General features: G+C 33.1%; 76 protein-coding genes and 3 tRNA genes. 39 read left to right on the top strand and 40 right to left on the bottom strand.

What is annotated here, in order from left to right:
• Nucleotides 1–109: 109 nt before the first annotated feature.
• The 4 genes from B0A75_RS14415 to B0A75_RS14395 form a co-directional block, all read right to left on the bottom strand.
• Nucleotides 110–643 (bottom strand): YceI family protein, encoded by a 534-nt coding sequence (locus B0A75_RS14415; RefSeq protein WP_089054976.1) that lies wholly within the window; start codon nt 641–643, stop codon nt 110–112.
• Between the two features lie 288 nt (nt 644–931).
• Entirely contained in the window at nt 932–1162 is a 231-nt protein-coding gene (locus B0A75_RS14410) for a (4Fe-4S)-binding protein (protein ID WP_089054975.1), read from the bottom strand.
• Between the two features lie 173 nt (nt 1163–1335).
• Entirely contained in the window at nt 1336–2052 is a 717-nt protein-coding gene (locus B0A75_RS14405) for a pirin family protein (protein WP_089054974.1), read from the bottom strand.
• Between the two features lie 512 nt (nt 2053–2564).
• Nucleotides 2565–4046 (bottom strand): helix-turn-helix domain-containing protein, encoded by a 1482-nt coding sequence (locus tag B0A75_RS14395; RefSeq protein ID WP_089054972.1) that lies wholly within the window; start codon nt 4044–4046, stop codon nt 2565–2567.
• Between the two features lie 208 nt (nt 4047–4254).
• On the opposite strand from B0A75_RS14395, the gene aceB reads away from it, so the two are divergent.
• Nucleotides 4255–5856: a malate synthase A gene (aceB, locus tag B0A75_RS14390; RefSeq protein ID WP_089054971.1), complete on the top strand. Its 1602-nt coding sequence runs from the start codon at nt 4255–4257 to the stop codon at nt 5854–5856.
• A gap of 216 nt (nt 5857–6072) precedes the next feature.
• Nucleotides 6073–7353 (top strand): isocitrate lyase, encoded by a 1281-nt coding sequence (aceA, locus tag B0A75_RS14385; RefSeq protein ID WP_089054970.1) that lies wholly within the window; start codon nt 6073–6075, stop codon nt 7351–7353.
• A gap of 211 nt (nt 7354–7564) precedes the next feature.
• Here aceA and B0A75_RS14380 read toward each other — a convergent pair whose 3' ends face one another.
• The 7 genes from B0A75_RS14380 to B0A75_RS14350 form a co-directional block, all read right to left on the bottom strand.
• Complete coding sequence (locus B0A75_RS14380) at nt 7565–8140, bottom strand: Crp/Fnr family transcriptional regulator (RefSeq protein WP_089054969.1); 576 nt, start codon at nt 8138–8140, stop codon at nt 7565–7567.
• Nucleotides 8140–8457: a DUF6370 family protein gene (locus B0A75_RS14375; protein ID WP_089054968.1), complete on the bottom strand. Its 318-nt coding sequence runs from the start codon at nt 8455–8457 to the stop codon at nt 8140–8142. Before B0A75_RS14375 ends, B0A75_RS14380 begins: the two co-directional genes overlap by 1 nt.
• 2 nt (nt 8458–8459) lie before the next feature.
• The gene (purT, locus tag B0A75_RS14370) at nt 8460–9635 is read right to left on the bottom strand and encodes a formate-dependent phosphoribosylglycinamide formyltransferase (protein WP_262490108.1); all 1176 of its coding nucleotides are present in this window, start codon (nt 9633–9635) and stop codon (nt 8460–8462) included.
• A gap of 444 nt (nt 9636–10079) precedes the next feature.
• Nucleotides 10080–11948 (bottom strand): peptidase U32 family protein, encoded by a 1869-nt coding sequence (locus B0A75_RS14365; protein ID WP_089054966.1) that lies wholly within the window; start codon nt 11946–11948, stop codon nt 10080–10082.
• A gap of 201 nt (nt 11949–12149) precedes the next feature.
• On the bottom strand, nt 12150–13187 hold the full coding sequence (locus tag B0A75_RS14360) for an RHS repeat protein (RefSeq protein ID WP_089054965.1): 1038 nt from the start codon (nt 13185–13187) through the stop codon (nt 12150–12152).
• A 172-nt stretch (nt 13188–13359) separates the two neighbouring features.
• Nucleotides 13360–14550, bottom strand: coding sequence for a pyridoxal phosphate-dependent aminotransferase (locus B0A75_RS14355; protein ID WP_089054964.1), 1191 nt, complete (start codon nt 14548–14550; stop codon nt 13360–13362).
• A gap of 72 nt (nt 14551–14622) precedes the next feature.
• Complete coding sequence (locus B0A75_RS14350) at nt 14623–15720, bottom strand: fatty acid desaturase family protein (RefSeq protein ID WP_089054963.1); 1098 nt, start codon at nt 15718–15720, stop codon at nt 14623–14625.
• A 107-nt stretch (nt 15721–15827) separates the two neighbouring features.
• On the opposite strand from B0A75_RS14350, the gene rsmG reads away from it, so the two are divergent.
• Nucleotides 15828–16457, top strand: coding sequence for a 16S rRNA (guanine(527)-N(7))-methyltransferase RsmG (gene rsmG, locus B0A75_RS14345; protein ID WP_089054962.1), 630 nt, complete (start codon nt 15828–15830; stop codon nt 16455–16457).
• A 65-nt stretch (nt 16458–16522) separates the two neighbouring features.
• On the opposite strand, the gene B0A75_RS14340 is transcribed toward rsmG, so the two are convergent.
• The 3 genes from B0A75_RS14340 to B0A75_RS14330 form a co-directional block, all read right to left on the bottom strand.
• Nucleotides 16523–17254: a hypothetical protein gene (locus B0A75_RS14340; RefSeq protein ID WP_089054961.1), complete on the bottom strand. Its 732-nt coding sequence runs from the start codon at nt 17252–17254 to the stop codon at nt 16523–16525.
• Nucleotides 17255–17440: 186 nt separating this feature from the next.
• Nucleotides 17441–18139 (bottom strand): LytR/AlgR family response regulator transcription factor, encoded by a 699-nt coding sequence (locus B0A75_RS14335; protein WP_089054960.1) that lies wholly within the window; start codon nt 18137–18139, stop codon nt 17441–17443.
• A 67-nt stretch (nt 18140–18206) separates the two neighbouring features.
• Nucleotides 18207–19262, bottom strand: coding sequence for a sensor histidine kinase (locus B0A75_RS14330; protein ID WP_089054959.1), 1056 nt, complete (start codon nt 19260–19262; stop codon nt 18207–18209).
• Between the two features lie 257 nt (nt 19263–19519).
• Between B0A75_RS14330 and B0A75_RS14325 the strand changes: the two genes are divergently transcribed.
• Nucleotides 19520–21919 carry a TonB-dependent receptor gene (locus B0A75_RS14325; RefSeq protein ID WP_089054958.1) on the top strand — a complete coding sequence of 800 codons (2400 nt, stop codon included), beginning with the start codon at nt 19520–19522 and terminating at the stop codon, nt 21917–21919.
• A 32-nt stretch (nt 21920–21951) separates the two neighbouring features.
• Complete coding sequence (locus B0A75_RS14320) at nt 21952–23040, top strand: NHL repeat-containing protein (RefSeq protein ID WP_089054957.1); 1089 nt, start codon at nt 21952–21954, stop codon at nt 23038–23040.
• Between the two features lie 102 nt (nt 23041–23142).
• On the opposite strand, the gene pruA is transcribed toward B0A75_RS14320, so the two are convergent.
• From pruA to map, 7 genes are all read right to left on the bottom strand, one after another.
• Entirely contained in the window at nt 23143–24768 is a 1626-nt protein-coding gene (gene pruA, locus B0A75_RS14315; RefSeq protein WP_089054956.1) for an L-glutamate gamma-semialdehyde dehydrogenase, read from the bottom strand.
• A gap of 156 nt (nt 24769–24924) precedes the next feature.
• Nucleotides 24925–25311 carry a Co2+/Mg2+ efflux protein ApaG gene (gene apaG, locus B0A75_RS14310; RefSeq protein ID WP_008467225.1) on the bottom strand — a complete coding sequence of 129 codons (387 nt, stop codon included), beginning with the start codon at nt 25309–25311 and terminating at the stop codon, nt 24925–24927.
• 79 nt (nt 25312–25390) lie between these two features.
• Nucleotides 25391–26650: a type IX secretion system plug protein gene (locus B0A75_RS14305; protein ID WP_089054955.1), complete on the bottom strand. Its 1260-nt coding sequence runs from the start codon at nt 26648–26650 to the stop codon at nt 25391–25393.
• Between the two features lie 74 nt (nt 26651–26724).
• Complete coding sequence (locus B0A75_RS14300; protein WP_089054954.1) at nt 26725–29625, bottom strand: DEAD/DEAH box helicase; 2901 nt, start codon at nt 29623–29625, stop codon at nt 26725–26727.
• Between the two features lie 113 nt (nt 29626–29738).
• Entirely contained in the window at nt 29739–30512 is a 774-nt protein-coding gene (locus B0A75_RS14295; protein ID WP_089054982.1) for a class I SAM-dependent methyltransferase, read from the bottom strand.
• 81 nt (nt 30513–30593) lie between these two features.
• The gene (locus tag B0A75_RS14290; RefSeq protein ID WP_089054953.1) at nt 30594–30968 is read right to left on the bottom strand and encodes a GxxExxY protein; all 375 of its coding nucleotides are present in this window, start codon (nt 30966–30968) and stop codon (nt 30594–30596) included.
• A gap of 69 nt (nt 30969–31037) precedes the next feature.
• Nucleotides 31038–31856, bottom strand: a complete 819-nt coding sequence (gene map / locus B0A75_RS14285; RefSeq protein ID WP_089054952.1) for a type I methionyl aminopeptidase — start codon at nt 31854–31856, stop codon at nt 31038–31040.
• 199 nt (nt 31857–32055) lie between these two features.
• On the opposite strand from map, the gene B0A75_RS14280 reads away from it, so the two are divergent.
• Nucleotides 32056–33309, top strand: coding sequence for a DUF445 domain-containing protein (locus B0A75_RS14280; protein ID WP_089054951.1), 1254 nt, complete (start codon nt 32056–32058; stop codon nt 33307–33309).
• An 82-nt stretch (nt 33310–33391) separates the two neighbouring features.
• Here the strand turns inward: B0A75_RS14280 and B0A75_RS14275 are convergent, their stop codons facing one another.
• The 5 genes from B0A75_RS14275 to gpmI form a co-directional block, all read right to left on the bottom strand.
• Entirely contained in the window at nt 33392–34780 is a 1389-nt protein-coding gene (locus tag B0A75_RS14275) for a TolC family protein (RefSeq protein WP_165765129.1), read from the bottom strand.
• Nucleotides 34780–36126, bottom strand: coding sequence for an HlyD family secretion protein (locus B0A75_RS14270; RefSeq protein WP_089054950.1), 1347 nt, complete (start codon nt 36124–36126; stop codon nt 34780–34782). The genes B0A75_RS14275 and B0A75_RS14270 overlap by 1 nt, the downstream gene beginning before the upstream one ends.
• A complete protein-coding gene (locus B0A75_RS14265; RefSeq protein WP_089054949.1) occupies nt 36120–37790 on the bottom strand; it encodes a peptidase domain-containing ABC transporter in 1671 nt (556 codons plus the stop codon). The genes B0A75_RS14270 and B0A75_RS14265 overlap by 7 nt, the downstream gene beginning before the upstream one ends.
• A gap of 16 nt (nt 37791–37806) precedes the next feature.
• Entirely contained in the window at nt 37807–38478 is a 672-nt protein-coding gene (locus B0A75_RS14260) for a TetR/AcrR family transcriptional regulator (protein WP_089054948.1), read from the bottom strand.
• Between the two features lie 124 nt (nt 38479–38602).
• Nucleotides 38603–40120 carry a 2,3-bisphosphoglycerate-independent phosphoglycerate mutase gene (gpmI, locus tag B0A75_RS14255; protein WP_089054947.1) on the bottom strand — a complete coding sequence of 506 codons (1518 nt, stop codon included), beginning with the start codon at nt 40118–40120 and terminating at the stop codon, nt 38603–38605.
• 491 nt (nt 40121–40611) lie between these two features.
• On the opposite strand from gpmI, the gene B0A75_RS14250 reads away from it, so the two are divergent.
• A complete protein-coding gene (locus tag B0A75_RS14250) occupies nt 40612–41337 on the top strand; it encodes a murein L,D-transpeptidase catalytic domain family protein (protein ID WP_089054946.1) in 726 nt (241 codons plus the stop codon).
• Here the strand turns inward: B0A75_RS14250 and B0A75_RS14245 are convergent.
• Together B0A75_RS14245 and B0A75_RS14240 are read right to left on the bottom strand one after the other, a co-directional pair.
• Nucleotides 41326–42909: a L,D-transpeptidase family protein gene (locus tag B0A75_RS14245; RefSeq protein WP_089054945.1), complete on the bottom strand. Its 1584-nt coding sequence runs from the start codon at nt 42907–42909 to the stop codon at nt 41326–41328. The genes B0A75_RS14250 and B0A75_RS14245 overlap by 12 nt on opposite strands.
• A gap of 1 nt (nt 42910) precedes the next feature.
• Nucleotides 42911–43348: a GNAT family N-acetyltransferase gene (locus B0A75_RS14240; protein WP_089054944.1), complete on the bottom strand. Its 438-nt coding sequence runs from the start codon at nt 43346–43348 to the stop codon at nt 42911–42913.
• 136 nt (nt 43349–43484) lie between these two features.
• Between B0A75_RS14240 and B0A75_RS14235 the strand changes: the two genes are divergently transcribed.
• Nucleotides 43485–43557: transfer RNA gene (locus B0A75_RS14235), tRNA-Gly, on the top strand.
• Between the two features lie 107 nt (nt 43558–43664).
• Nucleotides 43665–43737: transfer RNA gene (locus B0A75_RS14230), tRNA-Gly, on the top strand.
• 136 nt (nt 43738–43873) lie between these two features.
• On the opposite strand, the gene pepE is transcribed toward B0A75_RS14230, so the two are convergent.
• On the bottom strand, nt 43874–44581 hold the full coding sequence (gene pepE, locus B0A75_RS14225; protein WP_089054943.1) for a dipeptidase PepE: 708 nt from the start codon (nt 44579–44581) through the stop codon (nt 43874–43876).
• Nucleotides 44582–44744: 163 nt separating this feature from the next.
• Here pepE and B0A75_RS14220 point away from each other — a divergent pair, with 163 nt between their 5' ends.
• The 7 genes from B0A75_RS14220 to B0A75_RS14190 all read left to right on the top strand — a co-directional run bounded on the left by B0A75_RS14220 (nt 44745) and on the right by B0A75_RS14190 (nt 50774).
• Complete coding sequence (locus B0A75_RS14220) at nt 44745–45491, top strand: carboxypeptidase-like regulatory domain-containing protein (RefSeq protein ID WP_244284404.1); 747 nt, start codon at nt 44745–44747, stop codon at nt 45489–45491.
• A gap of 22 nt (nt 45492–45513) precedes the next feature.
• Nucleotides 45514–46206 (top strand): carboxypeptidase-like regulatory domain-containing protein, encoded by a 693-nt coding sequence (locus tag B0A75_RS14215; protein WP_089054942.1) that lies wholly within the window; start codon nt 45514–45516, stop codon nt 46204–46206.
• The gene (locus B0A75_RS14210; protein WP_089054979.1) at nt 46196–46951 is read left to right on the top strand and encodes a hypothetical protein; all 756 of its coding nucleotides are present in this window, start codon (nt 46196–46198) and stop codon (nt 46949–46951) included. Before B0A75_RS14215 ends, B0A75_RS14210 begins: the two co-directional genes overlap by 11 nt.
• Nucleotides 46951–47454: a DUF6702 family protein gene (locus B0A75_RS14205; RefSeq protein ID WP_089054941.1), complete on the top strand. Its 504-nt coding sequence runs from the start codon at nt 46951–46953 to the stop codon at nt 47452–47454. The genes B0A75_RS14210 and B0A75_RS14205 overlap by 1 nt, the downstream gene beginning before the upstream one ends.
• A 66-nt stretch (nt 47455–47520) precedes the next feature.
• Nucleotides 47521–49758, top strand: a complete 2238-nt coding sequence (locus B0A75_RS14200) for a M1 family metallopeptidase (RefSeq protein WP_089054940.1) — start codon at nt 47521–47523, stop codon at nt 49756–49758.
• 103 nt (nt 49759–49861) lie between these two features.
• On the top strand, nt 49862–50209 hold the full coding sequence (locus tag B0A75_RS14195) for a Sec-independent protein translocase subunit TatA/TatB (RefSeq protein WP_089054939.1): 348 nt from the start codon (nt 49862–49864) through the stop codon (nt 50207–50209).
• A gap of 1 nt (nt 50210) precedes the next feature.
• On the top strand, nt 50211–50774 hold the full coding sequence (locus B0A75_RS14190; RefSeq protein WP_089054938.1) for a phosphatase PAP2 family protein: 564 nt from the start codon (nt 50211–50213) through the stop codon (nt 50772–50774).
• A 273-nt stretch (nt 50775–51047) separates the two neighbouring features.
• Here the strand turns inward: B0A75_RS14190 and B0A75_RS14185 are convergent, their stop codons facing one another.
• From B0A75_RS14185 to B0A75_RS14160, 6 genes are all read right to left on the bottom strand, one after another.
• Complete coding sequence (locus B0A75_RS14185) at nt 51048–51689, bottom strand: O-methyltransferase (protein ID WP_089054937.1); 642 nt, start codon at nt 51687–51689, stop codon at nt 51048–51050.
• Nucleotides 51690–51801: 112 nt separating this feature from the next.
• Nucleotides 51802–52167 (bottom strand): hypothetical protein, encoded by a 366-nt coding sequence (locus tag B0A75_RS14180; RefSeq protein WP_089054936.1) that lies wholly within the window; start codon nt 52165–52167, stop codon nt 51802–51804.
• 182 nt (nt 52168–52349) lie between these two features.
• A complete protein-coding gene (locus tag B0A75_RS14175; protein ID WP_089054935.1) occupies nt 52350–52901 on the bottom strand; it encodes a hypothetical protein in 552 nt (183 codons plus the stop codon).
• Nucleotides 52902–52912: 11 nt separating this feature from the next.
• Complete coding sequence (locus B0A75_RS14170; protein ID WP_089054934.1) at nt 52913–54364, bottom strand: hypothetical protein; 1452 nt, start codon at nt 54362–54364, stop codon at nt 52913–52915.
• A 5-nt stretch (nt 54365–54369) separates the two neighbouring features.
• A complete protein-coding gene (locus B0A75_RS14165; RefSeq protein WP_089054933.1) occupies nt 54370–54939 on the bottom strand; it encodes a YceI family protein in 570 nt (189 codons plus the stop codon).
• Nucleotides 54940–55259: 320 nt separating this feature from the next.
• Nucleotides 55260–55823: a YceI family protein gene (locus B0A75_RS14160; RefSeq protein ID WP_089054932.1), complete on the bottom strand. Its 564-nt coding sequence runs from the start codon at nt 55821–55823 to the stop codon at nt 55260–55262.
• Between the two features lie 360 nt (nt 55824–56183).
• Between B0A75_RS14160 and rlmN the strand changes: the two genes are divergently transcribed.
• Nucleotides 56184–57227 carry a 23S rRNA (adenine(2503)-C(2))-methyltransferase RlmN gene (gene rlmN / locus B0A75_RS14155; RefSeq protein WP_089054931.1) on the top strand — a complete coding sequence of 348 codons (1044 nt, stop codon included), beginning with the start codon at nt 56184–56186 and terminating at the stop codon, nt 57225–57227.
• 82 nt (nt 57228–57309) lie between these two features.
• On the opposite strand, the gene B0A75_RS14150 is transcribed toward rlmN, so the two are convergent.
• The gene (locus B0A75_RS14150) at nt 57310–58170 is read right to left on the bottom strand and encodes a hypothetical protein (protein ID WP_089054930.1); all 861 of its coding nucleotides are present in this window, start codon (nt 58168–58170) and stop codon (nt 57310–57312) included.
• A 157-nt stretch (nt 58171–58327) separates the two neighbouring features.
• Between B0A75_RS14150 and B0A75_RS14145 the strand changes: the two genes are divergently transcribed.
• The 5 genes from B0A75_RS14145 (at nt 58328) to dnaG (ending at nt 64115) form a co-directional block, all read left to right on the top strand.
• Entirely contained in the window at nt 58328–59305 is a 978-nt protein-coding gene (locus B0A75_RS14145; protein ID WP_089054929.1) for a polyprenyl synthetase family protein, read from the top strand.
• Nucleotides 59306–59495: 190 nt separating this feature from the next.
• On the top strand, nt 59496–60056 hold the full coding sequence (locus B0A75_RS14140; protein WP_089054928.1) for an RNA polymerase sigma factor: 561 nt from the start codon (nt 59496–59498) through the stop codon (nt 60054–60056).
• The gene (locus B0A75_RS14135) at nt 60043–60783 is read left to right on the top strand and encodes a hypothetical protein (RefSeq protein ID WP_089054927.1); all 741 of its coding nucleotides are present in this window, start codon (nt 60043–60045) and stop codon (nt 60781–60783) included. Before B0A75_RS14140 ends, B0A75_RS14135 begins: the two co-directional genes overlap by 14 nt.
• An 83-nt stretch (nt 60784–60866) precedes the next feature.
• The gene (locus B0A75_RS14130; RefSeq protein WP_089054926.1) at nt 60867–61916 is read left to right on the top strand and encodes a hypothetical protein; all 1050 of its coding nucleotides are present in this window, start codon (nt 60867–60869) and stop codon (nt 61914–61916) included.
• Nucleotides 61917–62045: 129 nt separating this feature from the next.
• The gene (dnaG, locus tag B0A75_RS14125; RefSeq protein ID WP_089054925.1) at nt 62046–64115 is read left to right on the top strand and encodes a DNA primase; all 2070 of its coding nucleotides are present in this window, start codon (nt 62046–62048) and stop codon (nt 64113–64115) included.
• Nucleotides 64116–64201: 86 nt separating this feature from the next.
• On the opposite strand, the gene B0A75_RS14120 is transcribed toward dnaG, so the two are convergent.
• Both B0A75_RS14120 and nadE read right to left on the bottom strand, forming a co-directional pair.
• On the bottom strand, nt 64202–64831 hold the full coding sequence (locus B0A75_RS14120) for a response regulator transcription factor (protein WP_026730588.1): 630 nt from the start codon (nt 64829–64831) through the stop codon (nt 64202–64204).
• Nucleotides 64832–64923: 92 nt separating this feature from the next.
• Nucleotides 64924–65730 carry an NAD(+) synthase gene (gene nadE / locus B0A75_RS14115; RefSeq protein WP_089054924.1) on the bottom strand — a complete coding sequence of 269 codons (807 nt, stop codon included), beginning with the start codon at nt 65728–65730 and terminating at the stop codon, nt 64924–64926.
• Nucleotides 65731–65829: 99 nt separating this feature from the next.
• On the opposite strand from nadE, the gene gldB reads away from it, so the two are divergent.
• Together gldB and gldC are read left to right on the top strand one after the other, a co-directional pair.
• Nucleotides 65830–66786 carry a gliding motility lipoprotein GldB gene (gene gldB, locus B0A75_RS14110; RefSeq protein ID WP_089054923.1) on the top strand — a complete coding sequence of 319 codons (957 nt, stop codon included), beginning with the start codon at nt 65830–65832 and terminating at the stop codon, nt 66784–66786.
• Nucleotides 66786–67121 carry a gliding motility protein GldC gene (gene gldC / locus B0A75_RS14105; protein ID WP_165765128.1) on the top strand — a complete coding sequence of 112 codons (336 nt, stop codon included), beginning with the start codon at nt 66786–66788 and terminating at the stop codon, nt 67119–67121. The genes gldB and gldC overlap by 1 nt, the downstream gene beginning before the upstream one ends.
• 128 nt (nt 67122–67249) lie before the next feature.
• On the opposite strand, the gene yihA is transcribed toward gldC, so the two are convergent.
• Nucleotides 67250–67870 (bottom strand): ribosome biogenesis GTP-binding protein YihA/YsxC, encoded by a 621-nt coding sequence (yihA, locus tag B0A75_RS14100; RefSeq protein ID WP_089054922.1) that lies wholly within the window; start codon nt 67868–67870, stop codon nt 67250–67252.
• A gap of 41 nt (nt 67871–67911) precedes the next feature.
• Entirely contained in the window at nt 67912–68676 is a 765-nt protein-coding gene (locus B0A75_RS14095; RefSeq protein WP_089054921.1) for an alpha/beta fold hydrolase, read from the bottom strand.
• A gap of 377 nt (nt 68677–69053) precedes the next feature.
• Between B0A75_RS14095 and B0A75_RS14090 the strand changes: the two genes are divergently transcribed.
• From B0A75_RS14090 to B0A75_RS14020, 15 genes are all read left to right on the top strand, one after another.
• Nucleotides 69054–69527, top strand: coding sequence for a division/cell wall cluster transcriptional repressor MraZ (locus B0A75_RS14090; protein ID WP_089054920.1), 474 nt, complete (start codon nt 69054–69056; stop codon nt 69525–69527).
• The gene (gene rsmH, locus B0A75_RS14085) at nt 69502–70410 is read left to right on the top strand and encodes a 16S rRNA (cytosine(1402)-N(4))-methyltransferase RsmH (RefSeq protein WP_208861276.1); all 909 of its coding nucleotides are present in this window, start codon (nt 69502–69504) and stop codon (nt 70408–70410) included. Before B0A75_RS14090 ends, rsmH begins: the two co-directional genes overlap by 26 nt.
• A gap of 16 nt (nt 70411–70426) precedes the next feature.
• Entirely contained in the window at nt 70427–70774 is a 348-nt protein-coding gene (locus tag B0A75_RS14080) for an FtsL-like putative cell division protein (RefSeq protein WP_089054919.1), read from the top strand.
• Nucleotides 70765–72774 (top strand): penicillin-binding protein, encoded by a 2010-nt coding sequence (locus B0A75_RS14075; RefSeq protein ID WP_089054918.1) that lies wholly within the window; start codon nt 70765–70767, stop codon nt 72772–72774. Before B0A75_RS14080 ends, B0A75_RS14075 begins: the two co-directional genes overlap by 10 nt.
• Complete coding sequence (locus B0A75_RS14070) at nt 72771–74234, top strand: UDP-N-acetylmuramoyl-L-alanyl-D-glutamate--2,6-diaminopimelate ligase (RefSeq protein ID WP_089054917.1); 1464 nt, start codon at nt 72771–72773, stop codon at nt 74232–74234. Before B0A75_RS14075 ends, B0A75_RS14070 begins: the two co-directional genes overlap by 4 nt.
• 99 nt (nt 74235–74333) lie before the next feature.
• Nucleotides 74334–75566: a phospho-N-acetylmuramoyl-pentapeptide-transferase gene (mraY, locus tag B0A75_RS14065; protein WP_089054916.1), complete on the top strand. Its 1233-nt coding sequence runs from the start codon at nt 74334–74336 to the stop codon at nt 75564–75566.
• Entirely contained in the window at nt 75567–76898 is a 1332-nt protein-coding gene (murD, locus tag B0A75_RS14060; protein WP_089054915.1) for a UDP-N-acetylmuramoyl-L-alanine--D-glutamate ligase, read from the top strand. It begins immediately after the preceding gene.
• 77 nt (nt 76899–76975) lie between these two features.
• Complete coding sequence (locus tag B0A75_RS14055; protein WP_089054914.1) at nt 76976–78292, top strand: FtsW/RodA/SpoVE family cell cycle protein; 1317 nt, start codon at nt 76976–76978, stop codon at nt 78290–78292.
• Nucleotides 78293–78331: 39 nt separating this feature from the next.
• The gene (gene murG, locus B0A75_RS14050) at nt 78332–79420 is read left to right on the top strand and encodes an undecaprenyldiphospho-muramoylpentapeptide beta-N-acetylglucosaminyltransferase (protein WP_089054913.1); all 1089 of its coding nucleotides are present in this window, start codon (nt 78332–78334) and stop codon (nt 79418–79420) included.
• Nucleotides 79421–79473: 53 nt separating this feature from the next.
• A complete protein-coding gene (murC, locus tag B0A75_RS14045) occupies nt 79474–80823 on the top strand; it encodes a UDP-N-acetylmuramate--L-alanine ligase (protein WP_089054912.1) in 1350 nt (449 codons plus the stop codon).
• Nucleotides 80810–81532 carry a cell division protein FtsQ/DivIB gene (locus B0A75_RS14040; protein WP_089054911.1) on the top strand — a complete coding sequence of 241 codons (723 nt, stop codon included), beginning with the start codon at nt 80810–80812 and terminating at the stop codon, nt 81530–81532. Before murC ends, B0A75_RS14040 begins: the two co-directional genes overlap by 14 nt.
• 6 nt (nt 81533–81538) lie before the next feature.
• Nucleotides 81539–82945, top strand: coding sequence for a cell division protein FtsA (gene ftsA, locus B0A75_RS14035; RefSeq protein ID WP_089054910.1), 1407 nt, complete (start codon nt 81539–81541; stop codon nt 82943–82945).
• 77 nt (nt 82946–83022) lie between these two features.
• Nucleotides 83023–85011: a cell division protein FtsZ gene (ftsZ, locus tag B0A75_RS14030; RefSeq protein ID WP_089054909.1), complete on the top strand. Its 1989-nt coding sequence runs from the start codon at nt 83023–83025 to the stop codon at nt 85009–85011.
• Nucleotides 85012–85301: 290 nt separating this feature from the next.
• Nucleotides 85302–85751, top strand: coding sequence for a GatB/YqeY domain-containing protein (locus tag B0A75_RS14025; RefSeq protein ID WP_089054908.1), 450 nt, complete (start codon nt 85302–85304; stop codon nt 85749–85751).
• A 69-nt stretch (nt 85752–85820) separates the two neighbouring features.
• Nucleotides 85821–85894: transfer RNA gene (locus B0A75_RS14020), tRNA-Arg, on the top strand.
• Nucleotides 85895–86475: the final 581 nt, after the last annotated feature.

The following is an 86475-nucleotide window of genomic DNA, read 5'->3' as shown; positions in this document are numbered from 1 at the left end:
GCTGAGCGAAGTCGAAGCCCCCGTTCCTAAAAGCAAACAAAAAAAGCCTGCGCTTCCTAAAAAAGTGCAGGCTTCTTAACCAACCAAATTAAAACCTATTTATAAAGTATTAAGCTTGTTTTACAAATTGTAACTCAATGTTTAATTTTACTTCTTCACCAACTAAAACACCTCCAGTTTCAAGAGCTGAGTTCCAGTTTAAGCCCCAATCTTTACGATTAATTTTTCCTTCTATGTTAAGACCTACTTTTGTATTTCCCCAAGGATCAGTCATAGTTCCGCTAAATTCTACAGGAAATTTTACAGTTTTAGAAATACCCTTAATATCTAAATCACCAGTTAATTCATATTCACCATCATTTACTTTTTTGAAAGAGGAAGCTTTGAATGCTAATTTTGGATGATTTTCAGCATCAAAGAAATCTCCGCTTCTTAAGTGGCCATCTCTGTCTGCATTTGCAGTATCAATTGAAGCGATATCGCCAGAAAACTGGATATCTGCATTTTCGAAATTATCTCCGTCTGAAGTAATTGTTGCATCATAAGTTCCAAATTTTCCTGAAACATTCGTAAACATCATGTGTTTAACTTTAAAACCAATTTCTGAGTGTGTTGGGTCAATTGACCATTTTGTAGTTGCCATAATTTTATTTTTTAAATAATTAATTTCATTTTGATAGGACAAAGTTACGGTCGGAGTAAGCGTAATGCACTTAACCTAGATTAAGAAATAAAAAATGTAATGTTTTTTGCCACAGATTACACAAATTAAAAGGATTAAAAAAAAATATGTCGCCACGAGTTTCACAAATTTCTGCTAATTTTTATTTGATTTTTAACTCAATTTAATTAGTGAAAATTTGTGAAATTCGTGGCGACTAAGAATCACTTTAATCTGTGTAATCTGTAGCAAAAAACTAATGCGTAAAGTTTAGCTTTTCTTATTCATATAAAATGTCAAAGCTCCAGATGGACATTTTTTTACAGTTTCTATAATTTTTTCAGAAGTCGAAGCTTCAGCTACAATCCATGGTTTTTCTTTTGGACGAAAAACATCCGGATTATTTTTGACACAATTGGTTGAATGTATGCATTTTCCAGATTGCCAAACAATCGTTACTTCGCCATTTGTATATTCTTTAGTTAGGTTATTTGGATTCATGATTGAGAATTTTAAATAGTTAGTTTTTAGTAGGTTAAGATCAGTTTTCATCTAATAAAATTACGTTTTCTTTTTGGTTTTTGCTGAAATTTGAGCAAAAAAAGAAACGATAATAAGCTGAAAATCAACTTAAATATCGTTTCTAAAAAAAAATATTAATTGTAATCTTTGAATTAATAATTCATTGGAATGTCCATCAATAAAAATTCAGCGTCTGTGTTGGCTTTAATGTTTAAGATGTCAGTTCCTGAAATTCCAACCGCATCGCGAGTGTTTAATTCCTGGCCATTGATCGTAACATTTCCTTTCAAAACAAAGGCATAAACTCCGTTTCCTTCTTTTTTGATTTTATATTCAGTTGCAATTCCAGCGTCAAAATTACCCATATTAAACCAAGCATCTTGATGAATCCAAACTCCATCATCATCTGCATTTGGAGATAAAACCTGAGCTAATTTATTGTGTCTGTCAGCAACATTCAAAGTAATTTGCTGGTAACGAGGCGTAACATTTCTTTTATTTGGAAACAACCAGATTTGTAATAATTTAGTCTGTTGATCTGCATTCGGGTTAAATTCACTATGCTGAATTCCGGTTCCGGCACTCATTACCTGAATATCACCATTTTTAATGATTTCAGTATTTCCCATACTGTCTTTATGAGCCAAATCACCTTCTAATGGAATTGTAATGATTTCCATGTTATCGTGGGGATGCGTTCCAAAACCCATTCCGCCTGCAATTGTGTCGTCGTTCAAAACACGAAGCACTCCAAACTGAATTCTATCTGGATTGTACCAGCTCGCAAAACTAAAGCTGTGATAAGCGTTCAACCATCCGTGATTTGCGTTTCCTCTTGTTTCTGCTTTGTGCAATACTATATTTTCCATGATTTTGTATGTTTTATTAATTTTATAGTACAAAGATACGGTCGATGTAGAGGAAAAGCACTTAATGTAGATTAAGAAAAGGTTCTGAGGTTCTAAGATGCTGAGATTCTAAGGTTTTTTGAGGCAGAAATTTTCGTTTTTAAAAGACCAGACGTCCCGCTATCCGTTTCAATCTTTTGTGGTGAACCCCACCACAAAAGGATTTTCACTTCTATCGGGGCTATGCTAGACGTTTTTGGTTTTTTTAGAAAGTTGGTGTTTGAATTCAAATTATGACCGTGTAGTTTGTCATTTCGACGAAGGAGAAATCTCCACAAGAAGCTCGACAAAGATTGGAAAATACAAAATGTTTTTTAGATTCAAAGTAACCATACAGTTTGTCATTGCGAGGAACAAGGAATCTCCGTAAGTAGCTCCGTATAGTATGTCGCCAATCTTTGTCGAGCTCCTAGTGTGATCCTTCGTTCCTCAGGATGACAAGAAAAAAAATCTAAGAAGTCTAATAATCTAAATTAACTATACTGAGAAATAAACTGCTGTACAACCGCATCCGTATTCTCATGGCGTTTTTTCTTTTCCAATTCAATTGGAGGAGAAGCGCGTTCCAGACAATCTTTTACGTCGCAAGTTTCACAGGTAACACCAACAATTCTCTTAACTAAAGGTTTTCCTTCAATAAATTTAAATTTCTTTTTCATTGCCGGCGTAATCAAAATTCCAACAGAGATACTGCGAATAGTATCATGCAAAAAAGGATCTTTAGTTGCTGATGAAAAAACCAAATATTCATTTCCGCTATGAACGTAACTCGAAATTTGCGCATCAAAAAAGTGTGGCTTATTTTGTTTGATGGCTTCGTCGATAGTTTTCACTGAAACCCATCTTCTGCAATAATGTTCGTTAGTTTCATTGGCGTGCGGTTCTTGTTGATTCGTAATGTGTAGTTCTTTTTTGATTTGATACACATCAGAATCAATTTTATGAGACATTCTCAAAAAGAATAAGTTTTTAAGCTGAAAATCTTTCGGTAATAAATTTGTTAATCGTTGGTAAAATGATTCCGGCGAAACTTCGAAGCTTTCAATCAGTGCTACAAATTCTTCCGGATTTGGTTTCTCATTGGTTAAAAAAGCATTCACTTTATCTACAACCAATTGTCTCGGCAATAATAAAGCGCCAGCAAAATAAGAAGCATAAAAATTATTTAAAACCTGATCAAAATTTTCAAACTTAATCCAGCTGAAAGTCAGTAATCGATCGGAGATTTTTAAATAGTTATAAGCGATTTCTTTAGCTAAAATAAAAGCTCTTTGTGGCGCATCGATTTCTGTAGAAAGCAATAAAGTTTTGCTTTTTGGAACGTAAATGGAACGCAAATCGCCCAAAGCTTCCTGATCTGTAAAAGCAATTTCTTGAATTTTGTATTCGTATTCTTCTTTTAAAATTGCCTCTAATTCTTCAATTGTGATTTTAGAATCCAGATTAATCTGAAACGACTTCGAAAATGCAATTACTTTTTCTTCTAAATCTTCAAAATAATTACTGTGTGCTTCCTGATACGAACGTAAAGCTGCTAAAAAGAAACTTTCACGGCTTAAATTATAATGTTGCGCAATTTCGATAATCGTACTAATAAAAGCATTGACTTTCGCGGGAGCGTTCGCAATAATATCAATTAAATCTGCTTCCTGAATGCCGAAAAGCTCAAGTGGAATCTCTTTTAAAATTCCTGATTTTAAGATTTCACCAATCGGAGCGAGGTTGTTGTCGAGTTTTAAAGACACCATTTGGTCGTAAGTCACGTCCAAATGTTCGCAGAGAAGCAAAATTTTATCTGTTTTTGGATATTTTTTTCCCTTTTCAATCTCGTTTAAATACGATTTTGAAAGATTTGTCAATTTGGCTAAGCCAAAAAGTGACAGATTTTTTTGAGTACGAACTTGCTTCAATTTTAGTCCGAAGATCAGCTTTATATAGTCTTTTTCGATATCCATGAACCAAATATAGTTATTCTAAAAATAATCGCCAAAAAATTATTTTTCATTTTTAGCGAACGTTCGCTTGTTTTGTAAAAAACTTTTTTATAATATTGTCATGTAGAAATTATTAAAAATCAAAACGTTACGATTTTGATATTCTGAAATGAATGAAAAATGATGTAATCGAAAGATTTTTTTGTAATAAAAAAATAAAACCACAGCTATGAAAAACCAATTAGAAATTACCGAAACGGCAATGGAATTTTTAGCCGAAAAGAAGCTTCGTTATCCAAAAATCTGGACAGAAGAAGCGATTGTTTTTATAACCGAATTGCACCGAAAATTCGAATCGCAGCGAAAACTATTGCTTTTGCAACGCGAACAAAAACAAGTCACTTTTGATCAGGGAATTCTGCCAGTTTTTATTCCAGAAACTAAAAGCGTAAGAGAAGGCAATTGGACAGCTGGTGAAATTCCAAAAGATTTATTAGACAGAAGAGTGGAAATCACTGGACCTGTTGATCGCAAAATGATTATCAATGCGTTGAATTCGGGAGCAAAAACCTTCATGGCCGATTTTGAAGACAGCACTTCACCAACCTGGCAAAATTTGATGGATGGTCAAGTAAATTTATTCGATGCGGTAAACAAAACAATTACTTATACGGATTTGGTAAAACAAAAATCCTATCATTTAAATGAAAAAATCGCAACGCTAATTGTACGTCCAAGAGGTTTGCATTTACCAGAAAAGCATCTTTTAATTGAAGGGAAAGAAGTTTCGGGTTCTTTGGTAGATTTTGGTTTGTATGTTTTTCATAATCATAAACGACTTTTAGAAAACCATTCTGGGCCGTATTTCTACATTCCGAAATTGGAACATTATCTGGAAGCGCGCTGGTGGAATAATGTAATTGATTTTACAGAGGATTATCTAAAACTGAAAAGAGGAACTATAAAAGTGACGGTTTTAATTGAAACCATTACAGCAAGTTTTCAGTTAGATGAAATCATTTACGAATTGAAAGAACATATCGTTGGCTTGAATTGCGGACGCTGGGATTATATTTTCTCCTACATCAAAAAGTTTAGAAAAAATCCAAAATTCATCGTTCCGGATCGTGATCAAGTAAATATGACTTCGCCTTTTATGGATGCGTATTCAAATTTGGTTATTCAAAGATGTCATAAACGTGGAATTCATGCGATTGGCGGAATGGCTGCGCAAATTCCGATTCGAAATAACGAACAAGCCAATACCATTGCTTTCGCAAAAGTAAAAACCGATAAAGAACGTGAAGTTCGAAACGGTCATGACGGAACTTGGGTGGCGCATCCAGATTTGGTTTCGTTAGCAAAAGAAATTTTTGATAAAGGAATGCCAACTCCAAATCAGATTCATATTAAAAGAGAACATCGAAAAATTACAGAAGAGGATTTAATTGAACCACCAATTGGAATTATCACAGAAAACGGTGTTCGAAAAAATATTAACGTTGGAGTTTTGTATTTGGCTTCCTGGCTAAACGGACAAGGTGCTGCTGCATTGCATAATTTGATGGAAGATGCAGCAACGGCTGAAATTTCAAGATCGCAATTGTGGCAATGGCTTCAAAATAAAGTGCTTTTGGATAATGGACGAAAATTAGATTTAGCCTATTATCACGAATTGGCTTTAGAAGAATTTCAAAAAATTAAAAACGAATTAGGCGAAGAAAATCACGAAAAACAACAATTTCCGTTAGCTGAAAAAGTGCTGGAAAGATTGGTAGTAAATACTGAATTTGTTGACTTTTTGACTATTCCGTGTTACAAATATTTATAAGAAAAAAATCCGCTTAATCTGTGAAATCTGCGGGCGAATAATTTTTTCACGCAGATTTGCTTCGCCTGTTCGCTGTCGCTCGGGTAGCAGATCAGGCAGATAGAATGAGAATGAAAAGATTTACGCAGATCTTCTTAAAACTATTTAAGTCCGGTTAAAACTGATAATTGAGACTGAAAACTATAAACTTTACTAACCACTTTAACTATACTATTTATGAAAACAACAGAAGACAGAATTCAGGAATTGATTAACGATTGGATCACGAACCCAAGATGGAAAGGTGTTGAACGTCCTTACACTGCGAGTGAAGTAGTTACACTTCAAGGTTCGTATCATATTGAGCATTCTATTGCCAAAATGGGAGCGCAAAAATTATGGAGAAAGTTAAAAAGTCAGGATTTTGTCGCTGGTTTGGGGGCGTTGACTGGAAATCAGGCGATTCAGGAAGTCGATGCGGGTTTAGAAGCAATTTATTTAAGCGGCTGGCAAGTTGCGGCTGATGCAAACTTAGCAGGCGAAATGTACCCTGATCAATCGCTTTATCCAGTAAACAGCGTTCCGATGGTGGTAAAAAAGATTAACAATGCTTTATTGCGTGCGGATCAGATTCAGACAGTAAATAATATTGAAGATAAAAAAGATTATTTAGTTCCGATTGTGGCTGATGCCGAGGCAGGTTTTGGGGGAAACCTGAATGCTTTCGAATTAATGAAATCTATGATTGAAGCTGGAGCTTCTGGAGTTCATTTTGAAGATCAATTAAGTTCTGCTAAAAAGTGCGGACATTTGGGCGGAAAAGTATTAGTTCCAACTCAGGAAGCGATTAATAAATTGATTGCAGCGCGTTTGGCTTCAGATGTTATGGGTGTTTCAACTTTGATTGTTGCTAGAACAGATGCAGAAGCAGCTAATTTGCTAACGAGCGATGCAGATCCAAGAGACAGAAAATTTTTAACTGGCGAAAAAACGGCGGAAGGTTTCTTCTATGTAAAAAATGGAATCGAGCAAGGAATTGCAAGAGGTTTGAGTTACGCACCTTATGCCGATTTAATCTGGATGGAAACCAGTAATCCAGATTTAGAATTTGCGAGAAAATTTGCAACAGCAATGAAAAAAGAATTTCCTGATAAAATGCTGGCGTACAATTGTTCTCCCTCTTTCAATTGGGCAGCGAAATTAACGGTTGAAGAAATGGAAACGTTTAGAGAAGATTTAGCTGCAATGGGGTATAAATTTCAATTCATTACTTTGGCGGGATTCCATGCTTTAAATACAAGTATGTTTGAGTTGTCAAGAGCGTATAAAGAACGTGGAATGGCAGGTTATTCTGAATTGCAGGAACGTGAATTTGCTTTGCAGAAAAACGGATTCAGAGCCGTAAAACACCAGGCTTTCGTAGGAACTTCTTATTTCGACGCCGTTCAAAATACGGTAATGTTAGGAAAATCAGCAATAACCGCGATGGAACATTCTACAGAGGTTGAGCAATTTTAATTCAAAAGAAAAGCCAGTTCAATGAACTGGCTTTGTTTTTTTTCGCCACAGATTAAAAGGATTAAAAAGGATTTTTTTTCACCACGAATTACACAAATTTCCACGAATTTTATTTCAATTTTTAACACAATTTAATTTGTGGAAATTTGTGTAATTTGTGGCAACATTTTTTTTAAAATCTGTTTAATCCTTTTAATCTGTGGCAAAAAAACTATTTCTTCAAGAGCCTAGCTTTCATTTTGCTGAAGAATTCTGGTGTTACGCCAATGAAAGAGGCGATTTGTTTTTGAGGAACTTTGTGAACTAATGTTCCGTATTTTTTAGTGAATTTTTCAAAACGTTCTTCGGCAGGTAAACTCAAGTTATCCATTAATCTTTGCTGATTCGCAACGAGTGAATTTTCGATCAGAATTCTAAAAAAACGTTCTAGTTTTGGAATTTCAAGAAAAAGCTGCTCTTGATTTTCTTTGGATAAAGAAACTACTTCTGCATCCTCTAAAACTTCAATAAAAAGCTGTCCCGGTTTTTGTGAAAAATAACTGTACATATCGCTCATCCACCAGCCTTCGCAGGCAAATGAAAGAACGTGCTCTACAATATTATCGTTGATATTGAAACTTCTTAAAATTCCAGAGTTCACAAAATACGAATGTTTACAGACTTCTCCGGCACTTAATAAAATAGTTTTGGCTTTATAAGTTTTAGTTTCTGTTTTAGATAAAAAAAGAGCTTGTTCTTCGGGCGTTAATGAAACGTGCTTGGCAATATTTTCAAGAATTAACGCCATTATTTTTCGTTTACTAAAGTGAATGAAGTAGCTTTAAAACGATTTTTTTCGATTGTTCCGGTTACTGTTGCTTTTTTGACTGCATTGCAAAATCCGTCTTCGGCGTGAGCATCACCATGATCATCGATTTTTGTTCCGTCAACGAAATAAGTTTTTCCATCAATACGAACAGCTAAATCACAGCTTTTACCTTTCATTCCAAATTGACATTCTCCACAAGCAGCTTCTACAACTGTTGGTTTGTCAATTACTTTTTTACTTTGAGCCTGAGTTGAAATACCAACAAATAGGAAGATTACGAATATAAGTTTTTTCATTTTTAAGAGTTTATTGTTATTAATTTTGCCGTTTCTTTGGCGCGTTCTGTTACTTCGTTGATTGGAGTGGAAAGTGTATCGTGACTTAAAACAACTCCCATTCTTCGGTAAGGTCTTGATGTTGGTTTTCCAAAAATTCTGAAATCGGTTTTGGGTAAAGCTGCTATTTTCTCGATTCCGTTAAAAGTTGGATTTGTTGAATCTTCTGAAGCTAAAATTACGGCGCTAGCTCCGGCTTTTTCTAAAGTAATTTCAAAAATAGGAAGACTTAAAATCGCTCTTAAATGCAATTCGAATTCATTGAAATTTTGTGTTCCTGCCAAAGTTACCATTCCAGTGTCGTGTGGACGCGGAGAAAGCTCAGAGAAATAAACGCCTTCTTTGGTTAAGAAAAATTCAACACCAAAAAGTCCAGCACCGCCAAGCGCTTCTGTGATTTTTTCTGCCATGTCCTGAGCTTCGTATAAATCTTTTTCTGATACTAAAGCCGGCTGCCAACTTTCCTGATAATCGCCTCTTTCTTGTCTGTGGCCAATTGGAGCACAGAATAAAGTCGGATTATTATTTTGAGTAATCGTTAAAAGTGTAATTTCCGAGTCAAAATTGACAAAAGCTTCTACAATAACTTCGATAACATCTCCACGCGAACCTGCAACGGCGTATTGCCACGCTTTTTCGATATCGCTTTCTGTTTTTATAGTCGATTGTCCTTTTCCAGAAGAAGACATTAAAGGTTTCACCACACACGGAATTCCAACTTCTTGAACGGCTTTTTGCAATTCTTCTGCTGAAGTTGCGTATTGATATTTGGCTGTTCTTAGCCCGAGTTCTTTTGCAGCTAAATCACGAATGGCTTTACGGTTCATGGTAAAGTTTGCCGCTTTCGCTGAAGGAACAACAGTGATTCCTTGTTTTTCGTAATCATAAAAACGTTCGGTACGAATGGCTTCTATTTCGGGAACGATAAAATCGGGTTGGTGTTTGGCTACGATTCGGTCGAGTGCATCGCCGTCGAGCATATTGATGACTTCAAAGCCGTGCGCAACTTGCATTGCTGGTGCATTTTCGTAACTATCAACTGCAATTATGGTTTGTCCGATTCGTTGGGCAGCAATGACAAATTCTTTGCCTAATTCGCCTGAACCTAGGAGTAGTATTTTCATTTTGGAGTGTTGTATTGTTTGAGTAGTAAAAGTAGCGAAAAAGCTTTTTTTAACCGCAAAGTTCGCAAAGATTTACGCAAAGAGCGCTAAGTTTTTGTTTTTAAGTTAAAAAGAGCTCAGAGAATTTCTCACGCAGATTTTGGAGATTCAGCAGATTATTACATTAAGTAGCCATACAGTTTGTCATTTCGACGGAGGAGAAATCTCCACGAGTAGCTCTACAAAGATTGGCTTATTGGAACGGAGTTACTTGCGAAGATTTCTCCTTCGTCGAAATGACAAGATTGTGGAAATAACAGAATTAATTTAACCGCAAAGTCCGCAAAGAATTACGCAAAGAACGCAAGGTTTCGTTTTTAAGTAAATAAAAAGGTTCGCAAAGATTATTTTAAAATCTTTGCGAACCTTGCGTATTCCTTTGCGTTCTTTGCGGTTAAAAAACGTTGCGGTTAAATAATCCTAATGAAAATGATCTTCTTCAATTTCAAATTCTGCATCTTTTTCCCAGATTTCCATCTCGCAGGGTTTACAGTTGAATTTTAGTTTGTATTCCAATTCTCCCTGTTTTAAAACCAAAGGTTCTTTAACTTTTACGCCAACAATATCTTTTTGGTGTATCGGACATTTTTTTAATTCGTATTTGATACAATATTTGGTTGTCATTACACGAGATTTTCCTGGATCCCATTGTAATTCAAATGCTTTTTCGATTTCAGTTACACCGTGGCGTTCGTAGAATTTACGAGCGGTTTTGTTTGAAACGTTGTACATGAAATCCAATTTGGTTTCAGGATACGGATGTGACGTTTTTACCAATTGGTGTTCTTCACGTTTGTAATTTGCCAAACGAATTTCTGATAACTGTTCGTAAACGGTTCTTCTCATTTCGTTGATTTTTGAAATAGGAAGGAACCAGTTTTGAGAAAACATAATGTTGATTTCGTCAGCGCTATAAGGTGTAAAACCAGTTTTTGCCAATTGAACTCTTATGTTTTCTTCGATTGATTCGCCAGTTTTAGTTTGCTCTTTTGAGTGCTCTAAAATGACAGTACTTACATTTCCATCTTCGTCGGTTGCGATTAATTCAAAACCGTTTTCGTTTTCGGTAAGTAGTAAAGTCGTTCCGATTTTACGGATGGCACTGTCTTCTCTTTCTACAATTTTGATGAAAGCTATATCGTTATTACGGTAAATAAAAGTTCCGTCTTTTATTTCTTTTAAAACGTTTGGATATACTTTTCCGTTTTCGGCTTTGTTTACGTAGATTCCATCAGCTTCATTATTTTCATTGATGAAGCAAAGTCCGTCACCGTTGTTTAATAATTCACCGTTTTCGATTTCGTAAGCGTTTCCAATAGTTCTGATTAATTTACCAATATATTGGCCTTTTGATTTTGGGCTTTCCCAAGAACCAATAGAACTATGTCTTTCGTTTACGAAATAATCGGTATAACCACGATTAAAAGTTCTATTTAAAGTAGAATCAAAAGTATAGGTGCATTTTCCTGAAGAAGCTTTGATGTATTTGTCGCTTCCTTCTAAATAACTGTCTAATTTTTGACGTAAATAAGAAACGTTGTTTTTAACGTAAGCTACATCTTTCAATCTTCCTTCGATTTTGAAAGAAACGATTCCAGCTTCAATCAAATTCGGAATCTGATCTGAAACATCTAAATCTTTTATCGAAAGCAAGTGACTGTTTTTGATTAAAGTTTCTCCGTTTCCATCGATTAAGTTGTAAGGTAAACGGCAGTTTTGTGCGCAAGAACCGCGATTGGCACTGCGTTCTCCGTTGGCAACACTCATATAACAATTTCCGCTGAAAGAAACACATAAAGCTCCGGTTACGAAAAACTCTAATTCAACATCAGCTTCGTCGTAGATAGTTTTAATTTGATGCAAGTTTAATTCGCGTGCTAAAACCACACGTTTAATACCAGCATCTTTTAAGAATTTAATTTTATCGGCATCACGATTATTGGCTTGTGTGCTGGCGTGAAGTACGATAGGAGGCAAGTCCATTTCCATAATCGCCATATCTTGAATAATCAAGGCATCAACACCAATATCATATAACTCCCAAATCATGGCGCGACACGTTTCTAATTCGTTGTCGTACAAAATGGTATTCATAACCACAAAAACCTGTGCGTTAAATAAGTGTGCGTATTTTACCAGTTCGGCAACATCTTCAATAGAGTTGTTTGCATTAGAACGTGCACCAAATTGCGGCGCACCAATATATACAGCATCGGCACCACTATTTATGGCTGCGATTCCTCCAATTAAATCTCTAGCAGGAGCTAATATTTCGATTTTCTTCTTCATTTCTAAAACTTTAGACTTTTGTGGTATTCCCGAAAAAAAGTGTGCAAAGGTCTAATAAATTATTCGAGTTTACTAGTGATAGTGGGATTTTTTTTGAGTTATACTAAAAATAAAAGCTTCGAACTTAAAGGTCGAAGCTTTTTAATGTTGACTTTATTAAATACAAAAAAAAAAGGGTATTTGTACGATATTGTTTTGAAGTTAATATTCAAATATAGTTATTGAAGAAGCTGTTCCATTTGTGTAATCTGTTGTAGTGATCTGTTTAATGAGATAACCTTCTTTATTATAAATATAATACTCCTTTATTGGTCTATTGGCATACCAAAGCCAATTTGTTATGTGAGTAGTTGGTGTGCATAAGTAGTTACTATAATCCTCACCCTGAGTTTTCATATAATTTAGAATTGGGTAACCTGATATTTTATACCAGGCTTCATTTGCATAAACTCCGGGTTTACTAGTATCAACATTATATACATCTTCATTAAGGCTATAATGTTCTTGGCCAGCTACGAGGTGACCTGTTTTGTCATAAGTTTGCATCCAGTAAAATGCTAAAACTTTAGTTTTGTTATCACCCAGATCCATGTGAACTAAGTCTATTATAAACCTATGACCTGAAATGTTAGGGAAGTTAATATTGTTGTATGGTACATATCTTTTTGCTTGAGTGATTCTATCTAAATCATCATAAGAATATTGAACAGTAATACCGTCTTTGGTATTTAATTCGCTAATATTACCTCTTGTGTCGTACAAATATCTGTCCTCGGTAGTGGTATTTACTTTTCCGTTAGAATAAGTAAAAGTATCCATGAAATCTATATTGGTACTTGCCTGATTGCCATTAAAACCAGCTAAGTATTTTTTAGTCGATTTTAATTGTTTTTTTTCATCATACTCATAATCAGTTCTACTTCCCCACCAACGAGTCAGGGTGTCCTTAAATGTATTTAATGAATCTTTAATAGCGGCTTCCTGGCTGAAGTTAGGCACATTTTTATAATAATAAACTCTTTTTACTAATTTTAAATCATCTTCAGCTTTCTTTGCTGTTAATGATTTAATATTGTTAGTAATTGCTGGTTTAAGTTGAGCTTTGACGATTGGAGGTATTGATGGTATAATAGGTTCAGTCGGGACATTACCTTCTGGTGCAGTAGGAGCAGGAGTTTCTTCGCTCGAGCAACTAATTACAATAAAAGTTAATAAAATTATGAGTAGTGTTTTTTTCATTTTCGATTTGTTTTGGTTACAACGAAAGTAGGATTTTTTTTCATTTTAACAATAAATAAAAAACTACTTCGTCAAAAGACTAAGTAGTTAGCATAAAAAAAAACAGCTTAAAGTATAAAAGTGATGAAACTTTTGAACCTTAAGCCGTTTTTAATAAAACTTATTTATGTTGTTATACAGTCAAAGCTTCTTTGATTCTGCGTAATGCTTCTTTTAAAATATCGTCGCTTGTTGCGTAAGAGAAACGAATGCAATTTGGATTTCCAAAAGCGTCTCCAGTTACGGTTGCAACATTGGCTTCAGCTAAAAGATACATAGAAACGTCGTTTGCATCTTTAATTTCAGTTCCTTTTAAAGTTTTTCCGAAGAAAGAAGAAACGTCTGGGAAAACGTAAAAAGCTCCCTCTGGAACGTTGATTTTTACTCCTGGAATTTCTTTTAATAATCCAACAACTAAATCTCTACGTGTGTGGAAAGCCTGAACCATGTGGTTTAATACACTTGGATCTGCATCTACTGCTGTAATTGTAGCGCGTTGTGCTACAGAATTTGCTCCAGATGTTACTTGTCCTTGAATTTTTGTACAGGCTTTTGCGATAAATTCTGGAGCTCCAATATAACCAATTCTGTATCCTGTCATGGCGAAAGCTTTTGCAACTCCGTTTACAGTGATTGTTCTTTCTAACATTCCTGGGATTGAACCGATACTGCAGAAAGTTCCTGAGAAATTGATGTGCTCATAAATTTCGTCAGCAACTACGTAAATATTTGGGTGTTTTTCTAAAACTTTTGCAAGCGCTGTTAATTCTTCTCTACTGTAAACAGAACCTGACGGATTACAAGGAGAAGAAAACCACATCATTTTTGTTTTTGGTGTGATAGCAGCTTCTAATTGTTCTGGTGTAATCTTGAAATCTGTATCTACAGAAGTTGGAACTTCAACAGGAACTCCTCCTGAAAGTTTTACGATTTCGAAATAAGAAACCCAGTAAGGTGCTGGTAAAATAACTTCGTCACCATCGTTTAACATTACTTGTGCAATGTTGTATAAAGATTGTTTTGCTCCTGTAGAAACTACGATTTGAGTTGGTTTGTACTCTAATCCGTTGTCTCTTTTAAATTTTCTGCAGATTGCTTCTCTTAATTCAAGGTAACCTTCTACTGGAGAATATGTGCTATAATTTTCGTCTACTGCTTTTTTAACAGCTTCTTTAATAAAGTCAGGTGTATTAAAGTCAGGCTCACCTAAACTTAAACTGATAATGTCTTTTCCTTGAGCTTTTAATTCGCGAGCTAATGCTGCCATTGCCAATGTTTGTGAAGTCGCAAGGTTGTTGATTCTGTCTGAAAGAATATGGTTCATTATAAAAATTTTGAATGTCCTTAATTTTCAACTTTTAATTAAGGAAGGTTATTATTAATAGATTTTTTTAGCTTAAACTGATAATTCAGGTTTCATTCCTAAATCGCGTAAATGCTTAAAGTGTGCAATAATAGCACTTCGCATTGTTTTGTATTCATAATATGGTAAGTTACATTCCTTTGCAGTTTCTTTTACGATTTTTGCAATTTTACCATAATGTATGTGACTTATATTTGGAAAAATATGATGTTCGATTTGATGATTCAATCCTCCTGTGTACCAGTTAACAATTGCATTTTTTGGAGCAAAATTTGTTGTAGTAAACAATTGGTGAATTGCCCAAGTATTGTCCATTTCTCCTAATTCATTTGGAGTTGGATTTGTTGTGTGTTCTACAACGTGAGCCAATTGAAAAACAACACTTAAGATTAATCCCGCAGTGTAGTGCATTACGAAAAAGCCAAGAAGAACTTTCCACCAAGTAATTCCTATTACAATTGGTAAAACAATCCAAATAGAAACATATATGATTTTGGTTATGATTAAAGTTGTCCAAAGAATTTTTGGGCTTTTTGGTTCACCATAAGATAATTTTCTTCTAAGGTAGTTTCTCATTTGCTTAAAATCGGTTGTAATTGCCCAATTGAAAGTCAAAAGTCCATATAAGAAAACAGAGTAATAATGTTGAAAACGATGAAAACTATGCCATTTTGCATCTTGAGTAAAACGGATAATTCTTCCAGCGTCTAAATCTTCGTCATGCCCAGGAATGTTGGTATACGTATGATGAAGCACATTATGCTGTACCTGCCAGTTATAAACATTTCCTGCCAGTACATAAATAGTACCTCCCATAAATTTGTTAATCCAGTTTATATTAGAATACGATCCATGATTTCCATCATGCATTACATTCATTCCAACACCAGCCATACCAATACCAATTACGATCGATAAAAGCAGCATTACCCAAAAAGGCATATTAAGTGTAAGGATTAAAAAATACGGAGTAAGAAAAACCGCGAACAGAATAACAGCTTTTAAGTGCAGCTTCCAGTTTCCGGTCTTTTGAATGTTGTTCTCTTTAAAGTAATTGTTTACCCGAGAGTTAAGTGTTCTGAAGAACTTCAGATTGTCTTGCCTTGCAAAAGTTGGAGCAGTGTTATTCATAATTAATTTAAATAGGTTTCAAAGGTAATTATTATAAATTCTCAATTTGCAAAATTGAGTTAAATATTTCAATCGTAAAGTAGTACTTTTGTTAAAAATTTAGAGCAATGGATGAGATATTGAAATATTTTCCTGATTTGACCGATCTTCAAATCGAACAATTTCAAAAATTAGACTTTTTATACCACGATTGGAATGAAAAAATCAACGTAATTTCTAGAAAAGACATTGATGCCTTATATACAAAACACATTTTGCATTCTTTAGGAATTGCTAAAATTATGAAATTTGAGCCGGGAGCAACAGTTCTTGATGTTGGAACTGGGGGAGGTTTTCCTGGAATTCCGTTGGCGATTCTTTTTCCTGAAACACGTTTTTATTTAATTGATGTAATCGCAAAAAAAATAAAAGTAGTTCAAGGTGTTGTCGATACATTAGAATTAAAGAACGTAAAAGCGGAACAAAAGCGTGCAGAATTAGTAAAAGGGGATTTTGATTTTATTGTCAGCCGTGCCGTAACCAATATGCCAGATTTTGTTTCTTGGATAAAAGATAAAATTAAAAAGCAGAACAAGCATACTTTGAAAAACGGAATTTTGTATTTGAAAGGGGGAGATCTGACAGAAGAATTAAAAGATTTTCCAAATACTACTTTGTATGACTTAGCAGAAATATTTGACGATGAATTTTTTGAAACTAAAAAAGTGGTTCATCTGCCTTTAAAATTTAAAGCTTAGATTAAACAAAAAATAACCCGAATGAGTTTTCTTTCGGGTTATTTTTTGAGTTAATATTAGGTTGTTTAGGATGCCTTTTTGGCAGAATTCAAAAAAGGATTTGCTTTGAGATCTAAATTATCAATAAAATTGTGAATTGCATTTTCTGATGCTTCAAGACTGTATTTAAACTCGGGATCAAAGAAAAAATCACGGCATATTACAGGCTCATTTGATGAATTGTAAACTGATTCGTCAGATTCGTCTAAATCAATAAAACTATAAGTACAAGGGTAAAGTGAAACTAAGTTAGAGATTGTGCTGCTAAGCCATTTGTCAAAAGTTTTCTTTTTTGGAGTAATATGACGCGCTAATAATGCTAATCCTAGAAGTTCATTTTGTAAAAAATAAGATCCTTTTCTATATCTAACATCAATCATAGTCACGTTCATTAAAGCAATCCATAATGCACCATCAACAGGACCTACGGCAGGAATTTCAAGTTCGGTATCAAACAATAAAGGATTTGTCTGCTCTCGGTTATTAATAGAGCACCAAAGAGCTTCAATTCGTTTTTGGGTGTCATTTGTTGCTTGCGTGAATCCAGTAAAGCGCCAATAAATCCATTCTAATAATGCCGCAGTAAGACCAATAGAGCCTTTATGATTAATATGTGTTAATGCATTTTCCAACTCTTGATTTTGTTCAAGAGGATCTAGAAATTTGTCTATTTTCTTCCTAGTCCATGTAAAATCAATTGAATGACCGATACTTTTTGATTCTAAAATTATTTTAGGGACATTGTTTAAATTCCTCATTTGATTAATGTGTTAAATTATTTTAAGACAAATTTAAAGGGATGTTTTTTTACGAAATGTTATTAGAAGTTTTTAAAACAGCAAAATAAGTTTTTTAACAAGTGTATGGTACTCGTAATCAATATTATAAGAAAAATATTACGATATTTAGTTTTTGGAAATTCTGAAAAAGTAATGCTTTTTTTGTTAGATAATTGTATTTAAGTGATTTAACCAGTTTTCTTTGTAGCTATTACCAATAGGGATTTCAATAGAATTTATTTCAATTTCATTTTTGGAATAAGAAGTCAATTTTTTTGTCTGAATAATGAATGAGCGGTGAACACGAACAAAATCTGGGTTTAATAACTTTTCAAAAACAGAAATATTTTGTTTGATGTGATACGACCTGCCATTTTCGAGATGTATTGTTATGTAATCTTTGAGACTTTCAATAAACAATATTTCATCTAGAATAATTTTAATATTTTTATTCCCGCTTGTTACAAAAATGTAGTTTTCAGTCGTTGAATTATTTTCTTTTTTAGGAGTTTGTAATTGCCTGAATTTTTCAATTGAAACAAAAAAACGATCAAAAGTAATTGGTTTTAAGAGATAGTCAATTGCATTTAGTTCATATCCTTCTAACGCATATTCTCGATAAGCAGTAGTGAAAATTACTTTTGGAGGATTCTTCAATTTCTTTAAAAAATCGTTTCCTTTTAATAAAGGCATTTCTATATCTAAAAAAATAAGATCGACAACATTGTTTTCTAAGAAAGTATAGGCTTTCAGTGCATTTTCGAAAGAATCAATTAGTTCAAAGTTTTCAAAATTTGCTAAATGTGAAGCGATTAATTCTCTTGCTAAAGGTTCATCGTCAACTATAATGCATTTATGTTTCATTTTTTTGAATTTAGTTCAATCACTTTTTTATAGTTACTCTATTAGTACTGTTACACAATAAGGTAAATTAAAGAGTAAGGCAGAGTTTTGCAGTATAGTGCGTTTGTGTTTCTCTGATTTCTATTTTGTGTTTTTTGGGATACAACAAATCAAGTTGTTTACGAACATTTATTAAACCTATTTTTGACTTGTTTGAAATTGCGGCAAAATCGTTTTGAGGTTTTGTATTCTCAATACTAAAAATAATCTGCTGTTTTTTGCTTTCTAATTTTAACCGAATTGAGGCTTTTTCTGTTTCATTAATTACACCGTGTTTAAAAGCATTTTCAATAAAAGTTAATACGATTAAAGGAGAAATTTTATTGCTTTCCTGAATGTCTTTGGTAAATGAAATATCTAATCTGTTTTCGCTGTAGCGGAGTTTTTCCAAAGCAATGTAATTCTCAATTAAAGCAATTTCTTTTTCGATAGAAACATAATCTTCATTACATCGATATAACACAAAGTCTAGAATTTCAGATAGTTTAGCAATTACTTCAGGTGCTTTATCATCTTTTTTTAGTGTTAAAGTGTATAAGTTGTTTAAAGTATTAAATAGGAAATGAGGGTTCAGCTGGTTTTTTAAGGTTTTGAGTTCCATTGATTTTTTTTCTTCCTCTACTTTGGAAAGATGCTGCTGATTTTTGTAAAAACGAATTAATCCAATAACTGAAGCAGGGAAAAACAACCAAATCGTTTTTGTAAAGAACAACCTGAAGCTGCTTAATCTATGAACTAATGTATCAGGACATTTATCCCATTCTGAATAATACAAAGGAAAGCGGGGTTCCAGATAAAAATATTTAAAGGTTGTGAGCAGCACAAAAACGAGGTACAACCAAATAGTGAAAAGGATAGCAAAATGAATGTATTTTTTTTGGATGAGCAGTTTAGGTATTAAAAAATAAATCAGGATATATGCGCCAATAGCCTGAATGATTGTTTCAGAAAGAAAGATATAAATGAGGTCATCATACTTTTTATAGTCAAAACTTTTTGTGACGAAATGTATGATCAAAAAGACAAGCCAAAACAAACTATGAGTCAAGATTCTTTTTGGGGTTATGTTTTTTATAAAATCCATATTATGCTTTTATCAACGAGCAAGTTAGTAAAATATCTACGCTTGGCAGGTTACGTGAGTCAAATAATAGTCTTTAGCTTATGAAAACGCCATTTCGGCCCATGAACGCATTACTATTAGAAAAGGCACTCTTCATATGTAAAAGTTGTCTTTTTATCTGCGGCTAAATTAAGATTGAGGTCACAGGATTACTTTAGCCGAAAATAGTAATCCACAAGGAGTATGACTCATCTTTAAATAACAAATATTAGCTTAATATGAAATTAGAACTAAAATGCATTATTGTTTTACTGATGTTCTCTTGCACATCTATGTATGCCCAGTTTAAAATTACGGGGAGTGTTGTAACTGCTGCAAAAGAACCAGTTGTTTTTTCAGAAATTATTTTAATTGAAGAAGACACACAAAATAAAACGAGCGAACTTACAAATGATAAAGGAGATTTTGTTTTAAATGCGAAACAAGGAAAATACATATTAGAAATCCGACAAGGAAATGAGCTTATGTTTTCTGAAAATCTATCAATAATGGCTGCTTTGAACTTGGGGACAATAACAATCGATAATGGTGTTCAGCTAGAGTCGGTCGTAGTAGGAGGCAAAAAGAAACTGATTGAAAGAAAAGTAGATCGTTTGGTTTTTAACGTAGAAAATTCGATTAATGCTAGTGGAGGAGATGCTCTGGAAGCACTTAGAGTTACTCCGGGGGTAAAAGTGCAAAACGATAATATAACTATTATAGGGAAAAGTACTTTGATGGTTATGGTTGATGATAAAATAATTCAACTTTCTGGGGAAGATTTGGCTAATTATCTAAAATCAATTCCATCCGATAATATCAAAAGTATAGAAGTAATTACAACACCGCCGGCCAAATATGAGTCCGAGGGTAGAAGTGGTTTAGTCAATATCAAATTAAAAAAAGCAAAAAAAGATTCTTGGAATGCCTTGGTAGGTGCTACTTATCTTCAAAGATTTTATAGTCAGGAGAGTTTTATGGGGAGTTTTAATTATAATAAAAACAGATTAAGTATTACATCAACTTTAAATTATATATCGGGAAGAAGATATAATATTCAGGATGATTATACCTATTTTCCAACGGAGATTTGGCATACGAATTCCTCGTATAAAAGTGAGAATACGAGAGTATATGGTAATATTGGCATTGATTATCGGATTACTCCAAAATGGACTATAGGAGGCCAAACTTTATTTAATAATTCTAAACCGTTATTCACGGATACTCCTTTTACAGGTGTTTATGATAATAAAAGTGGTGAGATGACTAGTTATTTAAAGTCAAATGGAGGAGTGGCAGCGCTAAAAAATGTTATTAATTCATTGAACATTTACAATGAGTATAAAATTGATTCTTTAGGGAAAAAAATAACTTTGAATCTGGACTATTTTAATTATCAAACAAGAGACAATAGAACTTATAGTGGTATTTCAGTTGTTGAAGATTCTGATTCACATCAATATTTCGCAGGAATAAACAGGAATGTGCAGGTTATAAAAAACTTATCCGGAAAATTAGATTTTGATTATCCGACTCAATGGGCAGTTTTGAGTTTTGGAGGTAAAATATCGAATTCAAAATCAAATAATCATATTTCAGCCTTTAATAGCGGCTTAGTAGATTCGCCGGTCGCAGACTTACCTTTAAGACAAGGTGAGTTCGATTATATAGAGAACATACAGGCTCTTTATTTTTCGGGAAGCAAAAAAATAAATGATCGCTGGAATTCTCAATTTGGATTAAGAATGGAAAGTACCCAAACCAAGATTTTTGCCGATAACCTGAGTCAGTCAATTGATAAGGATTATATTAAATTTTTCCCCACAGCATATTTGACGTATACAGTAAATGATAATTCGACTTTTAGCTTAAGTTATAGTAAAAGAATCGAAAGACCTCAATTTAGGGATCTGAATCCTAATACTCATTTTTGGAATCCTTTTCAGTCATTTAAAGGGAATCCGTTTCTGCAGCCTGCATTTATTGATAATATTGAGTTAACCTATACTTATAAAAAGATAGAAAGCAAGTTATATTTTAGTTATGAGAATAATTTGATTTCTGAGATTACAATTGCTGATCCTGTTTCAAATGAAATTCTCCTTACAAGCGAAAATTATATCGACACACAACGTTACGGAATTTCAGAGAATTATGTTTTCGATAAACTTAAATGGTGGACAAGTAATAATGCGGTCGATTTTAGCTATGCTATTTCTAAGTCCAGTTTAGAGGTTGCACAAAGAGAACAAAAAGGATTCAATTCCAGGTTATCAACCAATAATGATTTTAATTTAAACAGCGATAAAACAGTGCTTTTTAATGTAAGTTATTGGTATAGCTTTCCTGGTGTCGAAGGGATTTTTACAAACAAAGAAATGAGTTCTTTTTCGCTGGCGTTCCAATATCTTTTATGGAATAAAGATTTGAAAATTTCTTTAAGAGGTACTGATATATTCAAAACTGAAAGAATTAGCAGAAGTTCTGTCGTTAATGGCGTTTATCAGGAAGGAAAGAATTACTATGACAGTCAATCCTTTCAGCTTGCTGTATCTTATAAAATAGGAAATAAAAAGAGTGCTCCAAAGCAAAGAACGACTGGTAATGAAGAAGAGAGAATCAGGACAGGTAGTTAATCAATAACAACAATTTCAAATCCAAAATCAATATGAAATCAAATTTTAAAAATATAATGACTATTGCAATGGCGGTTTATTCTCTGAGCATGTTTGCACAAGAAGCAAAGCAAGAGATTACAATTGACGAAACTTCCAGATTAATTAAGCCAACTTTGTTTGCCAATTTAGGTGAGACCTGTACTACGCCAGACGGACTGGCTTTGGATAAAAAAGGGAACCTCTATTTGTCTGTATTGAATCCTACTTCGTTTGAAAAAAATGGAGCTAAAATTTTAACTTTCGATAAAAATGACAAACCAGTAACTTGGTTCGATCAATTACCCCTTCATCCAATAACAAAGCGAGTACATCCAATGGGAATGGAATTTGGTCCTGATGGAAATCTCTATTTAATAGATAATCAATGTTTTGCTTATAAAGATGATTATTCAAGATTAATTCGGGTCGTTGTAAAACACGGTAAGCCAAAGTATGCTGAGGTTTTGGCTGAAGGGTTTAATTTTGGAGAAGCTGTCAGATGGTCAAAAAATAGAATTTATATAACAGATGCTTTGTTTGAAAATAGAAGAGAAAGCGGAATTTATAGTTTTTCGTTAGATCAATTAAATAAGAAAAATATTGTTCTGGATTCATCAAATAAAAAAGATTACTTGATTGCAACTTTTACCTTAAAAGCCGGAGTCACTAAAAATACAATTGGTATTGATGGAATTGCTTTTGATAAAAAAGGAAATTTATATGCGGGAAATTTTGGTGATGGCGTTATCAATAAAATAGAATTTGAGAATGATGGGAAAGTAAAATCAAATAAAGTTGTTTTTGATTCAGATCAATTAAAATGTTGCGATGGCTTTTTTTATGATGAAAAAAGAAACTCCATTTTTATTGCGAATTATGAGAATAACAGTGTGCATCAACTCAATTTAAGCACGAACACAATTTCTTTAATTTGGGAGAATGACGACGCAGATGGTTCTGATGGGAAATTAGATAACCCATGTGAAACTATTATTTATAAAGGAAAATTATTGGTTGTTAATTACGATACTTTCCCAGGAGAAAAGAATAAAGCAGCCGATGCCTTTCATACGATATCAAGTTTTGATTTAGGGAATTAAGAGGTGAATTTATATAGGGACACATAAAAATTTAAAACAAATAAAAAAGCCCCAATTTTCAATTGAAAATTGGGGCTTTTTTATAATCTAAAATCAGAAATATTAACCTAAGAAAGGATATCTGTAATCTTCTGGAGTTACAAAAGTTTCTTTGATAGTTCTTGGAGAAGCCCAACGCAATAAGTTCAACGCAGAACCTGCTTTATCGTTAGTTCCAGAAGCTCTTGCTCCACCAAAAGGCTGCATTCCTACAACAGCTCCAGTTGGTTTGTCGTTGATATAGAAGTTACCAGCTGCATTTTGTAATTTAGTAGTAGCAACTTCAATAGCATAACGATCTTGGCTGAAAACTGCTCCAGTTAAGGCATACTCAGAAGTAGTATCAACTAATTCTAAAGTTTCTTCCCACTTAGCATCTTCGTAAACATAAATCGTGATAACTGGTCCAAATAACTCAGTTTCCATTGTTGTATATTTTGGGTTTGTAGTTACAATAACCGTTGGCTCAATAAAGTATCCAACAGATTTATCGTAATTACCACCAACGATAATTTCAGCGTCAGCATCTTTTTTAGCTTGGTCGATATAACTAGCTAATTTATCAAAAGAACCTTCGTGGATAACTGCAGTAATGAAGTTTCCGAAATCTTCTGGAGAACCCATTTTCATAGATTTTACATCAGCAATTAATTGTTCTTTTACAGCCGGCCATAAACTTTGCGGAATATAAGCTCTTGAAGCTGCAGAACATTTTTGTCCTTGAAATTCAAATGCTCCACGAGTAATTCCTGTAACTACTTGTTTTACGTTTGCGCTTGGATGAGCAATGATAAAATCTTTACCACCAGTTTCTCCAACGATTCTTGGGTATGTTTTATAATTGTGAATATTTGCCCCAATTTTTGCCCAAATATCTTTAAATACGTGAGTTGAACCTGTAAAGTGAACACCTGCAAAATCGCGGCTTGCTAAAACAGTATCCGTAATCATTAAAGCATCTCCGAAAACTACGTTGATAACGCCGTCAGGAACACCAGCTTCTTTGAAAACATCAAGAATAATTTTTGTAGAAAATACTTGGCTGTCACTTGGTTTCCAAACTACGACGTTACCCATCATTGCAGCACTTGCAGGAAGGTTTGCAGCAATAGCAGTAAAGTTAAAAGGAGTAATTGCGTAAACAAAACCTTCAAGAGGTCTGTATTCTAAACGGTTCCAAACAGAAGAATCTGATTTTGGCTGATCGTTATAAATTTGAGTCATGAACTCTACGTTGTAACGTAAAAAGTCAATTAATTCACAAGAAGCATCAATTTCTGCTTGGTGAATATTTTTAGATTGACCAATCATAGTAGCAGCATTAATACGCGCTCTGTAAGGACCAGCGATTAACTCAGCAGCTTTTAAGAAAATAGCAGCACGTTGTTCCCATGCCATGTTTGCCCATGCTGTTCTTGATTCAAGAGCATTTGCAATCGCTTTTTCGATATGTTGTTTTTCAGCTAAATGATATTTTCCAACGATATGTTTGTGATCATGAGGAGCTGTAATGTTTCTAGTGTTTCCAGTTTTGATTTCTTCACTTCCAATATATAAAGGAACATCAATTTGAGAGTTCCACATTGTAGTGTAAGCCGCCTGAACAGCTGCTTTTTCTGGAGAGTTAGGTGCGTAGCCTTTTACGGGTTCGTTTACCGCTTTTGGTACATGAAAGAATCCTTTTAGCATGTTATTTAAAATTAGATAATTAGACAATTTACAGGTTAGATGATTTGATTGTTACGAATAATCTAACGTCGCACAAAAGTACAAAGGATAAATTAATAATTTGATAAATTTATGATTTAGATAACGATAAAAAGAATACAGTCTTTAAACTATGATTTAGTTTAAAGCAAAAGGAGCACACATTCTAAAAGTAGGAACAATAACCTTGAATGTTTTTGTTGTAGTAAAATTGATCATATTAAAATGACCTTTCATAGCGCCATATGGTGACGATAATAAACAGCCTGAACTATAAGTGTGATTTTCTCCCGGTTTTAAAACTGGTTTTTTACCAATTACACCTTCGCCGTCAACAACTTCTAAATCATTTAGAGAGTCAAAAATTTCCCAATGACGAGATGTTAACTGAACAGAATCTTTACTATGATTTTCGATTGTAACTACGTAACTAAAAGCAAAGTGAATTTTGTAGTTTTTGAAGTAAGTTCCTTCAAAACTAGTCAAAACAGATATTTTTATGCCTCTTGTAATTTGAGAAACCATACTAACGTAGTAAATATGTGTATATTATATATGCAAATCTACAAAAAAAAATCTTTTGTCCTAAAACCTTAACAATGTTTTAATTTACGATATTTATTGAGTTTGCATTTCCTTTTCCTATAACTCTTTGATAACGATCTATGCTTTCTTTATAGTAAACCAAAATTGTATATTCATTTTCTGTTTGATAAAAATTGCCGTCAATAGCATTTTCATTATCGATGTTTCCTTTTTTATCAGCTACTGTATATTGAAAATTAGTAAAACCTTGTTTTATCATTACAGCCTTTTCATAAATGCCTTTTTCAGTATTATAATCCATTTTGTATTCTGGCGATAAACTGTAATTATTAAACATTCCTGTTATATAAATATCTTTATTAAGTCTAAAGGCAGGAGCCGAAAGTGAAAAGTAAACCCATGCATAATCAGCCTCAATATCGTTATTTGATCCGTTTATATTCTTAACTACAAAATTACCGTTAACATCTTGATATAAAGTATAGATCTGATTGCCTCGAGCACGATTTGTGTACAAATATGAATTATAAACATCGTTACTGGTTCCTACTTTTCCAACATTATTGTTAGCAGCTCGAATGTCTTTGTTTTCAAAATATAAAAATTCATTCCCGCCCCAAAACTGAGTTTCAGCATCGTATTTGTAAACAAGTTGATTTCCAATTGTATATTGTGGTGGAACATTTTTTATTCCAGTATTGAAATTTCCATTTTGCAATAAAAGAACTTTTACATTTTGTGTCGGCGTTTGAAAAGTAATATCATTTGAAACTATTGCAAAATCAAGATTCTGTTTAAAATCAATATTGCTGAGGTTGCGGCTTCTTTTTACTTGAGCTGCAACGGTGCAATGGTTTTCAAACAGAATAAATTTTCTTGCAAGTACAACTTCTTTATCTTCATTTAAAATTTTTAAAATGTAGTTTCCAGAAATTCGCAGCTGCGTAGTAAACTGATTTGGAAACAGAAGTCTATAATGGGAATAAATTTGAAGCGTATTAAAAGAATTAGAATAATCAGTTATTCTCTGACCATCAAAACCACGTAGAAAATCTGTTTTTGGAATGTCTGACGGAATCCAATTGTAATCGCAATGAGTAATTTCGAAGTAATAATTGGCTTCGCTTCCAAATAAATCATCAAATTGAAATTCAAATGTTGATCCTAATTCAAAAATAGGAACAACATTATTGCCGTTTTGTACAAACGAAACAGTTTTGATATTGTAAGGCGGATCAATTTCTTTCTGAACATTTTGGGCTTTCGCCAAAGTGAAAATTAGAATAAAAAATAAGCTTGTATATAAAAATTTTGGCATCTTATTACGTTGTAAGATTGTAAATATAACAATTTTATATAACGAAAAATAGACTGTTTTATTGGTTTAACGTATTAAGAATTTAAAATGTACTCTAAATTAGCTTCAATTTCGTCATTAATATAACTTTCTTCCAAAAGCGAATCAGACAGCAGTTTTTTGTTTTCCTGCAGCTTGATTATTTTTTCCTCAACCGTATTTTTCGAAATAAATCTTATAACATTGACTTTGTTAAGCTGTCCAATTCGATGCGCTCGGCCAACTCCTTGTTTTTCTGCAAAAGGATTCCACCACGGATCTAAAAACAAAACATAAGAAGCTTTAGTAATGTTCAATCCAACGCCGCCAGCTTTAAGTGAAATAAAAAACAACAAAGGATTTTCTTTTTCCTGAAATAGTTTTACCTGCTGTTCTCTTTTATGAGCAGGAGTTTCACCCGTAATTTCGCAATACTCTATTTTATTTTCCTTACACCAATCAGTGTAGAAACTTAGATTTGTGACGAATGAACTAAAAATGATCGCCTTTTGTTTTCCTTTTACTAAAGTTTCTAAATAATTTGTAACAGCGATATATTTTCCAGAATCGATTTCTGAATCTTGATCGACCATTTTTGGGTGATTACTTAATTGTCGCAGCTTCATCAACGTATTGATAATGCTGATTTTGTCAGGACTAGAACCATCCGTTTTAAGTAAAAAATTACGCGCTTTAGATTTTTCTTTTTCGTATAATTTCTCCTGTTCAGGATCCATAGTACAGTAATAAATCTGCTCCGATAATTCAGGTAAATCTTTTAAAACCTGTTCTTTAGTTCTTCTTAAGATATAAGGCTGAACAAGATTTTTTAGTTCAGACAAAATATTTTCATCTTGTTTTTTTTCAATCGGAATTTTAAAATTGGCAGCAAAGAAATTATAACTGCCTAAAATATCTGGATTTATAAATTGCATCTGCGACCATAAATCGTCAAGCGAGTTTTCAATTGGAGTACCGCTCAGCGCCATTTTATGAGTCGTGTCAATTTTATTTATAGCTTTAAAAATCTTAGAATCTTTGTTTTTTATGTATTGACTTTCGTCCAAAATCAAATAACGGAAGTCGTATTTTTCTAAAATCGAAATATCACGATGTATAATGCTGTAACTCGTAAAAATTAAATCAGTTGAAGCTAATCTGCTGGCTAATTGTTTTCGGTCATTACCAACATATTGCATTTTTGAAAAGTGCGGAGTAAATTTTGCAGATTCGTTATACCAGTTAAAAACAAGTGAAGAAGGTAAAACAATTAAAGCTTTAAGTGGTTCTCTTTCTATCGTAGTTTCATTGGCAAACAAATCAAAATTTGTGGTTTTTGTTGTAAAACCTAATTGTTCTTGAACAGCAACAAGAACTGCGAGAGTTTGTAACGTTTTTCCAAGTCCCATATCATCCGCAAGACAAGCGCCCAAATTAGAGTTGTGATGACCTAAAAGCCATTTTACACCATCAATTTGATAAGGTCTTAAAGTTGCTTTCAGTAATTCAGAAGAGACATATTCAGCTTTTTGAATAACTTCATTTTTGATTTCTGTAATCGTGTCCAAGGCCGCAAAATTGCTTTTGCGCAAAAGCAGATTCCCATTTTCTGTTTTGGCTAATTTTGCCAGTGAACTGTATTTGCTGAACCATTCTAGCGGAATCAAGAAATAGTTTCCGTCAGGCAGTAAAAAGAGTCTTTCTTTGCTTTTTATATTGGGAATAATTTCACTGAAATTGATTGTATACGCCCCAATTTTGATTATTATTTTGATATCAAACCAATCTCCAGCAGTTTCTTTTGAAGTTAGAACAGTATGATTTTCGGTAATAATTTCCTTGCTTTCTAGTTTTAGATTTTCAATTGTAAAACCCAAACTTTCAAGTTCTTCTTTATGATCAATAATAAATTGAATATTGAGATAAGGATCTGGAGTTTCTATTGCAGCATTTAATCCAAATAATTCATTTTTGATTTTTATTAAACCAAGTTCAAGTAGTTTTTCTGTATATAAAGTTTCGTCAGGACTTCGTTTGAACTGGATAATTTTAGGTTCACTTGAAGCATTGAAATCAACGAATGAATGTGTTTTTTTACTTTTACCTGCATCAAATGTATAACCATTGTAATCAAAATAAAGGTTGAGGTAATAACAGTTTTTAAAGAAATCATAAACGGGCTGAATCGCGCAGGAAATAATTTTGTCACGATTTTCAACCTCAAAACCTGTTGCTTCTATGTCGATTTTTTTAGCTATTTCAGGAATGAAATTCTTGAAAAAATTATCGACTAGTTTTGAAGGTATTTCTATAGATTTTTTAGTTAAAAAAGGCTGTAGTTTTTTAGTGTTTAGATCTTTTAGCTGTCCTAATTTTTTATTGATAATCAGCCAGCCCGGTTCATTTAAAAGAATATCAATTTTACTGTTCATCGGCAGAAAAACAGTTTCATTTTCTTTTAAAGAAAGGGTATAAGTGATTCCTTCAGAATGTTTGTCGAACTGAATCAGCGGTTCAAAATGCAGTGGATTTGCATCAACTCTGGAACGATAAAAATCCTTCTCAGGTCCAATGTCTATAGACAGCGGAAATTGTTCTTTTACAATTAGATTATAAAATGAACTTAAATTAAAGTTTAAATACTGACGAATGGCAAAATCAATTTTAGAATCTTTCTGTAGATCGGCAATGGTTTTTGCCGATTTTACTTTTGCGCTGAATTTTTTAAAAATGTACTCCAATTTTAAAGATTCGCAGGCAGTCAATATTTTTTTTGTATTGGAATCTAAGCTTTCAAATGCGATTCCAAAACTTTCAAGTACTTCAACGCTTGCTTTTTTGTTTAAGTATTTGATTTCATCAGTGTTCTCGACAATATATGCGGTCGGGATGTGAGTGTTTAGGTTTTTTTCAAAACTGATGTCAAAACAAAATTGATATGATTTTGCAGGTTCCAAGATTTAAGATTTGGTTTGATTTGGTAAGGCGCGTAAAATTAAAAAGTTTTCAAATTATTGCTATTTTGAAAACTTTTTAAATGAATTTGTGTCACTTATATGGTGAGAAAAAATTAATTTTCTGGTTTGAAGCAAAGCGGAATAATTTCTCCTTTTGCTAAACAATATTTTTCTACCAGTTCTGGTGCAATTTTATTGGTGTAATCTTCTTCAATTACAATAAAACCAATACTTCTTAATTTGTCGAAATAATCACGTCCGTAAATGCGAACATGATCGTATTGTCCAAAAATTCTAGCACGTTCTTTTTGATCTGTAATGGAATCATCGGCAAATGTAACTTCACGGTTTAAATCCTGTGGAATTTGAAGAATCGCCATTCCGCCCGGTTTTAAAACTCTAAATAATTCCTGCATTGCTTTTGTGTCGTCTGGAATATGTTCTAAAACGTGATTGCATAAAATCACATCGTATTCGTTGTCTTTAAAAGGCAAATTACAAATATCTGCTTTTACATCTGCCAAAGGCGAAAACAAATCGGTTGTTGTATAATCAAGATTTTTCTGTTTGCGGAATAGTTTATAGAAAGCTTGTTCCGGAGCAAAATGAAGTACTTTTTTAGGTGCTGTAAAAAAATCAGTTTGGTCATTTAAGTACAACCAAAGCAAACGGTGTCTCTCTAACGAAAGTGTACTTGGCGAAAGTACATTATTACGTTGTTTTCCGTATCCGTAAGGCAAAAACGATTTGAAGCTTTTTCCGTCAATAGGATCAGTAAATTTAGTTCCTTTCAGCGATAAAGCTAAAATAGGACGTGCCACGTAACTTAAACGAATTAATATAGGTCTTGGAATAGTATTTAAAACTAATTTGAAAAGTTTTTTCACAGTTAAATAAATTTGAACACGAATTTCACAAATTGACACGGATTAGTGTTGTGGTGAAATTTCACGAACTTTTAATTTGGGTTAAAGTATTATTCTTTTGTATTTAAGGCTGTCTTCTCCAAAATTGACTAACAAACCTAATTTGTTTTTTGATGCAGCTAAATAATTTAAAGTCTGCTTAATTTCACTTGTTGATAAAGCTGTTATTGCTTTGAGTTCTAATATAATTTCATCGAAAATAACAAAGTCTGCAAAATAATAACTTGGCAATATTATGTCTTTGTATGTAATATTGTATTTTAATTCACGATTATAAGGAATCTCGTTTCGTTGAAACTCATATTCTAAAGCATCACCATAAACCTTTTCACTGTGTCCTTTTCCTAAAATTTTATGGACTTCCATACAGATTCCAATAATTTTATAAGACTCATCCTTTAAATATAATTCACTCATCATTCATCAATCCTTTTTTTCTGTGAAATTTCGACAAAGTATATTTCGTGCTAATTTGTGAAATCCGTGTTATAAAACAAGCGGCACTTTTCTAAATTCGTCTTCTTCATTGCTTTCGATTCCTAAAGCTTTGTAGATGTATTGAAAAGTAGATAATAATTCAGGTTTACCATCAACTAGCGCCACGTCATGTTCGAAATGTGCACTGGCTTTTCCATCTGCAGTTGTAATTGTCCAGCCGTCTTTATGTTGTTTAATGTTTTTAGTCCCAAGATTGATCATTGGTTCAATTGCAACTACCATTCCTTCAACGAACAGTTTTCCACGACCGCGTTTTCCGTAATTTGGCATTTCTGGCTCTTCGTGCATTTTTTGCCCAACACCATGTCCAACCAATTCACGTACAACTCCGTAACCATGAGCTTCTGTGTATTTTTGAATCGCATTTCCAACATCTTCAACGCGATTACCTGCTTTAAATTCTCTAATTCCAACGTAAAGAGATTCTTTTGTCACCTGTAAAAGTTTTTTAACTTCAGGTGCAACTTCTCCAATTTCGAAACTATAGGCGTGATCTCCGTGATATCCATTTTTAAATGCCCCGCAATCTACCGAGATTACATCACCGCTTTTTAGAGGAGTGTTATTCGGAATTCCGTGAACAACCTGAGAATTCGGACTCATACAAAGTGAATTAGGAAAATCATATAGTCCTAAAAAGCTTGGAACTGCACCGTGATCACGGATAAATTCTTCGGCTAATTTGTCAAGATATAATGTTGTAACTCCTTCTTTTATCTCAGAAGCAATCATTCCTAATGTTTTTGATACGATCAAAGCACTTTCGCGCATTAATTCGATTTCTTCTCTAGTTTTTTGGATAATCATATTTTTCCCATTTTCAGTTCGCAAAAGTACAATTTTATATTATTTTTTTCGCCACGAATTTCACGAATTTACACTAATTGTATTGTGTGAATAATTTTATTAAATTATAATTCGTGTAAATTCGTGAAATTCGCGGCAAACTTTTAAAATTTAATATCTCAGAAAAAAGCCATAAATTAGTAGTAAAATGTCAATAATCATGGAAATTTCAAATGATCAGGATATTGCTAAAGTAAAAGCATTAAAGAAAATGAAGAGAAATGCTTTATCGCTTTTAGGTATTGCCGTTTTACTTTTTATCATAGCAATTTATTATAAAATACCGATGCTTCAGGCGTTCAGCGAGGCAGCGATGGTAGGTGGAATTGCCGATTGGTTTGCAGTTGTGGCTTTGTTTCGTCATCCGCTGGGAATACCAATTTGGCATACTGCTATTATTCCGACCAAGAAAAATGAGATTGGAGAAAATCTTGGAAATTTTGTTTCAGAAGAATTTCTAAATCGTGAAAAACTGGAAATTAAATTGGATGAGTTCAATTTTGCAGCAAAAGCATCAGATTGGCTTTCACAGCAGGAAAATGCAGATAAAATTGCAAATGTTGTTGCCATAAATATTATTCCGGGAGTTTTAAGAACGATAAAAGATGAGGATGTAAAGCGATTTATTCAAGTTCAATTTGCGGCAAAACTTGAAGGGATTAATTTTGGAGATTGGGTGGCTTTGGCTTTAGAGCCTTTGCAAAAAGGAAATGTAAAAGATCAATTATTGACGAATCTTTTGACGGTTATGAGTGCCGAACTGACGAATAATAAAGACTTGATTCGAAAAAAAGTAAAAGCGTCAACTCCGTTTTTGAGTTTTGGTCTTGCTGATAAAAGTATTACTGAAGGCGTTTTTAATGGATTGCAAGACTTTCTGAACGAAGCCAAAAATCCCGAAAGTGCGGTACGAATTAAAATTGATGAATACGTTTATAATTTTTTAGAAAAGGTAAAAAACTCTGAAGAAATGAGAGTTAAGATCAATAATATGATTTTAAGTTTTGTTGGAAAAAAAGAAGTTCAAGACTATATCAATGGAATTTGGGACGAAATAAAACTATCGATTTCTAATGATTTGAATAAAGGGAAAGATTCGTCTATTAAAAATAGTATTGCTGGATTAATTCAAAGTTTTGGGAACGGAATAAAGGAAGATTCGCATATGATTGATAAGATCAATAATTTTATTAAAAATGATCTTTTGTCTGTTCTTTTAAATAATAAAAAAGTTATTGGCGATTTGATTTCTTCTACCGTAAAAAGTTGGGATGGTAAAGAGGTTTCTGAAAAACTAGAATTGGAAATTGGTAAAGATCTTCAATATATAAGAATCAACGGGACTTTAGTTGGCGGACTTATTGGTCTTGTAATTTATGCGGTCGAATGGACGTATCATTATTTTATAGTTTAACAATATAAGTGATATAAGTTCATTTAAAAAATAGAGCAAAAGCAGCAACTTAAATAACTTACATCACTTATATGGTTTAAAATCAGTCAGGATTTGCCATGATTTTGAAAAGCTCAGAATTAGAGATATAAAAGCGGTTTTCCAGTGCTATTGAAGCAAGTTTTGCACTTACTAAATTGTTCTCACGAGTGTTAATCAAAAACAACGAGCTTTCTCCAAATGAGAATAAACGTTCTTCAGAATTTAGCATTGTCAAGTTGTTTTCGACTAAATCTTTAGCTAGTTTTTTCTGTTTTGTAAGCGAATTGATTTCTAATTTTTGAGCACTGATTTTGTTAGTCAATTGTGTTTTTTCTAATGCTAACGCAAATTCGTTTTCTTGTAGTTTGTATTTTGCTAATTTCAAACTTCCTCTTTCTTTTCGCAGAAATAAAGGAAAGTAAAATTCCAGACCAATTTTGTAATCGTCAAATTTATAGTTGTCGATGTAATTTGGTTCCGATAAATAAGCGTAACCAATGTTTATTTTTGGCAGCAGCATATTTTGTTTCAGATCTTTTTCTACATTCAAGATGTCTATTTTGTTCTGCATCGCATTTAGTTTCGGATGCGTTTCTAAACTGAAATCTTTTTGCAGAAGATCGTTTGTTTTTAGCGTTTCCTGCAATGTGCTTTCGAGGGCAGTTTCTGGTACAAGTTCATCTGAAATTTCAAGAGGAATATTGTTGTCAAGCCACATAAAATTTGATAATTCTAGTTTTGCTTTAGCTAATTTTAGTTTAGAATCTTCAAGACTCAGGGTTCTGTTTTTTACAATAATTCCTGCTTCAATACTATCAATTGCGGGTTTGTCGCCTTGATTGATCAAAGATTTAATTCCTTCCAAACGTATTTCGGCATTTTTATTATAAGTCTCATACAGTTTCATTTCTTCAAAATTCTTTTTCCAATTGAAATAAGCAAGAGAAGCATCATACAAAACGCTGACAGCTTCAAGTTTTCGTTCAGATTCACTTAGTTTTATCTGAATTTTTGCCTTGCGAACATCGGCCATTCGTTGATTAATAAATAATCCTTGTCCAACAGGAACACTGATTCCAAACGAAGTTAAACCTTGATTAGGCGTTGTGTTTTCAGGATTAAGATAAACACCTTCATTGTTGTCAAATCCAGCTTTTAACTCAATTCCATACCAAGTTGGGATTTTAAAACTGCTGTTTAAAATAGAATAATATTCTTTGTCTTTAAATTGTTTTTGACTAAAATCTACTTCAATTTTTGGATCAAAACCACCTCTTGCCATCATTAAGTTGGCTTGTGCTTTACTGATTTCTAAATTGGCATTTTTTACCAAAGGATGGTATTTTTTTACATATCCAAGAAACTCATCGTAGGTGAGTTCTTTAGATATGGGCTGCTGGCCAAAAACCGTACAGCTCAAAAATAGAAAAGCTATAAGTATCCGTTTCATTATTTTTTCTCTTTAGTTTCTTTTTCGCCAGTTTTGTAATAATTAGGAGGGAAACCATTTAAAGTTCTCCAGATTTCGAACCAAATTGGCACCGTGTCTAGTAAAGCAATTGTTTGGGCACCAGAACCAATGCTCAATTGCTTAGGCCAATGTGCTTCTGCGGGATCGGGAGCAATTAAAACTCTGTATTTACCATTTGTGCTGATAAAATTTTCGATCGCTACAACTTTTCCTCCAAAAGTTCCGTATGATATATCCGGCCATCCTGCAAATACAATTGTCGGCCAGCCGTCAAACCAAACGCGGACTTTTTCGCCTTTTTTGATTAAAGGTAAATCTATTGGATTTACATACGTTTCAACCGCAATATCATAATGAGATGGCATTATCGTTACAATTGGAGTTCCCTCTTTTACCGTTTCGCCCAATCCTGCTTGCAAAGCTCGGTTGATATAGCCGTCTTGCGCGGCTTTAATGTAATACATGCCATTTCTTAAGCTGTAATTCGTGTATTGGTTTTCTAGTTTACTTACTTGAGCTTCAGTGTCAAACTTGTTGCTTAGCGTGGTAAATTGATCGCTTTTTGCTTTAGCTGCTTTTTCAGCATATTCAGCCGAAATTCGGTTAACTTCAACTTTAGCGTTTATGTACTCATTTTTGCTTGATAAGAATTTGTTTTCTTGTGTTATGATTTTTGCATCAACATCTTGCAGTTTTAAACGTTTCTCTTCAACATCAGTAAGCGGTTTTAAGCCTTCTTTGTTTAACTGAACAGAACGATTGTATTGTGTATTTGCGATTCGCAGTTGTGTTCTTGCGGCAACAAGATCAATACTGTCGCTTTTTATTTTTAAAAGAGATTGTCTGACTTTGTTTTTTGCTTGTTCTAGTTTTAACCTTTTTTCGCTTTCAATAGCTTGAATTTGAGTTGAAAGAGTTTGTACTTTCTCGTCATATGATTCTAGAGAGTTTTTCTTTGCTTCTACCTGATTTTTGGTATTTTCGACCAAATTAGGATCCATGTAATCCTCTTTTATTTCAGAAATAAATAAAATGGTATCTCCTTTTTTTACAAAATCACCTTCTTGTACATACCATTTTTCAATTCGACCAGAAATAACACTTTGAATTGATTGTGGTCTTTGATTAGGTTTTAAAGTGGTTACAGATCCTGATCCCGAAACATTTTGTGTCCATGGCAGAAAAAGAGCAATTATTCCTAGAATTGAAGTACCTATTATAATCTTATTTAAAATTTTATAATGAGTTCTGTTACTTAGGTTTTTTACAGTTTCGTATCGTTCAAGAGACTGCAGTCTGGTTTTATTGTCAGAAATGTTTAGCATGGCATATCGTTTTTTTGATCAAGTAGAATAAGACCGTTTTGCATTGTTATTTTTCGTGTTGATTTTGTTTTCCAATGCGGATTTTTGGATGAAACAATAATGGTCCACTTGTTTTTATCTGAAGTAAGAAAATCTATAATTTCGTTAGCAACATTTTCATCCATAGTATCAGTTGGATCTTCATAAAAAAGTATTTTTGGTTTATGAATGATGCTTCGGGCTAATAATATTTTCTGTGCATTAGAGGATGACAGTTGTCTTCCTTCAGGATAAATATGGGTATCTAAACCTTTTGGCAGTTGTTTTATAAACGAACTCAGCTGCACTCCGTCAAGTGCCCATTTTAAATCTTCGGAACTTATTGTGGGATCATTAAAAGTTATGTTTTCAAAAATGGTTCCCTCAAATGGTGTTTCGTTGTGGATAATTGTTCCAATTTGTGAGCGATATTGTTTAATGTCTATTTTTTTGAATGTATCGTCATTGATGTAAAACGCGCCAGAACTTTGCTTTAATAAGCCAGATAACAATCTAATAAGAGTTGTTTTTCCAGATCCGTTTTCACCATCAATTACAATTTTTTCACCTTGTTCTATTTTAAGAGATATAGAATCTAGAGCATAGATTGGAGAATCTGGAAATTTAAATTTTAAGTTTTCAGTTTCTAAGGTGATATTCGTATAACAAGTGTCGTTTTTAGATTCAATATATTCCTCTAATTCCAAATCAGTTACTTGTCCAATTTTTTCAACAGAAGTCAAAACGTCATAAAAGGTTTCGAGCCCAAGAATGATTTTTTCAACCGAGGTAATTACTAATAATATAATAATCTCTGCCGCCACAAATTGTCCAATATTCATTTCCTGACTTAGTACTAAATATCCGCCAATAGAAAGTAAACTTGCCGTAATAATGATTTTAAAAACAATCAATTGGGTAAATTGTTTTTTGATCACATTAAAATGTTTCTCACGATAATTGATATAGTTGTTTACGATCTTATTGTTTTTTTGAAGAGCAAAATCATAGTTTAATTCATTTCTAAAACTGTAATTATTACGCGCCATTTCTTGCAGCCAGCCAGCAACTTTGTATTTGAATTTGGATTCTTTTAAACTTGTTTCTAAACCAGATTTGTATGAAAATTTAAAAATGAAAAACAAAAGCAGGAACAGCAATAAACCAAATACAATAAAGGACGGATGATATAAAGACAGTAAAATTAATCCGAATGTAATTTGGAGTAAAGCTGCCGAAAAATCAATCAGTAATTTTGATGTACCTTTTTGAATGCTTAAAGTGTCAAAAAAGCGATTTGTTAACTCCGGCGGATAAGTGCCGTATAATTCCTCAGATTTTATTTTTGGCAAACGAGCCGCAAACTCAAAGGAAGAACGAACAAAGATTTTTTGCTGTAAATTTTCAGTAATTCGCAATTGCATCAATGATAAAAGTCCAACAAGCGCAACTCCGGCAACAACCAAAATAATAAGTACAATCCAAGATGCACTTACTCTTCCAGATTGTATAAATGCTATAATAGCCTGAATTCCTAAAGGAAGCGACAAACTGACTAAACCAGCAAAAATGGCGTAGAAAAAGATTTGGTATATGTCTTTTTTGTCTAATTGAAGTAAATTGTAAAATCGTTTTAAAGGTGTCATGTTGATTTTTTTATAGTTAGCGTAAAACGTTTTCTGCAAGATTGATGTAAAACTCTGTGGTTGTTACCGTTTCATTACAATTGGTAATTGTTTTTAAATGATCTGTTAAAAAGTGCTGATGTAAACTTCCTTCAACAATTGTTGAAACTAGTGATTTTGCATATGGATAATTGGGATTAACCTCTTTTACAATGGTAACAATCCTATTGATTACCCTTTTGTAAATTAAGAAAAAACCCTCTTTGTTTTCCTGATCAACTTCTTTAGTATGAAGTGTTTTTGTAAATTCAGCAATTATTATCTTGTTTAAAACAGCTTCATTTATATGATCTGTTGCAATGTCATCTGTTATTTTTTCAGTAACTAATGTGATGGCTTTTCTTAGTTTTTCATTTTTATCTATAATGTTGGTAGTGGTAAATACTAATTTGTATTCGATCCAGCTCCAATACCAAGAAGATAAATAAACTAAGAGTTTATGCTTGTTCTCAAAATAACGATAAATCGAACTTTCGTTTGATCCTATTTTTTCGCCTAATTTTTTAAATGTAAAGTTGTCAAAACCAATGGTGTCGATAAGAAGAATACTCTGTTCGATTATTTTTTTTCCCAATGCCGATGTTTCGGGATCTTTTACATAGATCTTTTCGTTTATTTGGATTTTTAGATTCGATAGTATAATTTCCATAAAAATTATTTTAAGTGCAAAGATAATAGTATTACTATTAATAAAGAATATTTAGCTTTTATTTTTGCAAAAAAAAAGCTGCTCTAAATCAAGAACAGCTTTTAAAAAATTATCTAAACGGAGTTTACAGTAATGAATGACAGGTCATTGCATTTGGTTGTGGTACTCCCATTAATTCTAAAATAGTAGGAGCAATGTCTCCTAAAACACCATTTTGAATGTTTTTCAAATCCTTGTCAACTAAAATAATCGGCACTGGATTTGTTGTGTGTGCAGTATTTGGACTTCCGTCAGGATTAATCATTGTTTCGCAATTTCCGTGATCGGCAATTACAATTGTAGTGTAATTATTTGCAAGAGCAGCTTCGATAACTTGTTTTACACAAGCATCAACAGCCTCGCAAGCTTTGATTGCAGCACTCATAATTCCAGTGTGTCCAACCATATCACCGTTTGCAAAATTTAAACAAACAAAATCTACTTCGCCTTTATTTAATTCAGGAACAAGTGCGTCTGTAAGTTCATAAGCGCTCATTTCTGGTTGTAAATCGTAAGTTGCTACTTTTGGAGAGTTTCTTAAAATACGAGATTCGCCCTCAAAAGGAGTTTCTCTTCCACCAGAAAAGAAAAATGTTACGTGAGGATACTTTTCAGTTTCAGCAATACGAATTTGTTTTTTACCAGCTTTTTCTAAAACTTCACCAAGAGTTTCGGTAATGTTGTCTTTGTTATAAACAACTTTTACATTTTGGTAAGTTTCGTCATAGTTTGTAAGTGTAACATAGTACAAGTTTAATTTGTGCATGTTTTGCTCGTGAAAATCTTGTTGTGAAAGCGCTTCAGTAAGTTCGCGCCCTCTATCAGTTCTAAAATTGAAGAAAATAACAACATCGCCTTCTTCAATTGTTGCAAGAGGTTTTTCGTTTTCATCTACCATAACAACAGGCTCGATAAATTCGTCTGTTGTGTTTTTTTCATAACTTTCAAGAACGCTTGCAACTGCATTTTTTGATGGAGTTCCAACTGCGTTAACAACTAAATCGTAGGCTAATTTTACACGTTCCCATCGTTTATCACGATCCATTGCGTAGTAGCGGCCAATGATCGAAGCGATTTTTACAGGAGTATCTTTAATATAATCTTCTAAATCATGAATGTATTTAGCTCCAGATTTTGGGTCAACATCACGTCCGTCAGTAAAAGCGTGTATGTAAACTTTGTCTAAACCATATTCTTGCGAAGCGTCAATTAAACCACGTAAGTGAGAAGTATGCGAGTGAACACCTCCATCAGAAACTAATCCTAAAAAGTGTACTTTTTTATTGTTTTCTTTAGCATAGGTAAAAGCGTCAATCAAAACTTGTTCTTTAGCAAGTGTTTTGTGGGCTACTGCTAAATTTATTTTGGCTAAATCCTGATACACAATTCTTCCTGCACCAAGGTTCATGTGCCCAACCTCACTGTTTCCCATTTGACCTTCGGGTAAACCAACGTTTAAGCCGTCAGTACGAAGTTGTGCATTTGGGTAATCTTTGTAAAGGCTGTTTATAAAAGGAACATTTGCATTGTCTATTGCAGATACTTTAGGGTCAGGAGATTTTCCCCAACCATCTAAAATCATAAGGATAACTTTTTTGTTCATTACTTTTTGTTTTTTACAAAGATAAGTCATTTCTAAAATTTGCGTGAAAGCATCGATACATTTATGGTTAATAAAATGAAGCGTATTAAAAAGTAATAATTTAATTATAGAAGTCTTTATTTTTTAAAATTAATTCACGCTAAGGTCTTTTTATGAACTTTATTTTGACAGTATCAAAGTGTTGAAATGGTGTGTCGGCTTTTAAAAGGAAGATAATATTGTGATTTTTTGCAAAATCTCTTTATGTTTTCTTTTGAAATTTAGCTTTCTGATAACTAGAAGAAAAAGTTTAATTGTATTTTCTTTAAGAATTTGGGCGGGAAAGTTTGTGTTTTAGGGGTAAGTAAATATCTTACAGGAATACCCTTTTTTATGTTAATTATGTTAAAATTTAAACAAAAAAGGCTTGATTTTCAGGCTTCTATTTTGGCGACTGTAAATAATTTATATTTTTGCCATACCCAGATTTTTTATTAACCTAAAGAAATTCAATGATTTACAAAATTTATCCACTGCTTGTGTTTTTATTATTATCTTTTGGAAAAGATTCAAAAAACACACCCGAAATTAAAAATGCAACGACTAAAACCATTGCTAAGGTTGAAAAGAACCTTACAGTTGAGGCAAAAATCGAAAATATTTATAAAACATTAGATACTAATAATTTTAATGTTCCGGAACTTAAAACTTTTACTGAAGCTTTAAAAGGTTTTTACCTTTTGAAAGAGAGAGGGATTGTTCAAAAAAACATTTTAACATTAATTGATTTTAGTTTGTCATCAAATACTAAACGTTTATGGGTAATTGATATGACAACAAATAAAATTTTGTTCAATTCGTTAGTTGCTCATGGTCGAAATACGGGAGAAGAATTTGCATCAGCGTTTTCAAATATAAATTCATCGTTTAAAAGCAGCTTAGGGTTTTACGCTACTGGCGAAATTTACAAAGGAAAACATGGAGCTTCATTGCGTTTAGATGGTTTAGAAAGAGGTTTAAATGATAATGCTCGCGAAAGAGGGGTTGTAATGCATGGTGCTGATTATGTATCTGAATCTTTTATTAGAGATCATAAAAGATTAGGTCGAAGCCAAGGTTGTCCAGCAGTTCCAGTTGAATTGACAGATGAAATAATTGAAACAATAAAAGATAAATCATGTTTGTATATTTATCATCCATCAAGAAGTTTTACGATGGAGGAGAGGCTAATTTCTTAGTTTAGCATACAAATCCGAATCTAGATTATAAATATCAGCTCTAAAAATGAGCTGATTTTTTTTGCTCCAAGCTGTCCAATACCATTGGTATAAGGCGTATTTTTTGGTAATTTTTGCACTCGTTGTTTTTTTGGAAGCGATTATTGTGTCGATTTTCTCTTTTGAAAACTTTTCAGAATCATCTAAAATATGTTCTGCTAATTCAAGTGGATTTTCAACACGAACGCAGCCAGAGCTTAAAGAACGATTGTTTCTTCCAAAGTAATTGCGATGGTTTGTGTCATGAAGATAAACACTGTGACGATTTGGGAATAAAATTTTCATTAATCCTAATGAATTATTATAGCCTGGACTTTGTACATAACGATAATTATGAGGCTTGTTTTCGTTCCACGCAGTTGGCTCTACTATGTTTCCAGTGGTATCATAAATTGTGATGCTTTTATTGGCTAAATAATTTCGATTGCGTTTCATTGCAGGAACGACATCTTCTTTTAGAATTGTAGGAGGAACTGTCCAGGTTGGGTTAAAAACAACAGTTTTTAGTACCGATGTAATAATTGGTGTTTTTCTTTTACTGGTTCCAACGACAATATTTCTTGATAAAATAGTGTCTTGATTCTCGACAACATCTAAGCTGTAATTCGGAATGTTGATAATGAAGTATTCTTCGGCTAAATCAGTAGGGAACCATCTCCATCGCTCTAAATTGACAATAATTTGCTGTCTTCTTTTTTCTTTAGAATAGTTTAAAGCATTTATAGTTCCTTGTCCGATAACTCCATCGGGAGCGAGGCCGTGTCTTTCTTGAAATTTTTTAACTGACTCAAATGTCTTTTGATTATAAATGTTTGTCAGGCTGTCTTTTCCTGACATATCATTCCAGAATAAAAGCCTTTTTTTTATGTTTATTAAAGCAGAATTGGTGTCGTTTAAAGTGATTTTTTCAAGAGATTGTATGTTTTTGATTTCGTCATCTGGAAAAGTTTTAATGATTTCCAATGCTTTTAACAGCTGTTTATAAGTTTGCGATTTAGGTTGGATATTATCAACAATACTGTCTAATTTGTCTTTGTTAAAAGCTTTAATTAGTACATTGTTAACATCAAATGTTTTCTCGTCTAAATCCCAGTCTGTATATATTTTTTTAGGATCAAGTTTGCCTTTATAAAGATGATTTAGGTATTTTTCAAAATTATAAGTCAATAATATGTCATAAGTGGCCAAGTCAGAATCGCTCAGAGAGCTTATTTTGCTTTCAAACTTTTTTAATCTAGATGCTTTGTAGTCTTCGGGGTCTAAGCCTAATTCATCTGATTTTTCTAGTTGTGATAGTACGTAATTTCTCTTTTTTAAATTTCCCCAGACCGTTTTGTTCTCAGAAGAGTTGTAAAATTGTTTTAAAGTTTCACTTTTAAAAGCACCAATTAATGCGGTATCAATTTGTACTGTTCTTTCATCAGTAAGTATGATTGCCGGCGTTTTTTTTACGACAACGGGTGTTGTTTTAGGAGTATCTTTTTTACAACTAATCAAACTGCATAGTACCAATAAAAGGTAAATTTTTTTCATTCTATATTTTTTTAAACATCAAATAATGTTCTCCAACATCTTTTATTTCAAATGGTTCGCCCAGAACTTCATAGTTCATTCTTTTGTAAAAACCTACCGCTGCGGTTCTAGCGTTAAACCAAATTAAATCGACTTTATTTTGTTTACAATAGTCTTCACAATGTTTTACTAAAGCTTCTCCGAATCCCTTTTTTTGGTGATTCTCTAAAATTGCCATGCCGCGAATTTGAGCCTGTAAATTTTCGGCAAATATAGGGTTGGTTTGAGTGAATAACGAAATAATTCCTGTTAAATTTTCGCTTTGAAACAAGCCAAAATGATGAGTTGTTTTAAGATCATCTCCTTCAAAGATGCAGCTTTCTATAGGTTTTCCTTTTCTTAAAACAGGTTGGCGTACGATATAAGTTTCTTTTGATGGGATTTCTTTGATGATATTCATGATTTTTGAAAAATAATTGTTTTTATAACTTTTTAATTTTAAATGTGTTATAATTAAATGTTGATTTTTGTTGATTTTTTTTGCGAAAAAGCTTGTTTTGAACTTAACTTATTTTCTATATTTGCACCACAGTAATGCGAAAGTAGCTCAGTTGGTAGAGCTCCAGCCTTCCAAGCTGGTTGTCGCGAGTTCGAGCCTCGTCTTTCGCTCTAAAAAACCGAAATTTAATCGTTTCGGTTTTTTTACCAAAATTAAATAATTTTTTGATTTTTATTTTTTAGAATGATTTAATTGTTTATATTTGCACCCTGTTAATGCGAAAGTAGCTCAGTTGGTAGAGCTCCAGCCTTCCAAGCTGGTTGTCGCGAGTTCGAGCCTCGTCTTTCGCTCTTCAAAAGCCTCAAACATTGTTTGAGGCTTTTTTGTTTTTAAACTAAATGTAAATTCTAATACTCTAAATTCTAAATCCCAATTTTATGTTTATTCCTTTAATTTTGGAATTTAGAATTTAAAATATTGGAATCTTTATTTTAAATTACTTAAATTACTTTCAGTTTCTAGTTCTGTCGGTGTTTCGTTTTGTAAAAATAAACGAGCCTGTAAGCTTCCTTTTAAAGTTATTTTTTCACCTTTTACTTCCAGCCAGCTGCCTTCTCTTAAGCCTAAAACTGGAATTGAATTAAAAGCATGAAACTCCTTAATTCTTGTTTCGCGCGTTTCTCCCATATGTTTAGAGTTTAAATCGGGATCTAAATAATGCGGATTTAAGTTGAATGGAATTAATCCTAAAGTTTGAAAGCTTGGAGGATAAATAATTGGCATATCGTTAGTTGTCTGCATAGATAGTCCGCATATGTTGCTTCCGGCGCTTGTTCCAAGATATGGAGTTCCATTTTTTACAGTTTCAGAAAGCAATTGCATAATGTTGTTTTTGTACAATTGTGTAACAAGTAAAAAAGTATTTCCCCCGCCTGTAAATATTCCTTCAGCATTTTTTAAGGCGCTTTCTGGACTTTCAAATTCATGAATTCCTTGCAGTTTTATATTGATTGATGCAAAAGCCTGCGCGGCTTTTTGTGTGTATTCGTCATGAGAAATTCCGCCGGGACGTGCGTACGGAATAAATAAAATGCTTTTACAGTTTTTAAAATGTATTTGTAATGTCGGTAATAAGTATTCTAAATAGCTGCCTTCGTGTAAAGTAGAGGTGCTTGCAATGATAATGCTTTTCATAATTTTTAAACTCTGATTTTGTATGTTAAAGGTATTAAAAATCTAGCTTTCTGAGTGTGTTTAACTTTGGTTAATTAACATATTTTTACCAACTCATTAATATTAAATTTGGAATACATTAGGATATTTTTACCTTTTTAATAAAATTCTAAGATTTTTTATTTTGATTACAAAAGTTGTCTGCTTTTTTGTTGCTGTTATGAGTCAAAACGTGTGGTCTCAAAATCAAGAACGCTCTGTTTTGAATGGAAAAATTATGGCTAATACCAATGATTTGGAAGGTGTTTATGTTGTAAATGCACAAACAGAAACAATGACTACTACAGATGCTTCTGGTGCTTTTTCGATTATGGCAAAAGCTGATGATACGCTTGTTTTTTCATCTATACAATTTAAAGAAAATAGAGTTTTGTTGTCTGCTGCTGATTTTACCGAGCTGAATTTTATTGTAAAAATGAGTTTACTTATGAATCAATTGCAAGAGGTAATTGTAAAGAGATACGACAGAATAAATGCTGTTTCTTTAGGAATTGTTCCAGAAGGGCAAAAAAGATATACAGCAGCCGAAAGGAAATTGCATACAGCAACGGATTTAAAAGCTCCAGGAGGTGGTTTGACTGCTGATCCTTTAATGAATTTTCTTTCGGGCCGCACAGCAATGCTTAAAAAAGAAGTCGCTGTCGAAAAGAAAGAAGCTTTTATGAGGCTTTTGGAGAATATGTTTAGTATGGATCATTTTGTTAACAGACTGAAGATTCCGCTAGACTATGTAAAAGGATTTGAATATTATGCTGTCGATAATGAAAGGTTTACAGCTATTTTGAATTCGAAAAATAAAACTTCTATAGAGTTTTTGTTAGGAGAGCTGGCGGTAAAATACAAAGAAATAATTGCAAGTGAACTTAAGTAATACTTTATATATAACCTTTTTTATGTGCTTTGTTCAAATTTGTTTTGGACAAAATGGCAATGGAAAAGTGATTTCGGGGCAAATATTTGAGCAGTCTACTCCAATCGGGGGTGTGAATATTATCAATAATGATACACAGATTGCGACTGTTTCTGACAATGATGGACGTTTTTCAATTTCGGTAAAAGAAGGAGATGTTTTGGTATTTTCGGCAGTAAATTTAGATCCTGTAAAACGTCGGATTACAATTGCTGATCTTAGTTTGAGTTTGCTTTCGATTAAAATGACAGCAAAAGAAATTGAGTTAAAAGAAGTTGTGGTTAATGATAATTACGGTATTACGGCTGAAAATTTAGGAATTGTACCTCATGGGCAAAAAACGTACACGCCTGCCGAAAGAAAAGTGTATACTGCAACATCTACATCGGTAGATAAGATATTAAACGGAATTTCGGGGCGGACTGCAATGCTGAAAAAGGAGATAAATGTGGAGAAAAAAGAGATGCTTTTTAGAAAAATAGAATATCTTTTTGAGGAGAACTATTATACTGAAAGATTAAAAATTCCAGTTAATGATATTAAAGGATTTCAATTATTTTGTGTAGATGATACTGAATTTGCTGTATCTTTGAATACTAAGAATAAAACAATGAGCATGTTTTTAATTACTGATTTGGCTCGTAAATATCTTATAATCCTTGAAAATGAAAAATAAAATTACAATTGTTGTTATCTGCTTGTTTTGTCAAGTAATGTTTGGTCAAAATAATTCAAGAACCTCTTTGCATGGTCAGGTTGTTAACGGATCGCTAGCTATAGAAAGCGGTTATGTTATGAATGTAAATGCCAAAATCAGAACATTTATTGGTTCTGGCGGGTTGTTTGACATTATGGCAAGACCTAAAGATACGCTGTTGTTTACAGGCTTAGCTTTTCAGTCAAAGAAAATTGTTTTAACGGAGAAAGACTGTGCTCAAATTCTTTTTTCAGTGCCTTTAGATTTGGTAAGCAATGAATTGAAAGAAGTTTTGGTTCGAAAAGATTTAAAAGTTAAAGCTTTTCAAGGCGGAAACTCACAGGCTCTTGTTGATATACAGTTTGAAGATGATAAGCAGTCTACAGCAAAGAATACTGTAATGTACTCTGATCAAACAATTAAATACGGAACTGATTTCGTTAGAATATTTAAGGATGTAAAAAAACTTCTTTCGAAAAATAAAGAAGTTAAAGAAGAAGTGATATCTGATATTGCTTTTGTAGAATATTCTAAAGCCAATTTTAAATCAGATTTTTATACAAAAACCCTAGGTTTGAAAGAAGATGAAATTGATTTGTTTTTAATGTATTGTTCTAATGATCCTGAGTCTAAAAGGCATCTTAAGCCAGAAGAAAAATTTGAATTGATCGATTTTATGATTAATAAAAATAAGGAGTTTAAAAAGGTGAATTCTCCGCAGTAATGAAAAAAAGGTTCGTTTATCCTTTACTTGGGTTATTATTTCTTTCGCTTTCGGCTTTTGCCTTTCATAAGTTTTATGTAGGTGTTTTTCAGGTTGAATATGCGGCAGAAAAAAAAATGATTCAAATTACATCTCGAATTTTTATTGATGATTTGAATAATGGTATGGAGAAAAAGTACCATAAAAAAACATTTGTAGGTACAGAGCGTGAAACTCCTGCGGATGCTGATTTGCTTAAAAAATATCTTTCTGAAAATTTTACGATTAAAGTAAACGGACAAACAAAACCAGTTGTCTTTTTGTCTAAAGAGGTTGAAGGTGATGTTTTGGTGTGTTATTCGAGAATAAAAGATGTTGAAAAGTTTAAGACAATCGAAATTGTAAATACCATTTTGGTCGATTGGAATGCTGAACAGCAGAATATTACACATATTACAGCATTTGGAACTAAAAGGAGTGTGCTTTTTACAGGATCTTCAAGGAAAGAATTGTTAAAATACTAATTTATAAGTTAAATGAGTATATTAATTATTATTTTCACACCCAGATAAAATTACCATTAAATTTTTATGAAAAAACTTTCATTATTATTAATTTTTCCTGCCATGTTAATTGCTCAGGAAAAAGGAACAGCACCTAGACAACAAGGCAAATACGATACAAATAAGTTTAGCCAGATGTACGATTTGCTGGCAACACCTAATATGTTTCGTACAGCATCTGGTGCGCCCGGACCAGCATACTATCAGCAGCAGGCAGATTATAAAATTGATATTGAATTAGATGATAAAAATTCAAAATTAAGTGGTTATGAAACGATTACTTATTCTAACAATTCACCAGATAGTTTAGAGTATTTATGGGTGCAGTTAGATCAAAATCAGGCTAAAGCTAACACACAGACTTCATTGGCTGAAGGTGAAAAAATTAATCAAGTTTTACCGCTTGAAGGTTTTTCTACTAAATATTTAAAGAAAAATTTAGAACGTGGTTTTAATATTGAACAAGTAAAAGATGCAAAAGGAAATGCAATGTCTTATACGATCAATGAAACTATGATGCGAATTAATTTGGTTTCGCCTTTAAAACCAGGAGAGAAAATTGTATTTTCAGTAAAATGGTGGTACAACATTAATAATTACAGAAAAGAAGGCGGACGTTCAGGTTATGAATTGTTTGAAAAAGATGGTAATAAACTATATGTAATTGCGCAGTTTTACCCAAGAATGGCGGTATATAATGATGTTGAAGGCTGGCAGAATATGCAGTTTTGGGGAAGTGGCGAATTTGCACTGCCTTTTGGGAATTTTGATGTAAATATTACAGTTCCTGCAGATCATATAATTGATGCCACTGGAGAGCTAACAAATAGAAGTGAAGTTTTTACAGCTGAGCAAGTTAAACGTTACGAACAGGCTCAAAAATCATTTGACAAACCTGTTGTAATTGTTACACAAGCCGAAGCCGAAGTCGCTGAAAAAGGATTTTCTGAAAAGAAAAAAACTTGGAAATTCAGCGCTAAAAATGTTCGTGATTTCGGAATTGCATCTTCAAGAAAATTCATTTATGATGCAATGGCTGTAAAATTGAACAATAAAATTGTAATGGCAGAGTCTGTTTATCCAAAAGAATCAAATCCGCTTTGGGGAGAAACTTCTACAATGACCGTTGCACATACTTTAAGAAGTTATTCATCACATACTTTTGATTATCCTTATCCAAAAGCAGTATCAGTTTCTGCAGAGGATCAAGGTATGGAATATCCAATGATTTGTTGGAATTATGGGCGTCCTGATGAAAACGGGGTGACTAGTAAAGAGGTTAAAAACGGAATGATTGGTGTGGTTATTCATGAAGTTGGCCACAACTTTTTTCCAATGATTGTAAACTCAGATGAGCGTCAATGGACTTGGATGGATGAAGGTTTAAACTCGTTTTTAGAATATTTGGCTGAACAGGAATTAGATCCAAACTTTCCATCAAGACGTGGACCTGCAAAAAATATTGTTCCTTACATGAGCGGCGATCAAAAGTTTTTAGAGCCAATTATGTCTAACTCTGAGACAATTCACCAATTTGGAAATAACGCTTACGGAAAACCTGCAACAGGTCTTAATATTTTAAGAGAAGTTGTTATGGGAAGAGAGCTGTTTGATTATGCTTTTAAAACGTATGCAAACAGATGGAAATTTAAACACCCAACTCCTGAAGATTTCTTTAGAACAATGGAAGATGCTTCGGCTGTAGATTTAGATTGGTTCTTTAGAGGTTGGTTTTATTCAACTGATTTTGTAGACATCGGAATTAAAGATGTTAAACAATATTACGTTTCTGATACGCCAACGGCAGATATTAAAGATGTAAAAGTTAGAAAAGGCCGTTTTGGTTTTGAAAAAGGTCCTTTTGTATATTTAGTCTCAGGAGATAATGCAGAGGTAAGTTCTTCTAAGAAAAAAGCATTAGATGTTGAGGATATTAAGCCTCTAGCAGATTATGTTGATCAAACATTTACTGCTGAAGAAAAAGCAAGCATAAAATCGCCTAAGTATTTTTATGAAGTTGAGTTTAATAAACCGGGAGGTATGATTATGCCAATTCTTGTTGAAATAACTTATGAAGATGGTACAAAAGATAATTACAAATATCCTGCGCAAATTTGGAGAAAAAACAATGATACAGCTAAGAAAGTTTATGCAGTTTCAAAAGCAATAAAAAGTATTCAGATAGATCCAAAATTATTAACCGCTGATATTGATGTAACGAATAATTCTTGGCCAAAAATAGAACAAAAGTCAAAGTTTGACTAAGAATAAAGCTAAAAGACTCTGAAAAGAGTCTTTTTTTTTAAGGAAATTTTAAAACGGCAAGCTGCAAAATTTAATATCTTTGTGGCACACAAAAATAAAAGTTATGTTTGGTATAGGAGGAGGAGAATTAATTTTCATACTGTTTATAGTTTTAATGCTTTTTGGTTCTGATAAAGTGCCTGAAATTGCTCGTACTATGGGTAAAGCAATGGCTCAGTTAAAAAATGCAACCAACGATATTAAAAGTGAAATTCAAAAAGGAGCTGAAGCTAATGGACTTGATGCAAAGTCTTTGACTGATATAACAGGTAATATTAATGCGCAGATAAATGATGCGAAATCAAATATATTAGGAGATACTGGTAATCTGCTTGGAGATACAGCAACAGAAATCGATAAAGTAAAAGAAGATATAGATTCAATTTCAGGACCAGTAAAACGTCAAAGATAATATGCTTGAAAAAATACAAGAATTAGATGTAAATTTATTAGTATATCTAAACGGACTTGGTTCTGAAACTTACGATAAACTTTGGCTGATTATTACCAATCAATTGTATTGGACTCCATTATTTTTATTAATGTTTTATCTTATTTATAAAAAAATTGGAGGAAAGCAAACCTTGTATTTACTGCTTTTTATTGCAGTTTTAATTGCGTTTACAGATCAAACTACTAATTTATTCAAACATACATTTCAGCGTTTACGTCCTTGTAATAATCCTAATATCAATTCAATTATTAGAGTTGTTCAGGTTAGAAAATCATTCAGCTTTTTCTCAGGACACGCAGCAAACACAATGGCAGTTGCTACTTTCTTGTATTTGGTTTTAAAACGCCATTTCAAGTATTTAGGCTTCTTGTTCTTATGGCCTTTAGTTTTTGCTTACAGCCGAATTTATTTAGGATTGCATTATCCAGGTGATATTCTAACGGGGTATTTCTTTGGAGCTCTTTTTGGTTTCTTGATTTATTTAGCTTACCGAAGATTAAAACCGCAATATTTTCCAGGATAGATTTATTTTAAGATGCTAAGATTCTGAGGTGCTTAGGTACTAAGGGTTTTAATATAGATTTTATAAATTGCCTCCGGTTTTAACTGGAGGTTTTTTTATGGAGAAAAATAAAAAGGCTTTAGCCAAATACTCAGCAGTATTTTGGCTAAAGCCTTTTTTACTTTTAAACTCTATATATCTCCAGCTAAAGCTAGAGGCAATTCAGTAATAATATAATTTTAGGTTTAAAACCCTTAGTACCTAAGCACCTCAGAATCTTAGAAGCTAAAAAATCTACAATACTCTCGAAACCGTCAATCCATCACGAATTGGTAGTAAAACCGTTTCTACTCTTGGATCATTTTTTAAGTGTAGATTATATTCTAAAAGCACTTTTGTACTCACATCATTAGGATGAACGGGTTCTAGTACTTTACCGCTCCATAAAACATTATCTGATAAAATAATACCGCCTTTATTCATTTTTGGTACTATCATTTCCCAGTAATTAAGATAGTTTTCTTTATCAGCATCAATAAAAACTAAATCAAACTTTACATCTAAAGTGGGAATAATATCAATTGCTTCTCCTAAATGCTGAAAAATTTGGTTTCCCCAAGGAGATGCATCAAAATATTTACGCTGAAAATCAATTAATTCTTCTTTAATATCAATAGTATGCAATTGTCCGTTTTCCTGCATTCCTTCGCACAAGCATAAAGCGGCATACCCCGTGTAAGTTCCAATTTCAAGAATATTAACCGGACGGATCAATTTAGAGAGCATACTCAAAACACGGCCTTGAAAATGCCCGCTCAGCATTCGCGGTAAAAGTATTTTCTGATACGTTTCTTTATTGAGTTTCGCCAGTAATTCTGGTTCGTTTTCAGAATGTTGTTCGATATAATCTTCTAGATCTTGTGAAATAAAATGCATCTTGTGTTTGTTCTAATTTAAAGCAAAAATACAAAAAATATCTGCTTACTATTTTGCATAAAAAAACCATTCGTGTAAACGAATGGTTTCAATATTAATTTCGAGATGAAAATTATTTTTTCAAAGCGTCATTTACTTCTTTAGCTGTTTTTACAGTTCCGTCTTTAGCAGCTTTAGCAGCATTTTCTACTTTTTCAGCACCTTTTTTAGTGGCATCTTTTACATCAGCAGCTGTTTTTTTAGCAGCAGTTTCAACATCGTCGGCAGCTTTTTTAGTAGCATCTTTTACATCTTCAGCCGCTTTTTCTGTTTTAGTAACAGCGCTGTCTTTTACTTCTTTAATATCAGTTGTTAAAGAGTCAACTTTGTTTCCAAGAGTTAATTCATCTTCTGCCGGTTTTGGCTCTTTCTTTTCGCATGATTGTACCGCGAATGTTAATAATGCAATTACAGCTAAAGTTAAAATTTGTTTTTTCATAATAAATTGTCTTTTTAGGTTAAAAATTTTAAAACGTCATAAAGTGGAATAATAAAAATACAAATTTTAAAATGATTGCGCGCTTTGTAAGATTATATTTTCTTTTGAGTGCAAGACAATTCTCGTGCCAAATTTTTAAATTTTGATCAGCCGATGCAATTTTTTTTAATGACAATTGCGAGTTAGTTTTTGTACAAACTAAAGTTTATCACAATATCATCTTTAACTTTTATAAGCCCAGCCATTTTTACTGGAGGTTCTAATTCAAGATCAGAGAATTTTAAAGAAAGTGTGCCCTGAATTTTATCATCAGCATTGTATAAAACAAAGTCTTTATATTTTAGTGTTTTATTAGTGATAAAAAAGTTCAGGTTGCATTTATAATTTTTACCATTAGGTTTTATATCGGTAAGGCAAACAGTACTGTTAGGGAATATTTTAGCCTTAACAGTTCCTTGTAAATCTTTTGTCATTATTTTATTGCCGCAATCAAAGTTTGTCATTTTGATAGCGGTATTAAAAGTGTTTTTTTTGTTTGAGTTTAAGTAAACTGTATCTTTTATAGAAAAAGTATTCGAACAGTTGTACTTGCCAACAGATGATAATCCTGTAATTTCTATTTTAATTTTATTTATTACTAAAGTTGTATCATCTGCTAAAAAAGTGGGTTTAGCACTTCCAAAGAAAAAGAAAATTACTAAACCCAGTATTAAAAAAACAAATCTATTAAGCATTTTTGTTATATTTAGAATGCAATTACAGCTTCGAATACTAAACCTTCAAATTTACCGCCATAAAAGTTGTTCAGATTTCCAGTAGCGGGATCTCCTGTAAATTGTGAATAATCTTTATATTTTTGATTAACGTAGTTTAATTTAGCTAAAATGTTTTTAGTCATAAACCAACCAGCACTTGCTTCAAATTTATCTACACTAACCTTTTTAGCATCAGCATTAGATAGTTTTCCAGATACGGTATTGTATTTTCCTCCGATGTAGAATTGTTCAGTTTCTCCAAATCTGTAAATAAGTTCTGAAGCATATTGATTAGCTGTACGCTTGTCGTCAGTACCAGCTTTATCACCTCCTGAAGCTAATTCGATTGTTCCAAAGAATTCAAGGCCTTTATATTTTACAAAAGGATTAATCATGTATGTCGTAGCCCAATTTTTGAAATTAGGATTGAACGTTGCTTCTGGAGTAGATGTTTTACTGAAACTACTAGCAACATCAGTAGTAGTCGTAGAAATAACAGTACCATTTGCATCGGTTTTAGTAATGGTGTTTTTATAAGGATTATTATTCAATATACCCCAGTAACCAAATCCTGATCTATTAGCAGAATATATGTTTGCGTTACCAAGATTTGCATTATGATAATAAGAACCCGTTAGTCTTACTCTTAAATCTTTATTAAGCTGTTTATCATAACCAAGTTTAGCTAAGATTGAAGGGCTGTGCGTTGTATTAGCGTTTGGTCCAGCAGGGTAAAAAACTTCTTCATTACTTTGATTTAAATTACCATTTGTAACACCTAACATACTAACCAATCCTTTTCTGTTATAGTAAACCTCCATACCCATTTCTGTAGTGAAAGAATACATAATGTTGTTTCCAACAAATGCATTTCTGATTGTATTACCATTATCAGAACCTCTGAAGTGAGCATCACCAAAATTGTTCTCCATCTGCCCAATTTTAATTGTAGCATATTTCATTACATCAGCTAAAAAGTCTTTTTTGATGAAGTCTAACTTGTCAATTTGTAAGTATCCACCTTTTACATAAGAATCATTGTGGTGTCTTGAAGCTAAATAAACATCTAAATTTACTCTTACTCCATCAAACAATTGAGCACCAATATACATATCAGCAGCAGGAAGAGTAAAATTGTTTTCATTATTCATTAAGCGATATCCAGTAATTGATCTAACAGTAGTTCCGGTAGCTGTATTAGTCGTAGTTGTAGTGCTGGCAGGTTGATTGTTAAATGAATTTGTTGCTTGGAAATCCATGTTAAAAGCACCACCAAGGTCAATACTAAGACCTTTAAACTCTCTAGTGTCTTTCTGTACGTCGAAAACATTAATACCATCTTTCCCTCTAGAAATTTGGTTTTGCATGTTTCCAAAACTTACCTGTGCATTAACAGCAAATGTGCTGACTAATGTTATTGCGAGTATATAAATTTTCTTCATGGCGTTTATAAATTAAAGTTTAAATTGAATTTTATTGTTAAATCTTGTCCCGTTTTAATGGTTCCAAGCATTGCAGTTGGAGATTTCATTCCAAAATCAGCAAAAGTGATTTTGTTTGATCCCTGCATGTTTAATCCATCTTTCGTAATAGTTGTTTTAACCGTAGTTTTATAAACTTTACTTACTCCAGCAATGGTATACGTTCCAGTCAATTCCCAAGTGGTTTCATTTACTTTTTCTGCAGATTTTAAAACATATTTAATGTTTTTGTTTTTATCCGTTTTTAAAGTTGTATAAGCAACCTTGTCCATGCTTTTTTTCTCACTTTTAATGCTCTCTGCTAATAGAGTTACAGACAACGCTTCAATATCTGTTAGTTTTGAATTGGCAATTGTTAAAGTTGCCGTTCCAGTCCCTGAACCTGATTTCATTTCCCAATCATGAAGAGTTGAAGTACCTGCAACAGCAAAAGTTGATTTAGTATCTAATGTGTATGATTTTTGTGCTGAAGCAAATGTGGTAACTCCAAAGAGTATAATTACAAATGCAAATAATTTTATTTTGTTGCTTTTCATTTTGTCATGTTTTTAGTGTAAAAAATAAGTTAATCAGTCGGCCGTTTTCTATACTAGTATTAAGAATGTTGTTTTTAACTTGTATCAAAGATCTCCCTATAAATTAGTATGAGACATGATAAAAATCATTGTTAAAATTTTATTAAATTGGTATTTAATAACTACAACGTTTTCATTTTTTTCAAAATCAGTATTGTTATTAAAAAAGAATTTGAATTTTTGTTAAATCAGCAGTTGTTGAAGTCTGACCTAATGATTTTTGGATTGAATGGTTATTTCTGTATTAGAAGGAAAGTTATATTTATCAAACGAAATTTGTTTCAGCTTAAAATAATATTGAAAATCACAGTTAAATCTTTTCCTGTTTTTACAACTCCAAGAGCTGCCTTTGGAGGTGCCATTTCAAAATCGCCAAAAGTAATTTGGTTGGAGCCTTGCAGCATAAAAGTGCCGTTATTGGCAGTTATTTTTACTTGAGTTTGATATTCTTTACTGACACCAGCAATGGTATAGGTTCCTGTTAGAATCCAAGTTGTTTCGTTTATTTTTTCTGCAGATTTTAAAACATATTCAATGTTTTTGTTTTTTTCTGTATCTAAGGCTTCATATGCCACTCTGTCCATGCTGGTTTTACTGCTTTTTAAGCTTTCAGCTAGTATTGAAATAGATAAACTGTTTATGCCAGCTAGTTTAGATTCCTTAACCGTTAAATTGGCAATACCAGTTCCTTCTGTAGATCTCATAACCCAATCGTGTACGGTAGAAGTTCCTGCGACTTCAAAAGTTGATTTTGCTTCTACTACAGAATAGTTTTTTTGTGCGCTTAATTGTAATGAGATTGTTGTAAAAATCACTGTAAATAAAATTGATTTAATTGTTTTCATTTTTGAGAATTTTAGGTTGATCTTTTAACTTAGAAAGCTTAAAACATTTGCAGTGGTTAAAGAGTTTAAAGCTTTCCTTGAATTTCTTAGGTCAAAATTATCAGGCATCCGCAAAAAATAGAATGATAAAAATCAGGGCAAAAGTGATATAAATTGTTATAGTAAAGAATAGAGAGACAAATTGAACTTAATTATAGGTTTTTAGGAAAATGTTTGAAATAGTAAGTATTTGTATCTTAGTGAATTATTTGTGTTTTTAAGAGAGGTATGAAACTCTTTTTATTTTAGATGTTTTTTTCGATTTAATTAAGAATGTGTTTAAAAATCAAAAAAAAGGACAAAAGTGATTAACTTTGCAGCATGCAAATGGAGAAAAAAGACATACGAGCCTTATCAAAAGAGCAATTACGAGATTTTTTTGTCGCAAATAATGACAAAGCTTTTCGCGGAAATCAAGTCTATGAATGGTTATGGAGCAAAGGAGCTCATAGTTTTGAAGATATGACAAATGTTGCCAAAGCAACACGATCTATGCTTGAAGACAATTTTGTAATCAACCACATTAAAGTAGATACAATGCAGCGCAGTACAGATGGTACTGTAAAAAATGCGGTTAGACTTCATGACGGACTTGTTGTTGAGTCTGTTTTGATTCCTACAGAAACTAGAACCACCGCCTGTGTATCCAGCCAAGTTGGCTGCAGTTTAGATTGTAACTTTTGTGCTACTGCGAGATTAAAGAGAATGCGAAATCTTGAGCCGGGAGAGATTTACGATCAAATCATGGCAATTGATAAAGAAAGTCGTTTATATCACAATCATCCGCTTTCGAATATTGTTTTTATGGGAATGGGAGAGCCATTAATGAATTATAATAATGTCATTAAAGCAATAGATATGGTTACGTCGCCTGAAGGTTTAGGAATGTCTCCAAAACGTATTATGCTTTCGACATCTGGAATTCCAAAGATGATTAAAAAGATGGCAGATGATGAAGTGAAATTCAAATTAGCAGTTTCATTGCACTCAGCAATAGATGAAACCCGAGCTAAAATTATGCCTTTCAGTAAAAACTTTCCTTTAAAAGACTTGCGAGAAGCACTGGAATATTGGTACAGAAAGACAAAAAGTAAAATTTCGTATGAATATGTGGTTTGGAAAGGAATTAACGATGACAAAGCTTCTATTGATGCATTGGTTAAATTTTGCAAATATGTGCCTTGTAAGGTCAATTTAATAGAATATAACCCAATTGATGACGGAGAGTTTCAACAAGCTTCAGAAGAGTCAATTTTAGCTTATATTAAAGCTTTAGAAAACATTGGAGTTGTGGTAAAAGTTCGTCGCAGCCGCGGAAAAGATATCGATGCTGCCTGCGGTCAATTGGCAAACAAAGAAGGATAGAATTTATCTTAAAATATAAAAAAAGCATTAAAAACAAAAAGAGTCTTGTTTTTAATGCTTTTTTTCTGGGCAAAAAGGATTCTTATTTTTTCAAATCGATTTCTTCCGTTACTCCATCTTTTGTTACTTTAGCAAGTGTATCACAGTCCCCGTTGCCATAATCAATAATTGCTTTTGCATCATTTTTAGTTATTGAAACAATACCTTTTACAGGGAATGGGGTTTTGCATGAAGCTTTAAATTCTAGAGGGGTTGTAATTTCTGCCGAAAAAGTATCTCCATTTGGGAAAGTAGTTGTACTGCTTCCAGTTATTACATAAACATTGTCTTCCCAATCAGACCAAGTTTTATAACCAGCAGTCATTTCTTTAATTAAAGTGCCTTTTCTGGTGTAAACACTTCCATCATCAAAAGTAATAGTCATATCTATTGCAGCTGTTGAAACCGGATGTGCTTCGGCAAGTAAATCTGTTGATTTTACAGATCGAACTATGCTTTTGCTTCCTTGAAGTTTTTTGCCATTGTGATAAAATCCATCAAAAGTATAACTAATGGTTTGAGTTGACGCTGAAAAATCATTAGAGAAAGAGATAACCATTTTTCCTTTCACCGTATTTCCGTTTTCCAGAGTACAGCCTTCTACACCAAAATCAACAGTAATTGTCCAGGTGTTATTAGTTAATGCCGTTGTAATAGTAGCACAGCTCGGAAGGAAATTTTTTACCGGTCCGCTTGGTTTTGCAGTTAAATTTTGCTGTGCAGTAAATTGATCTTCGGCAATAGCAGTTACATCTTCAATCGAGGCATCAATTTTAGAATTTGTAACTATTTCAGTATTTGTAATTGCGTCAGATGATCCGTCATTTGTTTTTTCATCAGAATTACAGCTGATAAAAAAAGATAAAGCGACTAATGTTCCAATAAATAAAAATTTTGTTTTCATAATAAATAGTTTTCTTGATTTTAATTAATGAATACAAATTAGGCTTTAACTAGAATGTGTTTTTGGTGTTTTTTTTAGGCGGGTAGAGAAAAATGTTGATATACTAACATAAAATACACAACGTTTTTTTATTTAAAATAGTATATTTGGAATCGAAATGAATATTACCTCACAAATAAAACTGCCCATTTTTAACGAAATGGAACTTTTTGAAAAAAAGTTTCATGAATCGATGACTTCAAAGGTGGCGTTACTGAACAGAATTACCTATTACATTGTAAACCGTAAAGGTAAGCAAATGCGTCCAATGTTTGTGTTTTTAACCGCAAAAATGGTCTCTGGAGGTATTGTAAACGAGAGAACGTATAGAGGAGCTTCGGTAATTGAATTAATTCATACGGCAACTTTGGTTCATGATGACGTTGTAGACGATAGTAATCGCCGTCGCGGATTTTTCTCGATCAATGCACTTTGGAAAAACAAAATTGCTGTTCTAGTTGGAGATTATTTACTTTCAAAAGGTTTGCTGCTTTCTATTGATAACGGAGATTTTGATTTACTTCGAATTATTTCTGTTGCCGTTCGCGAAATGAGCGAAGGTGAATTACTTCAAATAGAAAAAGCCCGCAGACTCGATATTACTGAAGATGTTTATTACGAAATTATCCGAAAAAAGACTGCTACTCTTATAGCAGCTTGTTGTGCGCTTGGTGCAAAATCTGTAATCGAAGATGATGTTCAGGTTGAGAATATGCGAAAATTTGGAGAGCTTATCGGAATGGCTTTTCAAATCAAAGACGACTTGTTTGATTACAGTGAAGAAGCAATCGGTAAACCAACAGGAATTGATATTAAAGAGCAAAAAATGACTTTGCCTTTAATTCATGTTTTAAATACTTGTACTCCGCAAGAAAAAAAGTGGCTGATAAACTCCATCAAAAACCACAACAAAGACAAAAAACGCGTAAAAGAAGTTATTGCCTTTGTAAAAAATAATAATGGTTTGGCTTATGCCGAAAATAAAATGGTGCAATTTCAGCAAGAAGCACTTTCACTTTTAGAGAATTACCCTGATTCTGATTTCAAAGCAGCGCTTACTTTAATGGTAAACTACGTTATTGAAAGAAAAAAATAATTAGATAATTAGAAAATTTGTTAATTAGGTAATTGGTTTACTTTGTTGTAAATCAGTTGCTTGTTCTGCATGTGTTGGAATTTTTAATTTTTTTATTGAATTTTTTTATGTCTGATGCAACCATTTCAAATCGACAATCGTCTATGCTAATAGAAGACTGTTTCTAAAACCAAAAACCGAAAGCTTATTAATGAAAATTATTCCGTTACATCAAGAAGAAAACGAAATCATAAAGTTGGCAGTCGAAAATAATCGGCAGGCACAACAACAGATTTACAGCAGGTTTTCTTCAAAAATGCTAAGTGTCTGCCGTCAATATATAAAAGATATTCAGCTGGCAGAAGATGTAATGATAACGGCCTTTATGAAAGTGTTTACCAATTTAAACAAATTTGAAAATAAAGGAAGTTTTGAAGGTTGGATTCGCAGAATTATGGTTAACGAATGCATTTCGTATTTAAGAGTTCAGAAAAAAGTAAAATTTGCCGAAGATGAATTTTTTGTTGAAGAAAGTTTCAACGCAATTGACAGCCAGTTTACCGTAGATCAGATTCAGTTTTTAATTGATGCTTTGCCCGATGGCTATAAAATGGTTTTCAATTTATATGCAATTGAAGGTTATAAACACAATGAAATTGCCAAGATGTTAGGAATTAATGAAGGAACATCAAAATCGCAATTATCGCACGCTAGAAAAATGCTGCAAACACAAATTACTATTTTAAAAAAACAAGATAATGGCACCGAATAATTTTGAAAAGGATTTCCGTGACAAATTAAATCACCGCAAAATTGAGCCAAGTAATAAAGCTTGGGATCGATTGGATGCAATGCTGAGTGTCGCTGAAGAAGAGAAAACAACAGTTTTACCTCGCTCAAAAAAAGATTCAAAAAGAAAATGGCTTTTCATAGCTGCAAGTATCGTCGGGTTTTTACTAGTTGGAACTTTCTTTTTTAATCAAAAGGAAGCTTTAGTCGAAACTCCAAAAAATAATGTTGTAATAGAAGAGAATGTTGAGAAAGATCCAATTGTTCAGCCAGTTTTAAATGCAATAGATTCAGTAAAGCAGGAAGTTGTAGTTTCAGAAAAAGAATCTCTTGAGAAAAAAGAAATACTAAAAGATAAATATTTAGAGGTTTCGAGTCAAAAATCAAATAAAAATAAATCAAATCAAGTAGCGGAGTCTTCAATCATCATCAAAAACAATCAAGAAAAACAATCAAAAACAAATCAAACTGCAATTGCTGATACTACAAAAAAAGAGAGCGTAGATCAATTATTAGATTCGGCAGAAAAAACAATTTTAGCAGAAAATTCGGCTAAGCCAAAATCAAAAGTAAAAGTAAATGCTGCTGATTTGCTTAATCAGGTCGATGGCGAATTGGAGCTTTCCTTTAGAGAAAAGGTAGTGACAAAAGTCAATAAAAATTATCAATCGGTTAAAGTGGCTTTGGCAAACCGAAATCAAAAAGAATAAAGAGTTTACCATTAACAATTAATAATTCAGAATTAAAGAATCGTCATCAATCAACAATCAACAATCAAATTAAAAAATCAATCATGAAAAATTTTACCATTTATCTAGTAGTTCTAATTTTCTTATTTGTCAGTAAAGTTTTTGGTCAGGAAACTTTCGAATCAAAAGCAAAGAAAATTGCAAATCAAATAGAAAAAGTTACCAAAGAGGAAAAAGAAAAACTGAAAGAAGAAGTTGAAGCTGTAAATGTACAATTGTCTGAAGGGAAAATTACACAAGAACAGGCAGACAAGCGCAAAAAAGAATTGGCAGAAGCCAGAGCCGTAATTATTGAAGAAAAAGTGACTTTGGCGCAAAATGAACTCAATGATTTGGTTCAGCAAAAAGTAGATGGGAAACTGAAAGAACAGGATTCAACAAAGAAAGGCAAGATTGTTATTTACTGGAATAAGAATGACTGGAATAATAAAAAAACCAAAGATTCAATTCGAGGCGAAAAAAGAACCACTTCGCAATTTGTATTTGCTGCCGGTTTAAATAGTACAATGGTCGATGGTAAGCTTCAAGATTCAAATTATGATTTTATTGGGTCTCATTTTTACGAATGGGGACTTACGTTTAATTCAAGAATATTAAAAGACAATAATTTATTGCATGCAAAGTATGGACTTTCGTTAATGTATAACAATCTTCGTCCGTCAGATAATCGCAGTTTTGTCGTAAATGGCGATCAAACAAATTTAGTTACAAACCCGATAAATTTAAAAGAATCTCGTTTTAGAAATGTGTATTTAGTAGCTCCAGTTCATTTAGAATTCGATTTTTCAAAAGATGGTCATTCAGGTGGGAAAACCTATTATAGAACCCATAAAGGTTTTCGCGCAGGATTTGGCGGATATGCTGGAATCAATGTAAAATCGAAACAGATTTTAAAATTTGAAGAAAACGACTATAAAACAACACAAAAAACAAAAGGAGATTATAATGTAAACAATTTTATTTACGGACTGAGTTCTTACGTAGGTTACAAGGAAATAAGTTTGTACTTAAAATACGATTTGAATCCTTTGTTTAAAAATAATACAGTTGACGAAAATAATGTTTCGTTAGGTATTCGTTTTGATTTTAATTAGTATAAAATTAAGTTTAGTTGAAAGGAAAAGCGTTTCGAAAGAAACGCTTTTTTTTGCTCGAAAATTCTAAAAATTCAAGTAGGATTTATGTACTTTTACAAGCTCTCATTTTTAAAAATAATTTAAGTTTTGATTTCACAAAATACAATAGATACTGTTTTTGAAACTGCTCGCGTTGAGGAGGTTATTGGTGATTTTGTCAATTTAAAACGTGCAGGAAGTAATTTCAAAGGTCTGAGTCCTTTCTCAGATGAGCGTTCTCCATCGTTTATGGTGTCGCCTGCAAAAGGAATTTGGAAAGATTTCAGTACAGGAAAAGGAGGGAATTCTGTAAAATTCCTAATGGAGCATTCTCAGTTTACTTATCCAGAAGCCATTCGGTATTTAGCCAGAAAATATAATATTGAGATCGAAGAAACCGAACAGACAGATGCTGAAAAAGCGATGACAGATGTTCGTGAGAGTATGTATTTGGTTTCTGAATTTGCAGCTAAGTACTTTCAAGATGTTTTAATAAATTCTGAAGAAGGAAAAGCGATAGGGCTTTCCTATTTTAAAGAACGAGGTTTTACCAATGAAACCATTAAAAAATTCGATTTAGGATATTCTCCAGAAACTTGGGATGCTTTGACTAAAGAAGCATTAGGAAAAGGATATAAATTGGAATTTTTAGAAAGCACAGGTTTAACCATTGCGAGAGAAGATCGTCCTTTTGACCGATTCAAAGGGCGTGTAATGTTTCCAATTCAAAGTATGTCGGGGCGAGTTTTAGGTTTTGGAGGGCGTATTTTAACCAATGATAAAAAAGCCGCAAAATATCTAAATTCACCAGAAAGTGATATTTACCATAAAAGTAAAGTGCTTTACGGAATTTATCATGCCAAACAATCTATAGCGAAACAAAATAACTGTTATTTAGTTGAAGGTTATACCGATGTTATCCAGTTTAGTCAGGCCGGAATTGAGAATGTTGTGGCTTCGTCTGGAACTGCTTTAACGCCAGACCAGATTCGATTGATTAATCGTCTGACTCGAAATATTACAGTGCTTTTTGATGGTGATGCTGCAGGTTTGCGTGCCTCTATTCGAGGAATCGATTTGATTCTGGAAGAGGGGATGAATGTAAGAGTTTGTTCTTTTCCTGATGGAGAAGATCCCGATAGTTTTGCGCGAAAAAATTCGCATGACGATTTAGTTGCCTATTTAGAAAACAATAGTAAAGATTTTATACAGTTTAAAGCTTCGATTTTGATGAACGAAGCTAAAAACGATCCAATTAAAAAAGCCGATCTGATTCGGGATATGGTGACCAGTATTTCTAAAATACCAGATCGTATTCAGCGTGAAGTTTATATTCAGGAATGTGCCAGAATTATGGAGATTTCTGAGCAGGTTTTGGTGAGTACTTTGGCACAGTTGATTCAAAAAGATTTGGCAGAAGTGGCTAAAAAGCAAAAACAGGAACAAAAACCTTTTGAAGTTTTTAGAAACCAACCTCCAAAAAATACAAGTTTTTCAGGAGGAGATCCAGAAGACCCAAGAACAGGACCGCCAGATGATTATTATCCAGGTGAACCAAGTTATCCTCAAGAGCAAGCAGAGAAAGTAGATATTTTATACGGTTTTGAAAGGAAAATTATTGAAATATTATTGCTTTACGGAAGTGTTCTAGAGGATTTTGAAGATGTATTTTTAAAAGCTGATGAAGAAGGAGTTGTAAAAGAAGTCAGTGAAAAGCGAAAATACAAAGTATATGAAAAAATCTATTTAAGTCTGCAGGAAGATGAGGTAGAACTTTCAAATGTATTGTTTCAAAATATTTTTGCAGGGTTAATTGATTTTTACAATCAAAATGAGACTTTTAGTTTAGATAAATATTTGATGCACTTACAGCCAGAATTTGCGCAGGAAGTAACCAATATTTTAATGGAAGACGAAAGATTAACCGTTCATAACTGGGAAGGACAGAATATTTTTCCGAAGCATAAAAATGAAACTATTGAGCAAAATGTTTCTGATACGATATTTTCTTTGCGATGGTATTTGGTTTCAAAAATCATTCACGATTTAAAAAACTCGCTCCTGACAGATCCGCAAGACGATAATTCAGAATTGTTGTCTATGGTTATAGATTATTCTAAATTATTAAATAATTTTTCTCGAAAATTAGGAAGAGTAGTAGTTCCTTATCATCAATAAAAATCAAAAAGCTCTATAATGTTAAACACTATAGAGCTTTTTTTTAGGTTTATGATTTTACCAAAGCAAAATCAGATGCCTTTAAATTAAATAATTTCTAAAGTCTTAGCTTTGTTTACTAAGTCAACTAAATTAGTAACATTCAATTTTGTCAATAATCTTAATTTGTAAGTACTGATCGTTTTTTCGTTCAGATTTAAGATTTTAGAGATTTCATTGTTTTTCTTACCATCACTTAAGTAACGTAAAACCTCGATTTCACGATTAGAAAGTTTTCTGTACAAACGTTCGCTTTTGCTTTGTTTCGCAATAAGTGCCATGTTTTTACGTACAGTTTCGTTGATAATAATTTTTCCTTCGTGTACTTTAATAATAGAAAGACCTAAAGTTTCAAGTTTTTCTGTTTTGTGTACATACCCAGATACTCCAGCTTTAATAGCATTTGGAGCATACATTTGCTCAGCTAAGTCACTGAAAATTACAATTTTTGTTTTTGGGAAATTTTTCAAGATTGATTTCACTTCGAAGATGCTAGAAAGACCTTCTAACTCTAAATCTAGAATTAAAATGTCAATTTCCTTCGTCTGAAGGATATCTCTAACCATTGAAAAATTGCCTACATTGGCAACAATTGAAATTTGATCGTGGTCTTTAAAATAAGACTTAACGCCAAAGTGAGTCACAGGATGATTGTCTGCAAGACATACTTTAATCATAATTTTTACCTTTTTTAGAATTGTTCATGTTTTTGGAACTGTAAAATTAATAAATAAATTCTGTAATTAATTGCAGATGAATGTTAAAAGTTTTATTTTAACGTTTTTGGTATCAAACAAACGGGTATTGCATCCATTTTGTGCTTGTTGCTGGTGTTTAATCTTTTATAAATTTCAAAGACAGATTTTTCTCTCCCGGTAAAGTCATTCGCCGTATTTCCTGACTCCGCGGCTAACATTGCCCATTCAAGTTCGTCATAACTGGCTCCTAATTGGTCTTCATCGGTTCTATTATCTCCAAAAAGACCATCTGTTGGCGCTGCAGTTAAAATAGATTTAGGAATTGTTAAAAATTCTCCTAAAGCATATACATCCGATTTCATTAAGTCAGCAATTGGACTTAAATCGACACCTCCGTCACCATATTTTGTGTAAAATCCTACGCCAAAATCTTCTACTTTGTTTCCAGTTCCTGCAACCAGTAATCCATGAATTCCGGCTAAATAATATAAAGAAGTCATTCGTAAACGGGCACGTGTATTGGCAAATGATAAATTTACTTTTGCCTGATCATCTGTTTCTGGTACTGCAGCTTTAAAAGCTTCAAAAACAGCTGTTAAATCAGTTTCTACACTCGAAACATTTGCAAAACGTTTTTTTAATTGTGTAATATGTTCTCTCCCTCTAGAAACTTGGCTTTCAGCTTGATGAATTGGCATTTCGACACATAAAACTTGCAAACCCGTCTGTGCGCACAATGTAGAAGTAACAGCAGAGTCGACTCCGCCCGAAATTCCAATAACAAAACCATTTACTTTTGCATTCTCAGCATAATTTTTTAACCATTCTACAATATGTTTGTTTACTTTTTCTGTTTGAATAGTGCTTTTTTTAGCCATAATAGTTTAAGTTTTAAAATACAGGGATGTATATTTGCACAAATATTTTTGAGTAAGCGATTATTTAAATTTATGCAACACAAATCTAATTAAAATAAAATGAAAATATATCGCTTTGCAGTGGTTCTGTGCGTGTTTTTTTTGTCTTGTAGCCAGAAAACAAAGGTTGAAAAAGAAGTCGAAGAAATTCCAATTGATATTAAAGTAGAACGTTTTGATAAGGCGTTTTTTGAAACTAAACCAGAAGATCTGGAAAAAGTAAAAAAACAGTATCCTTTCTTTTTTCCAGCTGGTAATGACGATTCAGTTTGGTTAAAAAAAATGCAGGAACCAATTTGGCGTGAAGTTTATGAAGAAGTGCAAAAAAAATACGCCAATTTTGAGCCGGTTCGTCAGGAATTTAATTCACTTTTTCAACATGTGAAATATTATTTTCCTAAAACAAAAACGCCAAAAGTAATTACTGTTATTGGAGAAATGGACTATAATGCAAAAGCAATTTATGCAGATAGTTTGGTTATTGTTGCGTTAGAATTGTATTTAGGAAAAGAGCATAAATTCTATGAATTTCCAAATTATTTAAAATACAATTTTGAGGAAAAACAAATTATGCCAGATGTTGTTTCGAGCTTTGCTTATAGAAACATTCCTGCGTATCCAGATAAAAATTTAGTTTCTCAAATGATTTTTGAAGGGAAACAATTGTACGCAAAAGATTTATTGCTGCCAGAATATACAGATGCTGAAAAAATTGGCTATTCGCCAGAGCAGATTAAATGGTGCGAAGAAAATGAAGCCTATATGTGGCGTTATTTTTTAGAAAAAGAAATGTTGTACAGTACAGATCCTAAATTAACAACACGATTTATTGCGCCGGCTCCGTTTTCAAAATTTTATTTAGAGATTGATAACGATTCTCCTGGAAGAGTGGGGGCGTGGATTGGCTGGCAGATTGTTCGTTCTTATATGAAGAACAATAATGTGCAGCTGTCGGAATTATTAAAAGTGAATGCAAAAGAAATTTTTGAAAAGTCAAAATATAAACCTAAGAAATAATGTCAAATACAATAAACTCAGAGATTAAATTCAATATAGAATTAGATGAAAACCGTGTTCCAGAAAAATTAACGTGGAGTGCGCAAGACGGCGGTGTTCAGGCTGAAGAAGCAAAAGCGATAATGTTATCTATTTGGGATAGTAAAGCCAGAGAAACCATGCGTATCGATTTGTGGACAAAAGATATGCCTGTAGACGAAATGAAAATTTTCTTTCATCAAACATTAGTGGCAATGGCAGATACTTTTAAACGTGCAACAGATGATGAAAAAATGTCAGACACAATGAAAGATTTCTGTGACTATTTTGCGGAAAAACTGGAGCTTACGAAGTAATTAAAAATTCCAATAAAAAATCCCAAATCCCAATTGTAAAACTTGGAATTTGGGATTTTTTATATGCTAACCTTTTGTCCTCCTGAGTGAAGTCGAAGGATTAAAATTTGGAATTTTTTAATTGGAATTTAAAACCCTGAATTGTTTTTAAAAACCTCCTGATTTACTTCGTCGATGTAAGTTAAAAGTTCTTCCTTTCCTATCGATTCTGTAGATGAGGTTACAAAGTAATGCGGCATTTCGGCCCAGTTGTTGGCGTACATTTGTTTTTTGTATGCCGCAACATGAGAGTCGATTTTTACTTTACTGATCTTATCTGCTTTGGTGAAAATAATACAAAATGGTATTTCGCTTTCACCCATATACGACATAAATTCAATGTCGATTTTTTGAGCTTCATGGCGAATGTCAATCAAAACAAAGGCGCAGACTAGTTGTTCTCTGTTTTCAAAGTAGTCAGTAATAAATTGTTGAAAAACAGATTTTGTTTTTTTAGAAACCTTAGCATATCCGTATCCAGGTAAATCGACTAAAAACCAATTATTGTTAATCTTAAAGTGATTTATTAATTGTGTTTTCCCTGGTCTTCCAGACGTTTTTGCTAAATTTTTGTGATTGGTAATCATGTTGATCAAAGAGGATTTACCAACGTTTGATCGGCCTATAAAAGCGTATTCCGGCAGAAATTCGGCCGGGCATTTTGAAGCATCAGAATTACTGATAATAAATTCGGCGGTATTAATTTTCATGTTTTTTGTTTTAAAACCTTCTTAAATTCGAAAGTTAGATGCTATAAATTCTTTGCAACAAGCCATTCTTCAAGAATTTTGTTGAATTCCTGAGGATGTTCCATCATAGCAGCGTGTCCGCATTTGTCTATCCAATACAAAGTTGAATTAGGCAATAAGTTGTCAAATTCTTCAGCAACATTAGGTGGTGTTACAGCGTCATTTTTACCCCAGATGATACAGGTTTCAACTGTCATTTTAGGTAAATCTTTGGCCATATTATGGCGAATTGCACTCTTAGCAATCGTTAATGTTTTAATTAATTTTATGCGGTCATTAACAGTTGCGTAAACTTCATCTATTAATTCTGGTGTCGCAATTTTTGGGTCATAAAATACATCTTCAGCTTTCTTTTTGATATATTCGTAATCACCTCTTTTAGGGTAGCTGTCGCCCATGGCGCTTTCGTAAAGTCCAGAACTTCCTGTAATTACAAGTCCGGCTACTTTTTCGGGATATAGTTTGGTGTGGTAAAGTGCAATGTGTCCTCCAAGTGAATTTCCCAGTAAAATAACTTGGTCAAAACCCTTGAAATTAATAAAGTCTTTTACGTATTTGGCAAAGCTTTTTACGTTTGTTTTTAAAATACTCTGCGTGTATATTGGCAAATCTGGGATTACAACTTTGTATCCTTTCGTTGGAAAATATTCCGCTACAGCATCAAAGTTACTAAGGCCTCCCATTAACCCGTGTAAAATAACGATAGGAGTTCCCTCTCCAGCTTCATAATAGCTGTATTTGCCTTCTTTTTTGTAGTTTTTGTCCATCTAATCTAATGCCAATTTCATTTGGGACAAATATAGGGTTAAATAAATAAAAATGAATTTTTGCTGCCCTTTTTTAACTAGATTATTTTGCTAGAATTAGTAAGTGGTTATAAATCAGGTTTTAGTGGTTGTTTCTCTAAAAATTGAGTTGTTAAAATAATTGCATAATATTTACTTTTTTAAGAGAAATAAAGCAGATTTTTTGTAATTCTTAAATGAAAAGATTTTGAAACTGATTTTTGTCTAATGTATTGATTGCTTATGATTTAGCTGAGGTGGTAGTAAAGTGGTTAAACTTATTAACAAAGTGGTATATAGTGGTAATATGTGGTATTTTTTTTTATATTTTTGCTGTGTAACATATTAGTACGTTTTTCTTGAATACAATTGTTGGAACATATGAGTGTAAAGTCGATGCTAAAGGGAGGTTAATGATACCTGCGCCTTTAAAAAAGCAATTGGCTTCTTCTCTTCAGGACGGTTTTGTCTTGAAGCGTTCCGTTTTTCAGCAATGTTTAGAATTGTATCCGATGGAAGAATGGAATCTAATGATGGCAAAAATTAATAAGCTGAATCGTTTTGTAAAAAAGAACAATGATTTCATTCGCAGATTTACTGCCGGAGTTAAAGTAGTAGATATTGATGCATTAGGGAGATTGTTGGTGCCAAAAGATTTAGTGACGTTTTCGGGTATTTCTAAAGATGTTGTTTTTTCATCTGCGGTTAATATTGTGGAGATTTGGGATAAAGATTTATACGAAAAATCAATAAGCGGCGAAGATATGGATTTTGCAGATTTAGCCGAAGAAGTAATGGGAAATATTAATGACGACGACAATGGAATATCATAATCCAGTTTTACTTCATCCAACAGTTGATGGTTTAAATATTAAGCCAGACGGCATTTATGTAGATGTAACGTTTGGCGGCGGCGGTCACTCAAAAGAAATTTTGAAAAGATTGGGGCCAAATGGAAAACTATTTGCTTTTGATCAAGACGAGGATGCGCTTGCAAATGCATTGCCTGACGAAAGATTTACTTTGATTAATGAGAACTTTAGATTTATAAAAAGATTTCTTCGTTTTCATGGTGTTAAAGCAGTAGATGGAATCTTGGCAGATTTAGGAGTTTCATCACATCAATTTGATGTTCCAGAGAGAGGTTTTTCAACCAGATTTGATGCCGAACTGGATATGCGGATGAGTCAAAAAAATGATTTAAATGCTTATCGAGTGGTTAACGAATATGAAGAACAGGATTTACGTCGTGTTTTTTTTGATTATGGGGAGTTGAAAAACGCACCAGTTCTAGCAAGAACGATTGTTGAGGCGAGACATGATTATCCAATCAAGACAACCGATGAATTAAAAGAAGTTCTAGCAAGATATTTACCAGAAAGAGTTAAGAATAAAATATTGGCTCAGATTTATCAAGCGATTCGTATTGAAGTAAATCAAGAAATGGATGTTTTGAAAGAGTTTATTGAGCAGTCTTTAGAAATTTTGAAACCAGGGGGGAGATTTTCGGTAATCTCATACCATTCATTAGAAGACAGGCTGGTGAAAAGATTCATTAAAAACGGAATGTTTGAAGGAGAACCAGAACGTGATTTTTACGGGAATTTTTCAGTACCGTTTAAAACTATCGGAAAACTGATTGTTCCTGATGATGCCGAAATTAAAATCAATAATAGAGCAAGAAGTGCGAAATTAAGGATAGCTGAAAAGATATAATATATATAGGTAGAAAATGAAGAGTGGAGTATTTGGAATATTAAAAGCAAGATTTCTGCTAAATGATGATGCGGTAAAGAATTGGCGATTCATTGTTTTTATAATTCTGCTGGCAATTTTGATGATTGCAAATACACAGCGTTATGAACAAAAGGTTTTTGAAATTGCAAAATTAAATAACGAAGTAAAAGAATTAAGATCAGAGTTTGTAGATCGACGTTCAGAATTGATGAAGTTAAAAATGGAGTCAACAATATCGGATAAGATGCTCGAAAAGCAAATTTTTCCCTCAACAGTTCCTCCAGTGAAAATAGAAGTTAAAAAAGAAGAAGAAAAAAGTTTCTTTAAAAGAATATGGCAGTAGACGATAAACATATATCCTACAGAATTTACCTCGTAGCAGTTTTCATCTTTTTGATGGCAATTGCTATTGTTGTTAAATTGACCAATATTCAATGGGTTGAAGGAGATTACTACCGAAAATTAGCAAAACAGCGTACCGTTAGAAATTTTGTAATTCCAGCAAACAAAGGAAATATTTACTCTGCTGATGGAAGTTTATTAGCAACTTCAATTCCGAATTATGAGATTCGTTTTGATGCTAAAGCTCCAAAAACAGAAACTTTTGAGAAACATGTAAAAGCATTATCAGATTCGCTTGTAACAGTTTTAGGAAAATCTGGAAGTTATTTTGAAAAAGAATTACGAAAAGCCAGAGCAAATAAAAATCGTTATTATTTGATTGCTAGAAATTTAAGTTATACCGAATATGTGAAAATAAAAGGTTTTCCATTATTCAATTTAGGCGCTTTCAAAGGGGGGATTATTGTTGAGCAAGAAACAGTTAGAAAACATCCGATAGGGAAAATTGCTGAAAGAACAATTGGATATGACAGAATTGATCCGGCAACTGGAGTTGAAGTAGGAAAAGGAATCGAGTGGGCTTTTAAGAATTATTTGAACGGAAAAGACGGGAAAATCTTAAAACAAAAAATCGCAAAAGGACAATGGAAACCAATTCGTGATTTGAACGAAGTTGATCCTATTGATGGTTATGATGTTATTTCGACAATCGACGTTTTTATTCAGGATATTGCACATCACGCTTTATTAAAACAATTAGAAGACTACGAAGCTGATCATGGTTGTGTGGTGGTTATGGAAACAGAAACGGGACATGTAAAAGCAATTTCGAATCTGGGAAGAGCTGAAGATGGGTCGTATTATGAAACCACAAACTACGCAATTGCAGAATCTCAGGAGCCAGGATCGACTTTTAAACTAGTTGATTTAATGGCAATTCTAGAAGATAAAGTAGCTGATACAAGTACCGTTTATGACAGTCATGGCGGTGAAATTAGATATTATGGCCGTGCTGTTCGTGATTCGCACAGAGGAGGATATGGGAAAATTACATTAGCTCGCGGATTTGAACTTTCGTCAAATACAGTAATGGTTCAGGCTGTTTATGAGAATTACAAAAATAACCCGTCTAAGTTTGTAAACCATATTAACAGTTATGGATTAAATAAGACATTAGGATTGCATTTTAAAGGAGAAGGAAGACCTTATATTCCGCAGCCTGGAGACAAACACTGGTCAGGAATTTCGCTTCCTTGGATGGCTTTTGGTTATAATGTTTCGGTTACGCCAATGCAGACTTTAGCCTTGTATAATGCCGTTGCAAATAATGGTGTAATGGTAAAACCGCAATTTGTGTCGGAAATAAAAGAATGGAATAAAACGATTAAAAAGTTTGATGTTGAAGTAATAAATCCAAAAGTTTGTTCGCCTGAAACCATAAAAAAGGTGAAAGCAGTTTTAGCAAACGTGGTAAAAAAAGGAACGGGTTCTAAATTGTATTCGAAGGATTTTTCGATGGCAGGAAAAACAGGGACGGCTCAGGTGAATTATGGCGGAAAGGAAGGTAAGTCTGCTATGTATTATGCGTCCTCTTTCGTTGGATATTTTCCAGCAGATCATCCTAAATATTCGTGTATTGTAGTGGTTCATAAACCAAATACATCTAGAAATAATTATTATGGAGCAGACGTTGCAGGGCCGGTTTTTAAAAGAATTGCTCAAAAAATATTTACAGACGCACCATCAACAAATAAGATTAAACAGCTTGATTCTAAAATCGCAAAGCAGGAAAGCAGTTACGATAAATACGATGTAGAATCAAATAAAAAATCGAAACAAATTCCTGATTTAAAAGGAATGCCGGGAATGGATGCAATTGCTTTACTTGAAAATTTAGGTTTAAAAGTGAAAGTAACAGGAGTAGGAAAAGTTAAGAATCAATCGATTCAAGCGGGACAAAATATTAGTAAAAACTCAATTATAGTATTAGAATTATCGTGAAAATACTAAAAGACATATTATACAAAGCAGCGATTGAATCTGTTATAGGTTCAACAGAAACAGCTATTCATAAAATTGAATTTGATTCGCGTAAAGTTGAGGCAAGCGATATTTTTGTGGCAATTCGAGGAACACTTTCTGATGGTCACGATTATATCAATAAAGCTATCGAGTTAGGAGCTGTTGCTATTATTTGCGATACGCTTCCTGAAACAACTCAAAAAGGAATTACTTATGTTCAGGTAAAAGATACCAATACGGCTTTAGCTTTTATGGCGGCGAATTATTTTGAAGATCCGTCGGCAAAATTAAAACTGGTTGGAGTAACAGGTACGAATGGTAAAACAACCATTGCATCATTATTATTTCAATTGTTTCAAAAGGCAGGTTTTAAAGTTGGTTTGTTATCAACTGTAAAAATAATGGTAGATGCAACGGAATATCCAGCAACGCATACAACGCCAGATTCAATTACAATCAACCATTATTTAAATGAGATGGTTGAAGCTGGAGTAACGCATTGCTTTATGGAAGTGAGTTCACACGGAATTCATCAAAAACGTACAGAAGCATTGCATTTTGTTGGTGGAATTTTTACGAATCTTTCACACGATCACCTAGATTATCATCCAACTTTTGCAGAATACAGAGATGTGAAAAAATCATTTTTTGATTCTCTGCCAAAAACAGCTTTTGCTTTATCAAATATTGATGATAAAAATGGAACTGTAATGCTGCAAAATACAGTTGCAAGAAAATTTACTTATGCTTTAAAAACATATGCAGATTTTAAAGCAACAATATTAGAAAGCCAATTATCAGGATTATTGTTAAAAGTAAATGACAATGAAGTTTGGGTAAAACTGATTGGAACTTTTAATGCTTACAATGTTTTAGCTATTTACGGAACAGCTGTAGAATTGGGTATGGATAGCCTTGAAGCGTTGCGCTTATTGTCTGATTTAGAAAGTGTTTCAGGTCGTTTTCAATATATTGTTACCGATTCTAAAATCACAGCAATTGTCGATTATGCACACACACCAGATGCTTTAGAAAATGTTTTAAAAACAATTGAAGACATCCGTACTAAAAACGAGCAATTGATTACAGTTGTGGGCTGCGGCGGAAATAGAGATAAAACAAAAAGACCAATTATGGCAAAAATTGCTACTGATCTTAGTGATAAAGCAATTTTAACATCAGATAATCCTAGAAACGAAGATCCTGAAGTGATTTTGGACGAAATGGAAAAAGGTGTAGAAGCACATAATTACAAGAAAATATTAAGAATTACTGATAGAAAACAGGCTATAAAAACGGCTTGTCAATTGGCTCAGCCAAATGACATTATCCTAATTGCAGGAAAAGGTCATGAAACCTATCAAGAAATAAACGGAGTTCGTCATCATTTTGACGATATGGAAACCGTAAAAGAAATTTTAGATCAACTAGCAAAGTAAAGTTTAAACGGTTAATTGGTTATTCGTTTAATGGAGTAATTATTAAATGAACAATTAACGAATCAGCAAACCAACGATTAAACAAATAAACCACGATATATGTTATATTATTTATTTGAATATTTTGACAAAACACTGGATTGGCCAGGAACAGGAGTTTTTCAGTACATCACTTTTAGATCAGCTTTGGCTTTTATGCTGTCGCTGCTTTTATCAACGATTTACGGAAAAAGAGTTATTAACTTCTTGCGTAATCAGCAAGTAGGAGAAACAGTTCGTGAGCTTGGTCTTGCTGGACAAAATGAAAAAGCAGGAACACCTACAATGGGAGGTTTGATTATCATTTTTGCAACCTTAGTTCCCGTTTTGTTATTTGCAAGACTGCACAACATTTACATCGTATTGCTTATTGTAACTACGCTGTGGATGGGTACAATTGGTTTTGTTGATGATTATATCAAAATATTTAAAAAAGATAAGCAAGGACTTAAAGGTATTTTCAAAGTTATCGGACAAGTTGGTCTTGGTATTATAGTAGGTGCGGTTCTTTATTTTAATCCTGCGGTTACAGTTAGAACAGATACTGGAAGAGCAGATATTTTTAAAGTAAATGCAAGTACCGCTGTGGTATTGCCAGCTCCTGCTGAGGAAAAATCTACTGCAACAACAATTCCGTTTGTAAAAAATAACGAATTTGATTATGCAGAAGTTTTGTCATTTTTAGGAGATGGATATGAAAAATGGGCTTGGTTAGTATTTATTCCGGTAGTAATTTTTATTATCACGGCAGTTTCTAATGGAGCTAATTTAACAGATGGAATAGATGGTCTTGCGGCCGGAACCTCTGCGATCTCGGTCCTCGCCCTGGGAATTTTTACGTTTGTTTCGGGTAATATTATTTTTTCTAATTATTTGAATATAATGTATATACCCAATTCAGGAGAAATGACTGTTTTTATCTCTGCTTTTGTTGGGGCGCTGATTGGTTTTCTTTGGTATAACTCCTATCCCGCATCTGTTTTTATGGGAGACACTGGAAGTTTAACAATTGGAGGAATCATAGCCGTTTTAGCAATTGCAGTTCGTAAAGAAATATTGATTGTTTTGTTCTGTGGAATTTTCCTAGCAGAAAGTGCTTCAGTAATTATTCAGGTAGCTTATTTTAAATATACAAAAAGACGTTTTGGAGAAGGTCGAAGAATTTTCCTAATGTCGCCATTGCATCATCACTATCAGAAAAAAGGATACCACGAAAGTAAAATCGTTACAAGATTCTGGATTGTTGCAATTATGTTAGCCATATTATCAATCATTACTTTAAAACTAAGATAGATGAGATTGGTAGTGCTAGGAGGAGGAGAAAGCGGAGTTGGAACTGCGATCCTCGGGAAGAAAAAAGGTTACGATGTTTTTGTATCTGATTTCGGAAAGATAAAAGAGAGTTATAAAGAAGTTCTTATTATAAATAAAATTCCTTGGGAAGAAGAACAGCACACTGAAGATTTGATTCTGAATGCTGATGTGGTGATGAAAAGTCCGGGAATTCCTGAGAAATCTCCGATAGTAAAAAAGCTGATCGCGGCAGGAATAAAAGTGATTTCGGAAATTGAATTTGCATTTCCATTTACAGAAGCAATGACAGTGGGAATCACGGGAAGTAACGGTAAGACAACAACAACAATGTTGACTTATCATTTACTAAAATCGGCTGGGCTCAATGTAGGTTTGGGAGGAAATATAGGAAAGAGTTTTGCCTGGCAGGTTGCCGAAAATAAATACGATGCATATGTTCTTGAATTAAGCAGTTTTCAGCTGGACGGAATTATAGATTACAGACCGGATATTGCGATAATAACAAATATAAGCCCGGATCATTTAGATCGATATGAATATAAATATGAAAATTATATCAATTCGAAGTTCCGAATAACAATGAACCAGACTGAAAGTGATTATCTCATTTACGATGCAGATGATGAAGCAAGTGCAGAATGGTTAAAGAACAACAAAACAAAAGCAAAATTAATTCCTTTTTCATTGACTCAGAAATTTGATGAAGGGGCTTCTATAAATAACAACAAAATGGAAATAAAGATCAACCAAGAAGAGTTTACAATGGAAACAGAACACATTGCGTTAGAAGGAAAACATAACATGAAAAACGCAATGGCAGCAAGCTCCGTAGCAAAATTGATGCAGATTAGAAATGCAACAATTCGCGAAAGTTTATCTAATTTTCAAGGTGTTGAGCACCGTTTAGAAAAAGTATTAAAAATTCAGAATGTACAATATATCAACGATTCAAAAGCAACAAATGTAAATGCTACTTTTTTTGCTTTAGACAGTATGAATGTTCCGACAGTTTGGATTGTTGGCGGCGTTGATAAAGGAAATGATTACAACGAATTAATGTCATTGGTTCGTGAGAAAGTAAAAGCAATTATTTGTTTAGGAATTGATAATCGTAAAATTATTGATGCTTTTGGAAACGTTGTTGATATTATGGTCGAAGTTAATAATATGAACGATGCTGTAAAAACAGCACAAAGATTAACAGAAAAAGGAGATGCTGTTTTATTGTCTCCAGCTTGCGCAAGTTTCGATTTATTCGAAAATTACGAAGATCGTGGAAAGCAATTCAAACAAGCAGTGCACAACTTGTAGAAAATAGTTTAAAGTTTCAGTCCTGATAGCTATCGAGATTGAAACCCGAAACAAAAGAAACTTGAAACAAAACAACAATGAAGGAGTTAGTTAACAAACTAAAAGGAGATAGAGTAATATGGTCATTCGTGGCTCTGTTGGCGTTGTTTTCATTTATGCCGGTTTTTAGTGCGAGTAGTAATTTGGCGTACATAGGTCACGGAACTGGAAATACATTGGGTTATTTGGTTAAACATTTAGCGCACGTTTGTATTGGTTTTTTGATTATTTACTGGGTTCACAAAGTACCGTATCATTATTTTAGAGCAATTTCTAAAGTGGCGCTTCCAGTAGTTTGGTTGTTATTATTATACACCTTGTTGAAAGGAACTGTAATTGCAGGAGCAAATGCAAGTCGTTGGATTCAGGTGCCGTTCATTGGAATTACATTTCAAACATCAACATTAGCGGCAAGCGTTTTGTTTATTTACGTGGCTCGCTATTTGTCGAAAACTAAAGAAGAAAACGAGCCGTTTCAAACCTCGTTTATTCAGCTTTGGGTTCCAGTTTTTATTACTCTGGCGCTTATATTACCAGCTAACTTTTCGACCACAGCGTTGATTTTTTCGATGGTTATGATGTTAACGTTTATTGGTAAGTATCCATTAAAATATATTGGATTTATCATTGGTTCAGGAATTGCAATGTTGGCTTTTTTCCTTTTGGTGGCAAAAGCATTTCCAGATTCTCGATTCTTCAGCAGGGTATCAACTTGGGAAAGTCGTATTATGAACTTTACCACTGACAAACCAGATGAAGATGATTATCAAATTGAGAAAGCAAAAATTGCAATAGCATCAGGAAGATTAGGCGGATTAGGACCTGGGAAAAGTGTTCAAAAGAACTTCTTGCCGCAATCATCTTCAGATTTTATTTATGCGATTGTAGTAGAAGAATATGGTTTAGTGGGAGGAGTTTCGATATTGGTTCTTTATTTATTGTTGCTATTCCGATTTGTGATTGCATCGCATAAAGCAAATACGTTATTTGGAAAATTAGTCGTCGTCGGTCTCGGGTTTCCCATGATATTTCAAGCAATGATTAATATGGCGGTTGCAGTAGAGTTACTGCCGGTAACAGGACAAACGCTTCCGCTGATAAGTTCTGGAGGAAGTTCGATCTGGATGACGTGTTTCTCACTTGGAATTATTATAAGTGTAACCAAGAAAGACGAGGAGATTGCCGAAGAAATGGAGGAGAAAGAAAGACGAAAAGAAGCGCTTCAAAGATTAATTGATAAAGAATTGGCTGAAGAAAATTTAGCTGTTGATGAAAAAGAAGTTTATCAAGATGAAGAAATGTATTCAATTGAGGATAGTTCAAAAAATCCAATGAATGCAGTTTTAAACAAATAAATAGGATAAAATAGTTTATAATAATAGCTATTAAAAAATATGACAAAGTATAAATTCATACTAAGCGGAGGAGGGACAGGAGGACATATTTATCCTGCAATTGCGATTGCAAACGAATTAAAATTACAATTTCCTGATGCTGAATTTCTTTTTGTGGGCGCCAAGGATAAAATGGAGATGCAAAAAGTACCGCAGGCAGGTTACGAAATAAAAGGTCTTTGGATTGCTGGTTTACAAAGAAAGTTAACATTGCAAAACATGATGTTTCCTTTAAAATTGGCTTCAAGTTTATTAGAGTCAAGACGAATTATTAAAAAGTTCAAACCAAATGTAGTTATTGGAACTGGTGGTTTTGCCAGTGGTCCATTGTTGCAGGCAGCTGGTTCAGCAGGGATTCCGACAGTAATTCAGGAACAGAATTCTTTCCCGGGAATTACGAATAAATTGTTGAGCAAAAAAGCAAATGCAATTTGTGTGGCCTATCAAAACTTAGAAAGATTTTTTCCAAAAGAGAAAATTGTTTTGACAGGAAATCCAGTTCGTCAGGATTTAATTGATATTGAAAGTAAGCGTGATGAAGCGATTGTGTTTTATGGTTTAGATTCGAACAAAAAAACATTGTTGGTTCTAGGTGGAAGTTTAGGTGCACGAAGAATCAATCAATTAATTGAAAAGGAATTGCCAAACTTTCTTTCGCAAGATGTTCAGGTAATCTGGCAGTGTGGAAAGCTATATTTTGAAGAGTATAAAAAATACAATCAACCAGGTGTAAAAGTGGTTGATTTCATTGAAAGAATGGATTTTGTATACGCTGCTGCAGATGTGATTATTTCAAGAGCAGGAGCATCATCAGTTTCAGAATTATGCATTGTTGGAAAGCCGGTAATTTTTATCCCGTCGCCGAATGTAGCTGAAGATCATCAAACTAAAAATGCACAAGCTATTGTAGAGGCTAAAGGTGCAATTTTATTGAAAGAATCTGAATTGGATAATGAATTTAGCATTGTTTTTGAAGCGCTACTGAAAGATGAAGGAAAACAAAAACAATTGAGTGTAAATATTAAAAAGCTTGCAATGCCAAAAGCAACAAAAGATATTGTGGCTGAAATTGTCAAGTTAATTAAATAATAAACCGAGGTGAAGGCTTAAAGCCTATAGCTTAATGCTTAAAGCAAAAAGAAATGAATTTAAATCAAATACAAAACGTTTATTTTATTGGTATTGGAGGCATCGGAATGAGTGCCCTGGCCCGCTATTTCAAATATATTGGGAAACAGGTTTCTGGTTATGATAAAACGCCGTCAATGCTTACAAGTGAATTGATTGAAAGCGGTATAGATATTCATTTTGAAGATAATATTAATTTAATTCCAGCAAATTATCATGTAGAAAATACATTGGTAATTTTTACGCCTGCGGTTCCTAAATCGCATTCGGAGTGGAATTATTTTATTGAAAGAAACTACGAAATTAAAAAGCGTGCGGAGGTTTTAGGAATCATTACTAAAGACACTTTTAGTTTTGCAGTTGCAGGAACACATGGTAAAACAACAACGTCTAGTATTTTAGGACATATTCTATACGAAAGTGGTGCTGATGTTACAGCATTTGTGGGCGGAATTGTAGAGAATTACAACTCTAATTTAATCGGTACGGGAAAAACAGTTACTGTTGTTGAAGCAGACGAATTCGATCGTTCGTTTTTGCATTTACACCCAAATATTGCCTGCATAACTTCTATGGATGCAGATCATTTGGATATTTATGGAACAAGTGAAGCTATTGAAGCTTCGTTTGTAGAATTTGCGGCTAAAGTGGAAGACAAGAATAATCTGTTTATAACTAAAGAATTGCCTCTTGAAGGCGTTCAATGTGCTATAAACGAAGATGCTGTATATAAGGCATATAATGTTAGAATTGAAGATGGAGCTTATGTTTTTGATGTGCAGACGCCATCAGAGATAATGAAAGATCTTCATTTTGGACTGCCTGGTAAACATAATTTAATGAATGGGTTAATGGCTATTGCGATGGCAAAAACTTATGGCACCCCGACCAGTGCTATCACAAAAGCCATTGCTTCATTTAACGGAATCAGAAGACGTTTTTCTTATCAGATCAAATCGGATAAGTTGGTTTATATAGATGATTATGCGCATCATCCAACTGAAATTAATGCTGTTCATCAGGCGGTTAGAGAATTGTATCCTGGGCGAAAAGCTTTGGCGATTTTTCAGCCTCATTTGTTTAGCAGAACAAAAGATTTTGCTGACGGATTTGCCGAAAGTCTTTCTCAGTTTGACGAAGTGTTTTTAATGGATATTTATCCAGCACGCGAATTACCGATGGAAGGGGTTACGTCGCAATGGTTATTGGGTAAAATGACAAATTCGAACAAAAAAATTGTTGCAAAAAATGATTTATTAGCGGAAATCAAAGCCAGTGATGCGCCAATAATTGTAACAATAGGAGCTGGAGATATTGGAGAGATGGTGCCGTCAATCAAAAAAATGCTGCATGAAAATATTTAATTGGACAAATATTCGATTAATACTAATTTTTGGATTGGTACTTTTTTTATATTCTTTCGCACAACATCGAAATGGGGAGCGAAAATTAAAGAAATCTGAGGTCGTTTTTGTAGGAGAAAATACGCTTTTTGTTAAGCCGGAAACGGTTAATAAATTGTTGATAGAAAATAAAAGAGACGCTTCCAGTATTAGAAAAGATGAGTTAGATTTGAATAAGATTGAAAAAACTCTTGATACGCAAGACATGATTGAAAAGTCAAATGTTTTTGTAAGTATCGATGGTGTTCTAAAAGCGGTAGTAAAACAGAAGACAGCCATAGCAAGAGTTTATGATGGTGATCAGTCTTTTTATATTGACTATGAGGGTGGTAAAATGCCTTTGTCAGACAATTTTACTGCTAGAGTTCCTCTTGTTTCAGGGGCAATAAATGAAAAAAATAACGAAGATTTAGCTGCTTTATTTCGCACGATTTATGACGATGCGTTTTTGAAAAAAAACATCATTGCAATAGAGATTATGCCGAATGGCAGCCTAAAAATGTTTAATAGAAATTATAATTACTTCATCGATTTTGGCAGAATGATGAATGTTGATAAAAAATTTAGAAACTATAAAGCCTTTTTTCAAAAAGCGGTTTTGGATAGTTCGTTATATAAATACAATAAAATTGACCTTAGGTTTACGGAACAAGTAGTTTGCACAAAATAATAGAAAATGGAAAAAGATAACATTGCAGTAGGTCTAGATATTGGAACAACAAAGATAGTTGCCATGATAGGCAAGAAAAATGAGTATGGAAAGCTTGAAATTTTAGGTATTGGTAAATCTAAAAGTTTAGGAGTTGCGAGAGGAGTTGTAAACAACATTACGCAAACTATTCAATCAATTCAGCAGGCTATACTTGAAGCAGAAAACAATTCAGGTTATAAAATAAAAGATGTTGTTGTGGGTATCGCTGGACAGCACATCAGAAGTATTCAGCATACAGATTACATCAGCCGTAATAATCCAGAAGAGGTAATTGGAGAGAAGGATATTCAGCTTTTGATTGATCAGGTAAATAAATTGGCGATGCTGCCGGGTGAAGAAATTATTCACGTTTTACCACAGGAATTTAAAATTGACGGACAATCTGAAATTAAAGAGCCAATCGGAATGTACGGCGGAAGATTAGAATCTAGTTTTCACGTTGTAGTTGGTCAAGCGTCTTCAATTAGAAATGTGGGACGCTGCATTCAAAGTTCAGGAATCGAATTGTCTGGATTAACATTAGAACCGTTAGCTTCAGCAGATGCGGTTTTAAGTCAAGAAGAAAAAGAAGCTGGTGTTGCGTTAATCGACATTGGAGGCGGAACAACAGACTTGGCTATTTTTAAAGACGGAATTATTCGCCACACAGCTGTAATTCCTTTTGGTGGAAATGTAATTACAGACGATATTAAAGAAGGTTGTTCGATTATCGAAAAACAAGCTGAACTTTTAAAAATAAAATTTGGATCAGCTTGGCCGGGAGAAAATAAAGACAATGAAATTGTTTCTATTCCAGGTTTAAGAGGCAGAGAACCAAAAGAGATTTCGCTTAAAAACTTGTCTAAAATTATTCATGCACGTGTTGTGGAAATTGTAGAACAGGTTTTTGCAGAAATCAAAGCTTACGGACACGAAGATCCTCGTAAAAAGTTAATTGCAGGAATTGTTCTTACTGGAGGCGGTGCTCAATTAAAGCATATTAAACAATTAGTAGAATATATTACTGGAATGGATACCAGAATAGGATATCCAAACGAGCATTTAGCTGGAAATTCAAGCGAAGAAATTTCAAGTCCATTGTTTGCAACAGCTGTTGGTTTAGTAATGAACAGTATTGAAAACAGCACACAAAGCGCCGTTAGGATGGAAATTGTAAACGAACAGCCAAAAGTAGTTTACAGAAATGTTCCTCCACCAGTGCAGCGATACGAAGTAGAAGAAAATTACGTTGAAAGAGTAGAAACTATTGAAGATACTCGAGAAACAGTAAGCAGAGTTGAAAAACCTGAATCTACAGAAACAAAAATTAGAAGATCATTTTTTGATAGATATGTCGACAAAATCAAAGATTTTTTAGACAACGCAGAATAATAAAAGAAAAGGATTACTCTTTGCCCCAAGCCAAGAAGTAAAAAATGTATTAAATAAGAATTTCAAAAACCAAAAAGATGATGAGCAACTCAGAATTTGGAAGTATTTCATTTGATTTACCAAAAAACCAATCAAATGTTATCAAAGTAATAGGTGTAGGTGGAGGTGGTAGTAATGCTATTAACCACATGTTTAAACAAGGTATTAAAGGCGTTGATTTCATCGTTTGTAATACCGATTCACAAGCGCTGCAAAACAGTTCAGTGCCTAACAAAATTCAGTTAGGTATGAATTTAACAGAAGGTCTTGGAGCAGGTGCAAATCCTGACGTAGGACAGCAGTCTGCTATTGAAAGTATTGCCGATATCGAAAAAGTATTGGATCGTGGTACAAAAATGGTATTTATCACTGCAGGTATGGGTGGTGGTACTGGTACAGGTGCTGCTCCAGTAATCGCGCAATTAGCAAAAGAAAGAGAAATCCTTACGGTGGGTATCGTGACAATTCCGTTTCAATTTGAAGGGAAAGTACGTCAGGAACAAGCACTTTTAGGAATCGAAAAATTACGTAAACAAGTTGACTCTTTGATCGTAATTAATAATAATAAATTAAGAGAAGTTTACGGAAACCTTGGTTTCAAAGCTGGATTCTCTAAAGCCGATGAAGTTTTAGCAACTGCCTCTAGAGGTATTGCCGAAGTAATTACGCACCACTATACTCAAAATATCGATTTACGTGATGCTAAAACAGTTTTAGCAAACAGTGGAACCGCTATAATGGGTTCATCTGTGGCAGAAGGTGAAAATAGAGCTAAAGATGCGATTATATCAGCATTAGATTCACCATTATTAAATGACAATAAAATTACAGGTGCCAAAAACGTATTGTTGCTTATCGTTTCTGGATCTAATGAGATAACGCTTGACGAAATTGGTGAAATCAATGATCATATTCAAGCAGAAGCGGGTTATAACGCTAATATTATCATGGGGGTTGGTGAAGACGAAACTCTTGGTGAAGCTATTGCAGTAACTATTATCGCTACTGGTTTTGATGTTGAACAACAAAATGAAATCGTTAATACAGAGCCAAAAAAAATAATTCATACGTTAGAAGATGAGCAAAGAAGTGTTCATAATTTAACAAATAAAACACTCGCTTCTTTTGATTTGAATGCAGATACACCTATAGCAAAATCAGAGGAAAAAGTTATTTTTGATTTAATGGACGATACGGATACGGTTGCTCCCGTAAATGAAATTCCAGCTGCTCCTGTAACAACGCCAACAATTAATCAAGAAGAATTGGTAGTAATGTCAGAGTTTATTAAAAACCTTGATGTAACTTTTGAAATTGTTTCGCCGATTACAGATATTGATTTCAAAATTTCAACGCCTGCAGCAGAAATTGTTCAAGAAGTAAAACCTGTACAACAAAGAACATTTGAGAAAGAAGAACAAACGACTTTTTCTTTTGATCTTCCTCTTTTTAGATCAGAGCCTGAAGTTAAAAGAGAGCCGGTTGCTGAGCAGGAATCAAAAATTATGTTTGAGTTGAGTAATGAAACTCGCAACATTAAAGTAAATGATCCTGTGCAATTTGTGCCGGTAACTGAACTTTCAGATAAAGGTGTGATAAAATATTCTTTAGAAGAATATATGGAAGTTGAGAATGACTTAATGTCTTCAAAACCTGTAGAAAAAGTAATCGAAGATGTGGTTCCTGAAGAATTGAATATTACTTTGAAGCCAAGAGTGGATTTTGCAACAGATGCAGATTATACAACGACTTCAGAAGTTTCTCCAATGGAATTAACAATTGAAGAAACATTACGTTTAAGAGCTGAAGAAAGAAGAAAGAAACTAAAAGAGTTTAATTATAAGTTTCATAATAATGTTTCTAGAATTGATGAGTTGGAAAAAGAACCAGCTTATAAGAGATTAGGAATTGATTTGTCAAATAATCAATCTAATAATACTAATTCTAGAATTTCAGTTGGAACAGATAGTAATAATGATCTTCAATTACGTTCAAATAATTCATTTTTGCACGACAACGTAGATTAATTTTACAATTATAATATTAGGGTAACCCGAAAATTGGATTTAATTTTCGGGTTATTTTTTTTATCTTCGCACAGAATTTAGAAATTTGACTTTTCAATAGTACTTTTAAAACAATATTGTCACCCTGAGCGTAGTCGAAGGGCTTCTTGTTAGGAAGGGCTTCGACTAAGTTTATCCTGAGCGAGGACGAAGGACTCAGCCTGACAAACTAGAAATATTAGTTAAAATAAAAAACACTTAGTTAATAGATCAATTTATAAGCAATCGCTTATTCACATAAAAAATAAAAGATGAGTTTACAAACACAAATCATGGACGAGATAAAAACGGCCATGAAAGCGAAAGATACTGTAGCGCTAGAATCATTAAGAGCAATTAAATCGGAGTTGTTGTTAGCTTCGACAGCTTCGGGATCTAAAGAAGATTTATCAGAAGATGAAGAAATTAAATTACTTCAAAGATTAGTAAAAACTCGTAAAGAGAGTGCTAGAATTTTTACGGAGCAAAATCGTCCTGATTTAGCTGAGCCAGAATTAGCTCAAGTTGCAGTAATCGAGAAGTTTTTACCTGCGCAGTTAAGCGAAGAAGAAGTAGAAGCTGTAGTAGCAAAAATTATTGCTGAAACTGGAGCTTCAGGAATTGCTTCAATGGGTAAAGTTATGGGATTAGCATCTGCTCAATTAGGAGGAACTGCTGAAGGAAAAACCATTTCTACTATTGTGAAGAAACTATTATCTTAAAATTCCAATTATAGAAATTCCAAATTCCAATTTTAAGTTGGAATTTGGAATTTAAAAAATAAACATTTTGACCTCGTAGTTCAACTGGATAGAATATCAGATTTCGGCTCTGAGGGTTGGGGGTTCGAACCCCTCCGGGGTCACTATAAGTCTTTATTATAAAGGCTTTTCAAAGGTTTTAGTTAACATTTAGTCAACAAGTTTGATTTTGTGTGATTAAAACTTTCTTGGTTTTATTAAAAAATGAACTCTGCATTTTTAAAGTTAATAAACAGGTGCAAATATCTGCATTGTTATATATGTCTGATGCAATGATATTTGATAATAATGGTCTCGTAAGTGATAAACCTAAAATTTTTACAATGCTACTATGATAATACTTTAGTATTATTATAGTAAATATTACCACAAGAAAATATTTTTGTTTACCTACTACTTTTGAAAAGTAGCTTAAAGAAATTAATATCTATATTTGCATGAGGACTTTCTGTCTTAAAACGTTTTATGTGGTATTTTTTGCTATGAGTTTTTAAGATGATAAGAGTGAGCGATTACTCGGGTTAATTTAATACTTGATATTTATGATATTAAATAAGAAAGTGTTGTTTGATGTATTGTGTAAAGTAGCGAGCTTGCTTTCTGCATTATGTTCAATCATTAAATTTTTCATGTCTAAGTAAACTTGAAAAACTTTAAACCCGATACTGGAAAAACCGGTCAATTT

Source organism: Flavobacterium oncorhynchi (genome assembly GCF_002217355.1).
GTDB lineage: Bacteria > Bacteroidota > Bacteroidia > Flavobacteriales > Flavobacteriaceae > Flavobacterium > Flavobacterium oncorhynchi.
The sequence above is the reverse complement of the archived record's forward strand: the minus strand, read 5'-3'. Positions and strand labels throughout refer to the sequence as shown.

Bases quoted from the DNA above. Each gene is read 5' to 3' on its own strand.
- B0A75_RS14415 (WP_089054976.1), bottom strand. From the start codon at position 643: ATGGCAACTACAAAATGGTCAATTGACCCAACACACTCAGAAATTGGT.
- B0A75_RS14410 (WP_089054975.1), bottom strand. From the start codon at position 1,162: ATGAATCCAAATAACCTAACTAAAGAATATACAAATGGCGAAGTAACG.
- B0A75_RS14405 (WP_089054974.1), bottom strand. From the start codon at position 2,052: ATGGAAAATATAGTATTGCACAAAGCAGAAACAAGAGGAAACGCAAAT.
- B0A75_RS14395 (WP_089054972.1), bottom strand. From the start codon at position 4,046: ATGGATATCGAAAAAGACTATATAAAGCTGATCTTCGGACTAAAATTG.
- aceB (WP_089054971.1), top strand. From the start codon at position 4,255: ATGAAAAACCAATTAGAAATTACCGAAACGGCAATGGAATTTTTAGCC.
- aceA (WP_089054970.1), top strand. From the start codon at position 6,073: ATGAAAACAACAGAAGACAGAATTCAGGAATTGATTAACGATTGGATC.
- B0A75_RS14380 (WP_089054969.1), bottom strand. From the start codon at position 8,140: ATGGCGTTAATTCTTGAAAATATTGCCAAGCACGTTTCATTAACGCCC.
- B0A75_RS14375 (WP_089054968.1), bottom strand. From the start codon at position 8,457: ATGAAAAAACTTATATTCGTAATCTTCCTATTTGTTGGTATTTCAACT.
- B0A75_RS14365 (WP_089054966.1), bottom strand. From the start codon at position 11,948: ATGAAGAAGAAAATCGAAATATTAGCTCCTGCTAGAGATTTAATTGGA.
- B0A75_RS14360 (WP_089054965.1), bottom strand. From the start codon at position 13,187: ATGAAAAAAACACTACTCATAATTTTATTAACTTTTATTGTAATTAGT.
- B0A75_RS14355 (WP_089054964.1), bottom strand. From the start codon at position 14,550: ATGAACCATATTCTTTCAGACAGAATCAACAACCTTGCGACTTCACAA.
- B0A75_RS14350 (WP_089054963.1), bottom strand. From the start codon at position 15,720: ATGAATAACACTGCTCCAACTTTTGCAAGGCAAGACAATCTGAAGTTC.
- rsmG (WP_089054962.1), top strand. From the start codon at position 15,828: ATGGATGAGATATTGAAATATTTTCCTGATTTGACCGATCTTCAAATC.
- B0A75_RS14340 (WP_089054961.1), bottom strand. From the start codon at position 17,254: ATGAGGAATTTAAACAATGTCCCTAAAATAATTTTAGAATCAAAAAGT.
- B0A75_RS14335 (WP_089054960.1), bottom strand. From the start codon at position 18,139: ATGAAACATAAATGCATTATAGTTGACGATGAACCTTTAGCAAGAGAA.
- B0A75_RS14330 (WP_089054959.1), bottom strand. From the start codon at position 19,262: ATGGATTTTATAAAAAACATAACCCCAAAAAGAATCTTGACTCATAGT.
- B0A75_RS14325 (WP_089054958.1), top strand. From the start codon at position 19,520: ATGAAATTAGAACTAAAATGCATTATTGTTTTACTGATGTTCTCTTGC.
- B0A75_RS14320 (WP_089054957.1), top strand. From the start codon at position 21,952: ATGAAATCAAATTTTAAAAATATAATGACTATTGCAATGGCGGTTTAT.
- pruA (WP_089054956.1), bottom strand. From the start codon at position 24,768: ATGCTAAAAGGATTCTTTCATGTACCAAAAGCGGTAAACGAACCCGTA.
- apaG (WP_008467225.1), bottom strand. From the start codon at position 25,311: ATGGTTTCTCAAATTACAAGAGGCATAAAAATATCTGTTTTGACTAGT.
- B0A75_RS14305 (WP_089054955.1), bottom strand. From the start codon at position 26,650: ATGCCAAAATTTTTATATACAAGCTTATTTTTTATTCTAATTTTCACT.
- B0A75_RS14290 (WP_089054953.1), bottom strand. From the start codon at position 30,968: ATGAGTGAATTATATTTAAAGGATGAGTCTTATAAAATTATTGGAATC.
- map (WP_089054952.1), bottom strand. From the start codon at position 31,856: ATGATTATCCAAAAAACTAGAGAAGAAATCGAATTAATGCGCGAAAGT.
- B0A75_RS14280 (WP_089054951.1), top strand. From the start codon at position 32,056: ATGGAAATTTCAAATGATCAGGATATTGCTAAAGTAAAAGCATTAAAG.
- B0A75_RS14275 (WP_165765129.1), bottom strand. From the start codon at position 34,780: ATGAAACGGATACTTATAGCTTTTCTATTTTTGAGCTGTACGGTTTTT.
- B0A75_RS14270 (WP_089054950.1), bottom strand. From the start codon at position 36,126: ATGCTAAACATTTCTGACAATAAAACCAGACTGCAGTCTCTTGAACGA.
- B0A75_RS14265 (WP_089054949.1), bottom strand. From the start codon at position 37,790: ATGACACCTTTAAAACGATTTTACAATTTACTTCAATTAGACAAAAAA.
- B0A75_RS14260 (WP_089054948.1), bottom strand. From the start codon at position 38,478: ATGGAAATTATACTATCGAATCTAAAAATCCAAATAAACGAAAAGATC.
- gpmI (WP_089054947.1), bottom strand. From the start codon at position 40,120: ATGAACAAAAAAGTTATCCTTATGATTTTAGATGGTTGGGGAAAATCT.
- B0A75_RS14250 (WP_089054946.1), top strand. From the start codon at position 40,612: ATGATTTACAAAATTTATCCACTGCTTGTGTTTTTATTATTATCTTTT.
- B0A75_RS14245 (WP_089054945.1), bottom strand. From the start codon at position 42,909: ATGAAAAAAATTTACCTTTTATTGGTACTATGCAGTTTGATTAGTTGT.
- B0A75_RS14240 (WP_089054944.1), bottom strand. From the start codon at position 43,348: ATGAATATCATCAAAGAAATCCCATCAAAAGAAACTTATATCGTACGC.
- pepE (WP_089054943.1), bottom strand. From the start codon at position 44,581: ATGAAAAGCATTATCATTGCAAGCACCTCTACTTTACACGAAGGCAGC.
- B0A75_RS14215 (WP_089054942.1), top strand. From the start codon at position 45,514: ATGTGCTTTGTTCAAATTTGTTTTGGACAAAATGGCAATGGAAAAGTG.
- B0A75_RS14210 (WP_089054979.1), top strand. From the start codon at position 46,196: ATGAAAAATAAAATTACAATTGTTGTTATCTGCTTGTTTTGTCAAGTA.
- B0A75_RS14205 (WP_089054941.1), top strand. From the start codon at position 46,951: ATGAAAAAAAGGTTCGTTTATCCTTTACTTGGGTTATTATTTCTTTCG.
- B0A75_RS14200 (WP_089054940.1), top strand. From the start codon at position 47,521: ATGAAAAAACTTTCATTATTATTAATTTTTCCTGCCATGTTAATTGCT.
- B0A75_RS14195 (WP_089054939.1), top strand. From the start codon at position 49,862: ATGTTTGGTATAGGAGGAGGAGAATTAATTTTCATACTGTTTATAGTT.
- B0A75_RS14190 (WP_089054938.1), top strand. From the start codon at position 50,211: ATGCTTGAAAAAATACAAGAATTAGATGTAAATTTATTAGTATATCTA.
- B0A75_RS14185 (WP_089054937.1), bottom strand. From the start codon at position 51,689: ATGCATTTTATTTCACAAGATCTAGAAGATTATATCGAACAACATTCT.
- B0A75_RS14180 (WP_089054936.1), bottom strand. From the start codon at position 52,167: ATGAAAAAACAAATTTTAACTTTAGCTGTAATTGCATTATTAACATTC.
- B0A75_RS14175 (WP_089054935.1), bottom strand. From the start codon at position 52,901: ATGCTTAATAGATTTGTTTTTTTAATACTGGGTTTAGTAATTTTCTTT.
- B0A75_RS14170 (WP_089054934.1), bottom strand. From the start codon at position 54,364: ATGAAGAAAATTTATATACTCGCAATAACATTAGTCAGCACATTTGCT.
- B0A75_RS14165 (WP_089054933.1), bottom strand. From the start codon at position 54,939: ATGAAAAGCAACAAAATAAAATTATTTGCATTTGTAATTATACTCTTT.
- B0A75_RS14160 (WP_089054932.1), bottom strand. From the start codon at position 55,823: ATGAAAACAATTAAATCAATTTTATTTACAGTGATTTTTACAACAATC.
- rlmN (WP_089054931.1), top strand. From the start codon at position 56,184: ATGCAAATGGAGAAAAAAGACATACGAGCCTTATCAAAAGAGCAATTA.
- B0A75_RS14150 (WP_089054930.1), bottom strand. From the start codon at position 58,170: ATGAAAACAAAATTTTTATTTATTGGAACATTAGTCGCTTTATCTTTT.
- B0A75_RS14145 (WP_089054929.1), top strand. From the start codon at position 58,328: ATGAATATTACCTCACAAATAAAACTGCCCATTTTTAACGAAATGGAA.
- B0A75_RS14140 (WP_089054928.1), top strand. From the start codon at position 59,496: ATGAAAATTATTCCGTTACATCAAGAAGAAAACGAAATCATAAAGTTG.
- B0A75_RS14135 (WP_089054927.1), top strand. From the start codon at position 60,043: ATGGCACCGAATAATTTTGAAAAGGATTTCCGTGACAAATTAAATCAC.
- B0A75_RS14130 (WP_089054926.1), top strand. From the start codon at position 60,867: ATGAAAAATTTTACCATTTATCTAGTAGTTCTAATTTTCTTATTTGTC.
- B0A75_RS14120 (WP_026730588.1), bottom strand. From the start codon at position 64,831: ATGATTAAAGTATGTCTTGCAGACAATCATCCTGTGACTCACTTTGGC.
- nadE (WP_089054924.1), bottom strand. From the start codon at position 65,730: ATGGCTAAAAAAAGCACTATTCAAACAGAAAAAGTAAACAAACATATT.
- gldB (WP_089054923.1), top strand. From the start codon at position 65,830: ATGAAAATATATCGCTTTGCAGTGGTTCTGTGCGTGTTTTTTTTGTCT.
- gldC (WP_165765128.1), top strand. From the start codon at position 66,786: ATGTCAAATACAATAAACTCAGAGATTAAATTCAATATAGAATTAGAT.
- yihA (WP_089054922.1), bottom strand. From the start codon at position 67,870: ATGAAAATTAATACCGCCGAATTTATTATCAGTAATTCTGATGCTTCA.
- B0A75_RS14095 (WP_089054921.1), bottom strand. From the start codon at position 68,676: ATGGACAAAAACTACAAAAAAGAAGGCAAATACAGCTATTATGAAGCT.
- rsmH (WP_208861276.1), top strand. From the start codon at position 69,502: ATGACGACGACAATGGAATATCATAATCCAGTTTTACTTCATCCAACA.
- B0A75_RS14080 (WP_089054919.1), top strand. From the start codon at position 70,427: ATGAAGAGTGGAGTATTTGGAATATTAAAAGCAAGATTTCTGCTAAAT.
- B0A75_RS14075 (WP_089054918.1), top strand. From the start codon at position 70,765: ATGGCAGTAGACGATAAACATATATCCTACAGAATTTACCTCGTAGCA.
- mraY (WP_089054916.1), top strand. From the start codon at position 74,334: ATGTTATATTATTTATTTGAATATTTTGACAAAACACTGGATTGGCCA.
- murD (WP_089054915.1), top strand. From the start codon at position 75,567: ATGAGATTGGTAGTGCTAGGAGGAGGAGAAAGCGGAGTTGGAACTGCG.
- B0A75_RS14055 (WP_089054914.1), top strand. From the start codon at position 76,976: ATGAAGGAGTTAGTTAACAAACTAAAAGGAGATAGAGTAATATGGTCA.
- murG (WP_089054913.1), top strand. From the start codon at position 78,332: ATGACAAAGTATAAATTCATACTAAGCGGAGGAGGGACAGGAGGACAT.
- murC (WP_089054912.1), top strand. From the start codon at position 79,474: ATGAATTTAAATCAAATACAAAACGTTTATTTTATTGGTATTGGAGGC.
- B0A75_RS14040 (WP_089054911.1), top strand. From the start codon at position 80,810: ATGAAAATATTTAATTGGACAAATATTCGATTAATACTAATTTTTGGA.
- ftsA (WP_089054910.1), top strand. From the start codon at position 81,539: ATGGAAAAAGATAACATTGCAGTAGGTCTAGATATTGGAACAACAAAG.
- ftsZ (WP_089054909.1), top strand. From the start codon at position 83,023: ATGATGAGCAACTCAGAATTTGGAAGTATTTCATTTGATTTACCAAAA.
- B0A75_RS14025 (WP_089054908.1), top strand. From the start codon at position 85,302: ATGAGTTTACAAACACAAATCATGGACGAGATAAAAACGGCCATGAAA.